The following is an 81,943-nucleotide window of genomic DNA, read 5'->3' as shown; positions in this document are numbered from 1 at the left end:
CGCGCCGCTGGAGGTGACCGACGCGGCGGGCAACCTGTGCTGGTCCGGGCAATACGACACCTTCGGCAAGCTGCAGGGCTAGACGGTGGCCGGCGCGGCGAAGCGGCAGGGCGCGCAATATCAGCAGCCGCTGCGCTACGCCGGGCAATATCAGGACGACGAAAGCGGCCTGCACTACAACCTGTTCCGCTACTACGAACCCGAGGTGGGGCGTTTCACCACGCAGGATCCGATAGGGTTGGAAGGTGGGTTGAACCTTTATCAGTATGCGCCGAACCCGCTGATGTGGGTGGATCCGTATGGGCTAAGTTGCTCGCCATCAACGAAGTTGAACCGAAAGTTTAGGGCTTTAGAAAAAGCTCAAAAAACGGCAGTAAATACTCGACATCTACCTGATGGCCGCATTCGCTATTATGACAAAGAGGCATTAGCTAGAACTCAGGGGCCAACAAGAGGACGCTCCCATGTTACAGAATGGGATCCTAAAACAGGGAATGTAAGATCTTGGGAAGAGACTTATAATCATGCAGGAGAGGTCAATCGAGTTCATCCAAAAATGAAAAATGGTGAAGTGTTAAACCTGCCCCATTATCCACCAACTAAAGCTGATATCGATGCAGGAATCGCAACTCCTTCAGGTAAGGCAACAGGAATAGGATGGTGATTTAATATGAATGAGATGAGAACGCTTTTTTTAAATGGATTGAACTGTCTTCTTGATGATGATTATAGTTCATCTAAAGTGGCGGACTACGCCTATAGATTTTATCTGGACTATGATATTCCTGACGAAGAACTCTCATATGTAGTAGATTATTTAAAAGGAATTGATGCTGGCCCAGAATTTGAAATGAGCAAAGATGAAGTAATATCTTTCATCAAGCTAAATCTTAAATGATAAATTGAAAGCCGGAATGGTTAAACCTACCCGGCTACTATATAGTACTAAACTGACTGAGCCCCTCTTCGTGTTAAAGACAAGTCATGAGGGGGGAAGGTCGGACAAGGATAGAGGCATATGGCAGTGATATGAACACCTGGTAAATGTAGTGGATAAATCATGAAAAAATTATATTTCGCAATGACAACCTGTTCTGCCCGAGGTGGGACGTTTTACCACACAGGATCCTGTAAGGGGGCTCGGCGGGCTGAACCTTTATCTGTATGCGGCGAACCCGCTGATGTGGTTGGATCCGCTGGGACTGAGTAGTAAGCCATGTAAAACAGAGAAAGCGCCAGAATATTCTTATGAAAAAGCCAGGGATAAAGTACTCAAATGACTCGAGGAGCGTGCTTTTCTTACTGCTTGATACGGGTTTTGTCATGTGAGTCACGTCTGATTTAGAGCTTACTCATTTAGTCGTGTGACAACTATTGCTGGGTAAGATCACTGTTCTGGATAGACCATCATGACTTTGCTCATAGTTCTCTATCAGATGAAAATCTTGCAACAAACAAAGAGCAGCTTGATGCTTTGATTGAACCCCTGAGGGCTATAGAGAAAAAATGCCACTATCTCCAAAATAGATGAGTGAGAGATGATACTTTTGGCCTGGTTTTTGCCAGGCCATTTCTTCAAAGCATAGCTAATAAGGCTGATGCGCCAGCACCAACGAGACTAGCTACAGTGCTATTATTTAGCAAATTCTTAAGTAAAGATTTTGCCTGAGGGTCCTGTGATTGAGATACTTTTTCAACAAGTTCAGTTATGCTGATATTTAAAATAAGATGGTTATGTTCACCGATTTGAACTTGTGAGCCTGATACGCTTCCTATGTTGAATGTATTTTGGCTAGATTGCTTAGGTTTGTGTTCATTGGCAGTTAAATTCTCAACCTTTAATGTAAGCATGTGTGGGTGATTAGTACCAACATTGAGTGTGCCTCCAGGTAAGAATGACATATCAAGTACTTTTAAAGATATTTCGCCCTTTCCTAGTTTTTGATTTATTTTATCGCCAATACTAATGTTGGGCTCTTCAGTGTAAGGGATTAGTACTTTTTTTTCAGCTGAATTCCGTCGCCCTTTATATTCAGCTCCAGCGATTGTGAATGTTTCAGGGTATGCCATAGCATCAAAATCCATCATGTTACTCCTTTAGATTTCTGTTTTGTGATTAGGTTTTCTGATTCATAAATATGAGCATAAGCTACTTTTTAAAAATAGATATTAAAAAATCATATTTTTCTTTACTTAGTAATTTTCTTGAGTGGGCGCTACTCAGAAGTATTTTCGAGAGAACGATAATCTCATCCTCACCAGAAGAAGCAATCATTCTGAAAAAGTCACTTAACTCTTGAATACTGATGCTATTACTTGTGCCAAATTGCGCATATTTGCTATTTACATTCTCTATATTGAATATACTCTGGTTCGCCAGTGGCTTTTTTAACTTCTCAATTTCTGCATGTTCTATAATCTTTTGAGACATACTTTCAATATGGCCGCTAACATCTTTCTTTTGTGGAAATGAAAATCCATCCCCTCTTAATATTTTATCTGTTTCGGCCATTTCATGGTAAAGCCTACGAATCATCACCAGCAATAGTATTTTAGCTTCTTCAATGGATTTCTCTGTTGAATATTGGCATTCGATTGCCAACGCTGAGGTTTGCTCAAATACATTTATTGAGTAATTTTCAATGTAAGGTTCGATAAATCCATTCCAAAAAACCTGAACGGGAGAACCTTTAAATGCTACACCTTGATAGCAGATTTCTGTTCCATCATATGCAGTAACTTTCATAGGTGGTCCTGCATGGAGGAATCGCCATCTACGAATCAATTTGGTTAGTTCTTCATCAATATCTTGAACGGCTTTATACGTCCTTTTGAACAAGGGGGATGGAGGCATACCCGGAACGGCAAGAATCTCTTTTTTCACTTGAATCTCCATCATTTTCACTATTGTTTTTATAAATTATTTATGCTTTGTCTTTCAAGATTATTCAGTATAAAAATACCTTATTTACATCGATAATTTGATCAATATCTTGATTAGTTTCTCTCAGACGTGAGCCGTCACAGACCGTTAAATCAAGCTATAGCGAGCATAATCCCTTCAAACAGCAGTTTGTCAATAAGCTGAGAGGTTATGTCAATGGCATATTCGTGAGTCCCATGTATCGTCGGAGTACCAGCGTTCTGGAAGGAATAAATAATAAAATTAAGACGATAAAAAGAATGGCCTAGAGATACCGGGATAGCGATTACTTCTTTTTGAAAATCAAAGCAGCGTTTCCCGGTAAAGCGTTATGAACCTTTTTATGCGATCTTGCGGCGGAACAGCGCGTAGGCGGCGCTGCCGGTGGTGGCGGTGATCACCAGCAGCGGCCACAGGCTGCGCCAGATAATGCTGAAGCTGGCGTCCTTCAGGTAGATCTGCTTGGTGATGTCGGTGAAGTGGCGTATCGGGTTCACCCAGGTCAGATCCTGCAGCCACACCGGCATATTCTCCACCGGCGAGACGTAACCTGAGAGCAGGATCGCCGGCATCATGAACACGAACACGCCGATAAACGCCTGCTGCTGAGTGGCGCACAGCGACGAGATCAGCAGGCCGAAACCCACCAGCGACAGCCCGTAGATCAACATGGTGGCGTAGAACAGCAGCAGCGATCCAGCGAACGGGATCTGATACAGGAAGATGCCGATCAACAGCACGATGCTGGCCTGGAAGCTGGCGACGATCAGCGCCGGCACCGCCTTGCCGATAAAGATCTGCCAGGTGGTGAGCGGCGAGACCAGCAGCTGTTCCAGCGTGCCCTGTTCGCGTTCGCGCGCCACCGACAGCGAGGTGACGATCAGCACGCCGATGGTGGTGATCATGGCGATCAGCGACGGCACCACGAACCATTTGTAGTCCAGATTCGGGTTATACCAGTTGCGCACCACCAGCTCGCTGTTGTTGGGTTTGGCGCGGTTGCCGAGCAGCTCCTTCTGATATTCCTGCACGATCTGCTGTACGTAGTTGGCGGCGATCTGCGCGCTGTTGGAGTTGCGCCCGTCGAGCAGCAGCTGCAGCGGCGCGGTGTTGCCGGTGGCGATATCGCGCGAGAACTGCGCCGGGAAGCGGATCAGCAACAGCGCCCGTTGGTTATCGATGGTGGTCTTTATCTCCTGCGGGCTGCGCAGCAGCAGCACGTGTTGAAAGGCCTTGGCCTTGGCGAAGCGCTGGGTCAACTCCACCGAGGCCTGGCCGCTGTCTTCGCTGTAGACCGCGATGGTGGCGTTGGTGACTTCCAGCGTCGCGGCGAACGGGAACAGCAGCACCTGCAGGATCACCGGCATGATTAAAATGGCACGGGTTTGCGGATCGCGCAGCAGCGCCTGCATTTCCTTGATGATGAGCGTCAACAGACGATGAAACATCGCTCTTTCTCCTCAATCCAGCCGGCGCTGGGTTTTCCAGGCCGTCAGGCCGATGAACACCACGGCGGAAGCAATCAGGAACAACAGATTGATCGCCAGCACGGTGCCGACGTTACCCGCCAGGAACAGCGTTTGCAGCGTGCTGACGAAGTAGCGCGCCGGAATGATGTAGGTCACCGCGCGCACGATGGCTGGCATGCTGTCGATCTGGAAGATGAAGCCGGACAGCATGATCGACGGCAGGAAGGCGGCGTTCAGCGCCACCATCGCCGCATTGAACTGGTTGCGGGTGAGGGTGGAGATCAGCAGGCCCATGCCGAGGGTGCTGGCGAGGAACAGGCTGCTGATCAGCAGCAGGATCGGCAGCGAACCGCGATAGGGCACGCCGAGCACCCACACCGCCACCGCCATGCACAGCGCCATGGCGATCATGCCGAGGAAGTAATATGGGATCAGCTTGGAGAGCAGCAGCTCGCTGCGCGTCACCTGGGTGGACAGCAGGGCTTCCATGGTGCCGCGCTCCCATTCGCGGGCGATCACCAGCGAGGTGAGAATGGCGCCGATCACCGTCATGATGATGGTGATGGCGCCGGGGATGATGTAGTGCCGGCTGATGGCCGCCGGGTTGAACCAGTAGCGCATCTGCACGTCAATCAGCGGCTTGTCGCTGCTCCCTCGATCGGCGGCGCGCTGCTGCTGCCAAACTTGCCATACGCCCTGGGCATAGCCCTGCACGAAGTTGGCGGTGTTCGGCTCGCTGCCGTCGGTGATCACCTGGACAGGGGCGCTGTCGTGCGGGCGCGCCATGCGCTGGTCGAAATCCACCGGGATCACCACCAGGCCGCGGATCGTGCCGGCCTGCATCTGCTGGATCAGCTGTTGGCGGTTGTCGCTGATGGTCGGTTCGATATAGGGCGAGCCGGCAAACGCCTGGGCCAGATCGCGCGCGTCTTCGCTCTGTTGCTCCATCAGAATGCCCAGATGCAGCTTGCTGGAGTCCAGGTTGATGCCGTAGCCGAAGATGAACAGCAGCATCAGCGGGATAACGAAGGCGATCAGGCCGCTGCTGGGATCGCGCAGTATCTGCCGCGTTTCCTTCAGGCACAGCGCGCGCAGTCGGCGCCAGGAGAAGCCGCCGTCGTCGATGGGGGTACGGTTATCGCTCACCGTGATTCCTCCTCGTCGTAGCCCTGAACCAGCTCGATAAACGCCTGCTCCATCGAGGGGTTGGGATTGTCGTCGCGCGCCACCTGCTGTTTGAGATCGTCCGGCGTGCCGGCGGCGATGATCTTGCCGCGATACACCAGGCCGATGCGGTCGCAGTACTCCGCTTCGTCCATAAAGTGGGTGGTCACCATCACCGTGACGCCCTTGTCGACCATGCCGTTGATGTGCAACCAGAACTCGCGCCGCGTCAGCGGATCGACGCCGGAAGTCGGTTCGTCGAGGAACAGAATATCCGGTTCGTGCATCAGCGCGCAGGCCAGCGCCAGGCGCTGCTTGAAGCCGAGCGGCAGCGCGTCCGGCGTTTGATCGAGGATCGGCGCGAAGTTGAAGGCGTGGGACATCTCGTCGATTTTTTTGCGCTGCGCCTTGCCGCTCAGGCCGTAGACGCCGGAGAAGAACTTCAGGTTCTGCGCCACCGTCAGGTTGCCGTACAGCGAGAACTTTTGCGCCATGTAACCGAGGCGTTGGCGCGCTTTGCCGGAACTGGTTTTCAGATCCATGCCCAACACCAGCGCCTTGCCGCCGGATGGCACCAGCAGACCGCACATCATTTTGAAGGTGGTGGACTTGCCGGCGCCATTCGGGCCGAGCAGGCCGAAAATTTCGCCGCGCCGCACCTGAAAATCGACGTGATCGGTGGCGGCGAAATCGCCGAATTTCTTGGTCAACTGCACCGCTTCGATCACCGTTTCACCACTTTCTCCGTCAACGGTCGGCATGATCTCCGCCAGCGCCGAGCGATGGTTGGGGCCGCCGCCGAGCAGATCGATAAACGCATCCTCGAAGCGCGGATCCGCTTCGTTCAGTTCGGCGTCCGGCAGATCCAGCGCCTGCAGTAGCTGCCGGTGATCTTCGCCTTCTTTCAGGATCAGGCGCAGGTACTTGCCCTGGATCACGCCGTCGGTGACCGCCGGCAGGCAGATCGCCCGCTGCAGCAACGATCGATGGCTGCCGGGGGGCGCGGCGATCAACACCGTGCGCCCGGCCATACGGCGAGTCAGATCCTGCGGCGCGCCGCTGAACAGCAGCTCGCCCTCGTTGAGCAGCAGCACTTCGCGGCACTGCTCGGCTTCATCGAGATAAGAGGTGCTCCACAGGATCAACATGCCGTCGTTGGCCAGCTCGTGCACCATGCGCCACAGCTCGCGGCGCGAGATCGGATCGACGCCGACGCCCGGTTCATCCAGCAACAGCACCTGAGGTTCACCCACCAGCGTGCAGGCCAGGCCGAGTTTCTGCTTCATGCCGCCGGACAGCTTGCCCGCCAGGCGCTCAGTGAAGCGGGTCAGGTCGGTGAATTTCAGCAGCCGTTCGAAGGTCTGGCGGCGAAGATCGCCGGTGACGCCGCGCAGATCGGCGTACAGCGTCAGGTTCTCCATCACCGTCAGATCCTCATACAGCCCGAACTTCTGCGGCATATAGCCGAGGATCGCGTGCAGTTGACGATCCTGGGCGATCGGATCCAGCCCGGCGACCCGCAGCTTGCCGCTGCTGGGCTGCAGCAGCCCGGCCAGCATGCGCAGCAGGGTAGTTTTACCGGCGCCGTCCGGGCCGACCAGCCCAATGACCGCGCCGCTGCGCAGGGTGGTGGTCAGGCTGGCGACCGCCGGTTTCTCAAGCGACGGGAAGCGCTTTTCCAGCCCTTCCAACTCGATGGTGTGCGCCTGTTCCATGGCCGGCCTCAGGGTTTGGCGAAGCGTAGGGTGACCGGCATGCCCTGGCGCAGCGCGTCGTCGGCGTCGGTGACGATCACCCGCAGGCGGTATACCAGATCGGTGCGCAGGTCCGGCGTTTCAACGCTTTTCGGCGTGAATTCCGCGGTCGGCGAGACGAAACCGATCTTGCCGTGGTAAGGCTTGTCGGGGCGACCGTCGGTGTAGATCTCCAGCTCGGTGCCGGGCACCGCTTGGTTCAGGCTGGTCTCGTTGACGTAGGCGCGCACCCACACCGGCCGGGTCAGCGACAGGGTGAACACCGTGCCGCCGGCGCCGAGCATGGTGCCCGGCTCCACCGCGCGGGTCAGCACCGTGCCGGCGGAAGGGGAGCTCAGCGTGGCGTCTTGCAGGTTCAACTGCGCCTGCGCCAGCGCCGCTTCGCTTTGCGCCACGTCGGCCTTGGCCTGTTCAATCTCTTGCGGGCGGTTGCCGCTGCGGTATTGCGACAGCTTGTCCTTCGCCGCCTGCAGGTTGGCCTGCGCCTGATTGCGGGCGGTGCGCGCATCCTCCAGCGCGTCGGCGGAGGTGGCGTTTTTCGCCCACAGCCCCTGCTGGCGTTTCAGGAAGCTGTCGGCATAGGTGAAGGCGGACTGGCGCTGCGCCATTTCTGACTGCACCTGGGCTATCTCTTCGCTGCGGTAGCCGGCCTGCAGCAGCGACAGTTTGGCGCGCGCGCTGCCGACGTTGGCTTCGGCCTGCTGCAGCGCGTTGCGGTAGGGGGCATCGTCCAGCTTGCCAAGCAGCTGACCCGGCTGAACGGTATCGCCTTCATCCACCGTCAGCGACGCCAGGCGCCCGTCGACGCGAAAGCCGAGGTTGACCGTGCGAATATCGACGTTGCCGTACAGCGTCAGCGGCCGATCCTGCTGCTGTTGGTAATGCCAAACCCCGTATGCGACGGCCGCGATCAGCAGAATTAACAACACGATCAAGGCACTGCGTTTTTTGTTCATAACACTCCCTGCCTGAATTTACGCGCCATGACGTTGGCGCAGCCCAGTAACCAGAATCTCAATATGTTCGCTCAGTACCGCCGCGATTTGCGCCGCTTCGCCCTCGCCAATGTCTTGCCAACCTGCCTGACGGCGGATAGTTTCGCGCGCCACGCGGAACGACAGCACCTCGCCGATCAGCGCATGGGTATGCAATACGAGGCGGGGGGCGTGTTCGTCGATGCCGGTGGCGGCCGACAGCAGGCGGCACAGCCGCTCGTGCATCGGCGCGATCACCTGGCTGTGGATCAGCGGATAGGCCTCGGTCGGGGCGAGCTGTTCGCGCGACATGATTTTGCTCAGGTTCAGCGTGTGCGGTTGGGTCATCAGCTCGCTGAAGGCCAACAGGCCACGTTGCAACAAGCGCAGCGCCGCGTCAGATGACCGTTGTGCGGCTGGTTCTTGCCGGAAGCGATCGACTTCCGCGACCAGCGGGGCGAACGCCTGCTGAATGAAATCGGCGAGCGACTGCGCCACGGCCAGGTACAGCCCCTCTTTGGAGCTGAAGTAGTAGGTGATGGCGGCGATGTTCTGGCCGGCGCGCTGGGCGATGTCGCGCGTGGTGGCGCCTTCCAGGCCATATTCACCGAACAGTTCGGTTGCCGCGGCGAGCAGTTGCCGGCGCGTTTGCTCGCCGCGCGCCCGGCCGGCGGCCTGATGAGGGACGGAAGCTGGCATGGGTCACGCTCGAAGTTAATCAATCATATGATTAACTTTATGCCAGATTGTCTAAAACGCAACCGCTAACCACAATGAGTTATGTGATCGGCTTCAGACAATGCTGAATTTACGGCAGATTGTGCTCTAGGTGCGTAAAAGTGCTTTTTATTGCGCGACTTCTGTTACAATCGGCGCCTGGTGCACTGCAGTTTGTGCCAATCCCTCGTGGTCATGCTTAATGCCCCGTCTGATCATCCTCCCAGGAAACTGCACCGAACACCGTTAGGTTAGGGGGGATCTGGAGTTTTTCTCTTTATGTCATTTGAAACCCTCGGCTTAAGTGCTGAAATTGTGCGCGCTGTTGAAGAACAGGGCTATCGCGAACCGACGCCAATCCAGCGTCAGGCTATCCCTGTCGTGCTGGAAGGTCGTGACCTGATGGCCAGCGCTCAGACCGGCACCGGTAAAACCGCCGGTTTTACCCTGCCGCTGTTGCAGCTGCTGAGCAAGCATGACCATCCGGTCAAAGGCCGTCGCCCGGTGCGCGCGCTGATCCTGACGCCAACCCGTGAGCTGGCGGCGCAGATCGGCGAAAACGTCGAGGCCTACAGCAAACACCTGCGCCTGCGTTCGCTGGTGGTGTTTGGCGGCGTGAGCATCAACCCGCAGATGATGAAGCTGCGCGGCGGCGTCGATATCCTGGTGGCGACGCCGGGCCGTCTGCTGGATCTGGAACATCAGAACGCGGTTGACCTGTCCAAAATCGAAATTCTGGTGCTGGACGAAGCGGACCGCATGCTGGACATGGGCTTTATCCACGACATCCGTCGCGTGCTGGCCAAGCTGCCGGCCAAGCGCCAGAACCTGCTGTTCTCCGCCACCTTCTCCGACGACATCAAGGCGCTGGCCAACAAACTGCTGCATAACCCGGCCTCGGTGGAAGTGGCGCGCCGCAATACCGCGTCCGAGCAGATCGAGCAGAGCGTGCACTTCGTCGACAAGAAGCGTAAGCGGGAACTGCTGTCGCAGATGATCGGCGAAGGCGACTGGAAACAGGTGCTGGTCTTTACCCGCACCAAGCACGGCGCCAACCACCTGGCGGAACAGCTGAACAAAGACGGCATCACCGCTGCGGCGATCCACGGCAACAAGAGCCAGGGCGCCCGTACCCGTGCGCTGGCCGATTTCAAAGATGGCCGCATCCGCGTGCTGGTGGCAACCGATATCGCGGCGCGCGGTCTGGATATCGACCAGCTGCCGCACGTGGTGAACTATGAGCTGCCTAACGTGCCGGAAGACTATGTGCACCGTATCGGCCGTACCGGCCGCGCGGAACGCACCGGTGAAGCTATCTCGCTGGTGTGCGTGGATGAACACAAGCTGCTGCGCGACATCGAGCGTCTGCTGAAGCGTGAAATTCCGCGCATTGCGCTGCCGGGCTACGAGCCGGATCCGACCATCAAGGCCGAGCCGATCATCAACGGCCGCCAGGGCGGCGGACGCGGCGCGCCGCGCGGCAACGGCGGTGGCCAGCGTTCCGGTAACGGCGGCGGTCAGCGCAGCGGTAACGCGAACGGCGGCCAGCGTGAAAACCGTGGCAACGGTAACGGTAACGCTCGCCCGCAGGGGGACGGTCAACGCCGTTCCGGCGCGCCGGCCTCGCGTCGTCCACGTAGTCGCAAGCCGGCCGAATAAGCCTGATTGCTCAAAGAGTAAGCCGCCGATACGGGCGGCTTTTTTTTTGCCTGGCGGAACGGCATTTTCGTACTAGGCTGGACGGTGGCTAACCCTACATTCCAGGAGACGGAGATGAAATTGAAGTGCGCAATTCTCGATGATTACCAGCAGGTGGCGCTCAAGATGGCGGACTGGTCGGCGCTGGCCGATCGGGTGGAGGTGTCCGCCATCAGCGCGCACTTTACCGATGAGACGGAGCTGGCGGTGCATCTGCAGGAGTGCGACATTCTGGTCATCATGCGCGAACGCACGCCGATGACTGCCTCGCTGCTGGCGCGGCTACCGAAGCTGAAGCTGCTGATCACCTCCGGCATGCGCAACGCGTCTATCGATTTGGCCGCCGCCGCCGAGCGCGGCGTGGTGGTATGCGGCACCAGCAGCGGATCGGCGGCGCCGATGGAGCTGACCTGGGCGCTGCTGCTCGGGTTGGCGAAGCATATCGTGCCGGAAAGCGTCGGGCTGCAAAACAACGGTCCGTGGCAACGGGATCTCGGCGTCACCCTGCAGGGCAAGACGCTGGGGCTGCTGGGGTTGGGCAAGATCGGCGGCCAAATGGCCAAGGTGGCACAGGCGTTCGGCATGCGGGTGCTGGCCTGGAGCCAGAACCTGACGGCGGAACGGGCGGCGCAGGAGGGCGCTTTGCTGGCGCCGTCCAAGCGGGCGCTGTTTGAGCAGAGCGATTTTGTCTCCATTCACTTGGTGCTGAGCGATCGCAGCCGCGGGTTGGTGGGGCGCGACGAATTGATGGCGATGAAGCCCACTGCTTACCTGATCAACACCTCGCGCGCGGGGATCGTCGATCGGGTGGCGCTGGTGGACGTGCTGCAACAGCGGAAGATTGCCGGCGCCGGGCTGGACGTGTTCGAGACGGAACCGCTGCCGGCCGACGATGCATTCCGTCAATTGCCCAACGTGCTGGCGACGCCGCATGTGGGTTACGTGGCGGACGACAACTATCGCGCCTACTTCACCGAGGCGGTCGAGGACATAGCGGCGTTCCTCGCGGGTCAACCGATTCGCCGGCTAGGCTGACGGCATTTTTAATGCCCGCAGAGGCTTGTCTGGCGCGGGCATTCACCCGTATCATTGCGGGTCTTTTTTTAGCTGGGATTGGTCATGCGCGTATTATTGGCTCCGATGGAGGGCGTTCTCGACTCTTTGGTGCGTGAGTTGCTCACCGAAGTGAACGACTACGATCTGTGCATCACCGAATTTTTGCGCGTGGTCGATCAGCTGCTGCCGGCCAAGTCGTTCTACCGGCTGTGCCCGGAGCTGCGTCACGCCAGCCGCACGCCGTCGGGCACGCAGGTGCGGGTACAGCTGCTGGGGCAGTACCCACAGTGGCTGGCGGAGAACGCCGCGCGTGCGGTAGAGCTGGGCTCTTACGGTGTCGATCTCAACTGCGGCTGCCCGTCCAAGCTGGTGAACGGCAGCGGCGGCGGGGCGACGCTGCTCAAAGATCCGGAATTGATCTACCAGGGCGCCAAGGCGATGCGCGCGGCGGTGCCGGCCCATCTGCCGGTCACGGTGAAGGTGCGTCTGGGCTGGGATTCCTCCAGCCGCAGCTTTGAAATCGCCGATGCGGTGCAGCAGGCGGGCGCCAGCGAACTGACGGTGCACGGCCGCACCAAAGAGGACGGTTACAAGGCGGATCGCATCAACTGGGCGGCGATCGGTGAGATCCGTCAGCGGCTGAGCATCCCGGTTGTCGCCAACGGCGAGATCTGGGATTACCAGAGCGCGCAGGATTGCCTGCAGGCGACCGGCTGCGACGCCATCATGCTGGGGCGCGGCGCGCTCAACGTGCCGAACCTGAGCCGGGTAGTGAAGTATAACGAACCGCGTATGCCCTGGCCGCAGGTGGTTGAGCTGCTGCAAAAATACGTCCATCTGGAAAAGCAGGGCGACACCGGCCTGTATCACGTGGCGCGCATCAAACAGTGGCTGGGCTATTTGCGTAAAGAATATGACGAAGCTACCGAACTGTTCAGCGAAATACGCGCGCTGACGACGTCAGGGGATATTGCGCGTGTCATCTGCCGCAGCTAAAAATAAACCCGCGCGCGGCGGGTTTATTTAAATATGTATTATCAGGCGGCTTTATCAAGACGATTTAATTCTATCTCGATATCCTGAATGGTTTTTTCCAGCCCTTCCAGGCAGGCGCCCTGTTTATTCAACAGGTCGTTAATGGCTTCGGCGAACGCCTTATTTTTGCATTCCCCCTGATCGAAGGCCAGCCAGTGTGCGGAGAGCGTCTCGGTATTCGCCTGCGCATAGTGGCGCATTTCCTTCAGCTGGGAAGCGACGTTGCGTAAATTATCCAGCTGCGCCTGTGCGTTTGCATTGTTGCTCATGAATTTCTCCTTGAGTTGGCCGTTAAATAATTTCGACTGCGGGATTAAGCTTACCCTATCCAAATAAAAATATCACCCTGGGTGGCCTGAATGGTTATTTTGTTGTGAGTGTGGGTGTGTTTATTATTCGGCTGAACAAGGACTTGGGTAGAATTGTAAAAATAGATAGATACGGTATTTTTGGCGGTTATTTACGGCCATCACACGCGAGATGGCCGTTATTCTAACGCTTAAGGGTGATGCTTATTATGCCGCATCCGCCAGCATAAACATGCCGTAGGGGTGAATTTCCAGATAATACTGCTCGCCGACGTTGGGTTGCAGGCGGGTGGCGTTAACCTGCAGCAAAATCTGCTGCCCGTGCCACGCCACCGTCACTTCATACTGCGGCCCCATGTAGGCGACATGTTGGATCACGCAGCGCTGGCTTTCATCGCCATGCTCGCTCAGCGTGATCGCTTCCGGCCGCACGCCCACCGTGCCGGCGCCTTGGGCGGCAAAATGCGCGGGGCGCGGCAGGCGGTAGCCGCTGATATCGACATGATCGGCGCTGAAGTTGGCCGGGAACAGGTTAGCGTCCCCCATAAAGCTCGCCATAAAGCGCGACGCCGGCTGCCGATAGAGATCCTGCGGCGAGCCCATCTGCATGATATGGCCCTTGTTCATCACCAGCACGGTGTCGGAGACCGCGAAAGCCTCGCTCTGATCGTGGGTAACGTACAGCGAAGTGATATCAAACTGCTTTTGCAGCTCGCGGATCTTTTCGCGCATGCTGCGGCGCAGGTTGGCGTCGAGATTGCTCAACGGCTCGTCGAACAGCAGCACTTTCGGCTTGAGGATCAGCGCGCGCGCCAGCGCCACGCGCTGCTGTTGGCCGCCGGAGATCTGATCGACATAGCGATCGTCGAACCCAGCCAGATCCACCATCGCCAGCGCTTCCTGCACGCGCGCTTTCACTTCGGCGCGCGGAATGCCGAGCATCTTCAGCCCATAGCCGACGTTCTCCCCCAGCGACATATGCGGGAACAGGGCATAAGACTGAAACACCATGCAGATGTCACGCTGCTGGATGGAACGATGGGTAACGTCTTCACCATCAATGAATATCTGCCCGTCGCTCGGTTTCTCCAGCCCGGCGACCAGGCGCAAAATGGTGGTCTTGCCGCAGCCGGAAGGGCCGAGCAGCGTCACCATTTGCCCCCGTGGGATGGTGAGCGTGATGTTATCGATTACCGTGTTGCTGCCGAACCGTTTGGAGACGTTACGCAGTTCAACGAAATTTTTCTGGCTCATCATGGGCTCCATTACGCCTGGTTTTTGGCTTTTGAACGGGAGATGCGTGCCTCACCGATCAGCCAGTCAAAGAGGAAAATAATCGCCAGCATCACCACGATCAGAATTGAACCGTAGGCGATCGCCACGCCGTATTCGCCGTCTTCCACGCGGTTGAGGATGTAGGCGGTGGCCACGCGGGTATCGGGGGTGACCAGGAAGACGATGGCGCTGACGGTAGTGATGGCGCGCACGAAGCTGTAGATCAGCGCCGACAGGATCGCCGGGCGCAGCAGCGGCAGCAGGATGTGCGTGATGGTGCGCAGCGAGCCGGCGCGCAGGCTGAGCGAGGCTTCGTCCAGCGATTTGTCTATCTGGCCCAGCCCGGCGATCCCGGCGCGAATGCCCACCGGCACGTTGCGCATCACCATCGAGATAATCACGATGGCGGCCGTCCCGGTGAGGTACACCGGCGCGCTGTTAAAGGCGAGAATGTAAGAGACGCCCGCCACGGTGCCCGGCACCGCAAAGCACAGCATGGTGGTGAACTCGATGGTCTTTTTGCCCTTGAACTGCTGGCGCACCACGATCCAGGCGATCAGCAGGCCGAAGGCGGCGGTGATCGGCGCGGCGATCCCGGCGTACAGCAGCGTGTCGAGCAGCGAAGGCCACGCGCCGTCGCTCATGCCCTGGCCGAACAGCTTGATGAAGTTATCCAGCGTCAGCGTGTAATCCACCCCCCAGTTGACGGTGAAGCTGCCGTAGAAAATGCTGCCGTAGAGCAGGGCGTTAAAGGCTATCCACACCGCCAGCAACGCGATCACGCCCCACACCAGCGTGACCGGCAGCGGCTGTACGTCGCCGCGGTAGGATTTGCCGGACACGGTGACGTAGGAACGCTTGCCGATCCACAGGTACTGGATGCAGAACACCAGCAGCGAGAACAGCAGCAGGAAGGCGCCGAGGGTGCTGGCGGCCTGATAGTCGAGCTGCGAGCCGGTGATGTAGAAATAGATTTGCGTCGCCAGCACGTCGAAGTTGCCGCCGAGCACCAGCGGGTTGCTGAAGTCGGCCAGCGATTGCACCACCACGATCAGAAACGCGTTGGCCAGCGCCGGTTTCAGCAGCGGCACGAACACGCCGTTAAAGGTTTGCCAGCGGCTGGCGCGCAGGGTGTAGGAGGCCTCTTCCAGCGAAGGATGAATGGTCTTGATCGCGCCGTCGAGGATCATGAACGCCATCGGCGTGAATGCCAGCACCTGCGCCAGCCAGATGCCGGTAAAGCCGTACAGCCAGTTGGTGTTGGTCAGGCCGAACCAGGCCACCATCCACTCGGTGACGTAGCCGGAACGCCCCATCATCAGCGTGACGCCCAGGCCGACGACGAACGGCGGCGTGACGATGGGCAGGATGGAGAAGATGCGGCCGATAATGGCGCTGCGCTTGGCGATGCGGGTGGTGTAAATCGCCAGCACCAGGCCGAAGAAGGTGCAGCCGGCACCCACCGCGATCGACAGGGCGATGGAGTTGAGGATCACCTGAACGATATGCGCCTGCGACAGCACGTTCATAAACGCCAGCGGCGCGAATGCCCCCGTCTGGTCGGTGAACATCGGAATGAAAATCGCGATGCTCGGCCAGACGATGAAGACGCCGATCAGCGCCACGATGGTGACCAGCGCACCGATAACGAAACGGTCGCCGCCCAGCCAGTCGAGGCGGGTCAGCGCCAGCGTCATGATGGCGCCCAGCGCGGTCAATTGCACCAGGGTGGCGTAGCCTAAACCGCGTCCCGCCACCGTGGCGCTGACGACGATAAAGGCCATGCACAGCAGCGCCCAGCCGGCATCGAACGCGTGCCGCCGCCGCCGTTCACCGCCCGCCGCGGCGCAGGGGCGAAGCAGCAATAGGCTCGGCAACAGGCACCAAAGCCAGCTGATATTGCGGTGTGACCAGCCGTAGGCCGCGAGGATTTCATCGCTGGTGGATTCCAGCAGGCCGTAATCCAGGCTCCAGCTCGGCAGCAGGGCGAACGCCAGCCAGCCAAGCAAAACCCAAAGGAATATCGCATCTCGTTTTTTCACGAGATGGAGTGCATGTGTATGTGACATAAGTTTCCCGGATGTTCAGGCCGGGTAAGGCGTGAAGCTTACCCGGCAACAGGCGCAGAATGTGGGTTTATTTACCCATCTTGACTTCGCTGACCCATTTATTGATCAGCGCCTTGCGGACCTCGGTCGAGCCGTACTTGTCCATGTCGTAGTTGATCAGTTTCAGATCGTCGAGCTTCAGCGAGTTCGGCGAGGTATCGGCGGTGGTGTTGGTCAGGATCTGATAGGATTTGCCTTTCTTCCACGCCAGCTCCTGCGCCTCTTTCGACAGCACCCAGTCCACGAACAGTTTGGCGTTATCGAGGTTGCGCGCGCCTTTGAGGATGCTGACGCCGCCGATTTCGTAGCCGGTGCCTTCACAAGGCGAGATCAGCTCAAGCGGCGCGCCCTGTTCTTTTTCGAGCGAGTAGTCATGCAGGAAACCGATGCCGATCGCCGTTTCACCGCGGGCGGCGTTGCGCGCCGGGGCAATGCCGGACTTGGTGTACTGCGAAACGTTGGCGTTCAGCTGCTTGAGGTAATCGAACGCCTGATCGTCTCCCCACAGTTGGGCAAAGGTCGCCAGCGCGGTGTAGGCGGTGCCGGAACTTTGCGGATCGGCGATTTGAATCTCGCCTTTGTATTCCGGTTTGGTCAGGTCTTTCCAGCACTTGGGCACCGGCAGGTTTTTCTCTTTCAGGCGCTGGGTATTGACGCCAAAGCCGAGAATGCCGACGTAGACCGCCGAGGAGTAGTTGCCTTTCAGCTTGGCTGGATCGCGGAATTGCGTCATGACTTGTTCGAGGTTGGGCGATTTGTACGGTTGCAGCAGCCCCATTTCACCGGCCTGGGATTGCGGATCGAGCGTGCCGCCGTACCAGACGTCCGCCTGCGGGTTCTTCTTCTCGGCGTCCACTTTTGCCAGCGTGCTGCCGGAACCGTTGCGGATAAACGCGGTTTTCACGTCATATTTCTCGCCGAAGGCTTTGGTTTCCGCTTCGCACATTTCATTGGTGGCGCTGCAGTAAACCACCAGGCGGCCCTTGGCGTGCGCGGCGCCGCTCAGCGTGGCCAACGCGATGCCGGATGCTATCAGGGTAGTGACCCACGTTTTTTTCATTGTTTTATCCTTCTCTCGGTAGAGGTGGTAACGCTCGCCATCAGCAGCGGCATCAGCAATAAACCCATAAGAACGGCGGCGATCGACAGCAAACTGAACATGCCTGACCAGCCATAGCCTTCGATAACCCGCGACAGCGGCCAGCCCGCCAGCGCCGCCCCCAGATAGGCGAACAGGCCGAGAAAGCCGGTGATGGAGCCCGCGGCGCCTTTGTGCCCGCATTCCACGGCGGCGAGGCCAATCAGCATCTGTGGGCCGAAGACAAAGAAGCCCACCGCGAAAAAACAGCCCGCCAGCAGCGCGTAGTGATGCACCGGCGCCAGCCACAGCGCGGCGACGGAAACCATCAGCCCGAGCGTGAACAGCAAAATCATTGGCGCGCGCTGCCCGCCGAACAGCACATCCGAACCCCAGCCGGCGAACAGCGCACCGAGCAGGCCGCCTATTTCGAACAGCATCACCGTGGCGTTGGCGCTGAGCAGGTTGACGCCGTGGCTTTCCGTCAGCCAGAGATTGCCCCAGTCGTTCAACGCGATGCGGATCAGGTAGACCAGCACGTAAGAGACGCCGAGCAGCCAGATCATCGGGTTCTTCAGCATCGTGGTGCGCAACATCTGCCACAGCCCCATCGGCGGGCTTTGCTGTTCCTGGCGCAGCTCCAGCGGATCGTGGCGCCACTGGCCGACCGACGGCAGGCCTTCTTCCTGCGGCGTGCCTGTCAGCTGCCGCGTGAGCCAGATGCCCAGCACCATGCTGACGGCCCCCGGGATCAACATCGCCGCCTGCCAGCCCCAGCGCTGGGCGGCGAAGGCGCTGATCAACGGCACGATCGCGCCGCCGAGGTTGATCGACATATTCCAGCAGCCCCACCAGAAGCCACGCTCATTGCGCGAATACCAGTGGGTCAGCAGCCGCGCGCAGGGCGGCCAGCCCCAGCCCTGAAAGAAGCCGTTCAGCGCCCAGACCGCCAGCAGCAGCGTCAGCGATTCGCCGAAGGCGAACGCCACGTTCAGCAAACCGGTGGCGAACAGGCCGATCCCCATAAACCCGCGCTGCCCATGGCCGTCGTGCCACAACCCGGCGGCGAATTTCGACAGGCCGTAGCTCAGATAAAACAGCGAGCCGAGCAGGCCAATGTCCCCTTTATCCAGCCCCAAATCCGTTTGCAGCGCCGGCAGCACGTAATTCACGCTTTTGCGCGTCAGGTAAAAGGCGGCGTACCCGATGACCATATACAGCAGCAGTCGCGGGCGCAGCGCGCGGTAACGATGATCGATTTCAGATGCCGAGCGTGCTTGCATAGCCGCCTCCCTGGTGCTGACTATAAGAAGGTGAAAGGGAAAGGGGATGAGAGAAAGTCCGGAGTGGCTAAGACTTTTTCCTAGTTAGTCGGCGGTTTGTTGCAAATTTGTGGGCAGGTTAACAATTACCCGGGTGCCGCGCTGCGTTTCCAGCGTCAGTTCGCCGCCGAGTGCGCTGACCCGTTCGCGCATCCCCTGAATGCCGAAGCCAGGCTCCTTGTCCGCACGGATGCCGGTGCCGTTGTCCCGCACCTCGAGGTGCAAAAGCTCACCCTGTTGATACAAGACGATGGCGACTTCGCTGGCTTCGGCGTGTTTGCACACGTTGTTGAGCAGCTCTTGCAGCAGCCGGTAGAGGGTGAAGCGCACCGTCTCGCCGGCGGGCGTGTCGATGAGTCGGTAGTCGAAATGGCAACGGATGCCCCGTTCGCTAAAGGCGAATTCATTCAGCAGGTGGTGAAGCGCGTCTTTGAACGCCAGCTCGTCCAGCGCGGGCGGGCGAAGCTGGCGCAGCAGCTGGCGCGTGGAGTGATGAATGCGCCGGGCGAGATCGGCTATCTGGTTCGCGGCGGCCTGGGTTTGCGCCGGATCGCGCGCCCGCTTGACCAGCTGCGACTGGATTTGAATCGCGGTGATGTTCTGGCCGATTTCATCGTGCAGCTCGCGCGCCAGGTTTTTTCGCGTGTCTTCTTCGGTGTGGATCAGTTTTTCGGTCAGCGCCCGCCGCGCCGCCAGCTCTTCTTCCAGGCGTCGGCGATAATGGTGCAGGTTTTGCGCCAGGTGTTGCTGGCGGCTGATGGCGATGCCCAGGCCGATGCCGAGCAGCGCCTGCGTCGCCAGAAAGATTTCCAGCTCGACCAGATTGCCGAACCCCACGCCGACCTGCCGGGCGAGGGTGATCATCATGCTGCCGAGCAGGCCGGACAACACGCCGCCCTGCCAACCGAACTTCCACGCCATCACCACGTTCGGCAAAAACACCACGATCAGCAGCAGGCGCTCGATTTCCGGCGATAGCACCATCTGCGTACCGATGCCGATAACGAAAAACAGGCTGCACCAGATGATTAAGGAGGCGCGCAGCGGCGGATTGGTGGTGTCCAGCCCCAGCAGGTGGTAACGGTGCTGTTGGCGCAGAAATTCAAAGATCAGGTAGACGAACGGGGTCAGCAAAACGCCGCCGGTAAACGACGCCAGGCCGAGCAACATCGCCGGGCTGTGCGCGAAAGGCGACAGCAGGGCGGTATTGAGCAGCGAGGCGGCGGTCACGGTAGCCAGCAGCAGCGTCAGCCGCTGCCAGTAGAGCGGAAAACGGCGCCAGAATCGCTGCGCGAGCGCGGCCGGGAGCAGGGTGATGAACGGCGCGGCCAGCAGGCCGTAGCCGCTCAGCAGGCGTTCGCCGTGTAGCCAGAACAGCAGCAGCACCGGCGGTATTATCAGAGCGGGCCAATAGCGGCGCGCCAGCAAGATCAGCAGCGCGAGATAGACGCCGTGAGACAGAAACAGCGCTGCCTGATTGCCGTTGTGGGTCAGATAGAAGCCGAGCGTCCACAGCATCAGCCAGCCACTGCCCCAGGCCAACAGGATAAACAGCGAGATAACCCAGCGCCGTGAACGGAGTGACATCAATGCCCCGCCAGCAGTTGATGATCGAGGGCGAAATGCACCAGCTCAATGGTGCTGTTGCACTGCAGCTTGCCCAGGACGTTGGCGCGATGTACGTGTACCGTTTTATGGCTGAGATCGAGCTTGAAAGCGATCTCCTTTACGCTGTCGCCTCTGACCAGCAGATCGAATATTTCACGCTCGCGCGGGGTCAGCACTTCCAGCGCCGTGGCCGGCTGCTCGCCGCCGCGCAGCGCCCGCAGCGCGTCGGCGCACAGGTAATGGCCGCCCATCTCGACGGAGCGCACCGCCTGCACCAGTTCTTCCGGCCCGCAGCGTTTGGTCAGATAGCCGCTGGCGCCGGCGTCCAGCGCGCTCTGCACGAAGGTGGGGGAGTCATAGATGCTGAGGATGATTGCGCGGAACTGCGGCTTCTGCGCCCGCAGGCGTTTCAACAGGCTCAGGCCGTTTTCATCCGGCATGGCGATGTCCATCACCGCGACGCTGACGTCGTCGCGCAGCAATGCCGGCCAGGCCGCCGCCGCGCTGCTGTATTGCCCCACCACGTCGATATCGTCCTCGAGGCTGAGCAATTGCGCAAAGCCGGAGCGCACCACCACATGGTCATCCACCAGTATCACACGGATCATTTTCGCACTCTGTTGCCGAATCATGACCCTATGATGCCTGCCGCCGCGGTGCTGGCAATCAGCCAAGCGCGGTTATGCAATCGATGTAACATAATCGTAATAAAAGGGCGCCGCCCGCGTCGTCAACGCTCCACATCGATGGCGAAATGCTGCCACAGCGCGGCGCGGCGTTCCTCTTCCGAATGCAGCGTCGTTTCGTGGCGCTGGTGATCTTCGGTCACGATCAGCTTCATGTCGCTGAGGGTCACCCGGCCGTGCTCCGTCGGCCGTGAGCACACCAGACGTTGGGTGAAATGCGACTGCGGCGAGGTGCTGTGGAAGTGGCACATCTCGTCGAACTCAGGCAATTCGCGCGGCTGAACGGTAAAGCGATACAGGGTTTTGGCATGCGAGCGTTGGTCGCCGTTGCGGCGCTCCAGCAGGTAATACTCGCCTTCCTGCTCCAGGTGGAAAGTGCCGCTGGCCTGCGGTTGCGGCTCGGCAACGACGATTTTGAGCGGCGTCAGGAAGGAATCGCCGAAACCGACGTCCACCAGCCAGGCCTGGCCCGCCAGATCCACCCGCAGCGCCAGATGGTCGTAGGGCGGGCCGAAATGGCCGTCGCGCGCGCGGATCTCGCCGGAGATGAAGCTCACCTTGAAACCGATCTCCCGCAGCAGCAGGGCAAACAGCGTGTTCAGCTCATAACAGAAACCGCCGCGGTTACGCTCGACCACCTTGCTGAACAGTGCCTCCGGCGTCAGCTGAATACCCTGATGATAAATAATGCTCAGGTTCTCGAACGGTACGCTCAGCATGTGGCGATGGTGCAGCTGTTGCAACGTGGGGAGGTCAGGGCGGGCGCCGCCGGTAAAGCCGATATGCTGCAGGTAGCGTTGGGTATCCACAGGGTGTCTCGCATGAGAAAAAGTAGGCATAAAATAGCGGGCTTTGCGGCGTTTGTGAGCGCATTACGTGCTGCGTTGTCGGCATAACTCATAACCAAATCGACTCAGATGTGCAGCATTGCTGCCGTACACTGAATCGAAATGGATAAGGAGTAAGTATGGATTTAACCTTGAAAGCGCAGCGATTTGCCAATGAAGCTCACCATGCCTGCAATCAGCGGCGCAAGTTCACCGGGGAGCCGTATATCGTGCATCCTGCAGCGGTGGTGGTTCTGCTGCAGCGAGCCAAGCCGACGCCAGAAATGGTCGCCGCTGCCTGGCTGCATGATACGGTAGAAGATACGGCGGTGACCCTGGCGGATATCCGGCGAGAATTCGGCCCGACGGTCGAGCGTTATGTGGAAATGTTGACCGACGTGCAGCCTCGCAGCTATGGCGGTGAGCGTCTGCACCGTAAAAATGCCAATCTGCAGCACAGCGCGCAGGCCTGCGCGGAAGCGCAGACCATCAAACTGTGCGACTTGATTGACAACAGCAGGAGCATTACCGATTACGATGTCTCCTTTGCCCGTCACTATCTGGTGGAAATGGCGCGTTTATTGGCCGTTTTATCGGCGGGCGAGGCCGGCCTGTTGGCCCTGGCCCGCCGACAGTGCGCAGAAGCTGTCGAACGCCTCAACCGTCGTTATGGAAACGACGGCTGGTTCGACACGTTGTGGCAGAGGTATGAGGCCCATCTTAAGCTGGATGAGCTGAAAACTGGGTCAGCAGCAAAATAACAGGAATGGTGACCGCCGCCAGTAGCGTTTGAATCGTGATGATGCCGGCCGACAAGCGATAATCGCCGCCCAGCAGTTTCGCCATGATGTAGGCGGAAGGTGTACAGGGTAAGGCGTTAAACAGGACGATAGTCGCCAACACCGGGCCGGAGATGCCCAGGGCGATGCCGATTCCCAGCGTCAATAGCGGTACCAGCAACAACTTGACGAAGGTCGATTGTAGGACGGGGCCCTGCGCCGTACGCGCCGCCTGTATATCCAGCCCTGCGCCGACCGCCAGCAACCCCAATGGCAGAGAGGCGCCGCCGAGAATAGTGAGAATGTTCTCCAGCGCCGCGCCAAGCGACAAGTCACTGGCGTTGAAGGCCAGACCGGCCAAGACCGAAAGGATCACCGGGTTTTTCCCCAGCGCTTTGGCGATCTGTTTGCCGCCGGGGCGGGTACCCTGGCCGTAATGCATCAGTACGACAATCGAGGCCACGTTCAACAGCGGGATGGCGACGGCGATGCTGATGGAGGTCACCGTCAGGCCGGTGTGGCCGAAAGTCGCCGCCGCTGCGGCAACCCCGATGTAGGTATTGGGGCGCAGAGCGCCCTGTATGACCGAAGAGAAAACCGGCCCGGGCTGTTTTAGCCAGATTCGCCAGAGGTACAATGACAAGGCGCCAATCAAGACGGCGCCCAGCACAGACAGGGCAATCGGCCGCACTGGAAACTGGCTGAGGTCGGCTTTGCCGACCTGGATAAACATCAGCGCCGGGAAGAGATAAAAGTAATTCAGCTTTTCGCAGGGCAGCCAGAAAGCCCGATCGATCAGGTTCTTGTGCCGTAGTGTGAATCCCATTGCGATTAAAAATATCACCGGAATCAGAGAAAAGAGAGTCGTCGCCATGGTGATCCTATAAATAGCCTTTAGTGAGGACGACCACGCCATAGAAGGCAATAAAGCCGGTCACCATTTTTTCATAAACGGGAGCGCTGGCTCTCTTGAACAGCAGATTGCCGACGACCAGATACACAAGCAGAGCCAGCGGTGCCGCGGTGAAACCGTCGAGGCTCAGAGCTTGCCATTTAATGCTGGCCAGCGTGGCCAATTGAATTAAACCGAACATCAGGTAGTAACGGGAGACGGTGGTTCTTATCTCCAGTTTCTCTCGATGGCTGGCGGCAGCGTAGAGTGCCAGCAAGGCGCCACCCATGTTGGTGACGCCATGTATCAGGCCCATGATCGCGATATAAGCGCGCTGATGTTTGCCGAGGTAACGTTTCAATGTTTCTTGCAGTGACAGGCGAAAGCGCATCAAGGCGGAAAACAGCAGGATAGCCCCCACCAGCAGATCGACATTCACTTTCACCGTCGAATGCAAAACCAGGCTCAGTGCCAGAATGACGAAAATGGCGCAAATCAGCATATTGATCTTTTCACGAGCGGGAAAAGCAATGCGGCGGGCACCAAGCGTCTGCGTCAGAGAGATCAGCACCGACGACGGCAGCAGCAGCCCAAGTACAGAGGAGAAATCAACGCCCAGCATCAAGAGCGTCGGCGTACCGAACACCAATATGCCCATGCCGAAAACCGATTGGATTACGGCAAATAGCGCAATCACCAGATAGAACAACGCATGATTATCCATCATGCCACCTCTTCGTTCCGGTGAAGCTCCTGCGCCGCGTCAGAGTGCAGGTAGGCCTCGGCGCTGAGCGTGCGCAAGATATTACCGCTGATATGCTGATTGTCTTGCTGGGCGCTGACCAGCAGCAAAACATCATGCCGATTTATCAATCCATTGTCTGACAGGACGTTCAGTGCCAAACGTTCGGTTGCCGGTTGTGTCAGATCGATCCGAGGCAATGTCAGGCCGGTGATACCCGGCAGCATATTCCAACTGCGCACCGTCGCCGCATCGTTGCCGAATGCGACGATTGGGATGCCGATGTTGGCCATGGCGGCGATGCGCACGCTGTAACCCGTGCGAGAAAAAACCACCACCCGGGAGATCGGCAAGGCGCGGGTAAGGGCGCCGATAGCCTGTCGAATATCGTCGGCCTGTGCAGGGGGAGATGAGTGGGGGGCATGCGCCAAATGCTGTTCCGCCAACTGGGCTACGCTGGCGATGCGGGCAACGGCCTCCAGCGGATAACGTCCTACGGCGGTCTCACCGGAAAGCATCACCGCCGCGGCGCCGTCCAGCACCGCGTTGGTGATGTCGCTGACCTCCGCTTTGGTTGGCAGCGGGTTCTCTATCATGCTGTGCAGCAATTCCGTCGCCACGATGGTGGGTTTGCCCGCGTGGGAGGCGGCACGGAGGATCTGTTTTTGGTAGAGGGAAACGTGGTCGATCGAGGTTTCCACCGCCAGATCGCCGCGATCGATCATGATAACGTCGGCGGCGGCGATGACTTCCTCCAGATGTTCTATGCCGCCGCTGTTTTCCACTTTCGCCACGATGCGGGGCGTATCGCTTCCGATCAGCGCTCTGATTGCGTTGATATGTGCGGCGCTTTCGACGAAGCTGATGCCGATGTAGTCCACTTGATGCGCTTTGGCGAAGGCGATCATGTCGCGGTCTTTCTCCGTTATCAGCGCCTGCCCGAGATCGATGCCAGGCACATTGATACCTTTGCGGCTTTTTAGTTGGCCGTCCATGTCGGCCTGCAGATGGATGTCCCGATCGATGATGTTGACGACCTGGAACGAGAGGGTGCCATCATCGGCGAAAACCTTATCTCCCACCGTCAGCCGTTCATGCAACCGGCCATACCCTACCGGGACTTTTTCCTCCCCGTTATGCGAAGTATCGGTCGTGAGGATCAACGTTTGCCCTTTAGTGAACGAGGGTTCGTGTTTCAATTGCAATGTGCGGATTTTTCTACCGGGAATGTCCAGCAGCACCGGCGTATCCGGCAACGTTTTACGCAGCAGCGCGATGGTTTCCGCATGCCAGTCGAGCGTGTTGTGCGAACCGTTCAATCGGGCGACGGACATGCCAGCTTTTTCCAGCGCTGCCAAGGTGTTTATGTGGCGAGAAGCGGGGCCGATGGTAGCGATAATGCGAGTCTTTGCCATGATAAATGCTCCGATAAGTTAAGATGCATTTATCTATGACAGTTTTATGACAGCGAGGAAAATAGGGGTTTAATCTAACTAATATATAAAAAGTTATAATGGGTTTCGTCGTCATGGCTGGCGCGCTTTCCACATTTAATGATGAAAATAAAATGGTTATGCAATTTATTTCCATCGTATATCTAAAATATTGATAATGGTTATACCTTTACTTCTCGTCGTGTTGGACATCGCTGCTGCCGCAAACTGTCACTTGCCGGCGCTAGCCTGTTCCCCTGAGTTCAACGTTGCAGGAGAACGGCTATGCAAGATTTCAAACATCGGGTGGCGCTGGTGACCGGCGCGTCCACCGGCATTGGCGAAGCGATCGCCGCCGAGCTGTTTCGGCGCGGCGCCACGGTGGTGATGACCGGCCGCCACGCAGTGCCTCTCGCCGCCGCCGCCGCGCGGCTCGATCCCGACGGCCGACGGGTGATGACGTTGCGGATGGACGTGCGCGATGCGCCGTCGGTGCGGCAGGGTATTGAAGAGATCGTGCGGCGCTGCGGCGCGCTGCATCTACTGGTCAACAACGCCGGGATCACCGGCCCGCACGAGGTGGATATCGATCGGTACGCGGTCGAAGATTGGCACGAGGTGATCGCCACCTGCCTGAGCGGCACGTTTTTCGGCATGAAGTACGGCCTGCCGGCGATCGTCGCCGGCGGCGGCGGGGCGGTGGTGAACCTCTCTTCCGCCAACGGCGTGGTGGGCATTGCCGGGATTGCACCTTATACCGCCGCCAAGCATGGCGTGCTGGGCCTGACGCGCTCGGCGGCGCTGGAATTCGCCACGCGCGGCGTGCGCGTTAATGCCGTCGGGCCGGGCTATGTGGACACGCCAGCGATGGGGAAACTGCCAGCGCCGGCGCGGGCGCAGATGGCCGCTTCGCACCCGCTGGGGAGGATGGCGACGCGGGAAGAGGTGGCGAAAACGGTGGCTTTCCTGCTTTCGGACGACAGCAGTTTCACCACCGGCGCGTTTTACAGCATCGACGGCGGTTATACCGCGCGTTAATGGCAAACAGGCCCCTGACGGGGCCCGTTCGGTTACCAGGATTTACGCGGGTTGCGGGAGACGATGTCGATCTTTTGACACAACAGTTGGGTGATGTCCACCGAGGTGGGCTGAGCGGCGCTGCCGACAAAGTTTTTCAGCACGATGGCGATGCGGGCATAATTGACATAGCCCTCAGGCAACGGCAAATATTCCGACGAGTTAAGCGCAGTGATGCGATCCGAGGTCATCGTTGCCGAAGCGGCCGGCGTTACCGTGCCGGTGCGCCCCCACTGGCAAGCTTTTTCAAGTAGGGTAGTGACGCCGGCATCGCCATTCAGGACATACTTGCCTTGGTAAGTGCCGATGGTGACATCAAGGCTGCTCTGGCCTTTCAGGTTTGCCAGCGTGGCGCGCCACAGTACCAGATCGTTTTTCGCGATTGGGAAGTAGATCTCGACGCGTTTGTCCGTTGTCGTCGCCGTTTTGGTGGTGGCGGTCAGCACGCCGTTTTGCAGCGTCACCGCCAGATCGGCGGTCTCCGTTTGCGAGAGGCGTGCGCCGCCGAAGGCATAGACGTTATTCAATGCCAGCGCGCCGCTCTCTTTCCAGCTCGGCTCCGGCAGATGGTTGACGCCATCGCCCAGATAGAGCAGGCGCCACATGTTGATGTAGCCGGGCGCGACGATCTTTTTCATCTCAATATGGTTGTTGGACCAGCCTTTTTTAATGTCGGCGTTCACCAGATCGAAACCGTCGATATAACATTTTCCGCTCAGATCGCTGGACTTATCGAAGAAGAAATACTCGACGTATTGGTAGGGCACGTTGCTGCCGGCATCGGTGTTGTTGGTCATCACGCTGTGCCATTGGCTGTCTTTGATTTTTACCGTACCGCCGTTGTTGCTGGTAAAGACCGGCCGGTAGTTGCGGCAATTGGCGTTGCCCCATTCGAAGTGGCAATTTTTGAAGTCCAGCGTGCCGCCCTTAAGGTCGAACAAACCATAGTCGGTATTGGCCAACTGTTCGGTTTCATTGCTAAAGCCGCTGTAGTCGAATGAACAATCGCGGAAGGCCAAGGCATGCACCCCCTGATAATAGTTTCTGCTGTCGCCGAACAGGCATTTGTAGAAGACGATTTTTTCGCCGGCGTTAGCGGTGGTTTCAGACCAGATCGGCCAGAAGCAGCCGCGCACCATGATGCTATGCCAGCTCTGAATATAGGCGTTATTGCCAAAGACGATGCCTTTATACAGGTTGGTCAGCCAGACGTTTTGCACCAGCAGTTGGCAGGCCGGCAGGCCGTGCATGTTTGAGGCATCGCTGTAGACGCACAGGCCGCGCAGGTTGGCCGCCGCGCCAGGGGCACCCACGATGCGCAGGTTATAAATCGCCGGCGCTCCCAGCGAATATTGCACGCGTACGCACTCGATGTTGGTGGCGCCGCTGAAGTCCAGAATGGTGCCCTTAAAATCGACGGCGTTTTTCCACAGCTTCAGGTTCGCGGTGGTTTTACAAGAGCGAACGCCGCCGGGGCCAACCAGAGTAATCCCCGCCGGGGTCGTTGGGATAGGCAACTGCCACCACTCTTCGCCTTTGACCTGCAAGAAGTTGCACGCGCGGGTAATGGTCAGCGAGTAATCCAGTTCATCGCCCGGCAGGTGCCACCAATCGATGCTGTAATCGCCGTCATTGATGATGCGCTTCCAGCGGCGGTTTTGCGCGTCGACGAGCAGGGTGACGCCGTTGTCCTGGCTGGTGGTATCCGCATCGTCTCGGGTAAATACGCCGTGATGGTAGCGGTTTTCGAGCATCACCGCGGTTTCGCTACCGGCATAGCTGCGCAGGTTGGCGTAATCATTTAATGAAATCATGGAATAGCCCTCGTTTTGGACAATAAGAGGCCGATGCAATATGGCGATTGCAGGGGCGGCGGCATAGGGAAATGACATTGTGGCCGAAGGGCGAATCGGTTCGCGATCCCGGTCGGCAGAGATAAATTAACAGGCTGAGGTGAGAGGCTTAAGCGTTCAGGGTTGTGCCTGACGCCAGCAAACATCGCCGCCGGGGTTCAGGTTTGGTCTGTAGATACGAGGGTTTGCAACCAGGCCAGAAACGCCGCTGCGCCGGGTTTTTCCAGCGTGCGTGGCGGGTAAACTACGTAGTAGGGTTTGCTGAGCCGCAGCGCCGGTTCGGCCAGGGTGACCAGCTGGCCTTCCGCCAGTTCACGGGCGATCAGCCGCCGCTGGCCGAGCAGCACCCCGCGCCCTTGCACGGCGGCGTCGATGGCCAGCGAGGTCAGGTTATAGGTTAGCCCGCGCCGCGGCGGCGGCGGCCGATCGGCGGCGGTGAACCACTCGTACCAGCCCGGCAAAAACTGGCTCTCCTTGCCCCAGTCGACGTGGATCAGCGGCAGCTGCGTCCAGTCGCCGCACTCGCGCAGCGCCGGGCTGCACACCGGCTGCACCCAATCCTGAAACAGCTGCACCTTTTCCAGCAGCGGGTAATCCTGAGCGCCGAAGCACAGGGCGAAATCCGCCGCCGAATGGGCGAAATCGACCGCCGCATGGGTGGCGTGCAGCCGCAAATCGCCGTCGGGGCACTGCGCCAGCCAGTCGCCCAGCGCCGGATTCAGCCATTTAGACGCCAGCGCCGGCAGGGCGAACACCGTCAGCGCCTGTTTGCCGCGCTGGCGTTCGACGTGCTGCTGCGCCACGCGCAGCGTTTCGAACGCCTCCTGCACGTAGGCCAGGTAGTCCGCGCCCTGTTCGGTCAGCGTGACGCCGCTTTTGGCGCGAATGAACAGCGTGATGCCCAGATGCTGTTCGAGCTGGCGGATTTGCTGGCTGACGGCGGCGGCGGTCAGCGCCAGCACATCCGCCGCACGGGCCAGGCTGCCGGTGCGAGCGGCGGTTTCGAACGCCAGAATGGCGCTCAGCTTGGGCAGGCGAGCACGGGACGGTGGCGGCATGGGCAGGACTATCGCTAAGAATTCGTTAGCTTATCCATAACGTATTTTTGTTATGGCGGCAATGCGCCATTCGCTACAGTGAGAAGCATCCGGCTATCGCACACGAGGGGAACGTCATGCCGCAACTTGCCGATATTATCGATCTGTCCGCCCATCCCATCGACGACGCCGCATTCCGCGCCCGTTGCAGGCAAACGCTGGCGCGCGCCGGCGCGCTGGTGCTGCCGGGATTTCTGCGCCCCGCCGCGCTGGCGACGGTAAGGCTGGAAGGTGCCGAACAGCACCACGCGGCGTTTTACGCCAGCAGCAAACACAACGTGTATCTACGGCCGCAGGACGACGCGCTGCCGGCCGACCATGCGCGCAACCGGCTGGTGGTGTCATCCAAGGGCTGCATTACCGACGAGGATATCCCATCGCAGTCGCCGCTGCGTGCGCTGTACGATGCTCCGGCGTTTCGCGAGTTTCTCTGCGCGGTGTTGGATGAGGCGCAGCTGTATCCCTACGCCGATCGGCTGTCGTCGATCAACCTGCATTACGCCCACACCGGTCAGGAACTGGGCTGGCATTTTGACAACTCCTCATTCGCCATCACGCTGCTGATCCAGAAACCGCAGGGGGGCGGCCGTTTCGAATACGTGGAGAACCTGCGCGACGCCGACCGCGGCGAGATGAACTATGCCGGGGTCACGCAGGTGCTGGACGGTGAGCGGGCGGTCAAACAGCTGGCGATGGAGGAGGGGGATTTAGTGCTGTTTCGCGGGCGCAACGCCATGCACCGGGTGACGCCGACTGAAGGCGACACCACGCGCATGCTGGTGGTGCTGGCCTACAATGCGCAGCCGGATGTCATGCTGTCGGAAAGCGCCAGAATGACGTTTTACGGCCGGTTATAGCGGATAAAAAAACCGCCCCGGAGGGCGGTTTGTCGATTCAGTGCGGGTTCTGCTCTTCGTGAGCCTGCTGCTCCCGCTTCACTTCCTGCGCGCGCTTGCGCAGGCCGAACCAGCCCAGCGTCAGCAGCACCGCCAGCACCGGAATGGTGGCGATGGTCCAGGTGCCGTTCGGATAATCGAACGCCATCATCACCACGACGACCAGCAGGAACGCCAGCGTCAGCCAGGAGGTGAACGGCGCGCCCGGCATTCTGAACGATACCGGCTGCGCACGGCCTTCGCGCACGGCTTTGCGCAGGCGCATCTGGCAAACGATGATAAACGCCCAGGAGGCGATGATGCCCAGCGAAGCGATGTTTAGCACGATCTCGAAAACCCGCGACGGCACCAGGTAGTTGAGCACCACGCCGATCACGTAGATGCCGCAGGTAACCAGGATGCCGGCGTAAGGCACCTGCTGGCTGCTCATTTTAGCCATCAGCTTCGGCGCGGAGCCGCCCATCGCCAGTGAACGTAGGATGCGGCCGGTGGAATAGAGGCCGGAGTTGAGGCTGGACAGCGCGGCGGTCAACACCACGATGTTCATGATGGTGCCGATGTAAGGCACGCCCAGCTTGCTGAAGAAGGTCACGAACGGGCTTTGGCCGGCCTGATAGGCGTTCCACGGCAGCAGCAGCACCAGCAGCACCACGGAGCCGACGTAGAACAGGCCGATACGCCAGATCACGCTGTTGATCGCTTTGGGCATCATTTTAGCCGGATCTTTACACTCGCCGGCGGCGGTGCCGATAAGCTCGATGCCGGCGAAGGCGAAGATCACCCCTTGCACCAGCACCAGCGCCGGCAGCAGGCCGTGCGGGAACATGCCGCCGTTTTCGGTGATCAGGTGCATGCCGGTGGTGTGGCCGGCGACCGGGGTGCCGGTGCCGAGGAAGACGACGCCGACAATCAGGAACAGCGCGATAGCGACGACCTTGATCAGCGCGAACCAGAACTCCATCTCGGCGAACCACTTCACGCCGATCATGTTCATGGTGGCGACGATGCCGAGCGCGCCGAGGGCAAACAGCCACTGCGGCACGTCGGCAAAGGTGCCCCAGTAGTGCATATATAGCGCCACCGCGGTGATGTCGACGATGCCGGTCATCGCCCAGTTGAGGAAATACATCCAGCCGGCGACGTAAGAGGCTTTCTCACCGAGAAACTCGCGGGCGTAAGAAACGAAGCTGCCGCTGGAAGGGCGATGCAGCACCAGTTCGCCCAGCGCGCGCAGGATGAAGAAAGAGAAAATCCCGCACACCAGGTAGACCAGCGCCAGCGCCGGCCCGGCCAACTCGAGACGGCCGCCGGTACCGAGGAACAAGCCGGTACCGATGGAGCCACCGATGGCGATCATTTGGATTTGCCGGTTGCCCATGCTTTTGTGATAACCGGATTCATGAGAGTCTAGCCAGCGTCTTCTGGCGGCGTGTTTGTCATCCGCCGACTTTTTTTGTGAGTGCATTATCCGTCCTGTTTACCTGTCTATGATGAACTCCGCTCTGAGCTGCAGAGCAAACGATTGCCATTAACAATCGTAATGAGAATGAGGTCGTGGCATCATTCCGCTGTTTATTGTGTATACAGCCGCCATTAAATAACGGCGTGGCATGCTACCGTTTCCCGATAAATGTGGCAAAAAAACCTGCGTACAAAGTGTGAACAATGGTGTGTATTTTTTAAACTGAAAACAAAAACGCATATTATTCAGTAAGATGAGTCTCATTATCAACACGGAAATATCGAACGATAAAAGTGATTGAAATCACAGAATAATAATTACCGTGCAAATTAAAGGGATTTGGAGGTTATTTTGCGTGAGGGGGGAAGGCGGGCGGAAAATAAAGCGATGGCGCCTGCGCGGCAATGAGCGTGCGCAGGCGAATCGGACGAGGAGCAGGCTTAGGCGGATTCACCGGCCGGCAGAGCCGAAGCCGGCAGGCCGAACAGCTTGTCGAACGCCCAGTTAAACAGGAAGGTGTAGCAAGGAATGATGACGATCAGCGCCATATCCAGCAGCAGCGCCTGCCACAGCGTGATGCCCATCCACCAGGCGATCAGCGGGATCAGATACACCACCAGCGTCAGCTGAAAGCCGACGGCGTGCAAAATGCGGCGTTTGAGCGTGCGGGTGCGCGACACCTGGCGGCTTTCCCACCACTCGAATAAATAGTTGTAAATAAAGTTCCAGCTTACCGCGATGGTGGTGATCACCACCGCCAGCGGCCCGGTGCTGCTTGGCGCATGGCCCGACAGCAGCGCCAGCCCCAGCGCCGAGATCGCCATGCCGATGATTTCATAAGCGGTGACATACACCAGTTTGCGTTTGACGCCTTGCATCGTTTTCTCCCGATCTGTTTTTAGTTGCCTCTGTGGCGACGGCGGCTAAGATAACGTCAATCACATTGATAGAAAAAGTCAGGAGCTGTCAGTTTTTCTGACAGGTTGAGCGATGAATTTTTCCAGCGACAACATCGAACTGTTTTTGGCGGTGCTCGACCGCGGCTCATTTTCCGCCGCCGCCCGCGCGTTGCGGCGCGTACCGTCTGCGGTCAGCATGGGCATCGCCAACATGGAGGCGGAGCTCGGTTTCGCCTTGTTCGACCGTTCTCACCGCGAACCGACGCCGACCGCGCTGGCGCTGGCCCTGGCGCCGCACGCCCGCCTGATCGCCGGGCAGCTCAAGCAGCTGCAGGTGCACGCCATCGAGCTATCCCAGGGGCTGGAGAGCCGGCTTTCGATCGGCGTGGCGTCGGATATTAACGGCGCCGGCCTGCTGGCGGCGGTGAAAACGCTGTCGCAGCGTTATCCGCTGCTGAACATTGAAGTGCTCAGCGCGCCGCAGGACGACGTGCTGCACATGCTGCATCAGGAGCGCATCGGCGTTTGTCTGGCGTTCGGCGGGCTGAACGTCAACAGCGCGGAACAGTTTCACTTCGTCGGCGCGGAATCGCTGGTGGCGATGCTGTCGCCGCAGCATCCGGCGCTGGACGGCGCGGCGGGTGAGCTGTTTCTCGAAGATCTGGTCAACGTGCGGCAGATCATGGTGGCCAGCCGCGATCTGCCGATCGGCGATCTGCGTCCGCAGGTGGCGGAGGCGTATTGGCGCACCGACAGCCTACCGATGGCGCTGAACATGGTGGAGGCGGGGCTGGGGTGGGGAAATTTCCCGCTGTCGCTGGCCGAGCCGCTGCTGGCGCAGGGGCGGCTGGTGCGGCTGAAATTCAAAAATACCAAGAACGAACTGCGCTTGCCGATGCATTTGATCTGGCTGAAGAACCGCCCGTTGGACAAGGCGGCGCGCGAGCTGGTCGAGCTGATGCGCACGGCGCCGCAGGAAAGCTGACGCCCGCTGCGTTTGCTTACTCCGGGTGGCGTTTACGCCACCAGAAACGCACCAGCAGGATGGCGGCGATCGCCAGCGCGACAAACAGCAGGCCGGAGAGTTTTTTGTCGAAGCCGGTAACGAAGCGTTCGATCGCCTGGCCACCAAAATAACCGAGCATGACGAAGATCGTCGCCCATAAAATAGCGCCGAGGATATTGAGCGGTACGAAGCGCGACGGCGGCAGGCGGCTGGCGCCGATCAGCACCGGGCCGATGATGCGGAAACCGTACATAAAGCGCACCCCGATAACGAACAGCATCGGGTGGCGAGCGATCAGCCTTCTGGCGCGCGCGATGCGCTTTTCCTGTCCCTTGAGCCGCGAGATGACGCGGCCTTCAAACCGGCGGCCGGCGAAGTACAGCAACTGGTCTCCCATCATGCCGCCCAGCGCCACCACCGCGATCACCCACGGCCAGTGCAGCAGCCCTTCGTGGGCGGCGATGCCGCCCAGCAGCGTGATGGTCTCCCCTTCCGCCAGGCAGCCGATAAACAACGCCCAGTAACCGTAGTCCGTAATGTAGTGGGCCAAATCGGTCATTCCTTACTCCTTATGTGGCTGACGCATAAGGGCAAGTATACGCCCGATCGCTAGCCTTGGGCGATTTGGGCCACCAACGCTCTGCGCCGCGCCAGGCTTTCCGCCATTTGTGCCTGTACCTTGGCGTAAATGTGCGGCGGGGCCAGTTCCGGCGTGCCGCCCTCGAACGGCGGGGCCGGGGCGTATTCCAGATAAAGTTGGATCGTCTGAGCGGTGTCTTCGCCGTGCAGTTCGGCGATCAGCGCCAGCGCGAAATCGATGCCGGCGGTGACGCCGCCGCCGCTGATTACGTTGCCGTCGCGTTCTACGCGAGCAGCGCTGGGTATGGCGCCGAACAGCTTCAGGCTATCGCGCATAGACCAGTGGCAGGCGGCGCGTTTACCCAGCAATAGCCCGGCGGCGGCTAGGATCAGCGAACCGGTACACACCGAGGTCAGGTAGCGAGCATCGGTGCCCAGCCGACGGATTTGCCGCATGAATGCTTCATCCCGTAATGCCTGGGTGCAGCCGCTGCCGCCCGGCACGCACAGCACGTCGCAGCGCGCGATCTCCGGCAGCGGGCGCAGCTGAGTGAAGTGCAAGCCTTCCGATTCGACATCCGCGCCGTCTACCGAAGCGACGATGATTTCCGCGCCCGGCATGCGGCGCAGAAACTGCAGCGGGCCGGTGAAGTCGAGTTGGGTGACGCCTTGATAGATGGGAAATACAATCACGAGTGGTTCAGACATGACATTCGCCTCATTTTTATCGTTGGACCTGGGCCATAATAGCCGCCCTGTTTTTGGCTGATATGACAGATAACCCTCAAAAAGCGCCATCATGAAAACGATCGGTTTTGTGGTCTTTCCCGGTTTCAACCTGCTGGACTTTGCCGGCCCGCTGGCGGCGTTCGATAATGTCAACCAGTTTACCGATCCGCCGGCCTACCGCTGCGTGGCGATTTCGCCGCAGGGTGGCATGGTCGCCAGCTCGGCCGGGGTGGAGATCGCCACGCAGCCATGCGGCGACGAGCGTTTCGATACGCTGGTGGTGGCTGGCGGCAGCGGCAACGTGATGGCGGCGCAGTCACCGGCGCTGACGGGGTTCCTGACAACCCATAGCCGGCGTGCGCGGCGCATCGCCAGCGTGTGCACCGGCGCGTTTATTCTGGCGGCCTGCGGCTTGCTGGACGGCAAGCGCGCCACCACCCACTGGTATCACGCGGCGCGATTGCAGCAGAGTTATCCGCGTATCCGTGTCGACAGCAACCGCATTTTCATTCGCGATGGCGATATCTGGACCTCGGCCGGCATCAGTGCCGGCATCGATCTGGCGTTGGCGCTGATCGAAGACGATCTGGGCGCCACCCTGGCGGCGGCCGTGGCGCGGCAGCTGGTGGTCTACCACCGACGCCCCGGCGGGCAGTCGCAGTACTCGCTGCTGCTGGCGCTGAATCCGTCGTCGGATCGCATGCGTACAGCGCTGTCGTTCGCGCGCGAACATTTGCACTTGCCGCTGTCGGTAGCGGATCTGGCTGACGCCGCCTGCCTGAGCGAGCGTCAGTTCGGCCGGCTGTTCCGCGCCGAAACCGGGCAGACGCCGGCCAAGGTGATCGAGCAGCTGCGGGTAGAGGCGGCCAGGGTACGCGTCGAAGAGAGCGCCGAGCCGCTGGAGGCGATCGCCCGTTCGGTGGGGTTCAGCGATCCAGAACGCATGAGACGGGCGTTTATCCGCGTCTTTGGCCTGTCGCCGCAGGCGATCCGCCGGCTCGGCCGCGCGGGATAATTTTTTGCCACGCCTGGCGGCGGGGCACATCAGAGGAGCAACGGATGTATCAGGACTTTGAGAGCGAATTGAGCTGGGCGACGCGTCATATGCCGCGCACCCGGGCGGCGATGGCGGCGTTGCCGGACCTGCACGGGGTGCGGCTGGCGTGCAACATGCACCTGGATTTGAAAATGGCGCCGCTGGTGGCCGGCCTGCTGGACAAGGGCGCGGCGATCTTCTTGACCACCTGCAATCCCACCACGGTGCAGGACGATTTGGTGGCCTGGCTGGAACGGCGGGGCGCGCAGGCCTATGCCTGGCGTGACATGAGCGCCGGCGAATGGTCGGAATCTTTCGACCGCGCGCTGGCCTGGCGGCCGACCCACCTGTGCGAAATGGGGGCGGATCTGACCACCCGTCTGCACCAGTCGCCGGGTGGCCCGCAGATCGTCGCCGGGCTGGAGGCCACCGGCTCGGGCATCAGCCGGTTGAACGGCGTGGCGCCGCGCTATCCGATCTTCAACTGGGACGATCTGCCGGTGAAAGAAGGGCTGCACAATCGGCATATGGTTGGGCTGACCGCCTGGCATACCTTCTTCCAGACCACCCATTTGACGCTGCACGAGAAGCGCGTGCTGGTGATCGGTTACGGCCTGGTCGGGCAGGGGACGGCAGCGGCGGCCAGGGCCTACGGTGGCCAGGTGATGGTGGCGGAAATCGATCCGGCGCGCGCGCTGCAGGCGCGTTATGACGGCTGGCAGGTGGTGGATCTGGCGAGCGCGATCGCGCAGGCGGACGTGATCGCCACCGCGACCGGCGCGAAAAACGTGCTCTCGGCGCAGCATCTGCAACAGGCGCAGGACGGCGTGTTTATCCTCAACGTCGGCCACGTGGCGGAAGAGATCGACGTCGGCTTCCTCAAGGGCTTGCCGCACCACGAGCCGATGCCTTATGTGAACGCTTACCAACTTAATGAAAAGACGGTCTATTTGCTGGCCAATGGCTCGATGTTCAACCTGACCGCCGGCTATGGCGACAGCCTCAACGCCTTCGACGTGACGCTGGCGGTGATGGCGGCCGGCATCGGCCATATCGTCGGCGCCGGGGCGCGGCAAACGCCGGGGCTGTACCTGCTGCCTCAGTCGGCCTGGCAGCCGGCGCTGTAACTTTTTCTACGCGGGCGTTCATCCCAGAGCGCCCGCGGGCTGCGTCGTTTTTCGGCCGACAGAATTTGTCACAAATCCGCCATACAATCCCAGTGCCAAGCGCTGAACCCTCACATATAATTCGCTGAGTTCAAGCCCCCATTTCAGAGTAATGCCTGTGAAAATACGTGTTTTGGTTCTGACCCTGCTAGCTTTGCAGGCGGGCGCAGGCTTTGCGCCGCGCGCGCTGGCCAGCGACAACGCCGCCGCCGTACACGCCACCCAGCCGGAGCTGGCCTCCGGCAGCGCGATGGTTGTCGATATGCAAACCCATAAGGTGATGTACGCGCGCAACCCGGATGAAGTGGTGCCGATCGCCTCGATCACCAAGCTGATGACCGCCATGGTCACGCTGGACGCGCACCTGCCGCTCGACGAGATGCTGTCAGTGGACATCCACCAGACGCCGGAGATGAAAGGGGTGTATTCGCGGGTACGGCTGAACAGCGAAATCAGCCGCAAGGACATGCTGCTGCTCGCGCTGATGTCGTCGGAAAACCGCGCGGCCGCCAGCCTGGCGCACCACTATCCGGGGGGCTACAACGCCTTCATCAAAGCGATGAACGCCAAGGCCAGGGCGCTCGGCATGACCAATACCCATTATGTGGAACCGACCGGGCTCTCTATTCATAACGTGTCGACGGCGCGCGATCTGACCAAGCTGCTGATCGCCACCAAACAATACCCGTTGATCGGCCAGCTCAGCACCACCACCGAACGCATGGCCAGCTTCAAGGATCCCAACTACACGCTGCCGTTCCGCAACACCAACCACCTGGTGTACAACCCGAAATGGAACATTCAGCTGACCAAGACCGGCTTCACCAACCAGGCGGGGCACTGCCTGGCGATGCGCACCATGATCGGTAACCGCTCGGTGTCGCTGGTGGTGCTGGACGCCTTCGGCAAATATACCCACTTCGCCGACGCCAACCGTCTGCGCAGCTGGATCGAAACCGGCAAGGTGACGCCGATCCCGGCCGCCGCCCGCGACTATCGTCGCCAAAAAGACGCCAGCCTGGCGAAAAACGCCACCGAATGACCCGCCTGGCGGCCTGCTCATTTGCAGCAGGCCGCTATCGGCCCTCGGGCCGCCTGATGACAAATCCCCGCTCGCGATCGCCGTCGAAACCTGCTTTGAGATAAAGCTGGTGCGCGCCGGTGCGTTGCTGCCCCGACAGCAGCATCACCTTGTAACAGCCCTTGCGCCAGGCCAGCTGCAGCGCGTATTCGATCATCGCGAGCGCCACGCCGTGGCCGCGATAGGGCTCCGCCGTCACCACATGCTCAATAACACCGAACGGCTGCGCCTGGTGTGCCAGCCCCGGGATCAGCGCCAGCATGCAGGTGGCGATCGGTTGTTCCTCGTCCGCTGCCACCACCAGACGGATCGCCGGATCGTCCAGCAGACGTTGCAGGGTGCGGCGCGCATCGTCGGCGCGCAGCGGCGCGTCCTGCGGGCGCAGCTCGCGATACAAGGCTAACAGGCCGTTGAGATCGTCCGGCTGCGCCAGGCGATGAATGATGCTCATGGTTGCTCCTTTCCGCCGCTTCAACGGTAATCCGCTATCCTCCATTAATACCACAACGTTTGCCGGAGGGGATGTTATGAGTCAGGTTTCGACCTTTGTCATGTTCCAGGGAGAGGCGCAGCGGGCGATCGATCTCTACAGCCAGGTGTTCGAGCGTTTTCGGCTCATGCAGGTACAGCATTACGACCCGACGCCGGACGGCCGGCGATTGATCAAGCATGCTGCCATCGATTTCGATCGGCAGAACCTGGTGTTTATCGACAGCCCGATCAGCCATGACTTTAGCTTCACCCCGGCGGTGTCGCTGTTCATCAACCTGCCTAACGAAGAAGCGTTGGAGCGGGCGTTCCACCGGCTGGCGGAGGGCGGCAAGGTGCTGATGCCGCTCGATGACTACGGCTTCAGCGCCCGTTTCGGCTGGCTCAACGATCGTTTCGGCCTTTCCTGGCAGCTCAATGTGCCGGCGGGCGATCTGCCCTGACGCTAAGGGAGAATGTGCAAAAGAATGGTAATTACTGCTGTTATTTCATATTGTTATAACCATTTTGGCGAGGAGCTTTGCCGTAGGAAATACCGACAATATTCATGGAAAGGTGCGCTTTGATTGATTTTGACCGCTATGTTGAGCAAGCGAAGTCTTACGGCGAGTGGCCGGGCGGGCATGTGGAGATGTCGTCCGGTCGCGTTGAGGGATTGAGCTATCGCCTGTATCGGCAAACTGCCGCGAGTGCAGACGTGATGGTGGTGTATCACGGCGGCGGGGTTAACAGCGCTGCCGGGTATGACGTCCTGGCGCGCCAGTTGGCGGCCGAGCCAACGCTCGCGGTGTGCCTGGTCGATATTCGCGGACATGGCGATTCCACGGGAGAGCGGGGGACGGTTGAGCGGCCTGAGCGTATTTGGCGCGATGTCGATATCATCCTGGCAGAAATGCGCCGCCGGTTTCCGCTGGCGCGCAGACACCTGCTTGGCCATTCGAGCGGCGCCGGCATGTTGCTCAACTACTTGACCCGTTACCCTGGCGAACAGCAGGCGGACAGCCTGATCATGCTGGCGCCCGAGCTGGGTCCATTTTCCGGGATGGCCCGCGATCTGGCGGCGGCGGCCCGTTTTGCTAAAGTGCGACAATGGCCGTTTGTCGCCAATGCGCTCAGCGGCGGGCGCTGGTTTGGGCAATCCCGGGCGGTCAGCCTGAATTTTCCCCCGGCTGTGCTGGCCGCCGCCCCCGATTTTGTCTGCCAATACAGCGTCAATATGGCTAACGCGTTGACGCCACGCACCCCGGCAAAGCAACTGGCGGCGCTGCGATTGCCGACCTTGCTGCTGGCGGCAGCGCAGGATGAGCTGTTCAATGCGCAAGCGATGCAGCGCTTCGTCGAACAGCATGGCAGTGCGCATGTTGCCTTTGGCTTGCTTGAGGGCAGTACGCATTTATCGTGCGTTTTTGAGGCCCACGGTCATGTCCTGCGCTATCTCGCGGGCGTATTCGCTATCGCATCCGATTGAGACGTATCCGCGTAGCTGTTTGTTTATCAATCACTTCTTCTCCACCGCTAACTGGACGGAGGAGTGGTGATTAAGATCACGAAATTAGTTAATAAATCTTTATGAATTTGATTGCATAATGTTAACATCCTGCCGCTTTCATTAGGCTTGCTAATGATATTCTTATTGTCAAGGAATGCTCAGGATGGATTACCAAAACGTCTTTCAATTGACGGATCAGGAAAGAAACGAGTTATTTTCGGCATTAGATAAAATTGCTTACGATCCCGCCGGCGGTGATGCGTATATTCACGCTATACGTTCGGCCATGATCACCCACTTACCCCACAGATTAAGCGCTGCATTAAGCCAGCAAAAGGCGTCAATCAAACCACGGCCTTATCTTATTTTAAAAAATGTGCCGGTGGATAAAGAAGTGTTCTTTTCCCCTTGTCCGAACCAATATACGCCTTCGGCCAAATCAGGGAATATCAGTGAAAACCTGTTGGTCGGCATCTCTTCGCTAATTGGTGAACCCTATTCGATGTATTTCGAAGGGAAAGAACTGATTAATAATCTGATCCCCAAACGCGACGCCAAAAAAGAATATACCGGTCTGGGGTTCGATGTTGAATTGGATTTCCATATTGAAAATGCGGCCCTGAAACACCTGGAGCAGTTCAACGTCTCGCCGATGGGGTTGCTGTTAGCCGGCGTGCGCCGCGATCCGCACAGCCCGATGACGCGTATCTCCGATTCGCGTTTGGCTATCGCTCAACTGAGCCGCGAGGACGTCGAAACGCTGGCCAGCCCGCTGTACAGCATCAAGCTGCCATACCGTTGGCGCCAGTCCACGCAGGCCGGGCGCGAAGAAACCGCGCTGGTGCCGCTGATTTCGCAAAACCATGTTCTGCCGGATGTGAGCGCCGTTTTCTATCCCGGCATGATTGCCGCCAGCACGCCGCGAGCGGAAGCCGCGCTGGAGCGTTTCTACGGGCTGGTGAAAGAAAATGCCATCGGCATCGATATTTGCCCGGGCGATTTGGTGTATATCGATAACCGTTTTGCGCTGCATTCACGCGATAAATTCACGCCATCTTTCGATGAAAGAGATACGCCGTTGCGCTGGGTACAACGCGTCTTCATTTCGGCAAGCTTGTGGAATCACCGCAACCTCAATCAGGTTGAAGAGCGCATTTTCTCGATTTAAGGTTATTATTCATGCTGAACGTTTTTCTTTCTATATTGCCGATTTTTTTGTTAATCGTGCTGGGATATTTGTCAAAACTCTATGTTAAAGACGTTGCCGTATTTTGGGGCTTCTCAGACAAATTCGTTTATTACCTGTTTTTTCCGGCGCTGTTGATATTGGATATCAGCGAGGCGGATTTTAGCGGCGCGGACAGCTTTTATCCCGTTGTGGCGACCATAGTTTCCACGCTGGCCATCGCGTTGATTATTTTCGTTGGCAAACTGTTTTTCAATACGTCGGCCGATCTGTTTACCTCTATTTTTCAGGGCGGAGTCAGATACAACTCTTATGTATTCATCGCGCTGTCGCAATCGCTGTTCGGCAGCGAGGGGGTGGCGCTGTCCGGTTTCTTCGTGGCCTATATGATCATTCTGACCAACATCATGAGCGTGTTGGTGATGAACCATTACGGCACCGGCAGCAAGAAAAGCCTGAGCGGCGCGCTGCTGGCGCTGACGAAAAACCCGCTGATCATCGGCGCGTTGTTCGGGGTGCTGATGAACCTGTGCAACCTGCACATCACCGGCGCGCTTAAACAGCTGTTCGTTTATCTCTCCAACGCCGCCACGCCGCTGAGCCTGATGTCGGTCGGCGCAGGGTTGATCGTCAGCATGCATATTCGCAAGCTGGTTTCCATCTCTTATGCGACCGTGCTGAAACTGGTGGCCATGCCGCTGATTACCATTGCGCTGGTGCACTATTTCGGCGCCACCGGCGTGCCGGCCAGCATCGCCATTCTCTACTCCGCCGTGCCTTGTGCCGGCAACGCCTATATTCTGGCGCGGCAAATGGGGGGCGATCATGAAGCGATGGCCTCCATCATCACCTGGACGACGCTGCTGTCGGTGATTACCGTCACCTTCATCCTGGGCAGCGTAGCGCTTTAACGTCGGCGCCGGGCGGCAATCGCCCGCCCGGCATTTTCCGAGATCCTCCCATATCCTTTCATGATGCTTTACCGCTATGCTAAACATAGAATGGCCCGTGAATATGAAAAGGATGAATTATTTTGGCAGGAAGTAGCTTACTTACCCTCATCGACGACATTGCCTCGTTGCTGGACGATGTCTCGTTAATGAGCAAGATGGCGGCGAAAAAAACCGCCGGGGTGCTGGGGGACGATCTGGCGCTCAACGCGCAGCAGGTCACCGGCGTTAAAGCCGACCGCGAGCTGCCGGTGGTGTGGAGCGTCGCCAAAGGCTCGCTGATCAACAAGGCGATCCTGGTGCCGCTGGCGCTGCTGATCAGCGCCTTCGCGCCCTGGGCGATTACGCCGCTGCTGATGGTGGGCGGCGCCTATCTGTGTTACGAAGGGTTCGAAAAGGTGTTTCACAGCCTGAGCCACGGCAAGGCGGCGCAGGAGGAAAAATCGGACGGGCCCGGCGCCAATGAGGACGCCGCGGCTTATGAGAAGCGCAAGGTGAAGGGGGCAATACGCACCGACTTCGTGCTGTCCGCCGAGATTATCGCCATTACCTTGGGCACCGTCGCCGGCGCCACCTTTAGCCAGCAGGTGATCGTCTTGTGCGGCATCGCCGTTGTGATGACGCTCGGCGTGTACGGCATCGTCGCCGGCATCGTTCGGCTGGACGATCTGGGGCTATATCTGAGCCGCAAACGCAGCGCAGTGGCGCGCTCCCTCGGCGGCGGCATCGTGCGCGCCGCGCCTTATCTGATGAAAACGCTGTCGATCGTCGGCACTGTTGCCATGTTTATGGTCGGCGGCGGCATCCTGACCCACGGCCTGCCGCCGGTGCATCACCTGTTCGAAGACTGGGCCTCGTACACCACCGTGGTGCCGACGTTTGGCCATCTTTTGCAGGGTGTGGTTCCGGCACTGCTGAACGTGGCGTTCGGGCTGGTGGCCGGCGGCGTGGTGCTGGCGGTGGTGTCGGCGCTGGGCGCGGTACGCGCGCGTTTCAAGGCATGATGAAAAGTCTCGCCCCGGAAGGGGCGGGACGTATGAGACGGATTAAAAGATCAGTTTGAGAACGCCGGTAATCGTCAACAAACCCACGATGAAGATGATGGCGACAATCCACAGAATAATTTTCATTCACTTCTCCCTTACCGGTTAGATGGCGTGCGCGATTGGCGCTAACTCAATGAAATCCCTCTTCACTATAGACGCTAACTTCCTATCGTGCGTCGCCATGCATTCAAGGATGCCGATTGTCGCCGTCACCCAGCGCGCGCTGCATAATCTGCGTGTCACGCCATTCCCCCAGTTTGAACCCCACGGCCTTTAACGTTCCGGCGCTGGTAAAGCCGAGCGACTGGTGTAGCGCCAGCGAGCCGTGGTTGGCGGCGGAATCGCCGACGATCGCCAGCATCTGGCGCCAGGGGCCTTGCTCGCAGCGGGCGATCAGCGCGCTCAGCAGCGCCTTGCCGACGCCTTTCCCCTGTTGCCCTTCGGCGATATACACCGAGTCTTCTACGGTAAAGCGATAGGCCGGCCGGGGGCGATATGGCGTGGCATAGCAGTAGCCCATAACACGGCCTTCGCTTTTCGCCACCAGCCAGGGCAACCCGGCTTCCCGCACCTTGCCTAGCCGCAGCTGCATTTCCGCCAAGGTCGGCGGCTGTTCTTCAAACGAGGCGGCACCGTACAGCACGTGGTGAGTGTAAATTTGCAGCACGGCGGCCATATCGTCCGGCGTGGCATCGAGGAGGCTGAGTACGGGAGCGGAGAGCGTCATGGTAATGCCTGTTTACCTTGGAAATCAGCAGATAAACGCCATTATGCGCGCCGCTCGCCGCCGGGATAAATCGGGTTTTCTTATGGTGAGATAAGAAAATCCTATGAGCTATTCAGCCGCGCATCAGCCGGGCCACGGCCTGGCGCAGATAGGCCAGCAACGGCGGAGTCAGCCAGGTGCCCTCGGTCAGCGAGGGTTCCCGTTCCATCGCTTCACGGATCTTCATCTGCGTCGCCGGGTTGGTGCCGGCATAGGATTGGAACAGCGCCAGCCAATCGGCCGCCAATCGCACCGCCTCCGGCGAATCGGCAGGTATGCCGTCGTTCATTGCTTGATGGAATTGAGCGATCAGAGCCGGCCACTCCTGCAGGCGGGTGAAATAGTGTTGACGCACGTAGGCGTACTCTTCCACCGACAGGTATTTTTGATAGACAGCCAGCTTGGTTTCGGCAAAGGCGCGGGTGATGTAGTCCGTCATCGTCGGTGTAATGCCGGTCTGTTCGCGCATCGACGGTTCGTCGGCGTGCATGGCGTTAAGCCGGGTGAGAAAGGCCGGGTTGCCGGCGGTGTCGCGTTCCAGCATCAGCATCCAGCGGCGTGCCATCGCCTGAGCCTGTGGCGCCTGAGGTTCGATGCCTTCCGCCATCAGTTGTCCCACGCTGCTCACCAATGCAGCCCATTCCTGATTGCGGGTGGGATCAGCTTGGTAGAATGGTAGTTGCATCAGCTCATCGGCGGTAAAGTATTTATCGTACATGGTCATTAACTCCAACGTAGTCAGCCAGTCGTTCAGTTCCGGTTCGTGCCCGGCGGAAAGTTGGGCATGCATGTGCTGCAGCCGGCCGCGCAATGCGGCGATCTGTGCCAACTGCTGCTCCAACATGGCGATCTGCTGCTCAATCACCGCCGGAAGCGCTGGCCCTGAACGCGCGAGAATTGCCCCGACTTCCGCCAGCGAAACGCCCATCCGGCGCAGCGCCTGGATGTGGTGCAAGCGGGTGATGTCAGCCCGGTTGTATAAACGATAACCAGCGTCGGAACGCGCAGAAGGGACCAGCAAACCAATGCTGTCATAGTGATGCAGTGTGCGAACGGTAATGCCGGAACGGCGCGCCAGTTCGCCGACTTTCAATAACATATGTAGCTCCTCCCTTGTGCGTGCCGGGATACTAAAGCCTGACGCCACGTAAGGGTCAAGAGCGGGAAGAAAAGATGACGTTTTAAAAATCGGTAGGCGCCAGAGAGGCAAAAGCCCAGCTGGATGGCTGGGCTTCGCAGGTCCCTGAAAGGGAGGGTATAGCATAAGGGCCTTTATCGGCTACGGCGACAATTTCACCTGATTTGTCTGTTTTGTCAACAACAGCGTACTGGTCAGAACAGCATATTTTTGGCATTGATCGACTTAATGACGGCGCGTTGTATGTCAGCAACAAGCTCGCGCGACAGACACTGGGTAAGAAAGCCTCTCTCTTTACGGGCTCTGTTCAGCCGTTGGCGGCTGACTTGCTGCACCAGATCGCCCTTTGCCCAGCGCGTTTGCGGATGAAGGAATCTCATATCTTCGATGAGTTCACGCGTGATTTCGATGTGCAATCCCCGTTCGATCTTGTTCGAATCTCTGGTGGTCGACAGCGGTACGATAATGCAGGCGTTGCCGTTAATTTTGCCGTTTAACACAACAACTAAACGGTTCTTCACCATTTCTGGTGGAATGTGGCCATCATAAAAGCCGGCTTCATGCGGTTGGCAGACTGATAGGGGATAGTTGCCATAGTTGCACTCGAGAATTTCCCCGACCTTGGGGGCAAATTTGATCGGCATCGATACACTCCTTTGTTGTGAACAATCCGTGTTATGGAGGAATGAGCATGCGGGCGTTTTGCTTTTAGAGAAAGGTGTGGCGTAAGGAAACGGGGAATGAAAGTGAAATATTGCGGATTCGTGCGCAGAATCCGCCTTGATGGTGGCCGAATTTACCAGCCTTTCACCGCGCCGCCGTTGAAGATTTTCTCGGCCGCTTTGGCGACTTCGTCCGACTCATAGGCCTTGATGAAGTTCTGTACGTTTGGCGCGTCCTTGTTGTCTTCGCGGGTGACGATGATGTTGGTGTACGGCGAGTCCTTATCCTCGATGAAGATGCCGTTTTTGGTCGGCGACAGGCCGGTCTGGTTGATGTAGGTGGTGCTGATGACGGCGACGGTGACTTTCGGATCGTCTAACACGTGCGGCAGCTGCGCACCTTCCAGCTCCATGATCTGGTAATGATGCGGGTTGGCGCTGATATCCAGCGCGGTGGGCAGCAACCCTTTGCCAGGCTTCAGGCTAATCAGCCCGGTTTTTTCCAGCAGCAGCAGGGCGCGCCCCAGGTTGGTCGGATCGAGCGGGATGGCGATCACCGCGCCGTCCGGCAGTTCTTTCAGCGATTTTATCTTTTTGGAGTAGCCGGCCATCGGGAACACGAAGGTATTGCCGACCGCCACCAGCTTATAGCCGTGATCTTTGTTTTGCTGTTCGAGGAACGGGCGGTGCTGAAACACGTTGGCGTCCAGTTCGCCTTTGTCGGTGGCGTCGTTCGGCAGCAGCGAACCGCTGAAGCCGACCAGCTCGACGTCCAGCCCGTATTTCTCTTTCGCCACCTGCCTGGCGACTTCCGCCACGTCCTGTTCCGCGCCGTTGATGACGCCGACTTTGATATGGTTTTGGTCGGTTTTTTGATCGCAGCCCTGAAGCGCCAATACGGCGGCGAAGGCCGCCGCCAGAGGGGTGATACGCCAGCGTAAGGTCATCGAAGTCTCCCTGAAAAAAACAATAAAATCAGTTGGTTTTTGTCCTTACAGCTAAGCCTGAACCGCCGGCGAAGTCAAACGCTCGTTCAGCATAAACGGCTATAGCTTATAGCCGTTATGCGGCGGTGATTATCGGCTGAGCGAACGCAGCACCACGATGCCCGGCGTAGCCATCACGTAATCCATAAAGGGTGAGTCGACGACCTGCATGTTGGCCTTGCGCGAGGAGGCGTTGCGCAGCACCGGGCCATGGTCGGTCATCACGAAGATGCCGGTGTGGGTCACGTCCAGCCCGGCGAGGTTGGTGTAAATACCGATGTAGTCGCCGGTGCGCAGCTGGGCCAGCACCTTGTCGTCGACGTTGTCGCTGGGAATGTAGGTGACGCTGCGCTGCACGTTGGGCAAGCCGGGCAGGTAGCTGCTGCCGTCCGCCTTTTGATTGAGGTTTTTCACGAGGCTGACGGCGTGCGGGCTGAGCTGGGCGGTGATGTCTTCGGCCACTTTTTTCGGCCGCTGCGCCCAGTCGGTGAAGAAGTGTTTGCGCTGCGGGAAGGCGATGTTGCCGTCGACGTAGCGAATGTCTACCAGGCGCTGAACGAACTCGGCTTCGCTGCGGGCGGTGCTGAGCGCTTCCACATAATCGATGTAGGTGAAGCAATCCAGTCCGCGGAAGTCGATCACCAACTGCTCGGGCGTGTTCTGCGAACCGATCAGACGGTTGGCGAGATACGGCGTGCCGAGAAACTCGCGCGAAATCAAATCGACGGTGCGACCATGCGGCTGCGCGGCGGGCCAACCGGCGCGCAGCGCGAGGATCTCACGCAGCTTGCTGCGGGTGCTGGCGTCCATCTCCGGCTGCACGCCCGGCGGCGAAACGGTGACGTCGGTCGGCGGCGTCGCGGGGGAGACGGCGGTGGAGCGTTCGGCGCATCCGCTCATAGCGATAGCTAACATCAGTAAAACAGCCTTGTTCTTGTTCATACGGCCCTCCATGGGTGTCGCTGGCTTATCAGAGTAAGTGATAACAGTTCTCATCCGATGGTAGGGGTTAAAAAGTAAACATCACCTCAATGGCAATCGATAAATCAGTAACCGATTTCGCTATTGAACGGCAAATACCAGAACAGCGCGATTTCGTGATCGGCGATCTCCGGTTCGGCGCGGTACAGCAAACGGTCGATGCCGCCGAGGATAAACCCGTAATGCTGGTAACAGCGGCAGGCCGCCAGATTGTTGTTCTGCGTTTCGAGCATCATACCTGAGGTTTCCTGCTGCCGCGCCCACCGTTTGGCGCAGTCCAGCAGTGCCCCGGCGATGCCCTGACGGCGCGCATGAGCGCTGACGGCGATCTCGTCGATCAGGGTGTAACCGTTCCAGTTTTTGCTCAGCGTGATATGGCCAACGGCGTCGTTCTGACGATACGCCAGGAAGGTCACGCTGTCTTCGTTGGCGAACGGCGCCAGCGGATACCGTTTGCGAAATGGCGCCACCGGGCGGGTTGGCCAGCTGTCCACCGGGCTGTCGAACTGCGGCAGGGCGTAACAGGCGATGGTGAAGCTGAAATCGCCGCGGGCCAGATAATCGTCGGGCAACGCCTCAATGGCCGCGATGCGGATGGCCGGGTTCATTACGGCAGCTCCCGCAGCAGACGCGCCGGGTTGCCGGCGTAGATCCCCTTGCGGGTGATATCGCGGGTCACCACCGCCCCGGCGCCGATCACCGCGTCGTTGCAGATCTCTACCGCCAGGATCGTGGCGCCGGAGCCGATGGACACCCGATCGCCGATGCGCGTGCGCCCCCAACTGGCCGGATCGGCGTTGGGCGCGCCCTCTTTGAACAGATCGTTGGCGAAAGTGACGCCGTGGCCGACAAAGCACGCTTCGCCGAGGGTGACGTATTCGCAGATAAAGCTGTGCGACTGAATTTTACTGCGCGCGCCGATGCTGACGTGGCGCTGGATCTCGACGAACGGGCCGACGAAGACATCGTCGCCGAGCCGGCAGCCGTAAAGATTGCAGGGCTCGACAACGGTAACGTTGCGCCCGGCGTCGACGTCGACGATCCCCGCCTGACGGGTGGTGATTACGGATGACATGACCTTCCTCGCAGCCTGGTTTTTATGGTGGGAGTATAAGACAAAGCGCTGCGGCGTTGCGCTTTCCGCACGTTTTTTCGCCGAAAGACTATAATTAGTACAGGGGAGAGAGCCCCGTGGCCGCAATCCTCGCACGGGTAGCAGTCCGTCGGAGGTGTGAAATTCGTTCGCCGATCGCGGCCTACGGCGAGATAGGAGGTGTCTCATGGTCAGTCATGTTTGGGGACTTCTGGCGCATCCCAGCGCCGAGTTCGAACAGATCAAAAGCGAGAATGAAAGCGTCTCGCACCTATACACCCATCACGTGTTGCTCTTGGCAGCCATCCCGGTGGTCTGCGCCTTTATCGGCACCACCCAGTTGGGCTGGCTCTCCGGCGAGGGACATGCCATCAGGCTCGACATGTTTACCGCGTTTTATACCGCCGTGGCGTTCTACCTGCTGATGCTGGCGGGCGTAGCGGCCATGGGGAAAGTCATTCACTGGATGGCGCGGCGTTATGAATCGCGCCCCAGCCTGCACCGCTGCATGGTGTTCGCCGGCTACGTGGCGACCCCGATGTTCCTCAGCGGGGTAGTGGCGCTCTATCCGGTCGTCTGGCTGTGTCTGTTTGTCGGCATTATCGGCCTGTGCTATTCGGGCTATCTGCTGAATCTGGGGATCCCGCACTTCCTGAATATCGACAGTAAGGAAGGGTTCATCTTCTCCAGCTCGACCTTCGCCATCGGCATTCTGTTGCTCGAGCTGCTGCTTGGGGTGACGGTGCTGCTGTGGGGGTACGGTTCCTGGTTGTTCTGAGTTAACGGCTGTTGTTGCCCCCGCGCCGGTGGAACGGCGCGGGGGCTTTTGCTTTTATGCGCGGCGGAAAACCAGCATCACGCCGAGCACGATGCCCGCCATGCCCAGCAGGCTCAGCGCGGCTAGCGCGTGGCCGAGCAGCAGGTAATCCAGCAGGGCGGTCACTGCCGGGATCAGGTAGAACAGGCTGGTCACCTGCACCAGATTGCCGCGCTGGATAAGGCGATACAGCAAGAACGTCGCCAGCACCGAGATCACCACCGCCATCCACAGCAGCGGCAGCACGAACGCCGGCCGCCATTCGACCCGCAGCGGCTCAAATGGCAGTGCCAGCGTACACATCAATAATCCGACGGCATACTGTAGCGGCAAGACCGCCAGCGGCGGCTGCGTCATGCCTTTTTGCAGCAGAGTGCCGGCGGTCATGCAGCCCAGCGCGATAAAGGCGAACAGCATGCCGCTCAGCGAGAAGTGGGCCACCATCAGGCTTTGGTACACCACCAGCGTCAGCCCGACCATCGCCAGCGCCAGGCCGAGTGCCCGCAGCCCGGTGCAACGCCGCTCGGTGATGAACTGGGTGAGAATCGGCTGTACGCCGAGCAGCGTCGCCAGCACGCCGGGCGTAATACCTTGTTCCAGCGCCAGCAGATAGCAGATTTGATAGCTGCCAATCATCAGCACGCCGATCAGCACGACGCGCCAGCGGGTGCCGGGGGCGGGGAGGCACTGGCGCTGCCACAGGCCGATGACCAACAGCACCGCCAGCGCGATGGCGCAGCGGAAGAACAGAAAAGCGAAGGCGGAGGCGTGCTCCAACCCCCAACGGGAGAAGATCGCGCCGCTGCTCCAAAGCAGGACGAACAGCGTAGCCAGGCCGGCATTGGCCCAGAGAGAAGGTAATCGCATATCAATTTCACCTGTCGTGAAAATTACAGGCTCCGGCGCGCGCGGCGGTCTACGCCTGAACGCAACAGATCAATAAGCCGGAGGTAAAAGTCGGTGTGGCTTAGCGCACAACCACAATGCGTGGCGGGTAAGCGGCAACCGCTGAAACGACAGAGGAAACGGCGGGTGGGGCAGAGGAAGCACACAGCAAAACGACGGCCGGAACGGTCGCGCTTGTCGGATCTGTGCTGTGCGCCAGGTAGGTCATGTGAGTTCCTGCAAACCGGAAATAAAACTTATCGCTTCAAACATAACCAAGTTCAGCGGGGCGTGCAATCGGAAATCACAATGGTTTAAATGATAATACAAATCATTATCATTAATTAAAAGGTGTGCTATGTTGCTTTTGCCGCGCAGTGTTGAAGCAGGGGCGCGGCTTGCTCCCAGTCTCGCGGCACGCAGCGCGTGCGGCAAAAGAGGTTGCGATTCGCTTTTGCAGAAGGCGCGGAATCGTGGTAAAAATATTGATATGTTATAATATAACAATTGACGCATAATGAATTCAGTTCACGACATCCTCCGCGTTGATGGAGTTAGCCTGACCGGCCACGGCGGGGCATTGATACTCGACAACATCCATTTCGCGCTCCGTTCCAGTGAAAAGCTGGCGGTGATCGGCCCTAACGGCAGCGGCAAGTCCAGCCTGTTGCGCGCCCTGATCGGCGAAACGCGGCCGGACAGCGGCGGCATTTACTGGCGAGGGCGCGCCTTGTCCGAGTGGCCGGCGGCGGAACGTGCCAGAAGCATCGCCTTTCTGGCACAAAACGATCTGCCGGATTTGCGGCTGTCGGTTGAGGACTACGTGGCGTTGGGCCGTTTACCGCATGGCGAACGCTCTGCGACGGGAAAGCGCATTGTTGACGAGGCCATCGGGGAAACCGGGCTGGCGCCGCTCAGGCACTGCCCGTTGGGGCGGCTCTCGGGCGGTCAGCGTCAGCGTGCTGCACTGGCCCGGGCGTTGGCGCAGTCTCCCGATCTGTTGTTGCTGGATGAACCGACCAATCACCTCGATCCGCCCGGGCGCTCGGCGCTGCTGTCGTTAGTGAAAAATAAAGACATTGCCGTGATTGCAGTGCTGCACGATTTGCCCGTGGCAGAGGCGTTTGCCGATCGGATCCTGGTGCTCAACGAAAGCCGCCAGGTAGCCTGTGGTACGCCCGAGGCGGTGTTGCAGACCCCGGTGATTTTGCCGGTGTTCGGCATGAACAGTTTCAAGGTGGCGCACCCCGTCAGCGGGAAAACGCTGCGTATTTTTGACGTTCCCCATTGCGCTTGATAAACCAGAGAGAAACATGAACACACGCGTATTCCCCCTGCTCCTGCTGCTGGCCGGCGGGGCGGCGGCGGCCGAAAAATTTCCCGTCACCGTAGAAAGCTGCGGTACGCCGGTCACCTTCAACCAGGCGCCGCAACGCGCCGTCATCAACGACATCAATATGGCCGAGATGGCCTTTGCGCTCCATTTGCAGGATCGCATTGTCGGGCTGACCGGCATCACCGGCTGGTACAAACTGACGCCCGACTTCAAGGCCGCGATGGGCGCCATTCCCGAACTGGCGCCGAAATATCCTGCTCTGGAAACGCTGCTGGCAGCGCAGCCGGACTTTTTCTTCGCCGGCTGGAATTACGGCATGAAGATCGGCGGCGACGTCACGCCGGAGACGCTCGCCCCGTTCGGCATCAAAACGCTGGTGCTGAGCGAGAGCTGCGTACAGGCCGGCGGGCGGCCGCAAAAGGCCGATATGAACCTGCTGTATGACGATGAGCTGAAGCTCGGCAAGATTTTCGGCAAGCAGCAAGAGGCCACCGCGCTGGTTGCGGGCTGGCAGCGCCGGTTGGCTGCGCTTCCCGCCAGGCCGGCGGGCCAGCCGCCGCTTAAAGTGTTCGTCTATGACTCGGGGGAGGAGAAGCCTTTCACCAGCGGCAGATACGCTATGCCGACGGCGATCGTCGAAGCGGCGGGTGGCCGCAACGTGATGGACGATTTGCCGGCGAGCTGGACGACGGCGTCCTGGGAAGCAGTGGCGGCGGCCGAGCCCGACTTCATTATTCTGCTGGATTACCAGACCGGGTCGGGCGCCGATGCGCTGCGGCGCTTCCTCGAGTCTCACCCGTTGATGAAATTGACCCCCGCCGTACGGCACCACCGTTATCTGAAACTGCAGTATGCGGAGCTGACGCCGGGGCCGGCCAACATCGGCGCGGTGGAAAAGCTGGCGCGGGCGCTGTACGCGCCGGAGGCTGAATGAATTCGCCGACCCGGCGGTTTATGCTGCTCGCACCGCTGGCGCTGTCAGTGTTGTGCGGGCTAATGATCTGGAGCCTGCAGCTGGGCAGCGTCGCGTTGTCATGGCGACAGGCGTTTGCGGCGTTAGGGCTCGGTTCGGCGCCGCTTTCCGGCATGCTGGACACCATCGTCGTGCAACTGCGGGTGCCCAGGGCCTTGTTAGCGGCGTTAACCGGCGCCGGGCTGGCGATGACCGGCGCGCTGCTGCAGACCACCACCCGCAATGAGCTGGCCGATCCTTTTTTGTTTGGGCTCTCCTCCGGCGCCTCCGCCGGCGCGGTGCTGGTCATCACGCGCTTTGGCGATGCGCTGGGCGCGCTGACGTTGCCGCTGTCCGCTTTCGCCGGCGGTATTTTGTCGGCGATGGCGGTGATGATCCTGTTTCGCGTCAGCCGGGTCAGGCGCGCCGAGCAGCTGATCGTCTGCGGTTTGGCGGTCTCGTTTTTGTTCAGCGCGCTCACCAGCTACCTGGTGTTTTCCGGCGATCAGCGGGCGGCCGGTTCGGTGTTGTTCTGGTCGCTGGGCGGGCTGGGGTTGGCGCGTTGGGATAATCTGTTCATTCCGCTGGCGAGTTTTGTGCTGCTGGCCGGGTTTACGGCGCTGCGTTGGCGGGCGCTGGATGCGCTGCTGGCGGGCGAGCAAACCGCCCATTCGATGGGGGTCAATGTGGCGCGCCTGCGCACCGAGACCTTTCTGTGCTGCGCATTGTCTACGGCGTTTCTCGTTTCGCTGACGGGCGTGATTGGGTTTGTCGGGCTGATGGTGCCTTATCTGGCCCGGCGCCTGGTGGGCGTGCGCCATCGCTTGTCCGTGCCGATGTGCGGCCTGCTGGGGGCGATGCTGCTGACCGGCGGCGACATGCTCAGCCGCAGCCTGATCCCCCATCAGGAGCTGCCCATCGGCATCATTACGGCGGGGCTGGGGGGCGCGTTCATCGTCTCCTTGCTGCTGCGTGCGGAGCGGTGAACGCCGCCCTGTCTCAATAGAGTTCCAGGTGCAGGCGCTGCTGCTCAATCAGCGTCTGCCACAGGTTTTCCGCCCCGCAGGCTTGCTCCAGCGCCGTCGCCACGGCATGTTCCAGATACTGACGATTGCCGCACAGGTAGACATGCGCGCCCCGCTGCAGCAGGCCGCTGACGACATCGGCGCGATCGTCGATGGCGTGTTGCACGTAATACTTGTCGGCGGCGTCGCGCGAGAATGCCGTGATGAGCCGTGTGAGTACGCCCGTCGCGTTCAGCGTGACCAACTCCTCGCCATACAGGAAGTCTTCATCGCGCCTTTTCTCACCGAAGATCAGGACGGTTTCACGCCGTTCGACCTGGGCGGCCATTTCGCGCAGTAAGCCAATCAACGGTGCGATGCCGGTACCGGTACCGATAAGCAGCACCGGCAAGGCGGTGTCGCGCGGCAGGTAAAAGCCGGGGTTGGCGCGGCAGAAAAGGCGGAAAGGACCGGGATGCTTGAGCAGCCAGCCGGTTGCCGTGCCGCGCCGCGTGCGGCCGCCGCGTTCATAACGCACGTCGCGAACGCACAGATCGAGGCTCTCTTCCCGCGTTGCCGAAGCGATGGAGTAGGCGCGCGGTAGGCAAACGGGCAGCAGCGCCAACAGGTTCTCCAGCGTGATCGCGTGCGGCGGGCAAAAATCGTGCAGCACGTCCAGCAGATCGGCGCCGTACAGATAACTCTCCAGGGCTTTGCGCTGACGGATCTTCAGCAGGCCTTTGAGCTCTTCGCTGTCGGCCAACTGCGCCAGCTCGCGCAGCGTCGTTTTGCTGAGCTGGCGCAGCTCCCGGCGCCGCAGCGCGTCGACGGCCTCCGGCCTGCCGAGCCAGTCTGCCAGCCGGGACAATAATCCTTCGTCGTTCTCCGGCAACAGATAGACGGTATCTCCCGCCCGGTAAACGATGCAGCTTCCGGCGATATTCAGCCGCAGATGCCAGGCTTGCGGCGTGCGAGCGCTGAGCGGCCGTCGTTCGAGGAGGGCGGCGCTGAACGCATGGTCTTCACCGTAGGCGGTCACGCGCAGATGCAAGTCGCGACCCGCCTGGGCATCGCCGGCCAGCACCTTACCCAGCGTCGTCAGCCAGGTGGTGAAGAACGGTTCGAAGTTAACGTCGGCGTCGACGCGATTGACGATGGCGCGGGCGCCGTATTGCGTCAGGCGCGCATCCAGCGCCTGCGTGAAGCCGCAGAAATGCGGGTACGCGGTGTCGCCGAGACCAAAGATGGCGTAGCGCAACCGGGGGGGATCCGGCCATTGCGCCAGCGCGTCGGAAAAACGCTCGGCGTTGGCGGGCGGTTCGCCGTCGCCAAATGAGCTCGAGACGATCAACAGGATGTCACGCTCGCCCACATCGGCGGGCTGGATGGCGTTGAGTTCTTTAACCATGGGGCGGTAGGGTTGCAGGCTGCTTTGCTCGCCCAGGCGCATCGCCAGCGCCCGGGCGTTGCCCGACTCCGAACCGTAACCAATCAGGATGCGTTCGATGATGTCGGCCATAGCGGTTACTTGTCGTAGTGGTTGTCGAACTGTTCTTTGGCGAATTCCACCGATTCGAAGTCGGTCATCAGATCGTTGATCACGCGGCGGATGCTGATATAGGCCTCGATATTGCCCTGGGCGTCATACAGCGGCTGCACCGTGGTGTCGACCACGTACAGCACGCCGCCCTTGCCGACGTTCGGAATGATGCCGGTCCAGATACCGCCCGCCTTGATGGTGTCCCACATCGCTTTGTAAACGGCTTTCGGCACGGAAGGGTGGCGCACGATGCTGTGGGGCTGGCCCACCAGCTCTTCCCGGGAAAAGCCGGTCAGTTGACAGAACAGGTCATTGACGTAGGTGATGGTGCCCTGCAGATCGGTGGTGGAGATCACCATCACTTTATCGAGCGCGGCCAGCAGCTGGGCGGAATCGAGGGTTTGACTCATGGTAGGTTCCTTCTCATTAACTTCGCGGTGAATGCCACGGCGGATGTCATGTATCCGTCATGACAGCTTTGTAATTAATTCTCATTTGCGATGATGGGGTGAATGGTAATCGGGAATTTTATAAGTTGCAATAAAAATGCATCTTTAAAGGCGCAGAAAGATCGCGAGGAGGCAGGTAGGGCAGAGGAGGCCCGCGCCGGGTGCGGCGGCGGGCCGATCGTGAGGCGTTTAGCGGGGGTCTTCGGCCCAGCCTTTGCGTTTGCTGGTTTTGCCGATGCCGGGGTTGAAGCTGTTGGTTGGATCGGCGGTGCGGTAGAACGTTTGCAGATCCGGTTTGGCGTGGTACAGGTGGCCAACGTTATGCTCCGCCGGGTACTCGGCGCCGCGCCGGTTGAGGATCTCGAGCATCTTTTCTTTCAGCGCATGGCTGTCCACGCCTTTTTTCACCACGTAGTCCTGATGGAAGACGTGGCACATAAAGTGGCCGTAATACAGCTTATGCACCAGCTGGCTGTCGATTTCCGGCGGCAGCGTTTCAAACCAGTCGGTGTCGTTGCGGCGCAGGGCGATATCCAGCGCCAGAATATCCTCCACCTTGTCGGCGTGCACCGCGTGGTAGCGCACGGCGGCACCGGCGGCGGCGAAGCGGTGCAGGAAGGCCTTTTTGCCTTCGTCAGGCGTGCAGGCGAAGAAGGCGCCTTCGGCCTGGGCGAAATAGTCGGTCAGATAGCGCTGTGCTTCGTCTACGCCGGGGCCGGCCATCTTCAGCAGCAGGTGGTGTTCGAAACGTTCGCGGTATTCCTTCATGCGCTTCGGCAGGTGGCTCGGTGCCAGATGGCTCAGGCCCTGCATCAGCCGATCGGTCAGGTTGTGCGGCAGCAGCGGCAGCTTGTTGAGGCTGGCATCCATGCGGCCTTTCAGGGTGAAGAAGCGCGGCATCTGATCGGTGCCGAGCTTGTCGATCATCATGAAGGTGTCTTTGCCGTACACCTCGGCGATGTCGAAGATATCGCGGTGCATGTATTCACCGGCCACCGGCAGGTTTTCGAATTTGCTCAGCATGTGGCGGCGCAGTTCGGTCAGCACCGCGGTGTGGTTGGTGCCGATATAGAACACCTGCTCTTTGCCCTCTTTCTCGAAGGTGTCAAGCCGCACCGCGAACACCGCCAGCTTGCCGGCGCAGCCGGAAGCTTCGTACAGGCGGCGTTTGTCGGCGTTGAAGCGGGAAGGGGTGTCGGCATCGACGTCGCGCACCCGGCTGGCGTACTCGTTATCCGAGGCGCGCAACTCGCCGTACTCGACGTCTGTCGGGCGATAGTCGCCTTTTTCTAACCGGGTGAGGATCTCTTCCGGCGTGTCGCCAAGCCGGATGCCCAGATGGTTCACCAGGCGCAGCTGGCCGTCTTCCCCTAACTGGGCGTACAGCGCCATTTCGGTATAGGCCGGGCCTCGTTTCACCAGCGAGCCGCCGGAGTTGTTGCATACGCCGCCGATCACCGAGGCGCCGATGCAGGAGGAGCCGATCACCGAATGCGGTTCGCGGCCGTAGGGTTTGAGCAATTTCTCGAGGTGGTGCAGGGTGCTGCCGGGGAAGCCGACCACCTGCTTGCCGTTGTCCAGCACCTGAATATGATCGAGGCGCAGAGTGCTGACGATGACGATGTCGCGGTCATAGTCGTTGCCGCTGGGGGTTGACCCTTCGGTCAGGCCGGTATTGGCGGCCTGCATAATGACGATTTTGTCAGCAGCCACGCAGGCCTGCAAAATGCGCCACAGCTGCAGCAGGCTAGTGGGAAACACCACCGCCAGCGCCTGGCCTTCGCCGGAGCGGAACCCCTTGCGATACCGCTCGGTGTTGCGATCGCCGGTCAACAGCTGCGGGCCGCCGACGATGTCTTTGAGCTGATTGATAAACGTCTGATTGCCTGACTGCATGCTGCCTGTCTCCCTGTCATCTCCGTCGCTTTAACCGCGGCGCCGGAGTGCCGCACATAAGCTAAGAGGTTATCAAGTGAATAACTTGTTAAGCTATCAGCTTGTTAAGCTAATGGCTTGCGTATTTAGTAGCGTTCGGCGTAGCCGGCGCGGCGCTCTTCGTCGCGCAGCGTCAGAATCTCCACGCCGTCGGCGGTGACCGCCACGGTATGTTCCCACTGCGCCGACAGTTTTTTGTCGCGCGTCACCACGGTCCAGCCGTCCTTCTTCTGCTTGATGCGGCGGTCGCCCTGGTTGATCATCGGCTCGATGGTGAACACCATGCCCTCTTGCAGCACCAGACCGCTGCCGGGTTGACCGTAGTGCAATACCGCCGGCTCTTCGTGCATGTCGCGGCCGATGCCGTGGCCGCAATACTCCCGCACGATGCTGTAGCCGGCCTGCTCGGCATGCCGCTGGATGGCGTGGCCGATATCACCCAGGGTGGCGCCCGGTTTCACCGCGCGAATGCCCTGCCACATCGATTCATAGACGTTGTTCACCAGCCGTTTGGCCAGCGGCGTCACCTGGCCGATGCAGTACATCTTGCTGGAGTCGGCGATGTAGCCGCCGTTTTCCAGCGTGATATCTACGTTGACAATCATACCGGAACGCAGGATTTTGCTGGCCGACGGCACCCCGTGGCACACCACATCGTCGATTGAGGTGTTGAGCACATAGGGGAAATCATACTGCCCCTTGCTGGCCGGGCGCGATTTCAGTTCTTCGACGATAAACGCCTCGGCGCGGTCGTTGATCTCCATGGTGGAGATGCCTTCGACGATGACCTCATCGAGCATAGCAAACACTTTGGCCAGCAGGGCGCCGGAATGGCGCATTTTGGCAATCTCTTCCGGCGTTTTAATCACAATCTCTTTCACCCGACAATCTCCTTCAGCGTCAGCGCGTTATCTTTCATCATTTTTTTTACCAGTTGCGGGTAAGTCAGTTCCGGATGGAACTCCGCCAGCATGCCAATCTTGATCCAGTACTCGGCCTGCGCGTTGATCGAACGCGTCATGGTCAGGCTGGCGAGGCGCAGATCGTCATGCAGCGCGTCCGAAATTTTTACGATGCCCATCGGCGTCTCCATAAGTAAACAATATATGAAGTGTATACGTTTAGGATGGTCGCGATGTGGCATTCCGTGGCGTAAGAAGATTCTGGCAACAACGATTGCCGCCGCCAGGCAATGCGTTTATTGTGATGAACGACTTTTTTGCCATGATTTTTTCAGAAGGATTTAAGGCGTGACTAAACTACGTGTTGGGGTGATTTTTGGCGGTAAATCGGCGGAGCATGAGGTGTCGCTGCAGTCGGCCAAAAACATTGTGGATGCAATCGACAAAGAGAAGTTTGACGTCACGCTGCTGGGGATCGACAAACAGGGGCAGTGGCACATCAACGACGCCTCCAACTACCTGCTCAACGCCGAGAACCCGGCGCTGATCGCGCTGAACCACTCGAACAAGAACGTGGCGCTGATCCCGGGCCAGGAAAAACAGCAGCTGATCGAAGCGGGCAGCGCCGGTGCGCTGGGCCAGCTCGACGTCATTTTCCCGATCGTACACGGCACGCTGGGGGAAGACGGCTCGCTGCAGGGGCTGCTGCGCATGGCCAATATGCCGTTCGTCGGCGCCGGCGTGCTCGGCTCGGCGGTCAGCATGGATAAAGACGTGACCAAGCGCCTGCTGCGCGACGCCGGGCTGGCGGTGGCGCCTTTCGTCACCCTGACCCGCGCCAACCGCGCCGGGTTCACGTTTGAGCAACTGAGCGAGCGCCTAGGCCTGCCGCTGTTCGTCAAGCCGGCCAACCAGGGCTCGTCGGTCGGGGTCAGCAAGGTGGAAAACCGCGCCGAGTTTGACGCGGCGGTGGCACTGGCCTTCAGCTTCGATCACAAAGTGCTGGTGGAGTCGGCGATCGTCGGCCGCGAGATCGAGTGCGCGGTGCTGGGGAACGACGATCCGCAGGCCAGCGTGTGCGGCGAGATCGTGCTGAGCGACGCTTTCTACTCCTACGACACCAAATACATCAATGAGCAGGGTGCTCAGGTGGTGGTGCCGGCGGCGATCGCGCCGGAAGTGAGCGACCACATCCGTGAGGTGGCGCTGAAGGCGTTCCGCGCGCTGGAGTGCTTCGGGCTGGCGCGGGTGGATGTGTTCCTGACGCCGGATAACCAGGTGGTGATCAACGAGATCAACACGCTGCCGGGCTTCACCAACATCAGCATGTATCCCAAGCTGTGGGCCGCCAGCGGCGTCAGCTACCAGGCGCTGATCACGCGCCTGATCGAATTGGCGCTGGAGCGCCACCAGCAGGATCGCGCGCTGAACAGTTCGGTGTTCGATCGCTAAACGCGGCAGGGGGCGGCGGTGCCGCCCCCGTCCATCACTTCACCGTCACGTCGATATCGCCGAAATACTTCTTCGACAGCGCCGCCACTGTGCCTTGCTGTTTCACTTTGGCGATGGCGGCATCCAGTTTCTTCTTCAGCGCCTCATCCCCTTTACGCAGGCCGAAGGCAATGCCTTCACCGAGGATCTTGTCGTCGCGCACCGCCTCGCCGACGAAGGCGAAGCCCTTGCCGTCCGGCTGCGACAGGAAGCCGCTTTGCCCCGACGGTGCCATCACCAGCGTGGCGTCGAGCCGACCGGCCGCCAGGTCAAGGTAAACCTGATTCTGATCCTGATAAGACACCACGTCCACGCCCGCCGGCGCCCAATGGGTTTTGGCGTAAATCTCCTGAATCGAGCCTTGCAGCACGCCCACGTGTTTGCCCGCCAGCGCTTTGGCGTCCGGCAGCAGGCCGCTGTCGGCCTTGGCGATCAGGCGGTTCGGCACCTGATAGATGGCGTCGGTAAAGGCGATCGCCTGGCGCCGCTGTTCGGTCACGTTCATCGCCGAGTTGATGGCGTCGAACTTGCGCGCCTGCAGCGCCGGGATCAGGCTGTCGAACGAGGTTTCCACCCAGCTGCATTTCAACTGTGCGGCGGCGCACACCGCGTCGCCCAGCTCGATGTCGAACCCTTCCAGTTTGCCGCTGGCGGATTTGGATTCGAACGGCGGATACAGCGCTTCCAGGCCGAAACGCAGGCTGTTTTCCGCCGCCAGAGAAGAGCCGGCGGCCAGCAGGCATCCGGCGGCGAACAGCGTTTTCAAAGCTTTCATAGGCAGTGCCCCTTTCCCATGGTCGGACAAAAAATTACACCTGGCTCAGACGGCGCGCGCCTTCCAGCAGGGTCTCGTTATCTTTGGAAAAACTCAGCCGAATAAGGCCGGTATCGGTGCCGTCGCTGTAGAACGCCGACAGCGGGATCGTCGCTACCTTCGCTTCGCGGATCAAGCGCACGGCGAAATCATTGTCGCTTTCGTGGCTGAAGCCGCTAAAGCGGGCCAGCATGAAGAAGCTGCCGCGGCTGGGCAGCAGCTCAAAGCGCGAATCCTGCAGGGCGCTGGCCAGCAGATCGCGCTTTTGTTGGTAAAACGCCGCCAGCCCCAGGTAGCTCTGCGGATTGGCGAGCGCGGCGGCGAAGGCGTGCTGCATCGGCGTATCGGCGGAGAACACCATGAACTGGTGCACCTTGCGGATCTCGTCCATCAACGCCGCCGGCGCCAGGCAATAGCCAACGCGCCAGCCGGTGACGTGGTAGGTTTTACCGAACGACGACACGATCACGCTGCGTTCCGCCAGCTGCGGATAGCGCGCCATGCTATGGTGAATATCGCCGTCGAACACCACGTGCTCGTAGACCTCGTCGGACAAGATCACGATATCGGTGTCGCGGGTCAGGGCGGTCAGGCGGTCGATATCCTGCGCGTCGAACACCGCGCCGGTCGGGTTGTGCGGCGTGTTGACGATGATCATGCGCGTTTTGCCGTTGATGGCGGCGGCCACTTCGTCCCAGTCGACGCGAAAGTCCTGCAGCGACAGTTTGATCGCCACCGGCGTGGCGCCCTGCAGGCGCACGATCGGCGCATAGCTGTCGAACGCCGGTTCGAAATAGATCACCTCGTCGCCGGGATGCACCAGCGCGCTGATCGCCGAGTACAGCCCTTCGCTGGCGCTGGCGATCACCGTGATTTCTTCGTCGGCGTCATAGCGCGCGCCATACAATCGTTCAGCTTTTTCCGCCAGAGCAGCACGTAATGCCGCCACGCCGCTCATCGGCGCGTATTGGTTATGACCTGCGCGCATGGCTTGTGCCGTTGCCTCGATCAACTGCGGGTCTCCGGCGAAATTGGGCGCGCCCTGCGACAGATTGAGGGCCTGGTGTTCGGCGCTGAGTTGGCCAATGACGGTGAAGATGGTGGTGCCGACGTCCGGCAGCTTCGAGCGGGATGAGCAGGCGCTCTGCATGATGGGCTCCAGGCAAACAGGGAAGTGTTGAGCGATTAAGCATCAGCCGGCGTAGGCGGACAAGGGAAAGTTTGTCATACTTGCCATGCACTACGATCATACCTAATCGAGGCACGCTATGCCGATATCCCTGCCGTCGCTCGACGTATTGAAAACCTTTGTGGTGGTGGCGCAACGCCTCAACTTTACCCATGCCGCCCGGCAGCTGCACCTGACGCAGGGGGCGGTCAGCCGGCAAATTCTCGGGCTGGAACAGCGTCTGGGCTATCCGCTGTTCAGCCGTCAGGCGCGCGGTTTGGCGCTGACGCCGCAGGGCACGCAGCTTCTGGCGCCGGTGCAGCAAGCGCTGGGGCAGTTGGATGAAGCCCTGACGCGGGCCGCCGCCCCGCCGGGGGCGCTGCGCATCAAATGCCCGACCTGCGCCATGCGCTGGGTGCTGCCGCGCATCATTCGCCTGCAAAATGAACGGCCGGACATGCATATCGAGCTGACCGCTTCGGTGTCGCACGGCCTGGATTTCAGTACCGAGCAGTTTGACGCCGCGGTGGTATTCGGCCGGCCGCCGGGTAAAAAGCTGACCGCGCACCTGCTGTTCGATGAAATCCTCACACCGGTCTGCACGCCGACATTTTTGCCGCCGACGCCTCGGCTGACGGACTTGACGGACAAAACCCTGCTGCACCCGACGCGCGATCGGCGCGACTGGCTGCGCTGGCTGAAGGCAGCGGGCGCCGATGCGTTGCCGTCCGGCAAGGCCCAGCATTTTGATACCCTCGATCTGGCGATGAGCGCCGCGCTGCAGGGGTTTGGCATCGCCATCGGCGATCTGTGCCTGCTGGAGGAGGATATTCAGGCGCAGCGTATCGTGACGCCGTTCCCGCTCTGCGTCAGCAGCGGCGCGGCCTATTATTTGGTCTATCCTGAACGCACGGTGGCGCCGCCGACGTTAACCGCGCTGGTCGATTTTCTGGCGGCGGAGGCCGCCGACAGCCGCGCCCGGCTACAGAATTACCTGCCGATGACCTGTAATGCTTTGTAAACATTAGCGATGCGAATTCCCTTGGCGATGAAACAGAGTGTGGCAAACTGTTTCTTCACTCCGATTAAACCCCGCGGCTTTAGCGGCGGAAACACGCCTGAGATAAAACAAGATGAAATGGCTTTGTGTGGTGAGTATGTTGTCCGGTCTGGCCCTCAGTCCGGCTTTTGCGCAGGAAACGCCGATAACGCAGGGCATTCACGCCCAGCAGCGCGACGCCTTCGTGTCCAATTTGATGAAGCAGATGACGCTGGAAGAGAAGATCGGCCAGCTGCGGCTGATCAGCGTCGGGCCGGATAACCCGAAAGAAGCGATCCGCGAGGGAATTCGCAAAGGGCAGATCGGCGCCATTTTCAATACCGTTACCCGGCCGGATATCCGGGTGATGCAGGATCAGGCGATGCAGCTCAGCCGCCTGAAAATCCCGTTGTTCTTTGCCTATGACGTGGTGCACGGCCAGCGCACCGTGTTCCCGATCAGCCTGGGGCTGGCGGCCAGCTTCGATCTGGAAGCCATCGCGCTCAGCGCCAGGGTCGCGGCACAAGAGGCCAGCGACGACGGCCTGAACATGACCTTCGCGCCGATGGTCGATATCACCCGCGATCCGCGCTGGGGCCGGGTCTCCGAAGGCTTCGGCGAAGACACCTGGCTGGTCTCGAAAATCGCCAAGGTGATGGTCGACGGTTTCCAGAACGGCGATCCGGCCAAACCCGGTTCGGTGATGGCCAGCGTCAAGCACTTTGCATTGTACGGCGCCGTCGAAGGCGGACGCGATTACAACACCGTCGACATGAGCCCGCTGCGCATGCATCAGGACTATCTGCCGCCTTACAAAGCGGCGGTGGACGCCGGCAGCGGCGGGGTGATGGTGTCGCTTAACGCGATCAACGGCGTGCCGGCCACCGCCAACCCGTGGCTGCTGAAAGATCTGCTGCGCGAGCAGTGGGGCTTTAAAGGCATCACCATCAGCGACCACGGCGCGATTAAGGAACTGATTAAGCACGGCGTGGCCGCCGACGCGCGCGACGCGGTGCGCCTGGCGATCACCTCCGGCGTCGACATGAGCATGAGCGACGAGTTCTACGACAAATACCTGCCGGGCTTGGTGAAAGACGGACTGGTGTCTGAAAGCGATATCGACCGCGCCTGCCGCGACGTGCTGAACACCAAATACGACATGGGGCTGTTCACCAATCCTTACGTGCATCTGGGCCCGGCGGGTTCCGATCCGCAGGACACCAACGCCGAAAGCCGCCTGCACCGCGCCGAAGCGCGGGTGGTGGCGCGCAAGACGATGGTGCTGCTGAAGAACGATAAGCAGACGCTGCCGCTGAGCAAGCAGGCGACCATCGCGCTGGTCGGGCCGATGGCCGACAGCCAGCGTGACGTGATGGGCAGTTGGTCGGCCGCCGGGGTGGTCAAGCAGTCGGTCACCCTGCGTGAGGGGCTGGAGCGGGCGGTGGGCGACAAGGCGCGCATTCTGTACGCCAAGGGCGCCAACGTCACGCAGGATAAAGGCATCATCGACTATTTGAACGAGTATGAGCCGGCGGTGGCGTTCGATACCCGTTCGCCGCAGCAAATGATCGACGAAGCGGTACAGGCGGCGAACAAGGCCGACGTGGTGGTGGCGGTGGTGGGGGAATCGCAGGGTATGGCGCACGAGGCCTCCAGCCGTGCCGACATCACGATCCCGCAGAACCAGCGCGATCTGATTGCCGCGCTGAAAGCCACCGGCAAGCCGCTGGTGCTGGTGCTGATGAACGGCCGCCCGCTGGCATTGAGCTGGGAGAGCGAGCAGGCGGACGCGATGCTGGAAACCTGGTACAGCGGCACCGAGGGCGGCAACGCGGTGGCGGACGTGCTGTTCGGCGATTACAACCCGTCGGGCAAGCTGCCGATGACCTTCCCGCGCTCGGTCGGCCAGATCCCAATGTACTACAACCACCTGAACACCGGCCGGCCGTTCGGCAAGGAGAATCCGGGCAAGTACACCTCGCGCTACTTCGATTCGCCGAACGGCCCGCTGTATCCGTTCGGCTACGGCCTGAGCTACACCACCTTCAGCCTGTCGGACCTGAAATTGTCCAGCCCGACGATGGCGCGCAACGGCAAGTTAACCGCCAGCGTCACGCTGAAGAATACCGGCAAGTACGACGGCGCCACGGTGGTGCAGCTGTATCTGCAGGACGTGACCGCCTCGGTCAGCCGGCCGGTGAAAGAGCTGCGCAACTTCAAGAAAGTGACGCTGAAGGCCGGTCAGTCGCAGCAGGTTGAGCTGCCGATTAGCGAAGACGATCTGAAGTTCTACAACGCCAGCCTGAAATGGGGGGCGGAGCCGGGCAAATTCAACGTGTTCGTCGGCCTGGATTCCGACAACGTGCAGGCGCAAAGCTTTACGCTGAAGTAACCTTTTCCCCCTCTTTCACTGCGGTGGGAGAGGGGGCATCCATCCCTTTCCGCTAACGTCACCGGAGCTTGTCTCATGAAACGCTATCTGGACTGCAGCGCCAGCGATCTGGCCGATATTGGCAAAGCCGATCTGCTCTATGCCATCCGCGCCAGCGAAGGGCGCATCTTGGTCAGCGAAACCATCGCGGTCACTCAGCCGCTGCTCAATAACGTCACCAACGCCGAACTGGCGGCCAGCCAGGGCGCCGACCTGCTGCTGTTGAACCTGTTCGACGTCGATCGTCCGCATATCGCGGGCCTGCCCGCCGACGTGCCGCCGCAGGAGGCGCTGCGCACGCTGCAGCGCCTGACCGGGCGGGTGATCGGGGTGAACCTGGAGGCCGTCGATCCGGCTTTCGCCAGCGAACATAACGACTTCTGGCAGATGACGGCGGGCCGCGCCGCCACCGCCGAGAATGCCCGCAAGCTGTATCAGCTCGGCGCGCGCATGCTGGTGCTGACCGGCAACCCGAACAACGGCGTCAGCAATCAGGCGATCGCCGCCGCGCTGAAAGCGATTCGCGATGAAGTGGGCGACGAGATGGTGCTGGTGACCGGCAAGATGCACGGCGCCGGCATTGTGCGCGAAAGCGGCAGCCAGCTGATCGGCGAGCAGGACATCGCGCTGTTTGTGGAAAACGGTGCCGACATCGTGCTGTTGCCGGCGCCGGGCACCATTCCCGGCATGTCGCAGGAAAAAGTGGCGGCGCTGATCGCCTATGCCCAGCGGCAGGGAGCGCTGGCGATGACGGCGATCGGCACCTCGCAAGAGGGGGCCGACGTGCAGACCGTGCGGCAGATTGCGCTGATGAGCAAAATGGCCGGCGCGGACCTGCACCATATCGGCGATACCGGCTATCTGGGGCTGGCGCTGCCGGAAAACATCTTCGCCTACAGCGTGGCGATTCGCGGCGTGCGCCACACCTACAGCCGCATGGCGCGTTCGGTGAACCGCTAAGCCTGGGTTTTTTGCGCCGTCACGATGCTGTAGTAGCCGAGCGACGGCAGTAATTGAGCAGGCCCGACGCCGACGTTGAGCAGTTGGTCGGCGATATCCAGCGCCGAGCGAGGGGGGGCAGCGCGGCCAAACGCTGGCCGATCCCACGCTCAGGCTGGGTATGGCGTGGGTAAAACGCCGCATTCTGTCGGCGTCGAGCGTATGCGCTTCGAACAGCTCCTGCTCGTCGTAGATCGGCGAGGTATTTTTTCTGATGGCGTTTTCCAGGTTTTTCAGCGAGAAAATCTCGCTGTTTTCAATCATCAAATCCCAAAAATAACCGAAGTAATGCGGGTTGTTTTTTAACAAAAAGGTTTCCGCTTCCGGCTAGAGAGAGAATGTATCGCCGTCTCTGGCGATCAATTTCAATGCCAATAGCGCCATGGCCAACGTTTCCGCTGGGCGTCTTTCCAGATTGGCCTGAGTGCATATATTGGCCAGGCTGCGGGGGGCTGAGCAATAAACTCAAAGATGCCCAAGCGGTGCGCAATAAGCACCGCCGGATAAAGATATAAATTCATCGTGATATCGAGAAGGGTTTTATCGTCGCATTGCGGCGGCCGGACGGAAGGGTTCAAGCGAATCCCCTTCCACTATGGCATGGCGCGTCTTAACAGGCTATGCCACGCCGGGGCGGGTTGGCAAAGTGCGGAACGTGATTGACCGCGGGCCAACGATTTCGTTACGAATAATTCCATGATGAGACTATTTTAAATTTGAATTGAGCGCGGTCAATGTCGAACGTAAAAAACTGACGCCGGGAGGAGACAATAACCCCACCATGCGTTTTTATTTTATTAGGCGCTAACTTAACCACAGTTATTAACGCGTTAGTGTTGTGTTAATCTAGGGCGCCGTTATATCGTACCGGCATTCACATTTTTTTGTGAATAATTAAAAATTAACTACTTCATTATTAAAACGAGATAACAATGAAAAAGAGCATTCTGACCGGCATGATTGCCGCGACTCTGGGCCTGTTTAACACCGCCAATGCCGAAGGGATGGATCCTGCCGCGTTGAAGAACGTCTATGACATCACGCGTAATACCGCCGGGCTGATGTCCTACTGCGTCGATAAAGGTTTCCTGAAAGCGGAGAGCATCGACAACGCCAAGAAAATGGTGGCCTACGTGGCGGCTATTCCGGGCGGCGTTGATACCCGCGATGGCGACAAGCGTGAAGCGATGGGCCGTGAAGGCAATGTGCTGAACGACGACGGCAAAGTGGTCGCGTTGGAGAAGGAAGCGCCGCAGGGGCTGCAGGCGTGGTGCCAGCAGGCTGACGAAGGGATCCGCCAGGGCCTGACGTCTATCGGCCAATAAGCGCTTTTCACGCGCTCGTTCTGGTGCTCAGGATCTGCCGGCGTTCCGGCGGATCCGCTTCTTTCCCATCGTTATCTCCTCGTTTTTCTTCCTGCATACATGGCATAGGGTTTGATCTCGCTGATTGTTTCGCCATGCCCATCGCTATATTATTAGATATATAACGATAATCAACCGGTCACTGCCATGTTTAACTTTCTCCCGCGCCTGATGCTGGCGCTCGCGTTGTTCTCTACCGCCGCCCTGGCAGATCGCCAGGTCACCGATCAGCTCAACCGTCAGGTCACGCTGCCCGATCACATTACCCGTGCCGTGGTGTTGCAACACCAGACGCTGAACCTATTGGTGCAGCTTGATGCGATGCCGCAGGTGGTCGGCGTGCTTAGCAGTTGGAAAAAGCAGCTGGGGCCAAACTACCTGCGGCTGGCACCGACGCTGGCAACCCTGCCGATGCCGGGCGATCTGACTTCGGTGAATATTGAAAGCCTGCTCGGCCTGCATCCACAGGTGGTGTTTGTGGCCAACTATGCGCCGCCGGAAATGATTGCACAGATCGAACGGGTGGGCATTCCGGTGGTGGCTATCTCGCTGCGCCGCGAGGCGGCCGATCAGGCGGGCAAAATGAACCCTCAACTGAGCGATGAAGATCGGGCCTATACGCTGGGGCTGCAGGACGGTATTCGGCTGATTGGCGAGGTGATGGAGCGTCAGCCTCAGGCCGAAGCGCTGATTAAGGACGTCACTCAGCAGCGTGCCCTGGTCGCCGAACGGCTGGGCACGCTGCCGGACGATCGGCGGGTGCGGGTGTATATGGCCAACCCCGATCTCACCACCTACGGTGCCGGCAAATATACCGGGTTGATGATGCGGCACGCGGGTGCGCTCAACGTGGCGGCGAAAGAGATCCAGGGGTTTAAACAAGTCTCTATCGAGGATGTCCTGAAGTGGGATCCGGCGGTGATTTTCGTGCAAGAACGCTACCCGGACGTGGTGAAACAGATCCTGACGTCACCGCAGTGGCAGCCGATTGACGCGGTGAAGAATAAGCGGGTCTACCTGATGCCGGAGTACGCCAAGGCCTGGGGATATCCGATGCCGGAGGCGATGGCGTTGGGTGAGTTGTGGATGGCGAAAAAACTTTACCCGCAGCGTTTTGCCGATATCCATCTGCAGCAGCGGGTCGATACTTACTATCAACGCTATTACCGCGCCACCTGTTGCCAGAGCGGGCAATGAAGCTGGGTTGGCTGGCGCTGCTGACGCTTTGCTGCGCGCTGTTTTCGCTCGGCGTTGGCCGCTTTCAGGTGCCGATTACGCACAGCCTGATGATTTTGCTGGAGCCGCTCACCGGGCAGCATTATGCCGGCATCGATGCTGTCCAACGCCAGGTGATCCTGGGGGTGCGCTTGCCGCGGGTGCTGTTGGCGATGGGCGCCGGCGCGGCGCTGGCCCTGTGTGGCGCGGCTTTGCAAGGCGTCTTTCGCAATCCGCTGGTCGATCCGCATATTATCGGCGTGTCTTCCGGCGCGGCCTTTGGCGGTACGCTGGCTATCCTGCTCAGCCTGCCGTTGGCGGCGCTGCTGCTGTCGGCTTTTGTTTTCGGCATGGCGGCACTGCTGTTGATTTTCACCCTCACCAGCGCCATTGCACGGCGCAATATTCTCTCGTTGGTACTGGCGGGGGTGATCCTCAGCGGTTTTTTCTCCGCCTGCGTTAGCCTGATGCAATATCTGGCGGATACCGAAGAGAAGCTGCCGAGCATCGTTTTTTGGCTGCTCGGCAGCTTTGCCACCGCCGATCGGCAAAAGCTGCTGATGCTGTTTTTACCTTTACTGTTGGCCGGCGGTCTGCTGCTGGCGCTGCGCTGGCGCATCAATCTGCTGTCGTTAGGCGATGAAGATGCCGGTGCGCTCGGCATCAACGTTGAGCGTACCCGCTGGCTGATACTGACGCTGTGTGCCGCCATCGTGGCCGCTCAGGTGGCGGTCAGCGGCAGCATCGGGTGGGTCGGCTTGGTGATCCCGCACGTCGCAAGACGGCTGGTGGGGCCGGATCACCGGCGCCTGTTGCCGGCTTCGCTTTGCCTGGGCGCCCTGTACATGCTGTTGATCGACGATTTGGCGCGCACGTTGAGCAGCAGCGAAATCCCGCTGGGCATTTTGACTGCGCTGATTGGCGCGCCATTGTTCGCACTGCTGCTGCGCCGCGCGCAAGTGAGAGGCTGGCATGACTGACACGTTATTGGCCGCCAAGGGCGTGAGTTTTGCCTGGCCTGGCGGGCCCCCGCTGTTCCAACACCTGGATATTCAGCTGCGGCGCGGTGAAGTGCTGGCGGTATTGGGCCCGAATGGGCGCGGTAAAAGCACGCTGCTGCAGCTGCTGTTAGGCAGCCTGACGCCGCAATCCGGCGAGATTGAGCGCCGCGGCGAGATAGGCTTTGTCCCGCAGCACTTTTCGCCGCCGTTTGCCTATCGGGTGCTGGATATCGTGTTGATGGGGCGAGCACGCCATGTTGGCCTGTTCCGTTCACCGTCAGCCAAGGATCATCGGCTGGCCAGAGAAGCGTTGCAGTCGTTGGATTTACAGCACCTGGCAGAGCGTGAGTTTGGCAGCCTATCCGGCGGCCAACGCCAGTTGGTGATGATCGCCCGCGCATTGGCGATGCGCTGCGAGGTGTTGATTCTGGATGAACCGACTTCGGCGCTGGATCTGCACTACCAGGATCGGGTATTGAGTCTGATGGCGCGCCTGGCGCGGGAACAGCAGTTGGCGGTGGTGTTCTCCACGCATCAGCCCAACCATGCACATGCGGTGGCGGATCGGGCTTTGCTGCTGGGCAAGGAAGGGCGCAGCCAGCTCGGTGCCTGCCGCGAGGTGTTAACGGCACATTCCCTGTCACCCTTGTTCGGCCTAGCGATCGAACGGGTGCCGCTGACGGTGGCGGGCCGCCGCTACGCGACGCTGGTGCCGTTGTATCGCAGCCAATTGGAGCGACATGATGAGTGATATCCTGCTGTTTGCCGCCGGCAGCCTGCGGCTGGCGTTTACGCCGCTGCTGTCGGCATTTCAGCGCGACACCGGGCAAAAGGTTTCGGCGGAATTCGGCCCGGCGGGGTTGTTGCGCCAACGGATAGAGAACGGCGAGCGGCCACAGCTGTTCGCCTCGGCCAACGTGGCGCACCCGCAAAGGTTGGCGGATCTCGGGATGGCGGGGGCGGTGCAGGTTTTTGCGCGCAATCGGCTCTGCGCCACGGTTCGCAACGTGCCGGCATTAACCGAGCGTCCGCTTCCTGAGGTATTGTGCGATCCGCGCTGGCGGCTGGCCACTTCGACACCGGGAGCGGATCCTTCCGGCGATTATGCGCTGCAGCTTTTTGAACGCTGCGAGCAATACTGGCCAGGGCAGGGGGAAGCGCTACGCCGGCGGGCGTTACCGTTAGTCGGCGGGATAGATTCTGCCCCGGTGCCGGCAGGCCGACTGGCGGCGGAATATCTGATAGCCGGCGGGCAGGCAGATATTTTTCTCGGCTACGCCAGCTATGCTCCGGCGTTGGCGGCCTACCCGGCGTTGGCGGTGCGGCCGCTGGCGCCACCGTTGGATATAGAGGCGGATTATGGTTTATGCCTGTTGGATGACGGTGCGCAGCGGTTGGCAGCATTTATCTTGAGCGAACAAGGGCAGGGCATACTGAGCCGACACGGATTTATGCGGCGTACGGAATGACTCGCCGGGCCTGGCGGCCCGGAGAATCTTACCAGAACAGCGGCGTGGTGTTTTCAGCCAGAAATGCCAGCAGCGTTTCGTTGACCGCCGCCGGGTTTTCCTTGTTACTGATATGCCCGGCGTTGGGGATCAGCACATGTTGGCAGCCGAGAAGATCCGCCATGCGCTGGCCCTCTGCCGGTGGGCGCGGCTTATCCTGTGCGCCGGTAATGACGATGCTGGCGGCGGTGATGTGTTCCAGCAGCGCCAGCTTGTCGGGGCGGCCAAAGATCATCCGGCCCAGCGGTACGATGCTCTCGCGCAGGCGATCGGCAGGCAGGCTCTGGAGCTGACACAACAGCGATTGCAATAAGGCATCGGGGACATCATCGGAATAAAACAGCGACGCGACATGTTCCAGCAGGGGCGACGTGATGGCGCCGGCCTGCTCCACGGCGGCCAACATGCCCATATAGCGCTGCCGCGCTTCTGGGGTTTCGTCGCCCAGGTAGCTGTCCAGCAGCGCCAGCAATTTCACCCGCTCCGGCGCCAGCGCCGCCAGTTCGGCGCCCCACATGCCGCCGACGGACAGGCCGACGATGCCGAACTCTTCGATATCCAAACGATCCATCAGCGCCAAATGGTCGGCGGCGATATCCGACAGGCTGTTTCGCCCGGGCGGCAGCGCCGGTGAATCGCCGTGGCCCCAGAGATCCGGCACGATCAGGCGGTAGCGTTTAGCCAGCGCTTCAAACTGCGGCGCCCACATATTCAGATCGAACAGATAGCTGTGGCCCAGCAGCAACGGAAAGCCCGACCCTACGTCGAGGTAATGGAGGGATTTGCCCATCGTTGGCATCTTATCGGTTCCTTATATAAAGAGAGTCCCGGCTGCTTATATCACACTCATATTCAACCTGCGGTATTAATTTACCTTAAATTACTCAGGTGGAGGCTTATTTTTAATTATCCATTGCTAACAAGACGTCAATGAAAGGTGACATTAAGGATAATATTCTGGTCGATGCCAGAGCCTTGGTTTATGCTGGCGCTCCTTTCGGTATGGAATAGATAAACAGGGCGTCGCGATGAAAAGACTTTTCAGACTATTAATTATTTTGCTTGTCATTTTGCTGCTGGCGGCGGTGCTGTGGTGGTTCTTTGGGCGCGGCAATCCGAATGCGCTGTGGCAAATCGTCAGCCAACAGTGCGTGCCCAATCAGCAGCAAAACCACGATCCGGCGCCCTGCTTAAAGGTTGATTTAACCGAGGGTTATGTGCTGTTTAAGGACAGCAAAGGCCCCTATCACGATCTGGTGATGCCGACCGAAAAGGTCAGCGGCATCGAGAGCCCGATATTGCAAGCGGATCGAACGCCGCCTTATTTCTCCCAGGCCTGGAATAATAGGGAACATATATCCGGCGAGCTGGGTAAACCGTTAAAAGATGCATGGGTTTCTCTGGCGGTCAATTCGAAATATGGCCGCTCTCAAAATCAGCTGCATATTCACGTTGCCTGCTTGCGCCAGGATGTCTATAACGCGCTGGGGGAACAGGCGGAGCAATTAGATCAACAGTGGCGGCCGCTGGCGGTGAAATTAGTCGGCCATCACTATCTGGCCAGAAAATTGGCGGGCACCGATTTAACCCAGGAAGATCCTTTCCGCTTGTTGCAAAACTACGTGGTCGAGCAGGGCGACAGCATAGGCAATTACGGCCTGGCGCTGGCGGTCAGCCCGCAGGGCGAGATGCTGCTGTTGGCAAACCGTTTGAAGTTGACCGATCTCAACCTGGGCTCGGCCGGTGAAATTCAGGACTACCGGTGCGAGGTGGCGGGGAACTGAATTTTTCTTATCGCTCCCCGTCGTGGGGGAGCGTATGCCGTGCGATACGAACTAACCAAGTGTATTAACTCGTTTTTACTTTATTTTCCCTCATCTGCTTGATCCTGTTCTCATGTTCGATCTACTATTTGTTTGCACAAGCAAATAAATAATCGAGAGCAATCCGATATGCCACAACCACGTAAACTCCCTGCTGCGCTGGGCATCCATCTGGATGTGACCAATCGCCTGTGGCGCACGGCGATGGACCAGTCGGTGAAAATGACCAATCTGACGCGCCCGCATTGGCTGGCGCTGAGTGCGATTGCCGACTTGGGGGAGGGCTGCACGTTGAAAGACGTTTCGCAGCATTTGAACGCCGAAGTCTCGACGATGTCGCGCGCGCTGCTGTTTCTGGAAAAAAATCGGCTTATCGCTCGCGATGCTCTGTCCGAAGATAAGCGCGCCAAAGGCGTGAGAATGACCGAGGCCGGGCAGGAGATGCTGGCGCAGTTGGATCATTCCAGCCAACAGGCGCGGCAAAAGCTGCTTAGCGGTATTTCGGCCGACGATCTGGAGGCTTTTTACCGCGTATTGTTTGGCATCAAACATAACGCGATAGCGATGCTCGAACAGGACAATCTGTTGCCGGACGAGTTTGCGCTGTTGGCGGAGGAGCGAGCGGGGGCGATGAAGCCGGAAGGTGAAGCGTGAACGGCCGCTGGCGGAGAGCACAACAGCGGTGCGTTATCGCGTTGGGGATCTTCTCCTGCTCGGTCTTCGCCAGCCAGAATGACCAACAGGTCATCGCACGGGGAAAATACCTGGCTACCGCCGCAGATTGCGCGGCTTGTCACCGCGGCAGCGCCCAACAGGACGCCCCCTATGTCGGCGGTTATGCCATCGCTTCGCCGATGGGCGACATCATCGCCAGTAATATCACGCCCGCCAAAGGAACCGGCATTGGCGACTACAGTGAACCGGAGTTTCGCCGCGCCTTAACGCAGGGCATTCGGCGGGACGGTCAACCCTTGTATCCCGCCATGCCCTATACCGCTTATCAGGGGTTGAGCGATGACGATCTGCACGCGTTGTATCGCTATTTTATGGCCGGGGTCGCACCGGTCGATCGTGCGGTGCCTGAGACCCAACTGAGGTTCCCTTTTTCCTGGCGTTATGCGATCCACGGCTGGAACTGGCTGTTTCTGAAAAAAACGCCCGTCGATGCAGACGAGAAGAAGGCGCGTGGTCGCTATCTGGTGGATGTGTTGGGGCATTGCTCGGCGTGTCACAGCCCACGTAATGGGATGATGGCTGAACGCGACGATCGCTACCTGGCGGGCGGGGAGGCAGGCGGTTGGATCGCGCCGAATATCACCTCGGATCCCGTGAGCGGCATCGGCGGCTGGAGCCGGGAAGAATTGGTGCAGTATCTGCGTACCGGGCGCAATGACAAAGCCCAGGCGGCCGGCGGCATGGCGGAGGCGGTGGAGCATAGCCTGCGTTTCCTGAGTGACGATGATCTCGACGCTATCGCCGATTGGCTTAAACAAACGCCGCCGATCGTCACCGTACAAGGAACGAAAGCGGCCTATCACTATCAGGGAGGCGGCCAAGGCGACCCTGCTGGGCAGGCGCTGTATGCCGCTGCCTGCGCCAGCTGCCATCGCCTGGGCGGCGAGGGGGCTTACGACGGCCATTTCCCTTCTTTGACGCACAACTCCACCGTAGGCAGCGAGCAGGCCAATAACCTGATCATGGTGATGCTGCATGGCGTGCAGCGCCAGGGGGAGACGCTGCAGACCTGGATGCCGGGGTTCGCCGATAGCCTGGATGACCGGCAACTGGCCGAGTTGGGCAATTACGTATTGCAGCAATTCGGCAATCCGGCGGTCAGGATAACGCCGGAGCAAGTGGCTCTGCAGCGGGCGGGCGGTGAAAAACCGTTGTTGATTGCGTCATTGCCTTATGTGTTCTGGGGCGGCGTATTGCTGGTATTGATCGTCATTGGGGCGTGGGTGAAACGTCGGGTGAAGCATTGATCCAAGAGAGGATGGCATGAAGTTCAATTTGAACGGCCAGGCGGTCGAATTTAACGGCGAGCCGGATACGCCGCTGCTGTGGGTGATCCGAGAACATTTTAAGTTAACCGGCACCAAGTTCGGCTGCGGTATTGGCGCCTGTGGCACCTGTACGGTACATGTCGACGGTAAGGCAGTGCGTTCATGTTGCTATCCGCTGCAATTGGTGCGCGATCGGCAGGTGACCACCATCGAAGGGCTGTCCCTCGATCGCCGTCATCCGGTGCAGCAGGCCTGGATTGCGGAGGATGTGCCGCAGTGCGGCTACTGCCAATCAGGCATGATCATGGCGGTCAGCGCGCTGCTGGCGGAACACCCGAGGCCGGACGATCGGCAGATAGATGCGGGCCTGACCAATCTGTGCCGCTGCGCCACCTACCACCGGATCCGTGCGGCGGTGCACCGTGCCGCGGACAAGGGAGGATCTTGAGTATGGCGATCACCCGCAGAACCTTGATAAAAGGCAGCGCGTTGGCAGTGGCCGCCATGCTGCTGCCGATATCGACGCGCAGCCTGGCGGCCGTGGTTTCACAGGACGTGACGCCACCGGACGGTCAGCATGAATTGAACGATTGGATCTGGATCGATCGCGATGGGCGCATCGTTATCGGCGTGTCGCAATGTGAGGTCGGGCAGGGGATTTACACCGGCCTGGCCGAAGTGGTGGCGGCGGAGATGGATGCCGATTGGGCGCAGGTGACGGTGAAATTCGTCACCGGCCGTGACGCTTATCGTCAGGTTGCCGGGGGCGAGGCTTTCGCACAGTTTGTCGCCGCCTCAACCTCCATGACCAAATTTTATCAGCGTGCCCGGCTGGCCGGCGCACAGGCGAGAGATTTTTTTCTGCGGGCCGGCGCAAAACATTTCGCGCTTTCACCGGCGCAGTGCCGCACGGAGAAAGGCTGGGTGCTTGAGAAAGGCGGGCAGCGCAAGGTCGCCTACGGCGATCTGGTGCGCTATGCCGCCGAGCTGCCGTTGGATCCGCAGCCTGGTTTAAAGAGTGAGGCGCAAGAGCGAGAGAGTGTCATTGGCAAGCCGCTGTTGCGGGTCGATACGCCGGAGAAAGTGGACGGCAGTGCGATTTACGGTATCGATATCGACTTGCCGGAGATGCTGATCGGCGTTCCCTGGATGGTGCCCGATCTCAGCGGAAAGCTGGTCGCCGTGCGCAATGAACGGCAGATTCGGGCCATGCCGGGCGTGGTGGATCTGGTGCTGACCCGGCAGTGGTCGATGAACAACATGGTCGGATTGGATCACGATATGTCGCTCAATACGGTGATCGTGGTGGCGGCGAGCTACTGGCAGGCCAAAAAGGCGGCGGATTTGCTGGAGGTCGACTGGCTGCCGGGCACAGGAAAAGCGCTGACCGATAGCGCGATTGCGGCGGAGAATCTGGCGATGCTGGATGGCGATACGCTGGTGCCGGCGGTCGATCGCGGCGAGGCGCCTGCGTTGATTCGTGGCGCTGAACAAGGTTCACGCTTGCATGAAGCGCGTTACAGCGCACCTTATGTGGCGCACGCCACCCTGGAGCCTTGCAATGCCACCAGCCATTACGGCGAGGGCCGTATCGAAACCTGGGGCCCTTTCCAGGGCCAGGACATGGTACGCAACGTTCTGGCGAAAATGTTCGGGCTGAAGCCGACGGATGTGGTGGTGAATACGACCTATCTGGGGGGCAGCTTTGGGCGCAAATATCTGCCGGATGCCGTGATGCATGCTACCGCCGCCTCCCGGGTGGTGGGGAAACCGGTCAAAGTGATCTATCCGCGCGAGATCGACATGCGGCATGAATACTATCGTCCGGCCTGTATCAGCCATTATCGGGCGCTGTTGGATGAAAACGACTATCCGCAGGCGCTGTGGGCGCGCTATGCCGGGCAGTCTCTCTTCTGGCAAATGCGGCGCGAAACGGTCAACGAGGCCGGGGGATGGGATGAAAGTATGGTGGAGTGCGTTTACAGCACGCCGTATCGCATCCCACACCTGAAGGTGGAGGCCGGCATCGTCGATCAGCCGATCTCCCTGAGCTATCTGCGCGGTGTCGGCAGCGTCGCCAGCCTGTTCTTTTTGGAAAGCTTTATCAGCGAACTCAGCCATAAGGCCAACCGGGACGAATATTCGTATCGGCGGCATCTGTTGCAGGACAGCCCGGAAGCGTTGCGCGTCCTGGACGCCACCGCGGCGGCGGCCGATTGGCAGCATGAACCGCCGTCGGGCGTTTATCGCGGTATGGCGTGCAATATTTGGGTCGGCCGCAATAACGCTTTCACCACCTACGTCGGTTTGGTGGTTGAAATCGCCATCCAGGGGGGGCGACTACGGGTGCTGCGCGCGGTATGTGCGATTGACTGTGGCAAGGTGATAAACCCGAACCTGGTGCGTGCCAACGTAGAGGGCGGCATCGGCTTTGCGCTGACCACCTGTCTGCACAGCGAGCTGCATTTTGAACGGGGCGGCGTGGTGGAAGGGAATTTCGATCGCTATCCGCTGCTCGCGATCGCCGAAATGCCCAAGGTGGAGGTCGTGGTGCTCGATAGCGCGCGTGCACCGCAGGGATGCGGGGAAGTATCGACTGCGGTGGTCGCCCCGGCGATAGCCAGCGCGCTGCATAAGGCCACCGGCAAAACCTATCGTACTATGCCGTTCCCACGCGAGTTCTCGTCGGTGTAACGGCAGCCGCCGGTTTGGCCAGCCGGCGGGCCGTGCGGTCAGAGCTTTTTCAGCAGTTCCAGCAGTTGCGCTTCGCTTTTCTCCGCCAATCCGTCGATCGCCAGTTTGATGATGTCGGAACGGGTGATGCGCACGATGCCGTTGCGCGCCGCCTGCACGATCACTTCATCGATAGCCTCAATGTGGTTGTCCGTCAGGCTGACGGAGATCGCCTTATAGGTTCGCTTGCGGCCGGCCGGTTTGGCTTCTGGCGCGGGCGCCGCGACCGGCAGCGTGTGCGAGGTGGCGCTGTTGATGAATTCGTCTTCCGACATGCGGTGGGTGGGGGTGCGTTTTTTCACAGGATCACCTCTTTCACCAGGCATTCAATTTCGCTCTGCGCCTTTTCGTTGTTCGCCTCGTGCACGGTGATGGCTTCACCCCAGGCGTCACGGTAAATCTTGCGGTCGCACAGGCGGTTGCTCACCAGGGTGAACTCCGGGTATTCGCTCAGCACCTGCGCCGCTTCGTTGGCTTCATTAATGAAGATATTGGTCGGGCACATGTTCAACACGATGTAGCCTTTGACCTTCTCGTTGTATTCCTGCGCGGTGGAGAACATCTCCGACAGATAGCCAATGGTGTCGAGATCCATCTGCGAAGGGCGCAGCGGCGAGAGGAACAGATCGGCGGCCAGCAGGCCGGAGCGCAGTTCGGCGCTGTCGCGGCCGGCGGTGTCGACGATCACGTAGTCGTAATGGCGATCGAGCTCCAGCAGCGTTTCCTTGATTTTACCCGACGCGGCCACCACCGGAATGTGCGGCAGCCCCTCGACGTTCTGACGGTCGTTGTACCAGGTCATGATCGACTTCTGGTCGTCGGCATCGACGATGATCGCCGTCTTGCCTTGCTTAAGAATCAGATACCCGGCGATGTTCACCGCTTTCGTCGACTTGCCGACGCCGCCTTTTTGCGAGCCAATCAGGACAATCATGCTGCCATCTCTCAAGTTATTAAGCTGATAACTTATTAAGTTAATATGCTTATTAGGTTGATAATCAAACAGGTTAACAAGAACAACTCGCGAACAATATGCACCAACTGCGGCGGCTTGCCAAGCCAGTATGTTGTTAACTGCGCAGCTTATTTTGCGGTGAATCGGCCGGGTGGGTAAGTAGGAATTCTCTGGGAAGTGGCGGAACGGAAGAGAGTTTTTGTTAATTTAACAGCTTAATAAGTTAGTGGCTCATTAAGCTGTCGATGGCGTTACTTCTTCATCATCGCCTTCAGGTTGGCGAACGGGTTGTGGGTGGCGACGCCGATATCTTTCTGAGCGTCTTCACCGGCCACCACCGTTGAACCGTATTGATCGGCCTCGGTGTATTTCGAGTGCTCGTGGTCGTGACAATACAGGCACAGCATTTCCCAGTTGCTGCCGTCTTCCGGGTTGTTGCTGTGATCGTGATCGATATGGTGCACCGTCAGTTCGCGCAGGTTGGAATAAACGAATTCGCGTGAGCAGCGCCCGCACACCCAGGGGAACAGTTTCAGCGCTTTTTCGCGGTAGCCGGTTTCCAGCTTCGCATAGTTTTTGGGGATATAGGCCATGGTGGTTGTCCGTCGTGAATAGCTATGCGGCAAATAATACCACACTGCGTGCGGCTACAACGTGCGGCTCATCTTGCCGTTGTCAAACGTCTCCACCGCCCAGTCGATAAACGCCCGCAGCTTGCCGCTGAGGTGGCGATTGGACGGGTAGACCACGTACATTTGCTCCGGCGGCGGCTGCCAATCGTGCAGCAGACTGACCAGCTCGCCGCTGTCGAGGTGCGGCTGCGCCATAAACCGATAGATCTGGATGATGCCCAATCCGGCCAGGCTCGCCGCCAGCAGCGCGTTGCCTTCATTGATGCTGACCGGGGAACGCTGTTGAATGGCGATCTCTTTGCCGTGTTCGGCATAGCGCTGCGGGTGGATGCGGTCGTTAAGCGGGTGGCGATAGTGCACCATCGGAAAACCCTGTTCCAGATCGCACGGGTGGCGCGGCGTACCGTGAAGCGCCAGGTAGGCTGGGGTGGCGCAGCTGACCCAGTCCAAATCGAACAGGCGCCGGGCGATCAGGCTGGAGTCGGCCAACGGACCGCTGCGGATCACGCAGTCGGTGCTGTCGCTGATCAGATCGATCACGCGGTCGCCGACGCTCAGATCGATCTGTATCTGCGGATAGCGTGCCAGAAAGTCGGGCAGTGCCGGCAGCAGTAAGCGACGTGCGGTGCCACCGCCGGTGTCGATACGCAGCACGCCCTGCGGAGAGCTTTGCGATTCGGTCAGGCAGCCTTCCATCTGCTCCAAATCCGCCAGCCATTTCACCGTATTCTGGTAATAGCATTCACCTTCGCGGGTGACCGACACGCTGCGGGTGGTGCGCTGGAACAGCTTGGTCTGCAGGTGATCCTCCAGATTCTGGATCAGCTTGGTGACCGTCGCTTTCGGCATGCCCAGCGACTCGGCGGCGCGGGTAAAGCCGCCGGTTTCCACCACGCGGTTAAATACCCGGATAGCGAGCAAATGATGGTCCATAGGTTCTCAACGCCATGCCCCGGCGACGGCCGGGGCATGTTTCTGCAGATAGATAATGATTAACACTGTTTAGCGCCAATCGCGCCGGAGCGCAAGCTGAGGCCGAATACCAGCGTGGCGGAAAGGATCAGCGCGCCGCCGAACAGCATGGCGCTGCTGACGCCCTGCCAGTCCACCACCTCGCCGCCCAGCAGGGCGCCGGAAGCCAGCGCGATCTGGATGACGCACACCAATAGCGCCTGACCGGCTTCCGGCGCCTGCGGCACGGCGGCGAACATCCAGTTGGTGGCGCAGACCGGCACGGCGCCAAAGGCCAGCCCCCATACCAGCACCATCAGCGTGGCGCCGGCGAGGCCGCTGAGCAGCGGCGAAACGATCAAAATGCCCGCCAGCATGGCGGCGATCAGTATGAAGGTGGCGCGCAGGCTGTATTCCCCCAGACGCTCGCCGAGGAAGGTGCCCAGCAGGCCGATGGCGCCATAGGCCAACAGCTGCAGTG

At 59.7% G+C, this 81,943-nt stretch carries 83 protein-coding genes and 3 pseudogenes (1 of these 86 cut by a window edge); 39 read left to right on the top strand and 47 right to left on the bottom strand.

Translation table 11 applies throughout. From position 1 onward, the window contains the following. The first annotated feature begins 13 nt into the window (after positions 1-13). The 5 genes and pseudogenes from RE418_RS24505 to RE418_RS24485 form a co-directional block, all read left to right on the top strand. The gene (locus RE418_RS24505; RefSeq protein ID WP_399676317.1) at positions 14-82 is read left to right on the top strand and encodes an RHS domain-containing protein; all 69 of its coding nucleotides are present in this window, start codon (positions 14-16) and stop codon (positions 80-82) included. A 3-nt stretch (positions 83-85) separates the two neighbouring features. Continuing rightward, positions 86-247: pseudogene (locus RE418_RS24500) on the top strand (RHS repeat-associated core domain-containing protein); the annotation flags it as partial. Between the two features lie 81 nt (positions 248-328). Further along, a complete protein-coding gene (locus tag RE418_RS24495) occupies positions 329-664 on the top strand; it encodes a hypothetical protein (RefSeq protein WP_399676319.1) in 336 nt (111 codons plus the stop codon). 6 nt (positions 665-670) lie between these two features. Beyond that, complete coding sequence (locus RE418_RS24490; protein ID WP_049239966.1) at positions 671-898, top strand: hypothetical protein; 228 nt, start codon at positions 671-673, stop codon at positions 896-898. A 199-nt stretch (positions 899-1,097) separates the two neighbouring features. Next, positions 1,098-1,208 (top strand): annotated as a pseudogene (locus tag RE418_RS24485) (RHS repeat-associated core domain-containing protein); the annotation flags it as partial. A gap of 367 nt (positions 1,209-1,575) precedes the next feature. On the opposite strand, the gene RE418_RS24480 reads toward RE418_RS24485, so the two are convergent. Next, positions 1,576-2,085 carry a hypothetical protein gene (locus RE418_RS24480; protein ID WP_089180649.1) on the bottom strand — a complete coding sequence of 170 codons (510 nt, stop codon included), beginning with the start codon at positions 2,083-2,085 and terminating at the stop codon, positions 1,576-1,578. A gap of 64 nt (positions 2,086-2,149) precedes the next feature. Next, entirely contained in the window at positions 2,150-2,884 is a 735-nt protein-coding gene (locus RE418_RS24475) for a hypothetical protein (protein ID WP_233494382.1), read from the bottom strand. A 182-nt stretch (positions 2,885-3,066) separates the two neighbouring features. On the opposite strand from RE418_RS24475, the pseudogene RE418_RS24470 reads away from it, so the two are divergent. Further along, a pseudogene (locus tag RE418_RS24470) lies at positions 3,067-3,258 on the top strand (transposase); the annotation flags it as partial. Positions 3,259-3,264: 6 nt separating this feature from the next. On the opposite strand, the gene RE418_RS24465 reads toward RE418_RS24470, so the two are convergent. From RE418_RS24465 to cecR, 5 genes are read right to left on the bottom strand one after another with little or no spacing between them, the layout of a single operon-like run. Then, positions 3,265-4,371, bottom strand: a complete 1,107-nt coding sequence (locus RE418_RS24465; protein ID WP_049208965.1) for an ABC transporter permease — start codon at positions 4,369-4,371, stop codon at positions 3,265-3,267. Between the two features lie 12 nt (positions 4,372-4,383). Next, positions 4,384-5,538 (bottom strand): ABC transporter permease, encoded by a 1,155-nt coding sequence (locus RE418_RS24460; RefSeq protein WP_089180650.1) that lies wholly within the window; start codon positions 5,536-5,538, stop codon positions 4,384-4,386. Next, positions 5,535-7,271 (bottom strand): ATP-binding cassette domain-containing protein, encoded by a 1,737-nt coding sequence (locus RE418_RS24455; protein WP_060447609.1) that lies wholly within the window; start codon positions 7,269-7,271, stop codon positions 5,535-5,537. The genes RE418_RS24460 and RE418_RS24455 overlap by 4 nt, the downstream gene beginning before the upstream one ends. A gap of 8 nt (positions 7,272-7,279) precedes the next feature. Then, the gene (gene hlyD, locus RE418_RS24450; RefSeq protein ID WP_089180651.1) at positions 7,280-8,266 is read right to left on the bottom strand and encodes a secretion protein HlyD; all 987 of its coding nucleotides are present in this window, start codon (positions 8,264-8,266) and stop codon (positions 7,280-7,282) included. A gap of 18 nt (positions 8,267-8,284) precedes the next feature. Further along, complete coding sequence (gene cecR / locus RE418_RS24445; RefSeq protein WP_060432619.1) at positions 8,285-8,983, bottom strand: transcriptional regulator CecR; 699 nt, start codon at positions 8,981-8,983, stop codon at positions 8,285-8,287. Positions 8,984-9,280: 297 nt separating this feature from the next. Here cecR and rhlE point away from each other — a divergent pair, with 297 nt between their 5' ends. From rhlE to dusC, 3 genes are all read left to right on the top strand, one after another. Further along, entirely contained in the window at positions 9,281-10,660 is a 1,380-nt protein-coding gene (rhlE, locus tag RE418_RS24440; RefSeq protein ID WP_025301932.1) for an ATP-dependent RNA helicase RhlE, read from the top strand. 114 nt (positions 10,661-10,774) lie between these two features. Next, a complete protein-coding gene (locus tag RE418_RS24435) occupies positions 10,775-11,734 on the top strand; it encodes a D-2-hydroxyacid dehydrogenase family protein (protein WP_043136722.1) in 960 nt (319 codons plus the stop codon). A gap of 84 nt (positions 11,735-11,818) precedes the next feature. Next, entirely contained in the window at positions 11,819-12,751 is a 933-nt protein-coding gene (gene dusC, locus RE418_RS24430; RefSeq protein WP_025301934.1) for a tRNA dihydrouridine(16) synthase DusC, read from the top strand. 41 nt (positions 12,752-12,792) lie between these two features. Here dusC and RE418_RS24425 read toward each other — a convergent pair whose 3' ends face one another. The 8 genes from RE418_RS24425 to RE418_RS24390 form a co-directional block, all read right to left on the bottom strand. Beyond that, positions 12,793-13,059: a hypothetical protein gene (locus RE418_RS24425; RefSeq protein ID WP_004939738.1), complete on the bottom strand. Its 267-nt coding sequence runs from the start codon at positions 13,057-13,059 to the stop codon at positions 12,793-12,795. A gap of 246 nt (positions 13,060-13,305) precedes the next feature. Next, positions 13,306-14,352 (bottom strand): ferric ABC transporter ATP-binding protein, encoded by a 1,047-nt coding sequence (fbpC, locus tag RE418_RS24420; protein ID WP_043136726.1) that lies wholly within the window; start codon positions 14,350-14,352, stop codon positions 13,306-13,308. 11 nt (positions 14,353-14,363) lie between these two features. Then, a complete protein-coding gene (locus RE418_RS24415; RefSeq protein WP_043136731.1) occupies positions 14,364-16,442 on the bottom strand; it encodes an iron ABC transporter permease in 2,079 nt (692 codons plus the stop codon). A 67-nt stretch (positions 16,443-16,509) separates the two neighbouring features. Continuing rightward, positions 16,510-17,541 carry an ABC transporter substrate-binding protein gene (locus RE418_RS24410; protein WP_043136733.1) on the bottom strand — a complete coding sequence of 344 codons (1,032 nt, stop codon included), beginning with the start codon at positions 17,539-17,541 and terminating at the stop codon, positions 16,510-16,512. Continuing rightward, entirely contained in the window at positions 17,538-18,842 is a 1,305-nt protein-coding gene (gene uhpC / locus RE418_RS24405) for an MFS transporter family glucose-6-phosphate receptor UhpC (protein WP_043136737.1), read from the bottom strand. The genes RE418_RS24410 and uhpC overlap by 4 nt, the downstream gene beginning before the upstream one ends. An 84-nt stretch (positions 18,843-18,926) precedes the next feature. After that, on the bottom strand, positions 18,927-20,468 hold the full coding sequence (locus RE418_RS24400) for an MASE1 domain-containing protein (RefSeq protein WP_043136740.1): 1,542 nt from the start codon (positions 20,466-20,468) through the stop codon (positions 18,927-18,929). Beyond that, complete coding sequence (locus tag RE418_RS24395; protein WP_025301940.1) at positions 20,468-21,097, bottom strand: response regulator transcription factor; 630 nt, start codon at positions 21,095-21,097, stop codon at positions 20,468-20,470. Before RE418_RS24395 ends, RE418_RS24400 begins: the two co-directional genes overlap by 1 nt. Positions 21,098-21,219: 122 nt before the next feature. Continuing rightward, positions 21,220-21,984, bottom strand: coding sequence for an arylamine N-acetyltransferase (locus tag RE418_RS24390; RefSeq protein WP_043136743.1), 765 nt, complete (start codon positions 21,982-21,984; stop codon positions 21,220-21,222). Positions 21,985-22,142: 158 nt separating this feature from the next. On the opposite strand from RE418_RS24390, the gene RE418_RS24385 reads away from it, so the two are divergent. Next, positions 22,143-22,763, top strand: coding sequence for an HD domain-containing protein (locus tag RE418_RS24385; RefSeq protein WP_043136747.1), 621 nt, complete (start codon positions 22,143-22,145; stop codon positions 22,761-22,763). Here the strand turns inward: RE418_RS24385 and RE418_RS24380 are convergent. From RE418_RS24380 to pyk, 3 genes are read right to left on the bottom strand one after another with little or no spacing between them, the layout of a single operon-like run. After that, positions 22,723-23,607 carry an AEC family transporter gene (locus RE418_RS24380; RefSeq protein WP_230203377.1) on the bottom strand — a complete coding sequence of 295 codons (885 nt, stop codon included), beginning with the start codon at positions 23,605-23,607 and terminating at the stop codon, positions 22,723-22,725. The genes RE418_RS24385 and RE418_RS24380 overlap by 41 nt on opposite strands. Before the next feature lie 55 nt (positions 23,608-23,662). Further along, positions 23,663-24,400: a TSUP family transporter gene (locus RE418_RS24375; protein ID WP_230203376.1), complete on the bottom strand. Its 738-nt coding sequence runs from the start codon at positions 24,398-24,400 to the stop codon at positions 23,663-23,665. Further along, on the bottom strand, positions 24,397-25,830 hold the full coding sequence (pyk, locus tag RE418_RS24370; protein WP_043136757.1) for a pyruvate kinase: 1,434 nt from the start codon (positions 25,828-25,830) through the stop codon (positions 24,397-24,399). Before pyk ends, RE418_RS24375 begins: the two co-directional genes overlap by 4 nt. A gap of 303 nt (positions 25,831-26,133) precedes the next feature. Here pyk and RE418_RS24365 point away from each other — a divergent pair, with 303 nt between their 5' ends. Continuing rightward, complete coding sequence (locus tag RE418_RS24365) at positions 26,134-26,886, top strand: SDR family NAD(P)-dependent oxidoreductase (protein WP_043136760.1); 753 nt, start codon at positions 26,134-26,136, stop codon at positions 26,884-26,886. 32 nt (positions 26,887-26,918) lie between these two features. Here RE418_RS24365 and RE418_RS24360 read toward each other — a convergent pair whose 3' ends face one another. Both RE418_RS24360 and RE418_RS24355 read right to left on the bottom strand, forming a co-directional pair. After that, positions 26,919-28,739: a hypothetical protein gene (locus tag RE418_RS24360; protein ID WP_043136763.1), complete on the bottom strand. Its 1,821-nt coding sequence runs from the start codon at positions 28,737-28,739 to the stop codon at positions 26,919-26,921. A 197-nt stretch (positions 28,740-28,936) separates the two neighbouring features. Continuing rightward, on the bottom strand, positions 28,937-29,836 hold the full coding sequence (locus RE418_RS24355; protein WP_043136764.1) for a LysR substrate-binding domain-containing protein: 900 nt from the start codon (positions 29,834-29,836) through the stop codon (positions 28,937-28,939). 116 nt (positions 29,837-29,952) lie between these two features. Here RE418_RS24355 and RE418_RS24350 point away from each other — a divergent pair, with 116 nt between their 5' ends. Next, positions 29,953-30,732: a 2OG-Fe(II) oxygenase gene (locus tag RE418_RS24350; RefSeq protein ID WP_025301944.1), complete on the top strand. Its 780-nt coding sequence runs from the start codon at positions 29,953-29,955 to the stop codon at positions 30,730-30,732. A gap of 37 nt (positions 30,733-30,769) precedes the next feature. On the opposite strand, the gene ansP is transcribed toward RE418_RS24350, so the two are convergent. Both ansP and RE418_RS24340 read right to left on the bottom strand, forming a co-directional pair. After that, positions 30,770-32,236: an L-asparagine permease gene (ansP, locus tag RE418_RS24345; RefSeq protein WP_025301945.1), complete on the bottom strand. Its 1,467-nt coding sequence runs from the start codon at positions 32,234-32,236 to the stop codon at positions 30,770-30,772. Between the two features lie 437 nt (positions 32,237-32,673). Continuing rightward, the gene (locus tag RE418_RS24340; protein ID WP_004939694.1) at positions 32,674-33,111 is read right to left on the bottom strand and encodes a PACE efflux transporter; all 438 of its coding nucleotides are present in this window, start codon (positions 33,109-33,111) and stop codon (positions 32,674-32,676) included. Positions 33,112-33,223: 112 nt separating this feature from the next. On the opposite strand from RE418_RS24340, the gene RE418_RS24335 reads away from it, so the two are divergent. Beyond that, complete coding sequence (locus RE418_RS24335; protein WP_025301946.1) at positions 33,224-34,117, top strand: LysR family transcriptional regulator; 894 nt, start codon at positions 33,224-33,226, stop codon at positions 34,115-34,117. A gap of 16 nt (positions 34,118-34,133) precedes the next feature. On the opposite strand, the gene RE418_RS24330 is transcribed toward RE418_RS24335, so the two are convergent. Both RE418_RS24330 and RE418_RS24325 read right to left on the bottom strand, forming a co-directional pair. Beyond that, the gene (locus RE418_RS24330; RefSeq protein ID WP_025301947.1) at positions 34,134-34,697 is read right to left on the bottom strand and encodes a DedA family protein; all 564 of its coding nucleotides are present in this window, start codon (positions 34,695-34,697) and stop codon (positions 34,134-34,136) included. A gap of 50 nt (positions 34,698-34,747) precedes the next feature. Beyond that, on the bottom strand, positions 34,748-35,425 hold the full coding sequence (locus RE418_RS24325; protein ID WP_089180652.1) for a DJ-1/PfpI family protein: 678 nt from the start codon (positions 35,423-35,425) through the stop codon (positions 34,748-34,750). A 91-nt stretch (positions 35,426-35,516) separates the two neighbouring features. Here RE418_RS24325 and RE418_RS24320 point away from each other — a divergent pair, with 91 nt between their 5' ends. The 3 genes from RE418_RS24320 to pbpG all read left to right on the top strand — a co-directional run bounded on the left by RE418_RS24320 (position 35,517) and on the right by pbpG (position 38,690). Next, positions 35,517-36,461 (top strand): GlxA family transcriptional regulator, encoded by a 945-nt coding sequence (locus RE418_RS24320; protein ID WP_043136768.1) that lies wholly within the window; start codon positions 35,517-35,519, stop codon positions 36,459-36,461. Positions 36,462-36,505: 44 nt separating this feature from the next. Then, complete coding sequence (locus RE418_RS24315) at positions 36,506-37,609, top strand: adenosylhomocysteinase (protein ID WP_399675662.1); 1,104 nt, start codon at positions 36,506-36,508, stop codon at positions 37,607-37,609. Between the two features lie 151 nt (positions 37,610-37,760). Further along, complete coding sequence (gene pbpG, locus RE418_RS24310) at positions 37,761-38,690, top strand: D-alanyl-D-alanine endopeptidase (protein ID WP_025301951.1); 930 nt, start codon at positions 37,761-37,763, stop codon at positions 38,688-38,690. A 34-nt stretch (positions 38,691-38,724) separates the two neighbouring features. Here the strand turns inward: pbpG and RE418_RS24305 are convergent, their stop codons facing one another. Beyond that, positions 38,725-39,180 carry a GNAT family N-acetyltransferase gene (locus RE418_RS24305; protein WP_016928647.1) on the bottom strand — a complete coding sequence of 152 codons (456 nt, stop codon included), beginning with the start codon at positions 39,178-39,180 and terminating at the stop codon, positions 38,725-38,727. A gap of 76 nt (positions 39,181-39,256) precedes the next feature. Between RE418_RS24305 and RE418_RS24300 the strand changes: the two genes are divergently transcribed. The 5 genes from RE418_RS24300 (at position 39,257) to RE418_RS24280 (ending at position 43,847) form a co-directional block, all read left to right on the top strand. After that, positions 39,257-39,661: a VOC family protein gene (locus RE418_RS24300; protein ID WP_049203833.1), complete on the top strand. Its 405-nt coding sequence runs from the start codon at positions 39,257-39,259 to the stop codon at positions 39,659-39,661. A gap of 119 nt (positions 39,662-39,780) precedes the next feature. Then, on the top strand, positions 39,781-40,686 hold the full coding sequence (locus RE418_RS24295; RefSeq protein ID WP_233494383.1) for an alpha/beta fold hydrolase: 906 nt from the start codon (positions 39,781-39,783) through the stop codon (positions 40,684-40,686). A 184-nt stretch (positions 40,687-40,870) separates the two neighbouring features. Next, complete coding sequence (locus RE418_RS24290; RefSeq protein WP_089180655.1) at positions 40,871-41,875, top strand: TauD/TfdA family dioxygenase; 1,005 nt, start codon at positions 40,871-40,873, stop codon at positions 41,873-41,875. A 68-nt stretch (positions 41,876-41,943) separates the two neighbouring features. Beyond that, a complete protein-coding gene (locus tag RE418_RS24285; protein WP_225735610.1) occupies positions 41,944-42,804 on the top strand; it encodes an AEC family transporter in 861 nt (286 codons plus the stop codon). Between the two features lie 122 nt (positions 42,805-42,926). Next, positions 42,927-43,847, top strand: coding sequence for a DUF808 domain-containing protein (locus RE418_RS24280; protein WP_025301960.1), 921 nt, complete (start codon positions 42,927-42,929; stop codon positions 43,845-43,847). A gap of 229 nt (positions 43,848-44,076) precedes the next feature. Here the strand turns inward: RE418_RS24280 and RE418_RS24275 are convergent, their stop codons facing one another. From RE418_RS24275 to RE418_RS24245, 7 genes are all read right to left on the bottom strand, one after another. Further along, positions 44,077-44,616: a GNAT family N-acetyltransferase gene (locus tag RE418_RS24275; RefSeq protein WP_025301961.1), complete on the bottom strand. Its 540-nt coding sequence runs from the start codon at positions 44,614-44,616 to the stop codon at positions 44,077-44,079. Positions 44,617-44,728: 112 nt separating this feature from the next. After that, complete coding sequence (locus RE418_RS24270) at positions 44,729-45,754, bottom strand: MerR family transcriptional regulator (protein WP_025301962.1); 1,026 nt, start codon at positions 45,752-45,754, stop codon at positions 44,729-44,731. Between the two features lie 233 nt (positions 45,755-45,987). After that, a complete protein-coding gene (locus RE418_RS24265) occupies positions 45,988-46,437 on the bottom strand; it encodes a type II toxin-antitoxin system PemK/MazF family toxin (protein WP_049208951.1) in 450 nt (149 codons plus the stop codon). A gap of 152 nt (positions 46,438-46,589) precedes the next feature. Continuing rightward, on the bottom strand, positions 46,590-47,402 hold the full coding sequence (locus tag RE418_RS24260) for a MetQ/NlpA family lipoprotein (protein ID WP_025301963.1): 813 nt from the start codon (positions 47,400-47,402) through the stop codon (positions 46,590-46,592). Positions 47,403-47,531: 129 nt separating this feature from the next. After that, positions 47,532-48,383, bottom strand: coding sequence for a DUF1460 domain-containing protein (locus RE418_RS24255; RefSeq protein WP_049208950.1), 852 nt, complete (start codon positions 48,381-48,383; stop codon positions 47,532-47,534). Positions 48,384-48,487: 104 nt separating this feature from the next. Then, on the bottom strand, positions 48,488-49,030 hold the full coding sequence (locus RE418_RS24250) for a GNAT family N-acetyltransferase (protein WP_043136785.1): 543 nt from the start codon (positions 49,028-49,030) through the stop codon (positions 48,488-48,490). After that, positions 49,030-49,497, bottom strand: a complete 468-nt coding sequence (locus RE418_RS24245) for an acyltransferase (RefSeq protein ID WP_025301966.1) — start codon at positions 49,495-49,497, stop codon at positions 49,030-49,032. The genes RE418_RS24250 and RE418_RS24245 overlap by 1 nt, the downstream gene beginning before the upstream one ends. 205 nt (positions 49,498-49,702) lie before the next feature. Here RE418_RS24245 and RE418_RS24240 point away from each other — a divergent pair, with 205 nt between their 5' ends. Beyond that, positions 49,703-50,293 carry a Yip1 family protein gene (locus tag RE418_RS24240; RefSeq protein WP_019453944.1) on the top strand — a complete coding sequence of 197 codons (591 nt, stop codon included), beginning with the start codon at positions 49,703-49,705 and terminating at the stop codon, positions 50,291-50,293. 54 nt (positions 50,294-50,347) lie between these two features. On the opposite strand, the gene RE418_RS24235 is transcribed toward RE418_RS24240, so the two are convergent. Together RE418_RS24235 and RE418_RS24230 are read right to left on the bottom strand one after the other, a co-directional pair. Beyond that, on the bottom strand, positions 50,348-51,199 hold the full coding sequence (locus RE418_RS24235) for a DMT family transporter (RefSeq protein ID WP_025301968.1): 852 nt from the start codon (positions 51,197-51,199) through the stop codon (positions 50,348-50,350). A 243-nt stretch (positions 51,200-51,442) separates the two neighbouring features. Next, positions 51,443-51,733 carry a hypothetical protein gene (locus tag RE418_RS24230; RefSeq protein ID WP_213928302.1) on the bottom strand — a complete coding sequence of 97 codons (291 nt, stop codon included), beginning with the start codon at positions 51,731-51,733 and terminating at the stop codon, positions 51,443-51,445. 64 nt (positions 51,734-51,797) lie between these two features. On the opposite strand from RE418_RS24230, the gene RE418_RS24225 reads away from it, so the two are divergent. Genes RE418_RS24225 through RE418_RS24215 form a run of 3 tightly spaced genes read left to right on the top strand, consistent with a single transcriptional unit; the run spans position 51,798 to position 54,491 of the window. Beyond that, positions 51,798-52,514: an ABC transporter ATP-binding protein gene (locus RE418_RS24225; protein WP_089180656.1), complete on the top strand. Its 717-nt coding sequence runs from the start codon at positions 51,798-51,800 to the stop codon at positions 52,512-52,514. A 16-nt stretch (positions 52,515-52,530) separates the two neighbouring features. Next, positions 52,531-53,487: an ABC transporter substrate-binding protein gene (locus RE418_RS24220; protein WP_025301970.1), complete on the top strand. Its 957-nt coding sequence runs from the start codon at positions 52,531-52,533 to the stop codon at positions 53,485-53,487. Beyond that, the gene (locus RE418_RS24215) at positions 53,484-54,491 is read left to right on the top strand and encodes an iron ABC transporter permease (protein WP_060432641.1); all 1,008 of its coding nucleotides are present in this window, start codon (positions 53,484-53,486) and stop codon (positions 54,489-54,491) included. Before RE418_RS24220 ends, RE418_RS24215 begins: the two co-directional genes overlap by 4 nt. A gap of 13 nt (positions 54,492-54,504) precedes the next feature. Here RE418_RS24215 and RE418_RS24210 read toward each other — a convergent pair whose 3' ends face one another. From RE418_RS24210 to RE418_RS24190, 5 genes are all read right to left on the bottom strand, one after another. Next, positions 54,505-56,028, bottom strand: coding sequence for a sulfite reductase flavoprotein subunit alpha (locus tag RE418_RS24210; protein WP_089180657.1), 1,524 nt, complete (start codon positions 56,026-56,028; stop codon positions 54,505-54,507). Positions 56,029-56,033: 5 nt separating this feature from the next. After that, on the bottom strand, positions 56,034-56,459 hold the full coding sequence (locus tag RE418_RS24205) for a PAS domain-containing protein (RefSeq protein WP_023447580.1): 426 nt from the start codon (positions 56,457-56,459) through the stop codon (positions 56,034-56,036). 228 nt (positions 56,460-56,687) lie between these two features. Then, positions 56,688-58,394, bottom strand: a complete 1,707-nt coding sequence (gene dld, locus RE418_RS24200; protein ID WP_025301973.1) for a D-lactate dehydrogenase — start codon at positions 58,392-58,394, stop codon at positions 56,688-56,690. Between the two features lie 125 nt (positions 58,395-58,519). Beyond that, the gene (gene map, locus RE418_RS24195) at positions 58,520-59,314 is read right to left on the bottom strand and encodes a type I methionyl aminopeptidase (protein WP_043136821.1); all 795 of its coding nucleotides are present in this window, start codon (positions 59,312-59,314) and stop codon (positions 58,520-58,522) included. After that, positions 59,311-59,514, bottom strand: coding sequence for a ParD-like family protein (locus RE418_RS24190; RefSeq protein WP_006324220.1), 204 nt, complete (start codon positions 59,512-59,514; stop codon positions 59,311-59,313). Before RE418_RS24190 ends, map begins: the two co-directional genes overlap by 4 nt. Before the next feature lie 169 nt (positions 59,515-59,683). On the opposite strand from RE418_RS24190, the gene ddlA reads away from it, so the two are divergent. After that, on the top strand, positions 59,684-60,787 hold the full coding sequence (gene ddlA, locus RE418_RS24185) for a D-alanine--D-alanine ligase (RefSeq protein WP_049295212.1): 1,104 nt from the start codon (positions 59,684-59,686) through the stop codon (positions 60,785-60,787). A gap of 34 nt (positions 60,788-60,821) precedes the next feature. On the opposite strand, the gene RE418_RS24180 is transcribed toward ddlA, so the two are convergent. Next, positions 60,822-61,601, bottom strand: a complete 780-nt coding sequence (locus tag RE418_RS24180; RefSeq protein WP_025301975.1) for an ABC transporter substrate-binding protein — start codon at positions 61,599-61,601, stop codon at positions 60,822-60,824. 34 nt (positions 61,602-61,635) lie between these two features. Beyond that, positions 61,636-62,790: a methionine aminotransferase gene (locus RE418_RS24175; protein ID WP_021503974.1), complete on the bottom strand. Its 1,155-nt coding sequence runs from the start codon at positions 62,788-62,790 to the stop codon at positions 61,636-61,638. A 118-nt stretch (positions 62,791-62,908) separates the two neighbouring features. Between RE418_RS24175 and RE418_RS24170 the strand changes: the two genes are divergently transcribed. From RE418_RS24170 to RE418_RS24135, 8 genes are all read left to right on the top strand, one after another. Further along, positions 62,909-63,829 (top strand): LysR substrate-binding domain-containing protein, encoded by a 921-nt coding sequence (locus tag RE418_RS24170; protein WP_043136835.1) that lies wholly within the window; start codon positions 62,909-62,911, stop codon positions 63,827-63,829. A gap of 112 nt (positions 63,830-63,941) precedes the next feature. After that, positions 63,942-66,239, top strand: coding sequence for a beta-glucosidase BglX (bglX, locus tag RE418_RS24165; RefSeq protein WP_089180658.1), 2,298 nt, complete (start codon positions 63,942-63,944; stop codon positions 66,237-66,239). Between the two features lie 75 nt (positions 66,240-66,314). Beyond that, entirely contained in the window at positions 66,315-67,238 is a 924-nt protein-coding gene (locus RE418_RS24160; RefSeq protein ID WP_089180659.1) for a PEP phosphonomutase, read from the top strand. A gap of 971 nt (positions 67,239-68,209) precedes the next feature. Beyond that, a complete protein-coding gene (locus tag RE418_RS24155; RefSeq protein WP_025301979.1) occupies positions 68,210-68,602 on the top strand; it encodes a hypothetical protein in 393 nt (130 codons plus the stop codon). A 186-nt stretch (positions 68,603-68,788) separates the two neighbouring features. Next, positions 68,789-69,838 carry an ABC transporter substrate-binding protein gene (locus RE418_RS24150; protein WP_025301980.1) on the top strand — a complete coding sequence of 350 codons (1,050 nt, stop codon included), beginning with the start codon at positions 68,789-68,791 and terminating at the stop codon, positions 69,836-69,838. Further along, positions 69,835-70,836 (top strand): iron ABC transporter permease, encoded by a 1,002-nt coding sequence (locus tag RE418_RS24145; RefSeq protein ID WP_060432648.1) that lies wholly within the window; start codon positions 69,835-69,837, stop codon positions 70,834-70,836. Before RE418_RS24150 ends, RE418_RS24145 begins: the two co-directional genes overlap by 4 nt. Then, on the top strand, positions 70,829-71,608 hold the full coding sequence (locus RE418_RS24140; RefSeq protein ID WP_089180660.1) for an ABC transporter ATP-binding protein: 780 nt from the start codon (positions 70,829-70,831) through the stop codon (positions 71,606-71,608). The genes RE418_RS24145 and RE418_RS24140 overlap by 8 nt, the downstream gene beginning before the upstream one ends. Continuing rightward, positions 71,601-72,326 carry a substrate-binding domain-containing protein gene (locus RE418_RS24135; RefSeq protein ID WP_089180661.1) on the top strand — a complete coding sequence of 242 codons (726 nt, stop codon included), beginning with the start codon at positions 71,601-71,603 and terminating at the stop codon, positions 72,324-72,326. Before RE418_RS24140 ends, RE418_RS24135 begins: the two co-directional genes overlap by 8 nt. Before the next feature lie 28 nt (positions 72,327-72,354). Here RE418_RS24135 and RE418_RS24130 read toward each other — a convergent pair whose 3' ends face one another. Next, positions 72,355-73,155 (bottom strand): alpha/beta fold hydrolase, encoded by an 801-nt coding sequence (locus tag RE418_RS24130; RefSeq protein WP_399675650.1) that lies wholly within the window; start codon positions 73,153-73,155, stop codon positions 72,355-72,357. 238 nt (positions 73,156-73,393) lie between these two features. Here RE418_RS24130 and RE418_RS24125 point away from each other — a divergent pair, with 238 nt between their 5' ends. The 5 genes from RE418_RS24125 (at position 73,394) to RE418_RS24105 (ending at position 78,885) form a co-directional block, all read left to right on the top strand. Further along, positions 73,394-74,149: a CDP-diacylglycerol diphosphatase gene (locus RE418_RS24125; RefSeq protein ID WP_049208939.1), complete on the top strand. Its 756-nt coding sequence runs from the start codon at positions 73,394-73,396 to the stop codon at positions 74,147-74,149. A gap of 168 nt (positions 74,150-74,317) precedes the next feature. Then, on the top strand, positions 74,318-74,842 hold the full coding sequence (locus RE418_RS24120; protein ID WP_049208938.1) for a MarR family winged helix-turn-helix transcriptional regulator: 525 nt from the start codon (positions 74,318-74,320) through the stop codon (positions 74,840-74,842). Beyond that, a complete protein-coding gene (locus tag RE418_RS24115) occupies positions 74,839-76,170 on the top strand; it encodes a cytochrome c (RefSeq protein ID WP_233494384.1) in 1,332 nt (443 codons plus the stop codon). The genes RE418_RS24120 and RE418_RS24115 overlap by 4 nt, the downstream gene beginning before the upstream one ends. Before the next feature lie 16 nt (positions 76,171-76,186). Next, positions 76,187-76,639: a (2Fe-2S)-binding protein gene (locus tag RE418_RS24110; RefSeq protein ID WP_399675647.1), complete on the top strand. Its 453-nt coding sequence runs from the start codon at positions 76,187-76,189 to the stop codon at positions 76,637-76,639. Between the two features lie 2 nt (positions 76,640-76,641). Beyond that, positions 76,642-78,885: a molybdopterin cofactor-binding domain-containing protein gene (locus tag RE418_RS24105; protein ID WP_399675645.1), complete on the top strand. Its 2,244-nt coding sequence runs from the start codon at positions 76,642-76,644 to the stop codon at positions 78,883-78,885. A 38-nt stretch (positions 78,886-78,923) separates the two neighbouring features. Here the strand turns inward: RE418_RS24105 and RE418_RS24100 are convergent, their stop codons facing one another. From RE418_RS24100 to RE418_RS24080, 5 genes are all read right to left on the bottom strand, one after another. Further along, positions 78,924-79,226, bottom strand: coding sequence for a hypothetical protein (locus RE418_RS24100; RefSeq protein WP_025301990.1), 303 nt, complete (start codon positions 79,224-79,226; stop codon positions 78,924-78,926). Continuing rightward, entirely contained in the window at positions 79,223-79,858 is a 636-nt protein-coding gene (locus tag RE418_RS24095) for an AAA family ATPase (RefSeq protein ID WP_025301991.1), read from the bottom strand. Before RE418_RS24095 ends, RE418_RS24100 begins: the two co-directional genes overlap by 4 nt. A 272-nt stretch (positions 79,859-80,130) precedes the next feature. Continuing rightward, complete coding sequence (gene yajD, locus RE418_RS24090; protein WP_004939576.1) at positions 80,131-80,472, bottom strand: HNH nuclease YajD; 342 nt, start codon at positions 80,470-80,472, stop codon at positions 80,131-80,133. 54 nt (positions 80,473-80,526) lie between these two features. Next, positions 80,527-81,444 (bottom strand): LysR family transcriptional regulator, encoded by a 918-nt coding sequence (locus tag RE418_RS24085; RefSeq protein ID WP_043136865.1) that lies wholly within the window; start codon positions 81,442-81,444, stop codon positions 80,527-80,529. A gap of 59 nt (positions 81,445-81,503) precedes the next feature. Further along, positions 81,504-81,943, bottom strand: the 3' end of a protein-coding gene (locus RE418_RS24080; RefSeq protein WP_089180663.1) for an MFS transporter. The gene runs 745 nt beyond the window's last position; 440 of the gene's 1,185 nt are visible here — the last part of the coding sequence; its start codon lies off the right edge, out of view; its stop codon occupies positions 81,504-81,506.

Source organism: Serratia sp. szju (assembly GCF_044594185.1).
Lineage (GTDB): Bacteria > Pseudomonadota > Gammaproteobacteria > Enterobacterales > Enterobacteriaceae > Serratia > Serratia bockelmannii.
This window is presented reverse-complemented; position numbering and strand designations above follow the sequence as displayed.

Excerpts from the sequence above, each read along its gene's own strand:
- RE418_RS24490 (WP_049239966.1), top strand. The coding sequence starts at position 671 with ATGAATGAGATGAGAACGCTTTTTTTAAATGGATTGAACTGTCTTCTT.
- RE418_RS24480 (WP_089180649.1), bottom strand. The coding sequence starts at position 2,085 with ATGGATTTTGATGCTATGGCATACCCTGAAACATTCACAATCGCTGGA.
- RE418_RS24465 (WP_049208965.1), bottom strand. The coding sequence starts at position 4,371 with ATGTTTCATCGTCTGTTGACGCTCATCATCAAGGAAATGCAGGCGCTG.
- RE418_RS24455 (WP_060447609.1), bottom strand. The coding sequence starts at position 7,271 with ATGGAACAGGCGCACACCATCGAGTTGGAAGGGCTGGAAAAGCGCTTC.
- hlyD (WP_089180651.1), bottom strand. The coding sequence starts at position 8,266 with ATGAACAAAAAACGCAGTGCCTTGATCGTGTTGTTAATTCTGCTGATC.
- cecR (WP_060432619.1), bottom strand. The coding sequence starts at position 8,983 with ATGCCAGCTTCCGTCCCTCATCAGGCCGCCGGCCGGGCGCGCGGCGAG.
- rhlE (WP_025301932.1), top strand. The coding sequence starts at position 9,281 with ATGTCATTTGAAACCCTCGGCTTAAGTGCTGAAATTGTGCGCGCTGTT.
- RE418_RS24435 (WP_043136722.1), top strand. The coding sequence starts at position 10,775 with ATGAAATTGAAGTGCGCAATTCTCGATGATTACCAGCAGGTGGCGCTC.
- dusC (WP_025301934.1), top strand. The coding sequence starts at position 11,819 with ATGCGCGTATTATTGGCTCCGATGGAGGGCGTTCTCGACTCTTTGGTG.
- RE418_RS24425 (WP_004939738.1), bottom strand. The coding sequence starts at position 13,059 with ATGAGCAACAATGCAAACGCACAGGCGCAGCTGGATAATTTACGCAAC.
- fbpC (WP_043136726.1), bottom strand. The coding sequence starts at position 14,352 with ATGAGCCAGAAAAATTTCGTTGAACTGCGTAACGTCTCCAAACGGTTC.
- RE418_RS24415 (WP_043136731.1), bottom strand. The coding sequence starts at position 16,442 with ATGTCACATACACATGCACTCCATCTCGTGAAAAAACGAGATGCGATA.
- RE418_RS24410 (WP_043136733.1), bottom strand. The coding sequence starts at position 17,541 with ATGAAAAAAACGTGGGTCACTACCCTGATAGCATCCGGCATCGCGTTG.
- uhpC (WP_043136737.1), bottom strand. The coding sequence starts at position 18,842 with ATGCAAGCACGCTCGGCATCTGAAATCGATCATCGTTACCGCGCGCTG.
- RE418_RS24400 (WP_043136740.1), bottom strand. The coding sequence starts at position 20,468 with ATGTCACTCCGTTCACGGCGCTGGGTTATCTCGCTGTTTATCCTGTTG.
- RE418_RS24395 (WP_025301940.1), bottom strand. The coding sequence starts at position 21,097 with ATGATCCGTGTGATACTGGTGGATGACCATGTGGTGGTGCGCTCCGGC.
- RE418_RS24385 (WP_043136747.1), top strand. The coding sequence starts at position 22,143 with ATGGATTTAACCTTGAAAGCGCAGCGATTTGCCAATGAAGCTCACCAT.
- RE418_RS24380 (WP_230203377.1), bottom strand. The coding sequence starts at position 23,607 with ATGGGATTCACACTACGGCACAAGAACCTGATCGATCGGGCTTTCTGG.
- RE418_RS24375 (WP_230203376.1), bottom strand. The coding sequence starts at position 24,400 with ATGATGGATAATCATGCGTTGTTCTATCTGGTGATTGCGCTATTTGCC.
- pyk (WP_043136757.1), bottom strand. The coding sequence starts at position 25,830 with ATGGCAAAGACTCGCATTATCGCTACCATCGGCCCCGCTTCTCGCCAC.
- RE418_RS24365 (WP_043136760.1), top strand. The coding sequence starts at position 26,134 with ATGCAAGATTTCAAACATCGGGTGGCGCTGGTGACCGGCGCGTCCACC.
- RE418_RS24360 (WP_043136763.1), bottom strand. The coding sequence starts at position 28,739 with ATGATTTCATTAAATGATTACGCCAACCTGCGCAGCTATGCCGGTAGC.
- RE418_RS24355 (WP_043136764.1), bottom strand. The coding sequence starts at position 29,836 with ATGCCGCCACCGTCCCGTGCTCGCCTGCCCAAGCTGAGCGCCATTCTG.
- RE418_RS24350 (WP_025301944.1), top strand. The coding sequence starts at position 29,953 with ATGCCGCAACTTGCCGATATTATCGATCTGTCCGCCCATCCCATCGAC.
- ansP (WP_025301945.1), bottom strand. The coding sequence starts at position 32,236 with ATGCACTCACAAAAAAAGTCGGCGGATGACAAACACGCCGCCAGAAGA.
- RE418_RS24340 (WP_004939694.1), bottom strand. The coding sequence starts at position 33,111 with ATGCAAGGCGTCAAACGCAAACTGGTGTATGTCACCGCTTATGAAATC.
- RE418_RS24335 (WP_025301946.1), top strand. The coding sequence starts at position 33,224 with ATGAATTTTTCCAGCGACAACATCGAACTGTTTTTGGCGGTGCTCGAC.
- RE418_RS24330 (WP_025301947.1), bottom strand. The coding sequence starts at position 34,697 with ATGACCGATTTGGCCCACTACATTACGGACTACGGTTACTGGGCGTTG.
- RE418_RS24325 (WP_089180652.1), bottom strand. The coding sequence starts at position 35,425 with ATGTCTGAACCACTCGTGATTGTATTTCCCATCTATCAAGGCGTCACC.
- RE418_RS24320 (WP_043136768.1), top strand. The coding sequence starts at position 35,517 with ATGAAAACGATCGGTTTTGTGGTCTTTCCCGGTTTCAACCTGCTGGAC.
- RE418_RS24315 (WP_399675662.1), top strand. The coding sequence starts at position 36,506 with ATGTATCAGGACTTTGAGAGCGAATTGAGCTGGGCGACGCGTCATATG.
- pbpG (WP_025301951.1), top strand. The coding sequence starts at position 37,761 with ATGCCTGTGAAAATACGTGTTTTGGTTCTGACCCTGCTAGCTTTGCAG.
- RE418_RS24305 (WP_016928647.1), bottom strand. The coding sequence starts at position 39,180 with ATGAGCATCATTCATCGCCTGGCGCAGCCGGACGATCTCAACGGCCTG.
- RE418_RS24300 (WP_049203833.1), top strand. The coding sequence starts at position 39,257 with ATGAGTCAGGTTTCGACCTTTGTCATGTTCCAGGGAGAGGCGCAGCGG.
- RE418_RS24290 (WP_089180655.1), top strand. The coding sequence starts at position 40,871 with ATGGATTACCAAAACGTCTTTCAATTGACGGATCAGGAAAGAAACGAG.
- RE418_RS24275 (WP_025301961.1), bottom strand. The coding sequence starts at position 44,616 with ATGACGCTCTCCGCTCCCGTACTCAGCCTCCTCGATGCCACGCCGGAC.
- RE418_RS24270 (WP_025301962.1), bottom strand. The coding sequence starts at position 45,754 with ATGTTATTGAAAGTCGGCGAACTGGCGCGCCGTTCCGGCATTACCGTT.
- RE418_RS24265 (WP_049208951.1), bottom strand. The coding sequence starts at position 46,437 with ATGCCGATCAAATTTGCCCCCAAGGTCGGGGAAATTCTCGAGTGCAAC.
- RE418_RS24260 (WP_025301963.1), bottom strand. The coding sequence starts at position 47,402 with ATGACCTTACGCTGGCGTATCACCCCTCTGGCGGCGGCCTTCGCCGCC.
- RE418_RS24255 (WP_049208950.1), bottom strand. The coding sequence starts at position 48,383 with ATGAACAAGAACAAGGCTGTTTTACTGATGTTAGCTATCGCTATGAGC.
- RE418_RS24250 (WP_043136785.1), bottom strand. The coding sequence starts at position 49,030 with ATGAACCCGGCCATCCGCATCGCGGCCATTGAGGCGTTGCCCGACGAT.
- RE418_RS24245 (WP_025301966.1), bottom strand. The coding sequence starts at position 49,497 with ATGTCATCCGTAATCACCACCCGTCAGGCGGGGATCGTCGACGTCGAC.
- RE418_RS24240 (WP_019453944.1), top strand. The coding sequence starts at position 49,703 with ATGGTCAGTCATGTTTGGGGACTTCTGGCGCATCCCAGCGCCGAGTTC.
- RE418_RS24235 (WP_025301968.1), bottom strand. The coding sequence starts at position 51,199 with ATGCGATTACCTTCTCTCTGGGCCAATGCCGGCCTGGCTACGCTGTTC.
- RE418_RS24230 (WP_213928302.1), bottom strand. The coding sequence starts at position 51,733 with ATGCGTCAATTGTTATATTATAACATATCAATATTTTTACCACGATTC.
- RE418_RS24220 (WP_025301970.1), top strand. The coding sequence starts at position 52,531 with ATGAACACACGCGTATTCCCCCTGCTCCTGCTGCTGGCCGGCGGGGCG.
- RE418_RS24215 (WP_060432641.1), top strand. The coding sequence starts at position 53,484 with ATGAATTCGCCGACCCGGCGGTTTATGCTGCTCGCACCGCTGGCGCTG.
- RE418_RS24210 (WP_089180657.1), bottom strand. The coding sequence starts at position 56,028 with ATGGCCGACATCATCGAACGCATCCTGATTGGTTACGGTTCGGAGTCG.
- RE418_RS24205 (WP_023447580.1), bottom strand. The coding sequence starts at position 56,459 with ATGAGTCAAACCCTCGATTCCGCCCAGCTGCTGGCCGCGCTCGATAAA.
- dld (WP_025301973.1), bottom strand. The coding sequence starts at position 58,394 with ATGCAGTCAGGCAATCAGACGTTTATCAATCAGCTCAAAGACATCGTC.
- RE418_RS24190 (WP_006324220.1), bottom strand. The coding sequence starts at position 59,514 with ATGGGCATCGTAAAAATTTCGGACGCGCTGCATGACGATCTGCGCCTC.
- RE418_RS24180 (WP_025301975.1), bottom strand. The coding sequence starts at position 61,601 with ATGAAAGCTTTGAAAACGCTGTTCGCCGCCGGATGCCTGCTGGCCGCC.
- RE418_RS24175 (WP_021503974.1), bottom strand. The coding sequence starts at position 62,790 with ATGCAGAGCGCCTGCTCATCCCGCTCGAAGCTGCCGGACGTCGGCACC.
- RE418_RS24170 (WP_043136835.1), top strand. The coding sequence starts at position 62,909 with ATGCCGATATCCCTGCCGTCGCTCGACGTATTGAAAACCTTTGTGGTG.
- bglX (WP_089180658.1), top strand. The coding sequence starts at position 63,942 with ATGAAATGGCTTTGTGTGGTGAGTATGTTGTCCGGTCTGGCCCTCAGT.
- RE418_RS24160 (WP_089180659.1), top strand. The coding sequence starts at position 66,315 with ATGAAACGCTATCTGGACTGCAGCGCCAGCGATCTGGCCGATATTGGC.
- RE418_RS24155 (WP_025301979.1), top strand. The coding sequence starts at position 68,210 with ATGAAAAAGAGCATTCTGACCGGCATGATTGCCGCGACTCTGGGCCTG.
- RE418_RS24150 (WP_025301980.1), top strand. The coding sequence starts at position 68,789 with ATGTTTAACTTTCTCCCGCGCCTGATGCTGGCGCTCGCGTTGTTCTCT.
- RE418_RS24145 (WP_060432648.1), top strand. The coding sequence starts at position 69,835 with ATGAAGCTGGGTTGGCTGGCGCTGCTGACGCTTTGCTGCGCGCTGTTT.
- RE418_RS24140 (WP_089180660.1), top strand. The coding sequence starts at position 70,829 with ATGACTGACACGTTATTGGCCGCCAAGGGCGTGAGTTTTGCCTGGCCT.
- RE418_RS24135 (WP_089180661.1), top strand. The coding sequence starts at position 71,601 with ATGAGTGATATCCTGCTGTTTGCCGCCGGCAGCCTGCGGCTGGCGTTT.
- RE418_RS24130 (WP_399675650.1), bottom strand. The coding sequence starts at position 73,155 with ATGGGCAAATCCCTCCATTACCTCGACGTAGGGTCGGGCTTTCCGTTG.
- RE418_RS24125 (WP_049208939.1), top strand. The coding sequence starts at position 73,394 with ATGAAAAGACTTTTCAGACTATTAATTATTTTGCTTGTCATTTTGCTG.
- RE418_RS24120 (WP_049208938.1), top strand. The coding sequence starts at position 74,318 with ATGCCACAACCACGTAAACTCCCTGCTGCGCTGGGCATCCATCTGGAT.
- RE418_RS24110 (WP_399675647.1), top strand. The coding sequence starts at position 76,187 with ATGAAGTTCAATTTGAACGGCCAGGCGGTCGAATTTAACGGCGAGCCG.
- RE418_RS24105 (WP_399675645.1), top strand. The coding sequence starts at position 76,642 with ATGGCGATCACCCGCAGAACCTTGATAAAAGGCAGCGCGTTGGCAGTG.
- RE418_RS24095 (WP_025301991.1), bottom strand. The coding sequence starts at position 79,858 with ATGATTGTCCTGATTGGCTCGCAAAAAGGCGGCGTCGGCAAGTCGACG.
- yajD (WP_004939576.1), bottom strand. The coding sequence starts at position 80,472 with ATGGCCTATATCCCCAAAAACTATGCGAAGCTGGAAACCGGCTACCGC.
- RE418_RS24085 (WP_043136865.1), bottom strand. The coding sequence starts at position 81,444 with ATGGACCATCATTTGCTCGCTATCCGGGTATTTAACCGCGTGGTGGAA.